The organism is Nonomuraea sediminis, assembly GCF_018531495.1.
GTDB lineage: Bacteria > Actinomycetota > Actinomycetes > Streptosporangiales > Streptosporangiaceae > Nonomuraea > Nonomuraea sediminis.
Genome location: NZ_JAHDTI010000023.1, coordinates 1 through 115,343, shown reverse-complemented (window position 1 = coordinate 115,343; position 115,343 = coordinate 1). Strand labels below are relative to the sequence as shown.

Below are 115,343 nucleotides of genomic sequence, written 5' to 3'. Positions count from 1 at the left end.
GTGGCAGCCGCGCCTGGGCCAGCTCGGCGCTGCGCTCCTCGTCCCAGCCGGGCCGCCCGTCGTAGACGGCGTCGTGGAACCAGGCGGCCAGCCGTACCGCGTCGAGGTCGGCGGCCTCGGCGGCCAGCAGGTCGACCGCGTCGAGCACCGCGCGCAGGTGATCGAGCGTGTGGTAGCGGCGGTGCGGCTCGGACCAGCGCGCGATCAGCTCCGCGCCCACGGCGGCCGCGGCGGGGGAGTCGCCCGCGACCGCGAGCCAGCGTTCCAGCACGCCAACGATCTTACGCCGTGTTCCGTGAGGGAAAACTGGGGCAAATGGGGCAGTGGGCAGCGTTTGCCGTACAAGAAGCCGACATTCTGCAATGATCTCGCTGTTATACGGCCGGAGATTGAACTTCACGGATAGTGACTGATGCCCACATTCGAGGAAATAGCTGCCTTCGTATCGGACAAGCCCGTCGCCACCGCCGTCATCGCCGTGCTCGGCCTGGTTGGGCTGGCCCTGTTGTACTTCGCCGTCAGGATCGTCTGGCGCGGCGCCTCCTGGCTGATCGCCCGCTATGTCGCGGTGCGCCCGATCGAGGACATCCTCACCGTCGTGGCCGCCTCGATCGCGACGGGCGTGTCCGCGCAGGGCATGTGGCGTTTCTCGGGCGACGTGCTGGGGCTGAACGGGCCGCTGCGGCTGCTGCTGTTCGCCTTCATCGAGGTCGCCATCATCACCAGCGCCGTGCGGGCCAGGCGCAACATGCGGGAGAACTTCTCCGCCGGCATCGACGGCATCGCCGTGTGGGCGCTGACCTGCCTGACCGCGGTGCTGTCCAGCATGGACGCGCGCAGCCTGCCCGAGGCGGTCTTCCGTCTGGCCGCGCCGCTGGTGGCGGCCTGGCTGTGGGAGCGCGGCATGGCCATCGAGCGCCACCGCATCCGCGGCACCGGCCGCATCAACTGGCGCCTCACCCCCGAGCGGCTGCTGGTCCGCGTCGGCCTGGCCGAGGTGAGCGACCGTACGGCCAGCGAGGTCGACGCCCACCGCAGGCTCACCCGCGTCGCCCTGGCCGCCAAGAAGGCCAAGGCGCTGCGCGACGGCGGCGCCTCCGAGCGCAAGGTCCGCGCCGCGCTCGGCAAGCTCGACAAGGCCATGGACCAGGCGGTCGAGCACACGGGGCTGGCCGTCGACCAGCAGCGCCAGGAGGCGCTGCTGGCCCAGATCGCCGCCCTGTACAACACCAACGCCCTGATCGACGCCGACCCGCGCGTCCCCTGGGAGCCGGAGCCCGAGGCCGCGCCGGTGCCCGCCAGGCCCGCCCTGCCCCCGGCCCTGGTCGAGCTCGTCAAGGACGACGACGAGGACATCGCCGTGTTCGACACCACGCCCCAGGTCGTCAGCACCGCCGAGCGGGCCGCGCTGATGCGCTCCGCCCGCGAGTTCTGGGACCGGCAGATCGCCAAGGGCATCGTGCCGCGCACCGTCGACATCGCGCAGGAGATCGGCATCTCGCTGGCCAGCGCGCGCGAGTATCGTGCCCTGTGGAAGCTGGAGCCTGCGGCCCACGCCCTGATCGAGGCCCTCTACCAGCAGCACGGCATAGTCGACACCGGCGCCTTCCCCGCCATCTCCGACGACGGGCGGGTGCTGACCAAGTCCTGAAGGCGGGGAGCCGGTTGAGGGAGCGCACGCTCGATCGCGTCAGGAAGCTGCTGGCCAAGGCCGAACGCACCGACAACGAGCACGAGCGCGCCACCTTCATGGCGGCGGCCTCCGCGCTCATGGCCAAGTACGGCATCGAGTCGGTCGACGCCGAGCCCCTCCGGCGGGCCCCCGCCAACCGGATCGTCACCCTGCCCAACCCGTGGGCGCGCGAGAAGGCCAGGCTCGTCTCGCTCGTCGCCCAGGCCGTCCGCTGCCGCCCGCTGCTCATCGGGCGCGGCGACGGCGGCCAGCGGGTGCACATCTTCGGCTTCGCCGCCGACCTGGAGCGCGCCGACCTGCTCGCCACCTCGCTGCTGCTGCAGATGGCCGCGGGCCTCACCCGGGTACGGCTGCCGCCCTCCGTGACCACTGTGCGCGCCTACCGGCGCTCGTGGCTGCTCGGCTTCACCGACGAGGTCTACCGGCTGCTGCGCGCGGCGGAGTCGGCGGCCGTCGCCGAGGCCGCACCCGGCACCGCCCTGGTCCTGGCCGACCGCGGCGCCGAGGTGGACCGGGCCGTGGCCGAGCAGTACCCGCGGATCCGGGTCAGCGTCCCGCGCACCAGCGGCACCGGCTACCGCGACGGCGTCGAAGCCGGGCGCCGGGCCGATCTCGGCCGCACTGGCGTCGACCCGGTTCTCACGCCGGTCCTCGGCCCGTCAGGCGGGTAGCGCCTCGGCCAGCCGTCCGATCTGATCCGGTTCCGGCGAGGTCGGATACAGCACCACGTCCGTGGCGCCGGCCTCCTCCAGCCGTGCCAGCTCGGCCGCGAGCTCCCCTGGCGTGGTCAGCGTGTCGGCCCTGACCATCCCGAAGTAGGCGTCGCCGTAGTAGTGGCGGATGTAGTCGTCCGGGTCCTTCCCGAGGCTGAAATACCGCCCGGTCATGATCCGCGGCTGCCCGGCCCTGCCGGCGTGGGCCCATGCCCGCCGTATCGCCTGCACTCCCTCGCGCAACTGCTGCAGCCCGAACAGCGGCGCCACCCATCCCTGCCCGTGCGCGGCCGCCCGCCGGAACGCCGCGGGCACCATGCCGCCGAACATCAGGGCCGGCCGTCCCTCGGGCAGCGCGGTCATCGGCCCGCCCGCGCCGCTGACCTTCCCCGCCCACACGTCGCGCATCGTCCGCAACGTCGCCTCCCACAGCGCCTTGCGGGGACGGGGGGCGTGGCTGACCACGAAGTCCTCGGGCCATCCGCCCAGCCCGAGCCCCGCCGTCAGCCGTCCCCCGGAGATCAGCTCCACGGACCCCAGCTGCTTGGCCAGCAGCACCGGGTTGTTGCGCCACCCGACGTTCAGCACGGTCGTCACGAGCTCGACCCGCCCCGTGCACGCAGCCGCGGCGGCCAGCGCGGTCAACGGCTCCACGTTGTCGTAGACCAGCCGATCGATCACCCCGACGGACGCGAACCCGGCCCGCTCACTCTCACCCGCCCACCACCCCAACCTGCTCGCGTCGGCCCCCGGCACGGCCGCGGGCAACCCGATCCCGATCCGCATCTCCCCCATACGCGAAACGCTACGCCCCCTCCCACCTGCGGTCTTGTAGCAAACGGCCCGGCGCGTTTCCCGAGCTTTCGGCCGAGGACCGGTCGGTGATGGTGCGGCGGGTGAGTGACCTGCGGTCAGGGGCGGGAGTGCTGCTCGGGTGGGGCGAGGAGTTTGGCGTGGATGGCCGCGGCGGACGGGTGGTCGAGGTCGTGGAGGATGTCGAGGGCGTGGCGCCAGGCCTGGCGGGCGGCGGCGAGGTTTCCCGCCGCGTGCTGGGCGTCGCCCAGGTGGGTGAGCGTGTCGGCCTCGTTGTAGCGGTCGCCGCCCTCGCGGAACAGGTCGAGGGCCTGCTCGTAGCAGGCGATGGCGCGCCGGTGGGCGCCGAGGTGGTGATGGGCGTAGCCCAGGCTGTCCCACGTCGTGGCCTGCCCGTGCCTGTCACCGGTCTCCTCGTGCAGCGCGAGGGCCGCCTGGCAGTGTTCGAGGGCTTGGGCGTGGTCGCCGAGCAGGGCGTGCAGCCAGCCGACGGCGTTGAGCGCCCTGGCCTGCCCCGCCGCGTGCCCCGCGGCGCGGTAGAGGTCGAGCGCCGCCTGGGCCTGGCCGAGCGCGTCACGCGGGCGGCCCTGCCGTTCCAGTACGCCCGACAGGTTGCCGTGGGTGTGTGCCTGGCCCATGCGGTCGCCGAGCTCGCCGTACAGCTTCAGTGCGATCCTGAGGTGCGCGTGGGCGTCGGCGTGCCGGTCGAGGCGCGTGCAGGTCCAGCCGAGGCTGCGGTGGGTGTGCGCCTGCCCCGCCAGGTCGCCCTCCTGCAGCACGGCCGCCAGCGTGGCCTTCTGGATGGCGACCTGCTCGTGCCAGCGCCCACGACGGTCCAGGTACGGCGAGACCGCCCACTCCAGCTGCCAGGCGTGGGTGGCGTGACCCGTCTCGGCGGCCCGCGTGATGGTGGCGAGCAGGACGGCGTCCTCGGCGGCGAACCAGGACAGCGCCCACCGGTGGCCCGCGGGCTCCTCCAGGGTGACGCCGGGCGCGGGCGGAGCCAGCGCGATGGGCTCCCGGTGCGGGCTCAGCAGCCGGGCGGCGGCGCAGGCCGTATGGAGGTAGTGGTCGAACAGGCGGCGCAGCGCGGCCTGGCGTTCGGCGAGCGGGTCGCGGACGTCCACCAGTTCGGTGGCGTAGGCGCGCAGCAGGTCGTGGAAGGTGTAGCGGCCGGGCACGTGCTCGATGACGAGGTGGGCGCGGGTCAGCTCGGCCAGCAGCAGCCGGGCCCGCCGCGGCGGGACCCCGGCCAGGCAGGCCGCAGCTGTCAGGCCCAGATCGGGTCCCGGGTGCACGGCGAACAGCCGGAACAGCCGCGCGGCGTCCTCGCCCAGCGCCCGGTAGGACCAGGACAGCACGGCCCGTACCTGGGTGGCCACGTCCTCGCCGTCGAAGGCGTCGAGCAGGCCGGCGGTTTCGCGCAGCTCGGCGGCCAGCGCGGCCAGCGGGAAGCCCGGCCGGCCTGCGGCACGGGCGGCGATGACCGCCAGCGCGAGCGGCAGCCGGGCGCAGCGGGCGATGATCTCCTCGACCGCGTCCGGCTCGGCCTGGACGCGGGCCCGTCCCAGGCGGCGGGCGAGCAGCTCACGGGACTCGTCGACCGACAGCAGGTCCAGCGACAGCGGGTGCGCGCCCTGCGCCGCCACCAGCCCCGGCAGCCGGTTGCGGCTGGTCACCAGCGCCATGCAGCCGGGCGAGCCCGGTAGCAGCGGCCTGACCTGCTCGGCGTCGCGGGCGTTGTCGAGCACGACGAGCACCCGGCGATCGGCGAGCAGGCTGCGATAGAGCGCTGTCCGCGCCTCCAGGGTGGCGGGGATCCGCTCGGCGGGCACGCCCAAGGTCTCCAGGAAGCCGCGTACGGCATCGGCCGGAGCCAGGACCGGCCAGGTCGCGTCGAAGCCGCGCAGGTCCACGTACAGCTGCCCGTCGGGGAAGCGCGCCTGGGCCCGGTGCGCCCAGTGCACGGCCAGCGTGGTCTTGCCCACACCGCCCCCGCCGTCGATCACCGCGATGACGACGGCCGAGCCCTCCCCGGCAAGCCGGTCGAGCGAGGCCAGCGCCGCGTCCCTGCCGGTGAAGTGGCCGGCGGCGGGCGGCAGCTGCCTGGGAACCCAGGTCACCTCCGGCCCTGAGAGCACGCGCGCGTGCAGTTCCTGGAGTTCTGGGCCGGGATCGACGCCGAGCTCGTCCGCCAGGACGCCGCGGGCCTGGGCGTAGGCGGCCAGCGCGTCGCCCTGCCTGCCGGCCTGGTGCAGGGCGCGGATCAGCAGCGCCCAGGCGCGCTCGCGCAGCGGATGCTCGACGACCTGGGCGCGCAACTCGGGAAGGAGCTCGTCGTGCTCGCCGGCGGCCAGCCTGGCCTCGAACCAGTCCTCCAGTACGGCGAGCCGGCGCTCGCCCAGCCGGGCGGCCGCCGAGGTGAAGACCGGATGCGGCGGGAGGTCCTGCAGCGGCTCGCCCCGCCACACCGCGAGCGCCTGCCCAGGAAGGCCCCTGGCCACCAGGTCGGTGAAGACGTCGAGATCGAGTTCCCCCGGCCGGACCTCGATCCGGTAGCCGCGCCCAGGCTGTCCGGAGATCCGCGACGACTGCGACCCCAGCGCCCGGCGTAACGCGGTCACGTGCTGGCGCAGGTTGGGCGCGGCCGAGGCCGGCGGCTCCTCTCCCCAGATCGCGTCCACCAGCCGGTCCACGGTGACCAGCCGGTTGGGGGAGAGCAGCAGCGCCGCGAGCAGCGCCCGCCGCCGAGGACCGGGAACGGGCACGGCCCGGCCGTCGACGTGGACCTCGACCGGTCCGAGCACGCGGAACTCCATTTGCACCTCCAGCGAGGCAGATGTTACAGATGACCGTTTCTCGCTATGCGCGCGTTATGCGGGGATACGCGAACCTTGCGCGGTGTTCCGTCTCGGATCGCCGGCCGCCGTCGGGTGGCATGCGTAACACCCGACCCGGTGCGTGCGGTCGTGGATCACTCGGCTAGCCTTCTCGTCGTTCGAGCGCAGCCGTAGATCGCCACCGCATGACCCGCTGCCCGACCATCAGCGTCCTTGGAGGAAGGTCTACGTGCTGACACGCCGTCGTGCCCTGATCACGCTCACCGGCTCGGTGTTCCTGCTGGGCGGGTGCCGCCTGCCCGGCAGGCTGACCGGGGTGGAGAAGACGCGCGACGCCACGGACATGCAGGCCGACGTCAAGCGCTTCATCGACCGCCGCAACGCCGCGCTGCGCTCCGGTGACGAGCAGGCCTGGCTGGCCGGCGTCGACACCTCCAACGCCGCGCTCGTGGCGGCCCAGAAGCTGCAGTTCGAGAACCTGCGCAAGTTCCAGTGGGAGACGCTGCAGCTGTCCAGCGGCCCCTCCGACGGCCCGCTGGTCGCCAAGCCCCAGCGCCACGCGAAGACGCTGCCGCAGGACGCCGACGGCTTCAAGGTGCGCCTGGTGTCCAAGCTCGCCGGCGTCGACAGGGACGGCAGCGCCAGCGACTTCATCTACCTGTTCGCGATGCTGAACGGGCAGTACACGATGATCGACGTCGGGCCCGTCACCGACGACTACGGGCTGACCTACGACTCGCCGTGGGAGCTGACCCGGCTGACCGTGGTCAAGAAGGGCGACGTGGTCCTGGCCACGGACGGGTCGGTGCCCGACTTCGACGCCTACGCCAAGGTCGCCGCCAGGGCCAGCGCCGAGGTGCGCCGCGACTGGCTGGGCAACCCGGCGCCCGCCGGCTTCGCCCTGTTCCTGACCGGCAGGCCCGCCAGCTACAAGAAGTGGTTCGGCGCGGGCACGCCCAACTGGTCGGAGGGTGTGGAGATCCCCCTGCTCGGCGCCAACGCCGACAAGGTCAACGTCACGGGCCACTACGCGGGCTCCCGCATCGTGGTCAACATGAAGTCCGCCCTGAAGTCGGACAACCCGCTGCTGGTGATGAAGCACGAGATCACCCACGCGATCTCCGCGGCGGTGCAGGAAGTCGACATCGAACTGGGCCCGGTGAACGGGGACAAGAGCAAGTCCCTGAGCCTGTCCGCGCCCCGCTGGGCCGTCGAGGGATTCGCCCGCTACATCGAGAACCGCGGGACCCCGGCCGCCTCCGACAGGTGGGTGATCCGTGACGGCCTGGCCAAGGGCCTGCTCCGCGCGGACCTGCCCAACAACGAGCACTTCTACGATGACAAGTACCGCTCGTTCAACTACTCGCTGGGCTGGTCGCTGTTCCAGTTCATCGCCGAGGCCAAGGGCCACGCGACCGCGGTCAAGGTCTACGTGGGCCTGGTGACCAGGCCGAGCTTCGGCAACATGCAGGGCAGTGACGCGCTCTTCGACACGCTGTACCGCCTCAAGCTGCAGCGGGAGCCGTTCGTCAGCACGAGCGGCTCCCTGTTCTGGCAGCAGTGGACCGCCTTCCTGCGCAGGATGTGACGTCAGGAGAGCGCGGCGTTGACCACGGCCCTGGCCTCCTCCTGGACCAGGGCCAGGTGGTCGGGCCCCTTGAAGGACTCGGCGTAGATCTTGTAGACGTCCTCCGTGCCGGAGGGGCGGGCGGCGAACCAGGCGTCGGCGGTGGAGACCTTGACGCCGCCCAGCCCGGCGCCGTTGCCGGGGGCAGCGGTCCGCACGTCGGTGATCGGGTCACCCGCCAGCGTCGACGCGGTGATCTGCGAGGCGGACAGCTTGGCCAGGACCGCCTTCTGCTCGCGGGTCGCCGGGGCGTCCACCCGGGCGTAGGCGGGCGCGCCGAAGCGGGCCGTCAGACCCCGGTAGTGCTCGCTGGGGGACTTGCCGGTCACGGCGAGAATCTCCGAGGCCAGCAGCGCCAGGATGATGCCGTCCTTGTCCGTGGACCAGGGCGAGCCGTCGCGGCGCAGGAACGAGGCGCCGGCGCTCTCCTCGCCGCCGAAGCCGAGCGAGCCGTCGAGCAGGCCGCCCACGAACCACTTGAAGCCCACCGGCACCTCGTACAGCTCCCGCCCGAGTGAGGCCGCGACCCGGTCGATGACGCTGCTGGAGACCATGGTCTTGCCGACCCCGGCGCCCGCCGGCCAGGCGGGGCGGTTGGCGTACAGGTAGGAGATCGCCACGGCCAGGTAGTGGTTCGGGTTCATCAGCCCGTCACGCGTGACGATGCCGTGCCTGTCGGCGTCCGCATCGTTGCCGGTGGAGATGTCGTATTCGTCCCGACCGGCGATGAGCCCGGCCATCGCGTACGGCGACGAGCAGTCCATCCGGATCTTGCCGTCCCAGTCCAGCGTCATGAACCGCCAGGTGGGGTCCACCAGGGGATTGACCACCGTGAGGTCGAGCCGGTGCCGCGTGGCGATCTCCTGCCAGTAGGCCACGCTCGCGCCGCCGAGCGGATCGGCCCCGATGTGCACTCCGGCGGACCGGATCGCGTCGAGGTCGATGACCGACGGCAGGTCGGAGACGTAGGCGTCCACGAAGTCGTAGCGGCCCGCCGTACTCAGGGCCCTGGAGTACGGCACGCGGCGCACTCCCTTGAGGCCGTCGGCGAGCAGCTGGTTGGCCCGGTCCTGGATGCGCGAGGTCACGTCGGTGTCGGCGGGACCGCCGTTGGGCGGGTTGTACTTGAAGCCGCCGTCGGATGGCGGGTTGTGCGACGGCGTGATCACCACCCCGTCCGAACCCGGGTGGGTGAGGATCGCGTGCGACACCGACGGCGTGGGCGTGTAGCCGTCACGCGCGTCGATCAGCACGGACACGTCGTTGGCCGCGAAGACCTCGAGCGCCGAGACCCTGGCGGGCTCCGACAGGGCGTGCGGGTCGATCCCCAGGAACAGCGGCCCGCCGATCCCCTGGGAGGCGCGGTACTCGCAGATGGCCTGGCTGGTGGCCACGATGTGGTCCTCGTTGAAGGCCGTGTCCAACGACGAACCCCGATGCCCGGAGGTCCCGAAGGACACCCGCTGGGCGGCCGAGCCGGGGTCGGGATGAAGCGCGTAGTACGCGGTCACCAGCCTGGCGACGTCGACCAGATCCGACGGTTGGGCGGGCTGTCCCGCGCGCTCGTGACTCATGGGGCCAAGCTTACAAATCCGCCGCGTCGAAGCCCCGGAGGAAGGCCGGCGGGAAGAGCGCGGCGGCTAGACTGCGCACATCGACCAGAATGGAGTTCGGATGCGCGTCGGTCTCTTCCTCGACGTCCCCCAGGGGGACGACCCCATCGGCGCGCTGCGCGAGCAGCTCACCGCCGCCGCCGCCGACGGGTTCGCCTCGGCGTGGCTGTCCAACATCTTCCACCTCGACGCCCTCACCGCGCTGGCCGCCGCCGGCACACAGATCCCCGGCATCGAGTACGGCACGGCCGTCGTGCCCACCTACCCGCGCCACCCGGCCGCGCTGGCCCAGCAGGCGATGACCGCCAACGCCGCGCTCGGCGGCCGCCTCGCGCTCGGCATCGGCCTGTCCCACAAGATCGTCATCGAGCACATGTTCGGCTACAGCTTCGACCGCCCCGCCAGGCACATGAAGGAGTACCTGGAGGTCCTGCTGCCGCTGGTGCGCGGGGAGCAGGTCAAGTTCGAGGGCGAGACGGTCAAGGCCAACATCGGGCTCACCACGCCCGGCGCCGGGCTGCCCGTGCTGATCGCCGCGCTCGCGCCCCGGATGCTGACGCTGGCCGGCGCCATGGCCGACGGCACCGTCCTGTGGATGACCGGCCCCAAGACGGTCGCCGGGCACGTGGCGCCCAGGATCCGCGAGGCCGCCGAGCAGGCCGGCCGCCCCGAGCCGCGCGTGGTCTGCGGCCTGCCGATCTGCGTCACCGACGACCCCGCCGGCGCGCGCGCCCGCGCCAACGAGGTCTTCCAGGTGTACGGCGGGCTGCCCTCCTACCGGGCGATGCTCGACAAGGAGGGCGCCGAGGGCCCCGGCGACGTGGCCATCGTGGGCGACGAGGCCTCCGTGCGGGCCCAGCTGGACGAACTGGCCGAGGCCGGCGTCACCGACTTCATCGGCTCGATCTACTCCAAGGCCGACCGCACCAGGGAGTTCCTCAAGGAGTTGACGTGAGGACCGCCCTGGCGGTCGTCGGCGGCGTGCTCGTGCTCGTCGGCGGCCTGTGGGTGCTGCAGGGGCTCGGCTACGTGGGCGGCAGCTTCATGAGCGGGGCACGCCAGTGGTTCTGGATCGGGCTGGGAGTCGCCGCGGTGGGCGTCCTGCTGGCCGTACTGGGCGTGAAGGGCAGAAAGGGCTGATTCGGCGCGGCGCCCGGCCGATGGGAGGCCCCTCTCCTAAACTCCGGCAAGGTGAAGCGCGTGCTGCATGGCATTGACGTATCCAACTGGCAGGGCACGGTCGACTGGGCGGGTCACGCCGAGGCGGGGCTGAACTTCGCCTTCGCCAAGGCCACCGAGGGCGGCCACTGGACCGACAAGTACTTCGCCCGCAACTGGCTGGGCATGCGGGAGAGCTGGCTGGTCTGCGGCGCCTACCACTTCGCCAGGCCCAAGGGCGATCCGCACGAACACGCGCGCCACTTCCTGAGCACGCTCAGGTCGGCGGGCGGGCTGCGCCGCGGCGACCTCGTGGCGCTCGACCTGGAGCGCAACGACGGCCTGCCGCCCGAGCGGGTCGCCCGCTACGCCCGTCGCTGGTGCCGTCACATCGAGCGCCAGGCGGGCGTGCGGCCCTTCGTCTACACCTTCGAAGCGTTCGCCAGGGCGGGCAACTGCGCGGGACTGAGCGAGTACCCGCTGTGGATCGCCGCTCCCCACAAGCCGCGCGGCGAGCCCGTGGTGCCCAGCCCGTGGCGAGACTGGACCATCCACCAGTACTCTCACAGCCCTCTCGATCGGAACATCTTCCACGGCAGCCGGGAGGACCTGACAAAGCTGGGGTTTCACCCGCGATAGCATCGGTGTCCACCGACTATTCAAGGGAGAAAGCCGTGTCTGCCGAGCTACACATCACCCTCGCCGGAGCCGAGCGTGTGGTGGCGGCCGGCACGACGGCCGGCGACGCGCTCGAAGCCGACGGGCGTACGGTCATCGCCGCCCGCGTCAACGGCGAGCCCCGCGACCTGGCCCACGTGCTGGGCGAGGGCGACGAGGTCGAGCCGATCGAGATCTCCAGCAAGGAAGGGCGGGCCATCGTCCGCCACTCCACCGCCCACGTCATGGCGCAGGCGGTGCAGGAGCTGTTCCCCGAGGCCAAGCTGGGCATCGGCCCGCCCGTGGAGAACGGCTTCTACTACGACTTCGACGTCCCGCAGGCCTTCCACCCCGACGACCTCAAGCGCGTCGAGAAGCGGATGCGGGAGATCGTCAAGCAGGGTCAGCTGTTCTCCCGCCGTCCCGTCTCGGACGAGGAGGCGCGGGCCGAGCTGGCGGCCGAGCCGTACAAGCTCGAGCTGATCGGGCTCAAGGGCGGTGCCGACCAGGAGGAATCCGTCGAGGTCGGCGCGGGTCAGCTGACGATCTACGACAACCTCGACCCCAAGGACGGCGAGCTGCAGTGGAAGGACCTGTGCCGCGGGCCGCACGTGCCCTCGACCCGGTCCATCCCGGCCTTCAAGCTGATGCGCACCGGCGGCGCCTACTGGCGGGGCAGCGAGAAGAACCCGCAGCTGCAGCGCATCTACGGCACCGCCTGGGAGTCCCGCGAGAAGCAGGACCAGTACCTCCACATGCTGGAGGAGGCCGAGAAGCGCGACCACCGCAAGCTCGGCGCCGAGCTCGACCTGTTCAGCTTCCCGCCGGAGCTGGGCAGCGGCCTGCCGGTCTTCCACCCCAAGGGGGGGATGATCCGCAAGGAGATGGAAGACTACATGCGCAAGCGGCAGGGGGAGGCGGGCTACAAGTTCGTCAACACGCCGCACCTGACCAAGTCAGCGCTGTTCGAGACCTCCGGCCACCTGCCCTGGTACGCCGACGACATGTTCCCGGCCTTCGAGCTTGACGGCATCGACTACCGCGTCAAGCCGATGAACTGCCCGATGCACAACCTGATCTTCCGGGCGCGCGGGCGCTCCTACCGTGAGCTGCCGCTGCGGCTGTGCGAGTTCGGCACCGTCTACCGCTACGAGAAGTCGGGCGTGGTGCACGGGCTCACCCGCGTGCGCGGCCTGACGCAGGACGACTCGCACATCTACTGCACCAAGGAGCAGATGGGCGGCGAGATCAAGTCGCTGCTGTCCTTCGTGCTCAGCGTGCTGCGCGACTTCGGGCTGTCGGAATTCTTCCTGGAGCTGTCCACGCGCGACGACTCCGACAAGTTCATCGGCGACCAGGCCGACTGGGACGAGGCCACCGAGTCGCTGCGCCAGGCGGCCGAGGAGTCCGGGCTGCAGCTGGTCGACGACCCGGGCGGCGCGGCCTTCTACGGGCCCAAGATCTCCGTCCAGGTCAAGGACGCCATCGGGCGCACCTGGCAGCTGTCGACCATCCAGCTCGACTTCAACCAGCCCAAGCGGTTCGAGCTCGAATACCAGGCGGCCGACGGCACCCGGCAGATGCCCGTCATGATCCACCGGGCGCTTTTCGGATCGATCGAGCGCTTCATCGGCGTGCTGGTCGAGCACTACGCGGGCGCGTTCCCCGCCTGGCTGTCGCCGGTGCAGGTCGTGGGCATCCCGATCGCCGACGCGCACGCGCCCTACCTGCAGGACGTGGCCAAGAAGCTGCGCGAGCGGGGCATCAGGGTCGAGGTCGACACCGCCGACGACCGGATGCAGAAGAAGATCCGCAACGCGCAGAAGTCCAAGGTGCCGTACATGCTGCTCGCCGGCGACGACGACATCGCCAACGGGGCGGTCTCGTTCCGGTACCGCAACGGCGAGCAGAAGAACGGCGTGCCGATCGACGAGGCGATCTCCGAGATCGTCAACGCGGTCGAGCAGCGGCTCTGATTCCCTCCCGGCCGCGCCCCGCATGGCGCGGCCGGGGTCCTTCCTAGCGGGCCAGGGGCTGGCCCTGCTTGTCGGTGAACTTGCCGATCAGGATCATGATGAAGTCGATCAGCACCCAGACGCCCAGGCCGCCGAGCGTGATCAGCTGCAGGATGCCGGTGCCGACCTTGCCGACGTAGAAGCGGTGCACGCCGAGAGCGCCGAGGAAGAAGCACAGGAGCACGGCGGCGAGCCATGACTTCGAGCCCATGGGGAAAGTCCCTTTCGGTTTTCGGGGAATGAGATCGGGCGCGCGCAACGGCCGCCCGGGCTGCGGGACGTGACGAGATGATCACCGCAGGGACCGAACCCTAGCAAGGGGTTGACGAGGCCTGCAAAGTCCCGCGAGGCATATGTCAGACAGCGCGTCCAATATCCCGAAATACCCCTGACATGCCCAAATATCGCCCAAAGCCCCAGAAGACCACGTCCGCGAGCGAAGCCCCGAGCACGTCGCGAACGACCGCACCCCGAGGGAGGCCCACCTCCACGACACTCCGCGACGCTCCAAAGCGGCCACCACCCACATGACACCCGTCGCTCCGCGCGACTTCTAAGCGGTCACCATCCGCACGACATTCCTTGCGCCGCGTGGCTTCTAAGCGGCCGCCACCCGCACGACACCCCTCGCTCTGCGACGCTCCTGCACGGCCCCTCGCCCGCAGCCCCACACATATGGCCTTCCACCGCGCGGCCCCCGCGTGGGTCGCGTGACGGCGAGCACGCGCATCGTGGGGCGGGCTGGTGGGTGGATCGCCTGGCTCCTGCGTGGGTCACGTGGTGCCGGTGCCGGGCGTCACCTGGCGACCGGTGCGTTGCGCGTGTGCGTCACGCGGCTTGCGGGTGTCACATGGTGAACAGGCGGAAGGTCACCGCCGGGCGGCCGCCGAAGCTCGGGGCGGCGTTGCCGGTGAAGCCCTCGATCAGGTCCCGCACGTACACCTCGGGAGCCTCGTCGGTCAGCGCCTCGATGTAGGCCCTGTGCTCGAGCAGCGACCGAATCCCTAATTCCAGGCCGTCGGTGACGTCCACGGCATGCGTCGGCTCCGCAGCCCCGGCCACGGCCACCCAGCGCACACCCTTCCACGCCGGCGCCTCGGTGTCAGGGAAGATCCACCGGTTTCCCGCATCCGCGGCGGCGTCCAGCACGGCCCGGCCCACGGCCCTGTGATCGGGGGTGTTCCAGGACGTGCCGCGCCAGGTGTCCTCCTGGTTCAGCGTGATCACCAGCTCCGGCTTGTGCCGGCGGATGGCGGCGGCGATCTCCTTGCGCAGCGGCACGCCGTACTCGATCACACCATCAGGATGATCGAGGAACTCGACCGTCGAGACACCGACCACAGCGGCGCTCGCACGCTCCTCCTGCTCCCGCACCTGCGCCGCCTTGGCGGGCTCCAGCGAGTCGATGCCGGCCTCACCCCTGGTGGCGAGGACGTAGGACACGTCCCGCCCCTGCGCCGTCCAAACAGCCACCGCCGACGCGCACCCATACTCCAGATCATCAGGATGCGCCACGATGGCCAACGCCCGCTGCCAGTCCTCCGGCATAGCCTGCAGCTGCTCGGTCATGCGCCCACCCTAACCCCGCCGATCACCCCATCCCACCCCTTCCGCCACCACCTCCCCAAGACCCCAACGCCTTCATACGGCGGGCTACACGGCTCCGGGGGACGCGGGGTCCGAGCGAGGGCATGATGCGTTCCGGCCCGTGGTCCCGGCAGGACGAGCTGTACGGAGGGCTGTCCGCGGAAGCACTGAGAGGGGCGGGCGCTAGGGTTGGATGGGCTGGGTCAGGACGTAGCGGAAGACGTTCTGGTCGTGGAGTGAGCCGTCGGGGCGAGCCTTAGGGGCGAGGACGGCGTGCAGGGCGTCGCGGACGGCGTCCTCACCGGCCACGTCGATCACCCGCTGGATCGGGCCCGCCGAGGAGTGGCCGATCCAGGCCGCCTCCAGATTCGGATAAGAGAAGGTGAGCGTCACCTCGCCACCACCCACCGGCTCCAGCCCTGCACTCGCCAGAAGCGCCTCCAGCTGCCCCGCCCCGCTGAGCGCCAGCGGCCCCGGAGTGCCGGGTGGCGGCGGAGCGAGCGCGCGCAACGCCTGGAAGAGCACCTCGGTCTCGCACCGCGACGGATCACCCCAGTTCCCCACGGCGACGAGCCCATCGGGCTTGACCACCCGCGCCAGCTCGTACGCCGCCCCCTCGGGGTCCTGTGCGTACTGCAGCGAATTGAAGGCAGTCACCCTGTCGAACCGATCCGCCTCGAACGGCAAGGTTTCCAGGTCCCCTTCATGCAACTCGGCCCCCGGCGCCGCCAACTCTGCCTGCTTCAGCAGCCCCTCCGAGGCGTCCACGCCCGAGGCCTGGGCACCCCGCTCTGCTGCCATCGCCAACGCAAGCCCCGCCCCGCACCCGACGTCGAGCAACGCCATCCCATCAAGGGGCTCAATCGCCTCGAGCGCCGCCTCGTACAGCGGCCGCGTCTGCGCCTCCTGCCACCGCGCCCACGCGCCCGGCGCCCGCCCCCACAATTCCCCCTGAACCGCCCCCGATCCCATGCCCTCCTCCTTCCCTTCGCCCCCCACCCCACCACCACATTGGAACAACCCTTACCCTCACCGCCGCCCAGCGCGCCGACCTCCCCACCCCGCCGACCCGGCGCCTGAAACCCTGACCCCGTCCGGGCGGTCCTCATCCCGCCGAGCCCCCACAGCCGGGGCAGCAGAGGCGAAGTACGACAGTTGCCTGGTGCTCTGTACGGCGACCATGGGAACGTGGCGCCCGCATTGCAAGGGGTGTGGGGAGCCGGGGTGCTCGGGGCGAGGCTCCGTGGTGGGTGCGCTTTGAGGAACGGCGGTGCTCCGGGGGAAACGCTGAGGGGTGGGGTGGGGAGCACCACGGCGACGGGCTCGGCAGTGGTTGGGAAGGGGCCGCGGAGGCCGTAGTGCTGCGGCAACGGGGCGTCGTTGCGGTGGGTGAGTGGTATCGACTCGCCGGAAGCGCCGGGCACGGGTCCCCAGCCGAAGTACGGGGGGCGGGCGGTGGCGGCGGCCTGCCGTACCAGAGAAGCTCGGGTGAGAGCGCACGCGGGGAAAGGGCTGTGCGGGCCGTCAGTGAAGTGTCGCGTCGCGGGGGTGAGGGTTGGGAGGCGGGGTGGGGTGGGTGAGGGCGGCCCTATGCTGCTAGGTATGCACGATCAGGCAGGGGACAACTTTCAGCGGTTGTGGACTCCGCATCGGATGGCCTACATCAAGGGCGAGAACAAGCCGACCTCGTCCGAGGCGGGTGATGGGTGCCCGTTCTGCGCGATTCCGAAGTTGAGTGACGAGGAGGGTCTGATCGTCGCCAGGGGTGAGGTTGTCTACGCTGTGCTGAACCTCTACCCGTACAACTCGGGGCATCTGATGGTCGTGCCGTATCGGCATGTGTCGGACTATGACGAGCTGGATGAGAAGGAGTTGGCGGAGCTGGCGCACTTCACCCAGCGGTCGTTGCGGGCGTTGCGCAAGGCGAGCGGTGCGCAGGGCTTCAACGTCGGCATGAACCTCGGCGAGGTCGCGGGCGCGGGCATCGCCGCGCACCTGCATCAGCACGTCGTGCCGCGGTGGGGCGGCGACACGAACTTCATGCCGGTCGTCGCCCACACGAAGGTCCTGCCCCAACTCCTACGCGACACCCGCCAACTACTCGCCGACGCCTGGAACTAACCCGGCCGCCCAGCCCAAACCCAGACCTCAACGGCAGGCCACGACAACCGAGGCCGGCCCCCGATGCCCGAGGTCAGGCCGGGACGATCGGGCTCAGGCTCGGGTGCTCAAGCCCAGGTCGAGCTAGCTCTGGTGCCCAACGTCAGGCCGAGGCTGAGCCCGGCGGCCAAAGGGGCTGCCGCGGGCGCGACAGGGGAACTTGCCGCCGGGCCTGGAGGGCCGAGTCCGAGCCCGGACGCCCCGGACGGCCGAGCAGCACGTCCCTGGCTAGGCCCGGCTTGGTAGTAGGGGTTCTTTGGGGCTAGGGGTCGGCTGATCCTCGTGCGGTAGTGCGGCGATGCCGACTGACAGCAGCAGAGGTACGGCCAGCGCGAGCGCCATCGACAGGATCGCCGCCCCGGAGTCGTTGACCAGCATGCCGACGACGCCGCTGACCAGCGTGCCGATGAGGCCGGCCTTCAGGGCGGGCGAGTGGCGGAACGCCGCGGGGACCGCGCCCGCCGAGGCCTGCTCGGGGCGCATGATCGCGTAGACCAGGAAGGCCGTGGCGGCGATGACCACCGGCATCAGGTTCGGGCTGAGCAGGGTGTGCAGCATCGCCATCAGCTTGCGGAAGATCACGTCGAACGCCTCGCCGCTGAGCACCTGCCCGACGAACCTGCCCAGGTGCGTCTGCTCCTCCGGCGGCTTCAGGTAGTTCACGATGGCGAAGCCGCTCACGATCACCGCGCCCGCCAGCCCGGCCAGGGCCAGCTTGACCAGCGAGATCCGCTTGCCCGCGATCAGCAGCGCGGTCACCGCGATCCCGGGCACGAACGCGATCACGCCACCGAAGTCGCTGCCGACGCCGGACCCGTCCAGATACATGGCGAACAGCCCGAGCCCGGCCACCACCGCGACGCCGATCCGGCCGGGGTAGCGGTGGGCGATGACCGTGGCCACCAGCAGCGTGCCGGTGGCGAGCAGCGCGAACGGGATGTTGCCCATCCCGTAGTAGCGGGCGCCCACCTCGGCGGTGTAGCCCATCACGCTGTTGAGCTGCAGCGTCGTACCCGTCAGCAGGTCGCCGGCCAGGGTGAGCGCGGTCACGCCCGCCACCACGGCCAGCGGGCCGAGCGGCCTGCGCCGCCACGGACCCGCGAAGGCCACCGCGGTGATCACGGCCGCCCAGCCGAGGACCCCGGCCACCAGGCCGGTCACCGACGACCACGGCAGCAGGTTGACCAGGTAGCTGGCGGCGGGGAGCGAGGCCAGGGCCACCGCGGCCAGCCGTACCCAGGTGAGGCCCTTGCGGCGGCGCAGCAGTAGGAACGCGATCAGGTAGAACAGCACCTGCAGCACGGCGACGACCGTGAAGTAGATGCCCTTGATCGAGCGGATCGCCTGCGCGGTCGCGTCGGCCCGCTGCAGCCGATCGAACGCCGCGCCCTGACTGCCCACCTGCAGCGGGACGCCCACGACAGTCGGGGGAACCGCGACGCCCATGTCGGTCAGCGCGGTCGTGGTCAGGTCCGGGATGATCGAGATGTCCTCGCGGTGGGTGGACTCGGCGCCGAGCAGCCGCCCCTGCGCGCCGGGCTGACGCAGCATCGCGACCCGCAGGTGCGGGACGGAACCGTGGTCGGACAGGCCCGCGAGCAGCACCGTCGTGTCGGCGGGCAGCACCGACAGCAGCGCGCCCGCCTTCGCGTCGGCCAGCCGTAGCGCGTCACGGCGCTGGGCGGCGGTCAGCTTCTCCGGCACGCGCGGCATCGTGCCGCCCGCCAGGTAGGGGCGGATCAGGTCGTCGACGTCCATCGCGACCAGCGGGCACGTCGTCAGGTCCGCGGCGCGCACCTGCAGCGGCGAGGCGTGGTAGCGCGGCACGGCGCCGCTCCGGTCGGCCAGCGCCACCGCGGCGCCAGGGCCGATCGCGATCGAGCAGGTGCCGGCGGTCTTGAGCGCCTCGCCCAGGGTGCCGGCGCCCTTGGCCTCGGGCAGGTTCGTGTAGCCGGGGACGACGGCGCCCGCGCCCCGCTGCTCGGGGATCGGCGGGGCGCCGCAGCTGCCGCCCGAGGCGGACCGCATGCCCGCGGCCACGGTCAGCCACCCGTCGTACGGGCAGGTCACGCCGCCGACCGTGCGCACCGACAGCGAACCGATCGCGCTCGAGCGAGCGAGCTCCCACAGATTCGGGGTGTCGGCCTGGGTGATGTCGTTCCAGTGCAGCCCCGGCACACCGATGAGCGCGACGCGCCCCTTGCTCGCTTCCACCCCGTCGGCCTGCGCCACCCCAGCGAGCAGCAGCTGACCGATCAGGACGGCCAGCGCGACCAGCGCCCGCCTCACGGCATGACCTCCCGGGCTCGACATCCGTGGCAGGCCATCGTCTCATCTCCCCACCACCGACCGCGCCCACTTGCCTCCCGGCGGGGCCTTTCCACGCTCGCGCTTGCTCGCTCTCCGCGCTCGCGCTTCTTCCCCGCATGGTCGCGGGTCTTTCCCGTACGGCGAGCCTACGTGACCGCCACCCGCCGACGTGGGCTCGCGTCCGCAGGGTGGCTCCCCGTACACCACGTCGCGCTGGGCTTCGCCGTATGCGTCGCGCCTAGTTCCGCCGTTCGCATGCTTGCCGTCGCGGCGCTGGTGGGTGGTGCGCCGGGTGTTGGGCGGGGCTTTGCCGTACGTCTTCTCGTCGATGCGGGGTTAGGGGATGGGGGTGAGCCAGGTGGTGGGGAGGTGGCCGGTGGTGGTGGCGGTGTAGGCGTCGGTGAGTTTGGTGGTGAGGGGGCCCGGGGCGTCGAAGGGGCGGGTGTCGATGGAGGTGACGGGGACGACGCCGGCGGCGGTGCCGCACAGGAGGACCTCGTCGGCCGTGTAGAGGTCGTGGCGGTGCAGGTCGCGGCGGGCCGTGGGGATGCCGAGGTCGGCGGCGAGGCGTTCGACCGTGTCCTGGGTGATGCCCTCGAGGGCGCCCGCGCTGTGCGGGGGCGTGGTGAGGACGCCGCCGGAGACCATGAAGAGGTTGGCGCCGGTGCACTCGCTGACGTAGCCCTGCGCGTTGAGCAGGACCGCCTCGTCGTAGCCGGCGTCCAGCGCCTCGGCCTTGGCCAGCACCGAGTTGAGGTAGGGCCCGGTGGCCTTGGCGGTCGTGGGGACGACGTTGGGGTCGTTGCGCTTCCACGAGCTGGTCATCAGCCGGACGCCGGAGCCGAGCATCGGCTCCCACTCCCACGTCGCGATCGACACCGACGTGGGGCAGCCGCGCGCGGCGATGCCCAGCTCGCCGTAGCCCCAGTGGGCCAGGTGGCGGATGTAGCAGGCCCGGTGCCCGTTGGCGGCGACCGTCTCCAGGGTGGCGGCGCGCAGCTCGGCGGGGGAGTACGGGATCTTCATCCCGATGATCCTGGCGGAGCGGTAGAGCCGGTCCAGGTGGTCGTCGAGCCGGAACACGGCCGGCCCGTCGGCGGTCTCGTACACCCGGGTGCCCTCCAGCACGCCGGTGCCGTAGTGCAGCCCGTGGCTGAGCACGTGCACCCGCGCCTCCGCCCAGGGCACCAGGCCGCCGTCCATCCAGATGTACTCGGACTCCCGCATCACGAACCTCCTCAAGTGGCTCCTAAACGATGACTCAATCGACCCACTTCGTCAATAATTGGTGCCATGGATGACCAGTTGGCGATCCTCCTCCGCGACCGCTACCGGCTGCGGCAGGGCAGGGAAGCACCCAGCCGGCGCCTGGCGGGCGCCCTGATCGACCTGGCGCAGACCGGCGCACTGGCGGGCCGCCTGCCGTCCGAGCGCGACCTGGCGCAGGCGGTCGAGCTCAGCCGCGGCACGGTGGCGGCCGCGTTCAACCACCTGTGCGCCGACGGCCTGGCCGAACGCCGCCACGGCAGCGGCACGTACCTGCTGGACAAGCCGACCTTCACCGGCCTGCTGCAGGCGGGACCCGTCGTGGCGGACCTGTCGGCCTCGGTGGTGCCCGACCCGTCGCACCTGACCCTGCCCGCGCTAGACCCCGGCGACCTGGTGCGCACCCCCAGCGGCCACGGCTACGACCCCCTGGGCGACCCGCGCCTGCGCGCACGGCTGTCCGGCACTCCCGACGTGCTGGTGACCGGCGGCGCGCAGCAGGGGCTCGACCTGGCGGTCCGCGTCCTGGTACGGCCGGGCGACCGGGTCGTGGTGGGGGACCCGACCTACGGCGGCATGCTGGCGATCCTGCGCAGGGCGGGCGCCCACGCCGTCGCCGTGGACCTCGCCGACCCGGCGGCCGTGGCGGAGTCCTTCGACCGCCACCGGCCCGCGCTCGTCTACGTGGTGAGCGTCGAGAACCCGACGGGCGCGGTCCCCGACCTGCGGCACGTCGCCGAGCTGGCCAGGTCGCGCGACGTCACGCTGGTCGAGGACAGGACGCTGGCCAGGCTCGTCCACGACGTCGCCCCGCCGGAGCCGCTCGCCCCGCTGCACCCGCACGGCACCGTCATCGTCGGGTCGCTGTCCAAGCTGCTGTGGGGCGGGCTGCGCATCGGCTGGCTCGAGGCGCCCGAGGCGCTGCTCGCCCGCCTCACCGAGGCCAAGCTCGACGCCGACCTGGCCACCAGCGCCGTCTCGCAGCGCCTGGCGACGCTGCTGCTCGACACCGACCCGCTCGGCCCCTGGCTGGCCGAACTCGCCGCCAGGCGCGCCCACTTCACCGCCGCCCTGTCCGCCCACCTGCCCTCATGGACCTGGACGCCTCCCGCGGGCGGCCTGTCGGTGTGGGCCCGCCTGCTCGGCACGGACGCCGAACGCTTCGCCAGGATCGCCCGCGATCACGGCGTCGCGGTCGCGCCCGGCACGCTCTTCTCGCCCGACGGGCGGCACCGCGACCGGCTGCGCCTCAGCTTCGCCCTCCCGCCCGCACTCCTCGACCAGGCGGTCGCCGGCCTCGCCCGTGCTTGGGCCGAGGTGTCCTGACACTTTGCTGTACGGCAGGCCGCCGTGCCGCCAACCGCCGCACGGGGTCGCGGCCCTCCAGGGAGACGCCTGCTGACCGGATGCCGGTCGGCCGCCGTTACGACACCCTGGGACCCGGTTGCGGTGGCATCCTCGCCGTCGTACAGGGCGCCTGCCTTTGCCGTGACTCATCCCGGCGCCTGGTGCGCGTGCCGCACGGGGTGTCCGCGGACCAGGTGCCTGGGTGCTCGCCGAGATTCCCGCCGACCCGGCGCCTGGGGCGTTCTCGCGGTCCAGGCGCCTAGGGTGCTCGCCGACCCGGTCGGGGGTGGCGCGCCGTACCGGCTAGGTCAGGGTGATCTTGACGGTGGTGGGCTTGCTCTCGTTCTGGAGGCGGTCCAGCGACGTCACCAGGTACGTGCCGGGAGCCGGCGCCGTGTAGGCGGGGGAGGTGACGACCGCGACCAGGCTGCGGGCGTCGACCGGCTGGCAGGTGGAGCCCTGCTTGGGGACCTGGTAGACCGCGTAGGAACGGGCGCCCTGGGTGGCCTTCCAGGAGATCGTCGTGCCCGAGGCCCTGGCGGCGGCGGGCTTGGCCGGGGCGTTGTGGTCCCGGTGCTTCAGCAGCGGCAGCAGGGCGGGGCGCGGGTACTGGTTCCTGGCCAGGCGGTCCATGACGCCGAGCGGGTTGGTCAGCAGCTGCTTGGCGCTGAAGTAGACGTCGCCGTTCACCTGGTCGTAGGAGCGGTTGAACGTCAGGTGCGCGGGCAGCTCGCCCGGCTTGGTCCAGGCCTTGTCGTCCCTGGTGCCGACCCGGTAGAGCGCCTGGCCGATGTACAGGTCGACGCCCGTGCCCTTGACCTCGTCGGCCCACCACGGCACCAGCGCCCGGTAGTCGGCCACCTTGAAGCCGCGCGGCCAGTACAGCTGCGGCATCACGTAGTCGACCGTGCCCGCCTTGATCCACGCCCGCGCATCCGCATAAATCGAGTCATAGGCGGACATGCCGGCAGTCTTCGAGCCCGTCGGATCGTCGGACTTGTTGCGCCAGATCCCGAACGGGCTGATGCCGAACTTCACGTACCGCTTGATGCCGTGGACGGCCTTGTCGACCTGGGCGATGAGCTGGTTGACGTTGGCCCGCCGCCAGTCGCCCAGCTTCTTCCCGTTGCCGTACTTTGTAAAGGCGGCGGCGTCGTCGAACTTCCCGCCCCCGCCCGGATACGGGTAGAAGTAGTCGTCGAAGTGCACGCCGTCGATGTCGTAACGCCGCACCACGTCCGTGATGACCTTGATCACGTGGTCGCGCACCGCGGGCAGCCCGGGGTTGTAGTAGAGCTTGCCGTCATATTTCACGACCCAGTCGGGATGCTGCCGGGCCGGATGGTTGGCGGGCAGCTTCTTGACCTTGTCGTCGTAGCCGGCGCGATAGGGGTTGAACCAGGCGTGGAACTCCAGGCCACGCTTGTGCGCCTGGTCGATGAGGAACGGCAGCGGGTCCCAGCCCGGATCCTTGCCCGCCGTACCCGTGAGATAGACCGACCAGGGCTCGTACGGCGAGCTGTAGATGGCGTCGGAGGCGGGGCGGACCTGGACGAACACCGCGTTGAGCCGCCGCTTGACGGCGGCGTCGAGCAGTGCGACGTACTCGGCCTTCTGCCGGTCGACCGACAGCCCCGTCCGGGAGGGCCAGTCGATGTTGTGCACCGTGGAGATCCACACACCCCGCAGCTGCCGCTTGGGAAAGCGCGCGTCGGCCGTACAGGACTCACGAGCGGAAGCGGCGGCGGGCTTCGGCGCGGGGTTCTTGTGCGATCCCGGCCCGAAGGCGTAGGCGGTGCCTGTGGTGAGGACGGCTAGGGCGGCTGCGGCGAGCAGGGGACGTCCAGTGCGCATGGTTCCTCAGTGTGACATCGCCCCCGTCGTGGTTCGGCCCAAAAAAAGAAATCGATTCGTGATGTTCGTGTGACGAAAGTAACGGTTGAGCCGGGTGGGAGCCCGGCTCAACCGTCGTGTCACTCCGTGGCCGCCACCTTGTCGGCCAGATGTGGGGGCAGCGGCTCGTACCGCAGGAACGCGCGCTGGAAGGTGCCCGTGCCGTGCGACATCGACCGCAGGTCGATCGCGTAGCGGGTGATCTCCAGCTCCGGTACCTCCGCCTTGACCAGCGTGCGGCCCGTGCCCACGGGCTCGGTGCCGAGCACCCGCCCGCGCCGCGAGGACAGGTCGGACATCACCGATCCCACGTAGTCGTCGGCGACCAGCACCGACAGCTCGTCGACCGGCTCGAGCAGCAGGGTCGGCACCTTCGACGCGGCCTCCTTCAGCGCCAGTTGCCCGGCTATCTGGAAGGCCATGTCGGAGGAGTCGACCGAGTGCGCCTTGCCGTCGTAGAGCGTGACGCGCACGTCCACCATCGGGTAGCCGGCGACCACGCCGCGCTCCATCTGGGCCCGCACGCCCTTCTCCACCGACGGGATGAACTGCCGGGGCACGACGCCGCCCACGATCTTGTCCACGAACTCGAAACCCCCGCCGGAGGGCAGGGGCTCGACTTCCAGGTGGCAGATGGCGTACTGGCCGTGGCCGCCTGTCTGCTTGACGTTCCTGCCCATGGCCTGGCACTTGGCGCCGAACGTCTCGCGCAGCGGAACCCGCAGGTCGATCCGCTCGACCTCCACGCCGTGCCGGTTGGCCAGCCGATCGAGCAGCACGTCGGTGTGGGCCTCGCCCATGCACCACAGCACCAGCTGCCTGGTCTCGGCGTTGTTCTCCAGGCGCAGCGTCGGATCCTCGGCCACCAGCCTGCCCAGCGCCTGCGACAGCTTGTCCTCGTCGGCCTTGGACTTGGCCCTGATCGCGACCGGCAGCAGCGGGTCGGGCATCGACCAGGCCGTCATCAGCAGCGGGCGGTCCACCTCCGACAGCGTGTCGCCCGTCTCGGCGCGCGACAGCTTGGCCACGGCCACGAGGTCGCCCGCCACGCCCTTGCTGATGGGGCGCTGCTGCTTGCCCAGCGGGCTGGTCAGCGTGCCGATGCGCTCGTCGACGTCGTGGTCCTCGTGCCCGCGGTCGGCCAGGCCGTGCCCGGAGACGTGCACGGTCATGTCCGGGCGCAGCGTGCCGGAGAACACGCGCACCAGGCTGATCCGGCCCACATAGGGGTCGCTGGTGGTCTTGACGACCTCGGCCACCAGGGGGCCGTCGGGGTCGCAGGTGACGCCCTTGACGGGCTTGCCGTCCAGGTCGGTGATCTCGGGGAGCGGGTGTTCGGGCGGCGCGGGGAAGCCCTGGGTGACCAGTTCGAGCAACTCCACCGAGCCCACGCCCAGGCCGGTGCAGAGCACGGGGTAGAAGCTGCCGCGGGCCACGGCCTTCTCCAGGTCCTCGATGAGGACCTTGGTGTCGATCGGCTCACCCTCCAGGTAGCGGTCCATGAGCGACTCGTCTTCGCTCTCCTGGATGATGCCCTCGATCAGGACGCCCCTGTGCTCCTCGATACGCGCCTCGTACTCGGGGCCAGGCTCGTTCTCGGTGCGGGTGCCGGTCGCGTAGTTGAAGAACTTCTGCGACAGCAGCCCGATCAGGCCGTTGACGTGCCCGTTGGTGATGACCGGCAGGTAGAGGGGGGCGACGCCGTCGCCGAAGACGTCCTGGCAGGTGGCGAGTACCTCGTCGAAGTCGGCACGATGGTGGTCGATCTTCGTGATCACCACGGCTCGGGGCATGCCGACCTGGGCGCACTCCTCCCACAGCATCTGGGTGAGCCCGTCGATGCCTTCGGAGGCCGACACCACGAACAGCGCGGCGTCGGCGGCCCGCAGCCCGGCGCGCAGGTCGCCCACGAAGTCGGCGTATCCGGGGGTGTCGATAAGGTTGATCTTGATGCCGTTGTGCACCAGTGGCGCCAGAGCCAGGTTGACCGATCGCTGCTGGCGTACCTCTACCTCGTCGAAGTCGCTGACCGTGTTGCCGTCCTCCACCCGGCCGGCCCGCTGCGTCGTGCCCGTCGTCGCCAGCAACTGCTCTATCAGGGTCGTCTTGCCCGCTCCCGAGTGGCCGACCAGTACGACATTGCGTATCGCATCCGCGCTGTCGGCCGCTGGTGCCCTGCCCGCGGCTCCCGCGGCCCCGCCGGGGTTCCTATCCGCCACGATTCCTCCGTCTCCATGGGCGAGCCGGCCTCGCCTGGCACCCTGAGGTCCACGCGACGGCTACCTCTCCCTGCCGTCGGTTGAGGTCCAACACCGCGCCCGCGCGGAAGGTGATGGAAACCACATGGACGCGGTGTGTTCACCAAATACCCGTGTGGCGGATATCACAAGAGGGGTGAGGCAAAGAAAGTCGTCGGCCCCGTGATGGCCTACGATTTGAGCGCGATGCTGAAACTCCTGCGCCCGGCCATGACCCGGATACTCACCCCGCTGGGCAGGGCTCTCGTCCGCCGCGGGATCGGCCCGAACGCCGTCACGGCGATCGGCACCCTCGGCACCGTGATCTCCGCCCTGCTGCTGTTCCCCCTGGGATACCTGACGGCAGGCGCCCTGGCGATCACGCTGTTCGTGCTGTTCGACCTGCTCGACGGAGTGGTCGCGCGGCTCGGCGGGGGAGGGGGCAGCACCTGGGGCGCCTTCCTCGACTCCACGCTCGACCGGGTCGCCGACGCGGCCGTGTTCGCCGGGCTGATCATGTACTTCATCTTCCGGGGCGACGCGCTGATGGCCGCGGTGACGCTGGCCTGCCTGGTGCTCGGCGGGCTGGTCTCCTACGCCAAGGCCAGGGCCGAGGGGCTGGGGCTGACGTGCGACGTGGGCCTCGCCGAACGCCCGGAACGGCTCGTCGTGGCGCTGGTGGCCGCCTGCTTCGCCGGGCTCGGCGTGCCGTACATTCTGCCCGTGGGAATGTGGCTGCTGGCGGTGGCCAGCGCCATCACGGTGGTGCAGCGCGTCGTGCACGTACACAAGCAGACCGATGGCAAGCAGCCGGGGGAGCGATGAGCGATCCGTCCATCACCGATCGGGTCGTGGCCGCGGGGTTCGCGGCAGGGTGGAAGCTCGTCCCGCTGCTGCCCCAGCGGCCGACCACGGCGGCGTTCTCGTTCGCGGCCGACCGCGTGTGGCGCAAGCGCGGCAAGTCGGTGCGCCGGCTGGAGACCAACCTGGCCCGCGTCACCGGGCTCGACCCCGACAGCCCGCAGCTGCGCGAGCTGAGCAGGCGCGGCATGCGCTCCTACTTCCGCTACTTCCACGAGATCTTCCGCCTGCCGTCCATGCCGGTCGACGAGGTCGTCCGCCGCACCCACGTCACCGGCGCCGAGCACGTCCACGACAACGTCGCCGCGGGGCGCGGCGTGGTGCTCGCGCTGCCGCACATGGGCAACTGGGACCAGGCCGGGGCCTGGCTGGTCGGGGTGGGGCATCCGTTCACGACCGTGGCCGAGCGGCTCAAGCCCGAGTCGCTGTTCCGCCGCTACGTGGCCTTCCGCGAGGGGCTGGGCATGGAGGTGCTGCCGCTCACCGGCGGCGACGGCCACAACTTCGGCACGCTGGCCTCCCGGGTACGGCGGGGCGGCGTCGTGTGCCTGCCCGCCGAGCGCGACCTGACCAAGAACGGCGTGGAGGTGCGCTTCTTCGGCGGTGCCACCAAGGTGCCCGCGGGTCCGCCGCTGCTGGCCGTACAGACGGGGGCGGCGCTGCTGCCGGCGATCGTGTACTTCGACGGCGACGACTGGGGGATCGACATCCACCCCGAGCTGCCGGTGCCGCAGGAGGGGACGCGGCAGGAGAAGGTCGCCGCGGTGGCGCAGGAGCTGGCCGACGTGTTCGAGAAGGGCATCGCGCAGCATCCTGAGGACTGGCACATGCTGCAGCGGCTGTGGCTGGAGGATCTGCCGCGATGAAGGTCGGCATCGTCTGCCCGTATGCATGGGACATGCCCGGCGGGGTCAAGCAGCACATCGACGACCTGGCGCAGGCGCTGATCGCGCAGGGGCACGACGTCTCGGTGATCGCGCCGACCGGCGACGACGCCGACCTGCCCGCGTACGTGACGGGGGCGGGCCGGGCGATTCCCGTGCCCTACAACGGGTCGGTGGCGCGCATGTCGTTCGGGTTCATCTCGGCGGCGCGGGTGCGGCGCTGGGTGCGCGACGGCTCCTTCGACGTGCTGCACATCCACGAGCCGCTGATCCCCTCGCTGGGGGTGCTGGCCTGCTGGGCGGCCAAGGGGCCGATCGTGGCCACCTTCCACGCCTCCTTCTCCCGCTCGCGGGCGATCGCGGTGGCCGAGCCGCTGCTGCGCAGCGCCCTGGAGAAGCTGACCGGGCGCATCGCCGTCTCCGACGCGGCCCGCAAGAGCCTGGTCGAGCAGTTCGGCGGCGACACCGTGCTGATCCCCAACGGCGTCACTGTCGCCCGCTACTCCGACGCTCCGCCCCTGGACGGGTGGGGGCCCGACGGGCGGACGCTCGGGTTCCTCGGGCGGCTCGACGAGGAGCGCAAGGGCTTCCCGATCCTGCTCGAGGCCATGAAGCTGCTGCCCTCCTCGGTGAAACTGCTCGTCGCGGGGCCGGGCGAGGCCAAGATCCCCAAGTCGTTGCGCGACAGGGTGACCCTGCTCGGGCTGGTCAGCGAGCAGGACAAGATCCGCGCCTACCACTCGGTCGACGTCTTCTGCGCGCCCAACACCCGCGGCGAGAGCTTCGGCATCGTGCTCGCCGAGGCCATGGCCTCCGGCGCGACCGTGCTGGCCAGCGACATCCCCGCCTTCCGCAGGGTGCTCGGCGAGGGCCAGGCGGGCGCGCTGTTCGCCAACGGCGACCCCGAGTCGCTGGCCCGCGAGGCTGCCGCGCTGCTCGAGGCTCCTGAACGGCGGGCCAAGCTGGCCGCCGAGGCGCTGGTGGCGGTGCGCAAGTACGACTGGTCCACGGTGGCGCGCGACGTCGTACGCGTCTACGAGACGGTCACCGCCAGTGGCGCCGGCCGGGTGGAGGAGGACCTGCTGTGACGCCCACCCTGGTCGTGCTGATCGTCGGGATCGTGGTGGTGCTGGCCGCCGTGTACGTCTCCTGGCGCGCGGGGCGGCTCGACCGCCTGCACATCCGGCTGGAGCTGGCCAAGGAGGCGCTGGACGCCGCGCTGATGCGGCGCAGGGCCGTGGTGCTCGAGCTGGCCGGGTCCCGGCTGCTCGATCCGGCCACGTCGCTGGTGCTGGCCGCGGCCGCGCACGAGGCCCGCATGTCCGGGCCCGAGGAACGCGAGCACGCCGAGAGCGACCTGTCGCAGGCTCTGCGGGCGGCCGTCGACCAGGAGCGCTTCAGGGAGAAGCTGTCGGAGGCGCCCGGCGGTCAGGACCTGCTCGAGGAGCTCGACGCGGCAGTGGCCAAGGTGGTCTACGCGCGCCGCTTCTACAACAACGCCGTCGGCGTCACCCGTACGGCACAGCGGCGCTGGCTGGCCAGGACACTGCGCCTGGCGGGGCACACCGAGTTTCCGCAATTCTTCGAGATCGATGACAATCCGCCGGAAGCTATGGCAACTGAATGACCTAATTTGGGGAGCGCCGGTAAGCTTCTCCCGTTTTCTTGCCTTTTTTGCTGGAGCGGAGGAGTTCTCAGGTGCGGCTACCCCGGATGATCACGGCATCTCTGGCCGGAGCGGCCGTCCTGCTGCCCATCGCGGCCTGTTCCTCGAACAAACCGGCGCCGGGTACGGTGCCCCAGGCGGCCACCGCCGCGCCTTCCACCTCGCCCACCCCTGAGGGGGAGGGACATCCCTTCACCGGGCAGCCCGGTCAGGAGCCGAAGCCGGTGCTCGCCGTGAAGATCGAGAACACCGCGGCCGGCAAGCCGCAGATGGGGCTGAAGAGCGCGGACATCGTCTACATCGAGCAGGTCGAGGGCGGCCTGACCCGGTTGATGGCGATCTTCTCCTCGAAGCTTCCCGCCAAGGTCGGCCCCGTCAGGTCCGCGCGCATCTCCGACCTGCACATCGTGCCGCAGTTCGGCAAGCCCGCCTTCGCCTACTCCGGCGTCCAGACCAAGATGCTGCCCTTCATGGCCAAGGCCTCGCTCTTCGACGTGGGCGACACCAGGAACCCGGGCGCCTACTTCCGCCAGCCCGGCCGCGTCGCGCCGTACAACCTGTTCGCCAGCACCAAGAAGCTGCTGGCCAAGGCGCCGGACGCGGACAAGGCCAAGGACATCGGCTTCACCTTCGGTGACGCGCCCGCCGACGGCGGCGTGGACAAGAAGTCCTGGACCGTACGGTGGCCCGCGGCGCACTTCACCTTCGACTGGTCCGACGCCAAGAAGCAGTGGATGATCTCCCAGGACGGCAAGAAGGACATGGCCGCCGAAGGCGGGCAGCAGAGCGCGCCCACGGTCGTCATCCAGTACGTGCAGACGGTCCGCTCTCAGTTCCACGACTTCCACCAGAGCTACACGCCGCTGGTGAAGACCATCGGCAAGGGCAAGGCGATCGTGCTGCGCGACGGCAAGGCGTACAAGGCCAACTGGTCGCGCCCCGACGAGGAGCACGGCACGACCTACACCACCGAGGACGGCCAGCCGATGAACTTCGCTCAGGGCCCGGTGTGGATCGCGTTGGCCAGCAAGAAGCCCGTCTCACCGTGATGTACAAATCCGACCATAAATCCTGACAGGGTGGCCTGTCCGGGGCGGTATGCCTCAGGACCTACCATGGGTTTGGTAACTTACCGATCGCCCTTGTGAGGATGACCGTGTCCAGCAGCACGCCCGAAATCACCCCTACCACCGGAACCGCCCGGGTCAAGCGTGGCATGGCCGAGATGCTCAAGGGCGGCGTCATCATGGACGTCGTCACCGCCGAGCAGGCCAAGATCGCCGAGGACGCCGGCGCCGTCGCCGTGATGGCTCTGGAGCGCGTGCCCGCCGACATCCGCGCGCAGGGCGGCGTGTCCAGGATGAGCGACCCCGACATGATCGAGGGCATCATCTCCGCCGTGTCGATCCCCGTCATGGCCAAGGCCCGCATCGGCCACTTCGTCGAGGCGCAGGTGCTGCAGTCGCTCGGCGTCGACTACATCGACGAGTCGGAGGTGCTCACGCCCGCCGACTACGCCAACCACATCGACAAGTTCCGCTTCACCGTGCCGTTCGTGTGCGGCGCCACCAACCTGGGCGAGGCGCTGCGCCGCATCACCGAGGGCGCGGCGATGATCCGCTCCAAGGGCGAGGCGGGCACCGGCGACGTCTCCAACGCCGTCACCCACATGCGCACGATCCGCGCCGAGCTCAAGCGCCTGCACACCCTTCCCGAGGACGAGCTGTACGTCGCGGCCAAGGAACTGCAGGCACCGTACGAGCTCGTCGCCGAGGTCGCCAAGGCCGGCAAGCTCCCGGTCGTCCTGTTCACGGCCGGCGGCATCGCGACCCCCGCGGACGCGGCCATGATGATGCAGCTCGGCGCCGAGGGCGTGTTCGTCGGCTCGGGCATCTTCAAGTCCGGCGACCCGGCCAAGCGCGCCGCGGCCATCGTCAAGGCCACCACCTTCTACGACGACCCGGACGTCATCGCCAAGGTCTCGCGCGGCCTCGGCGAGGCCATGGTCGGCATCAACGTCGACGAAATCCCCCAGCCCCACCGCCTCGCCGAGCGCGGCTGGTAAGAGCAGGGTCCTCGCTTTCGCCGCTGCGCGGATCGGCTTCGGGCCGGCCTCATGGGGGAGCCAAGCTCCCCCATACCCCCTTGGCAGGGGCGCGCCCCTGCACCCGCGCCGTCCTCGCCTGCGGCTCGGGCTGTGTTCGATGCATGCGGGGGCTCCGCCCCCGCACCCCACACGCGCCTCCGGCGCGATTCCCACCTCGGCGGGAGGCCGGCCGACTGCCACCCGAAGTCGGGTCGGTGGGTGGTAGACCATGATGAGATCCCGCATTGAAATAGCGATTGAGCACCCAGCAGCACGTCACGCTCAGCCTCAATCGGATCGGTGACATCGCCCACGCCGGTATCTGGAAGTGATCTGGTCCGGCTCAACGGATCTGTTCCGGAGTCAGGGCTGTGACCGGCGGCGACGAGATCGCGAAAAATCGCGTGAGACGCTCGGGAAGCCTCGTCCAGGATGGTTCTCGTGACCCACGTGATCGAAGTTCCCCGTGCCGACGACGCCGCGGCTATGGGCCCGCTGCAGTTGAAGGCCTGGCTGCAGACGTATCCCTGCGAGGACGCCGGGATCGACGAGAACTGGATCCATGAGCACCGCGGCTCCTCTGCCACAGAGGAGGGAATCGCCCAGTGGCGGGAGTTCATCGAGGCGGCGAGGCAGCAGCCGGATCTGCTGTTCTGCCGTGTCGTCCGCGCCGGGACGGAGATCGTCGGTTTCCTCTGCGGTCGCCGGGACGAGGTGGTCACCCTGGGGCCGATGTACCTGCTGGAGGAAGCCCAGGGACGAGGCATCGGAGGCCGGTTGATGGGTGAGTTCCTCACCTGGGCGGGGAGCGTGCCTATGCGCCTGTGGGTCACCGACTACAACGAGCGCGCGATCCGCTTCTACCAACGCCACGGATTCAAGGTCACAGGCGAGCGAGAGCTCTGGCAAGGCAAACTGCCGAACGTGCGTATGGCCCGAGACGCCACCTCGAGCGGCAACCTCAGCTAAGTGCGTGTTTGAGAAGATCCACCGTCGCGAATCGCGTCAACTGCGAACTCACGATTCGCCGATGACAGCTTCCGAACGTAGAAGCGCATCTCACCGAAGAGAACACAGCTGAACTCGCGACGCTGCAATACGCGATGCCATCAGTACAGACGGGTGAGGCGCTAGCCGTATCAGCGGATGGCGCTCGTGAGCGGCCGTGCGGGATCCTGGCGATTCGGTGCCGACGATGCGATGGGCTGGAAGGCCGACGGGCCACCGCGATCCAGCCCGACATTCGGCGTGGGCTGAGCAAAACTGATCCGTTTGGTTGTGCCGGTGAGCAGTAGCACCGCTTGCCGGTCAGTTTGTACAGCGCTCGGAGGTTGATCGGGCCAGAAGCGCCCAGAGGCGCAGACACCTACCCCTCCGCTATCAGACAACTACCACTGAGGAAGAGGTCGATGGCTTGGAGGGAGGGTGCATGGACGGACTCAGATATGCAGGGTGGGCCGGTAGATGAGCTCTTGGGTGTGGCCGTCGAGCGTCCGGCTCTCGATCAGCTCGAGGTCGAAGTCGGCCGCACCCTGGAAGATCGGGTCTACTCCGGTCTGACCGGAGATCACGGGGAAGATCGTCACCTGGACGCGGTCGACCAGACCGGCGGCCATCAGCGCCCGGTTCATCGACAGGCTGCCGTGCGAGCGCAACGGCACCTCGGACTCCTCCTTGAGCCGGGCGACGACGTCGACGGCGTCGCCGCTCACGAGGGTCGCGTCCGGCCAGTTGAGGGGTCCTTCGAGGCTCGTCGACACGACCGTTGTCGGCAGGTTCCTCATCCGGGTGTTCACGGGGTCACTCACCTGGGACTCCTCGGTGCTCGGGCCCAGCACCTGCACGAATTGCCGAAAAGTGTTGGCCCCGAGGACCATCCGCTGCTCCTCGCGGTACAGGGCGAGGCGGCGGTCGAGAAACTCGGGACCTTGCTTGCCCCAGTATCCGCCCCAGTCGCCCATGCTGTTGTAGGAGCCGAAGCCGTCGAGGGTGGTGAAGACGTCGAAGGTGTAGATGGCGGTCATGATGCTCTCCTCGAATGCGGTTGATCGGGTGGGTGGATTGAGACTGGAAACCGAGGTCGGCCGCCCCGGATGCGGCCCCAGGACTGGACCACGGCCAAGACGGTGGCGAAGATCAGCGTGGTCAGCGACACGGCGGGCGGGAAGTAGCCTCTTCTTCCCCCTGCGAGCGGCACGATGGTGTACTGATCATCTTGGTCGGGCGGCATCACCTATCGGAGACCAGCTCGGCCAGGTGGTGCAGCGAGTTGATGAGATGGTCGGGCCCAAAGGGCGGGAACTGGATGTATTCGCGGCGGAACTGCGGCACCGCCGACCAGTCGTAGGTGAGCGTGACCTCGGTCTCGGACGGGCCGAGCGGTTCGAGGTCGTAGCGCCAGAGCCAGCCGCCGAGCTCCAGCCGGCCGTCGTCCTTCTCGACCCCGGTCAGCCAGCCGAGCGCGTGCGGTGCCTGGAACACCTCGACCTTGTTGACCACCCGGTAGTCACCGTCCGGATGGTCGGCGTGGTGCATGTCCATCCGAAAGATCTGCCCTGTCCCGGTCAGCGGCGCCTGGTTGACGGCTTCCTGCACCCAGCCGGTGCCGTCGATCGCCGCATGGCTGGTCGGGTCCGCCAGCACCGCGAACACCCTCGCGGCGGGCACGGCGAAAGCCAGGGTGGCGCTCACGCTCTCCCGCTCCGTGGTGTGGACCTTCGTTGTCATCTCATGCTCCTTGTCGGGCTCGTCGTGTCTGCAGGAAGGTTCGTTCGGTGTCATTGGTAGCCAGGGTGATGGCCTCGTCGTAGGCGGCGACAGCCTCGGCGGTACGGCCCAGGCGGGCCAGCAGGTCGGCGCGGGTGGCGGGCAGCAGGTGGTAGCCCGGCAGGTCCAGGTCCTCGATGGCGGCCAGCGCCTGCGCCGGTCCGTGTACCTCGGCGACGGCGACCGCGCGGTTGAGTGCCACGATCGGGGTCGGGGACTGGTGCAGCAGCTGGTCGTACAGCGCCAGCACCTGCGTCCAGTCGGTTGCCGGGCCGTCGGTGTGCACGGCGTTGATCGCGGCCTGCAACTGGTACGGTCCCGGCTGGTTGCGGCGCAGGCAGTGGCGTACCAGCTCGTGTCCCTCGGTGATCAGCTCGCGGTTCCACAGTGAGCGGTCCTGCTCGGCGAGCACCACCAGCTCGCCCGAAGGTCCCACCCGGGCGGGCCGGCGGGCCTCGGTGAGCAGGAGCAGGGCCAGCAGCCCTATCACCTCCGGCTGATCAGGCATCAGCTCGGCCAGCTCCCTGGCCAGGCGGACGGCCTCCAGGCACAGGTCGGTGCGCAGCAGCCGGCCCGTCGTGGAGGCGTATCCCTCGTTGAAGACCAGGTAGAGGACGGCGAGTACCGGTGCCAGCCGGTCGGGGAGTTCGGCGGCGCCGGGCACCCGGTAGGGGATGCCGGCGTCGCGGATCTTCTTCTTGGCGCGGACGATCCGCTGGAAGACGGTCGTTTCGGGCACCAGGTAGGCCCGGGCGATCTCGGCCACCTCCAGCCCGCCGAGCAGGCGCAGGGTGAGCGCGGTCTGTGCCAGCGGCGACAGCGCTGGGTGGCAGCAGGTGAAGATCATGCGGAGTTGGTCGTCGCGCACCGGTCCCACCTCCTGTGGTTCGTCGACGTGGTGCAGTAGTAGCGCCTGGGCGTGGCGGGCCTCGCGGGTGGATTCCCGGCGCAGCCGGTCGATCGCGCGGTTGCGGGCGGTGGTCACGATCCACGCGCCGGGATTAGGCGGTGGCAGTTCATCCCACTTCTGGACGGCCACCGCGAACGCGTCCTGCACGAACTCCTCGGCCAGGCCGATGTCACCGAGCAGGCGCGTCAGCGTGGCCACGCATCGGCCGTATTCGGCCCGGTAGATGCCGTCCAGATCCACCGGTGCTCACGCCCACTGCGCGTCTTCGAACGGGCGCACCTCGATCGGGGACCCGCAGGCCAGCGCGCATCTCTCGCCCCAGGCCAGCGCCTGGTCCAGGCCGTCGCACTGGATCACCCAGAACCCGCCGAGCTGTTCCTTGGTCTCGGCGAACGGGCCGTCGGTCATCGTGGTCGCGCCGTTGCCGGGGCGTACAACGGTGGTGGCGTGCGAGCCCAGCAGGCCGCCGACGAACACCCAGCAACCGGCGGACTGCATGTCGGCGGTCACCTGGCCGGTTCGGGCCTGCTGCTCCCGCAGGTCCTCCTCGGACGGCCATGGCGCGCTCTCGTCGTACTGGACGGCCAGCAGGTACTTCTTCACGGGCGAACTCCTTGCGAAAAACGGGTCAGGCGGACAGGCGGCGGGCGATGGCCGGGATGACGATCGCGGCGGCGACCACGTGGGTCACCATCAGCAGCACCTTCGTGGCCACCGACGCGCCCACCAGCGCATCCGGAACCAGGGACAACGCGGTGAGCGCAAGCGTGGTGTGGACGAACGCCGTGCGCGGCCGGCGAGCCCAGCGAGCCAACCCTACGGCCAGCATCAGGCCCGCCACTGAGAAGATGACGGTCAGCATGGCGAACCCGGACAGCGGGATCGGCGCGCCGCCGACAACGAGACTGATCCCGGCGAACTCACCCGCCGCGGCGACGGCCGCGGTCGCCGCGCCTGCGCCGACCGCGGCGGTCAGGCCGCCGATGATCAGCGGCTTGGGGGGAGCGGTGGTAGTGATGACGGACATCGCAGACCTCCGGTGAGTGGTGACCGGCTCCTTGCCGGCCTCTCACCCTGGCTACGAACGGGCTCGACGCCACTCGACATCACCGCAGAAAAATCTGAAGACCTACTCACCCGACCGCGTCAGAGGCGTCAAGGCCTACCCGTCACGAGCGGTCCGACGGCATCCGCCAACCACGGCATCACCGGCGTGATCCCATCCCGCGAAGCACATCGATGTTTTCATCGGGCGCTGTTACTTCTCGGCGACATCGTCTTCAAGCGGAAACGATCGCTGTCGCAGCAGACCGGTTCTGGGCGGCCGCGCTGGACGAGTTCGACATCCGGCCCTACGACGACGAGGAGATCGCCCGCCTGGCCTCGCTCGGCTACACGCCGGAGACCGATCCGGGCGTCATCCTCGACGGACCCCACCTTGAGGTCTGCTTCCAGAAGGTCGAGCTCGAGTCGCGGTCGAAGACACCCGTGCATTTCGACATCGTGTCCGCGGACTGGCCGGCGGAGATCGACCGCCTGACCGGCCTGGGTGCGGCCGTCAAGGAGCGGTTCGAGGCGCATGCCTGGATGCGGGATCCGGAGGGCAACGACTTCTGCGTCGTCGACGGCAATCACGGAGGCTCCGGCCGGCAGCACGGGGGTGAATTGACCTGATAACCGCCGAAGACCACGCCATCCAAGCCGGTGCCCGCTGGGCAACCTACGCATCTCACCGAAGAGAACACTGCTGAACTCGCGACGCTGCAATACGCGATGCCATCAGTAGTTCATGTCGGCGTCGCGGCGTGACGAAAGGTACGGATGCCTGGCCGCAGCCTTCTCACACGCAATCCCATAGGAAGCGGCCCTCCTTTCCGTCCGGCGGGCGCAGCAGGTCGGCGGGTGGGAGGACGGCCTCGGGGCGGGGGTCGAGGCCGAGCGTGATGGGCGGCAGGCGCGGCGCCGCCTCCCAGCGGGCCGCCAGGAGCTTGAGCACCCGGCGCCGCTGCTGGTCCAGGTGGTAGGCGCCGTAGCCGTGGCGGGCGCCGGACACCCGGTCCAGTGCCAGGGGATCGCAGAGGACGACAGCCGGTACGGGTTCGGGCTGGCGGCGGCCTGCTTTGCCTACGGACTGGCGCAGCTGGGGGCGGCTGCCGTTGCTCGACACCCGCGCGCCTGGTGACGACAGTCGCCTCCAGCTCGTCTCGACGCTGGAGGCGGCTGCCACGACCGCGCGGGCCCACCGTGCCCTTCCGCAGCCGGCAGGGTGGGCCCGCCGTACGGCCGAGCTTTTGCGGCGGCGCCGGCCCGGCGCTGACAGGGATCTGAACCGTCTCCCGCCGTACGCGCCGCGCCGTCACTGAATGGCGATCAGATGCCGCAGGTGAAGCGGAACATCTCCCAGGTGCCGATGCGGGTGGCGTCGGAGTGGATCGTGTCGGTGGTGCGGCCGCCGCCGCCGACCGCCGTCAGGTAGTGACCGTCGATCGTCTGGATGGCGAAGAACCCGTTGCCGAGCGACACCGCCGACAGCTTCTCCCAGGCCTGCAGCCGGATCGCGTCCGAGTGGATCACGTCGGTGATGCGGCCGCCGCCGCCCACGACGGTCAGGTAGTGCCCGTTGGTGGTCAGGAAGCCGTAGTGGATGTTCGGGCTGCCGTCGCCCGAGTCGATCAGCATGAACCGCTCCCACGAGCCGACGCGCGTGGCGTCGGTGTGGATGACGTCCGTGGTGCGCCCGCCGCCGCCGACCGCCGTCAGGTAGTTGCCGGTGTTCCTGGTCTGGATGGCGCAGGTGGTCGGACCGTTGATGGGCGCCTTTGCCGACGCCGCGACCGGCAGGCCGAGTCCGAGAACCCCGACCGCGACCGCCGCCATGCCCGCGGCCTTGGCGAGCATGCTCTTGAAAGCCATAACCCTCTCCTTGTGGATCGTCGAAGACATATCCGGACCCCTCGACGGAGAAGGCGTTCCCGGCCGTTCCATGCCGTTCCATGTGGTGAAAATCGTCACTCAAAGTGGCAGGTGTGAAGAATGTCGCCTTGTGTTCACCAAGGAGTCATGATCTTCAGTCAGGCTGCGAGGCGTCCCGAACGCTTGATCGTCCCAGGAGTACCCCCGTGCCCCAGCTCAACCGCCGCCACTTCCTCGTCACCGGGTTAGCGGCCGCCGCCGCGATCCCGGCCAAGCCCGCGTTCGCCGACCCCGACCCCTCCGCCGAGACCGCGCAGACCCTCGCCTCGCGCGGGCTGCGGACCGACCCGTTCACCCTCGGCGTGGCCAGCGGCGACCCCGACCACAGCGGTTTCGTGCTGTGGACCCGCCTGGCGCAGCAGCCGCTGGCCGAGGACGGGATGGGCGGCATGCCGCAGCGGCCCTTCCCCGTGCTCTGGCAGGTCTACGCCGACGAGCGGTGCCACCGCGTGGTGCGCGCGGGCGTGGCCGTGGCCGCCCCCGAGTGGGGCCACAGCGTGCACGTCGAGGTCGACGACCTCGGCTCCGACCGCGAGTACTGGTACCGCTTCCGCGTCGGCCCGTACGTCTCGCCGGTCGGCCGCGCCAAGACCGCGCCGCACCCGCTGTCCTACAGCGGGCCGCTGTCGATGGCGTTCGTCTCCTGCGCCCAGTACGAGCACGGCTACTTCACCTCGTACCGCAGGCTTGCCGAGGAGCACCCGGACCTGATCCTGCACCTGGGCGACTACCAGTACGAGTACACCAAGAACACCTACACGATCCCCGGCGGCAACGTCCGCGACCACGAGGGCCCCGAGACGGTCACGCTGGCCAACTACCGGCAGCGGCACGCCCAGTACAAGGCGGACCCGGACCTGCAGGCGGCGCACGCCGCCTCGCCGTGGCTGGTCGTGTTCGACGACCACGAGGTCGACAACAACTGGGCCGACGAGATCCCCGAGCACCCGGAGGACGCGCCCGGGTTCCTGGAACGGCGGGCGGCGGCGTTCCGCGCCTACTACGAGAACATGCCGCTGCGCCGTACCTCCATCCCGCAAGGGATCGACATGCAGCTCTACCGGCGCATCCGGTGGGGGAGGCTGGCCACCTTCCACATGCTCGACACCCGGCAGTACCGCGACGACCAGGGCTGCGGCGACGGCTACAAGGACTGCCCCGCCTCGGTCGACCCGAACAGGTCGATCACCGGCGCCGAGCAGGAGAAGTGGCTGATCGACGGCTTCCACCACTCGCGGGCGCAGTGGGACATCCTCGGCCAGCAGGTGTTCTTCGCCCAGCGCGACAACAATCCGGGGCCGGCCAAGGTGACCAGCCAGGACGCCTGGGACGGCTACGTCGCCTCCCGGCAGCGCATCACGCAGGGCTGGGTGGACGCCAAGGTGCGCAACGCGGTCGTGCTGACCGGCGACGTGCACGCGCACTGGGCCAGCGACCTCAAGCTCGACTACGACGACCCGACGGGTCCTTCGGTGGGCTCGGAGCTGGTGGCCACCTCGATCAGCACCGGGGGTGACGGCGCCGACTCCGACCCGGCCAAGCACCCGTACCTGAAGATCAACCCGCATCTGAAGTTCTACAACAACCAGCGCGGCTACGTGATCACCAAGATCGAGCAGGACCAGATCACGGCCGACTTCAAGGTGGTGCCGCAGCTGCGCCAGCCCGGCGCCGAGGTGTACACCAAGGCCACCTTCGTGGTCGAGGACCGCGTGCCGGGCGTGCAGCAGACCTACCTGCGCCCGCTGCCGCCCTCGATCGCCGCCGAACGCGAGATCACCGTCGACGAGACGGTCCGCCTGGAGACCGAACGCCCGTAGTCACCGCGAAAGCGGCACCCGCTCGCCGGGTGCCGCTTTTAAACGCTTGATTACTTAGCTTGTCTAAGTTAGTCTGGCTAAGTATGAGTGACGATCCCGGCGAGCTGGCGGAGCAGGTCTCCGCCGTGTTGCGGCACCTGGTCCTGCTGCTGCGCCGCACCACGGCCGGCCAGCCGGTCACCAGCCAGCAGTACTCGGTGCTCGGCTCCCTCGAGCGCGGCCCGCGCAGGATGACCGAGCTGGCCGAGGAGCACGCCGTCCAGCTGCCGACCATGACCGTGCAGATCAACCGGCTCGAGGACGCGGGGCTGGTCGCCCGCGGCTCGGACCCCGCCGACGCGCGCGTCAGGACGGTCGAGCTCACCGACGAGGGCCGCCGGCGGCTGCTCGCCGTACGGCAGGCCAGGATCGGCCACCTCAGCCAGGAGTTGGCGGCGCTCAGCGCGCAGGAGCGCGCGGCCCTCAGGGACGCGCTGCCCGTCCTGGCCAAGCTCGGAAAGACACAGTAAGGAGTCTCATGTCATCCGGTGGCGGAATTCTGCGCCAGCCGATGTCCGTCTGGGCCACCGCGTTCGCCGCGGTCGTCGCCTTCATGGGCATCGGTCTGGTCGATCCGATCCTGCCCTCCATCGCCCAGGGGCTGAAGGCCACGCCCAGCCAGGTCTCGCTGCTGTTCACCAGCTACTTCCTCGTGACGGCGGTGGCCATGCTGATCACCGGCTGGGTCTCCAGCAGGATCGGCGGCAAGCGCACCCTGCTGATGGGCCTGGCCCTGGTGATCGTGTTCGCCGCGCTGGCCGGGACCTCCACCAGCGTGGGCGAGCTGGTCGGCTTCCGCGCCGGATGGGGGCTGGGCAACGCGCTGTTCGTGGCGACCGCGCTGGCCGTCATCATCGGCGCGGCCAGCGGCGGCGCCGAGTCGGCCATCATCCTCTACGAGGCCGCGCTCGGCCTGGGCATCTCGCTCGGCCCGCTGGCCGGCGCGCTGCTCGGCGACTGGAACTGGCGCGCGCCGTTCTTCGGCACCGCCACGCTGATGGCCATCGGGTTCGTGCTGATCACCACGATGCTCAAGGCCATCCCCAAGCCCGACGTCAAGACCAAGCTCACCGCCCCCATCAGGGCGCTGGCCCACGGCGGGCTGTCGACCACGGCCTTCACCGCGCTGTTCTACAACTTCGCCTTCTTCACCGTGCTGGCCTTCACCCCGTTCATCCTGCACATGACGGCCTACGGCATCGGCGCCGTCTTCTTCGGCTGGGGCGTGTGCGTGGCGCTGGCCTCGGTGTTCGCCGCGCCGCCGCTGCAGCGCAGGATCGGCTCGGTCAACGTGCTGCACCTGGCGCTCGCGCTGCTCGCGCTCTTCCAGATCGGGATCGCGCTGTCGGGGCACGCCGGCATCATCGTGTTCACGATCCTGTCGGGCATCCCGATCGGGCTGAACAACACCGTCTTCACCGAGTCGGCCATGGAGGTATCCGACGCGCCCAGGTCCGTCGCCTCGGCCGGCTACAACTTCGTGCGCTGGATGGGCGGCGCGCTCGCCCCCTTCATCGCCACCAAGCTCGGCGAGGAGATCGCCCCGGCCCTGCCGTACTACGTCGGCGCCCTCTGCTGCGCCGTCGGCATGGCCATCCTGTACGGCAGGCGACACCACCTGCGCGTGCTGGCCCGCGTCGACATCGACCACGCCTTCCAGGACGCCCCCGCCCCCGCCCGATGACATGATCAAGGCGTGCTGAAGGCCGCCGCAATCTGGGTGATGACGTGGAACGCCTGCGCCGGGACGAACTCCTTGTGCCCGCTGTACGGGGCCACGGCGTCCGAGCTGGCCTGGAACGTGGTCCAGCGGGCCGGGGACGCCCAGGTGATCTTCCTGCAGGAGTTCTGCACGGGCGCCGACGCCGCCCTCGAGGGGCTCCTGGAATCGCGGACGGGACACGGGTGGAGTGTCCGGTCTGTGGCGCTCACCGGGGCGGACGGCAGGCCGTACAGCTGCCATCCCGACAGGCTGGGGCGGGCACGCGGGACGCAGAGCGTCACCGTCGCCGTGGCCGACCCCGCAGCCGCCTTCAGGAGCTACCCGCTGACCTCGCCGCCGTGGTACGTCAAGCGGTACGCGCTGTGCGCCACCTTGCCCTCGATCAAGGTGCGCGGCTGCACCAGCCACCTGTCGGTCGGCTGGTCGCTGGACGACCGGCAGCCCGGGGCGCCCTACCGCACCAAGCAGGTGCGCGAGTTGATGGCCGTGGCGGACCGGCCGGGATACACCACCGTGTTCGGCGGCGACTTCAACCTGCGGCCCGGCGCGCACGCACTGATCCCCGCCTACCGCGCCTACCAGGAGTGCGACGCGCGGCGCCGCGCCACCCACGCCAACGGCAAGAAGCTGGACTACCTGTTCGTCCGCAAGGGCGCCGTGAGCGCGTGCCAGGTGGTCAAGGGCGCCCCTTCCGACCACCTGCCTCTCGTGCTCAAGATGGCCCAGTAGGAAGACGTGGGGCGCGCTTGGTGTTGAATTAGCTGAACCCGGACCCCTGGCGAAAGGATGAGGCGTGCCCACGATCGGTGTCCTCGCTCTCCAAGGAGATGTGCGCGAGCACCTGCGCATGCTCACCGAGGCGGGCGCGACGGCGACGGCCGTACGCAGGCCCGGCGAACTGGAGGCGGTCGACGCCCTGGTGATCCCCGGCGGCGAGTCCACCACGATGTGGAAGCTCGCCGAGACCTTCGACCTGCTCGAGCCGCTGCGCATACGCGTCAAGGACGGCATGCCCGCCTACGGATCGTGCGCCGGCATGATCATGCTGGCCGACCGGATCCAGGACGGCATCGCAGGCCAGCAGACCGTCGGCGGCATCGACATGGTCGTACGGCGCAACGCCTTCGGCCGCCAGGTCGACTCCTTCGAGGAGGATCTCGACTTCGCGGGCCAGATGATCAGAGCGGTGTTCATCCGCGCACCCTGGGTGGAATCCGTCGGCCCGGATGTCGAAGTGCTGGGCCTGGCCGAGCCGGGGGATAGGATCGTCGCCGTCCGTCAGGGGCCGTTGCTCGCGACCTCGTTCCACCCGGAGCTCACGGGTGACACGCGCGTGCACGCCTACTTCGTAGACATGGTGAGAGGGAGCTCTAGGTAATGTCCGGCCACTCCAAATGGGCGACGACGAAGCACAAGAAGGCAGCGCTCGACGCCAAGCGCGGCAAGCTTTTCGCCAAGCTCATCAAGAACATCGAGGTGGCGGCGCGGACCGGTGGCCCTGACCCCGAAGGCAACCCCACCCTGTACGACGCCATCTTCAAGGCCAAGAAGCAGTCGGTACCCAACGAGAACATCGATCGGGCCCGCAAGCGCGGCGGCGGTCTGGAGGCCGGCGGCGCCGACTGGCAGACCATCATGTACGAGGGCTACGCCCCCGGCGGCGTGGCGGTGCTCATCGAGTGCCTCACCGACAACCGCAACCGCGCAGCCTCCGAGGTGCGCGTCGCGCTGACCCGCAACGGCGGCTCGCTGGCCGACCCCGGTTCGGTGTCGTACATGTTCAACCGCAAGGGCGTCGTCATCGTCCCCAAGAACGGCCTGTCGGAGGACGACGTGCTGATGGCCGTCCTCGACGCCGGCGCCGAGGAGGTCAACGACCTGGGCGACTCCTTCGAGATCGTCTCCGAGGCCGGCGACCTGGTCCCGGTGCGCAAGGCGCTGCAGGACTCGGGCATCGACTACGACTCGGCCGAGAGCAGCTTCCTGCCGACGATGAGCGTGCCGCTCGACGAGGAGGGCGCCAAGAAGGTGTTCCGCCTCATCGACGCGCTCGACGACAGCGACGACGTGCAGAACGTGTGGGCCAACTTCGACGTCTCCGACGAGATCATGGAGAAGCTCGAGGCCTAGGCCTCGTTCCTGCGTGGAGGCCGCTCCGGGATTGCGCGGAAGACCGTGTGTGTCGGGGCGGCTTGGTAGGGTCGGGCGACGTGATCCCCCCGACGCCTACTCCGACCACCGCTCCGCCGCCCCGCGCCCTGGGGTGGCTGCTCGCCGTACCCGCGCTGCTGGGAACGGTCCTGACCCTGGTCATCCCGACGATCCAGACGGTCTCGATGAGCTTCCAGACCGGCGACTTCATGCACCCCAGCCGCTTCGTGGGCATGAAGAACTACAGCAGCCTGCTCGCCGACCAGGTCTTCTGGACGTCGGCCGGCTTCACGCTGTCGCTGGTGGTGGTGCCGCTGCTGGTGTCGGTCGTGGTGGCCCCGCTGGTGGCGCTCGGCCTGGCGTTCGGCGGGTCCTGGGTACGGCGCGCCGGCATGACCGTGCTGACGCTGGCCCTGGTGACGTTCTCCCCGGTGGCCGTGGCCGCCGCCTGGCTCCAGGGCCTGCTGCCGGACTCGTCGGGCATCCTCGCCCTGGCCGCCGGCCTGCGCGACCCGGCCACGGCACCCGGCGCCCTGCGCCTGGTCGTCGCCGCGGCCACGTTCGGCGCGGTGTGCGCGATCGCCGTGATGGCGTACCTGCCCGCCCTGCGCGGCCGCACGCCCGGGGTGGCAGCCATCGCCGTCGGCGCCCTCGTCGCGCTGGCCGCCGTCGCGGTCGCCTTCCAGAGCTTCGCCTTCGCCTTCACCCTCACGCGGGGCGGCCCCAGCCACACCACGACCACGCTCGCGATCCTCCAGTACGAGGGCGCCTTCCAGCGCGCCCAACTCGGGTACGGCGCGGCCGTCGCCACCGTCCTCGGCATCCTGCTGGGCGTCCTCGGCCTCGCGGCCACCCTGGTGGCCGTCCTCACCCGCCTCCGCCTGACCGTGGCCGCCGACGCTCCTGCCCCGCACGACCCGCCCCCCGGCGACCCCACGCCCCGGAACGCTCCGGTGCCGGTGCCTCCGGGCGCTTCGGTTCCCTTGCCTCAGGGTGCTCCGGCTCCTGGGGGCGCACCCGGTCCGGTCCCGGGAGCTCCTGGCTTCCCGGGTACGGTGGGCGGGCCCTCCGGGCAGGCGTCCGGGGCGGGGATCGCCGTCGGGGTGATCGCGGTCGTGCTGGTGACCGCCGTGGTGGTGCTGTGCTCGTGGCCCGCGCTGGGAAGCCTGTTCTCGCCCTCCGAGCGGGCGGGCGACTACGGCGTGCAGCTCACCACCTGGTGGCCGGCCGTCGCGGGCGCCGTCGTGTCGGTGGGCGTCGCCTACCTGGCCGCCCTCGGCATCGGCGGCCTGCGCCCTCTTGGCAAGGGGAGCGAGTGGCTGCTGCTGGCGTTCGCGCCGTGGCTGTTCGTCGGCATGGGCCCGCTGAGCATCGCCGACTGGCGACTGGTCAGGAACCTCGGCCTGCTCGACAGCGCCCCCGCGCTCATCCCGCCGATCCTGGTGAGCATCCCCGCCCTGTTCGTGCTGACGCTGCTGTGCAAGGGCCTGGCCGAGCGCGGCACCGGCGACTTCCTGCGCGGCGTCCTGCTCCCCTCGCTGCCGATGGCCGCCGTCCTCGCCGGAGCCGTCGCTCTGATGAACGCCCAGGAGCTCCTCTGGCCCCTCCTGGCCGAACAGGACCCGAGCCTGGCCACCGCCCCCGTCGAGCTCGTCAGGGAAATCGGCCAGTTCCTCCGTCCCGGGTCCGGCCTCGGAGCGGCTCCCGTCACGGTGGTCGTCCTCACCGCTCTCGTGGCGGTCGCGGCCCAGTTCCTCTACCTCGACCGCCTGAGGATCACCGCCGGCCGTACCACCGACGGCTGAGGCGCCCGCGCTCGCGCGCCGGAGTGTCGGTGGCGGCAGGTAGGTTGTCGAAGCGTGGAGCTTCGCTACCTGACGCCTGACGACCTGGACGACGTGCTCGACGTCCGCCGCCGTTCCTTCGGCCCGATGCCGGCCGCCGACGTGGAGCGCTGGCGTGACCTGGTGACCCCGATCCTGCCCGAGGGGCGCTACCTGGGCGCCTTCGACGGCGCGCGGCTGGCCGCGACCGCCCGGCTGCGCCCCTTCTCCCAGTGGTGGTACGGCAGGCCCCAGTCCATGGCGGGCGTGGCGGGCGTCACCGTCAACCCGGAAGACCGGGGGCGCGGCGTCGGGTCGCTCATCATGCGGGCGATCATCGACCGTGCCGTGGAGCTGGGCGACGCCGTCTCCGCTCTCTTCCCCGCGACCACGCCGATCTACCGGTCGCTCGGGTTCGAGCACGCCGGCGCGCAGCACACGGTGACGGTGCCCGCCGAGGCGCTGCGCACGATCCGCCCGGCAGGCCAGGTCAAGCTGCGCCGCATGGGGCCCGACGACGCCGCCGAGGTGATGGCCATCCTCGACCGGGTCCATCGCGCCGCCCGCGCCAGCGGGCCGATCTCCGCCAACGAGGCAGGCTGGCGTTGGTGGCTCGACGAGCCCGACGACTTCCTCTACCTGGCCGACGACGGCTACGTCATCTACCGCTGGAGCGGCCACGACATCGAGGTGGACAACCTGGTCGCCGCCTCTGAGGAGACCGCCAAGGCGCTGTGGTCGATGGTCGGCTCGTCGTCGTCGATCGCCGACAGTGTCACCGCCAACCTCGCGCCCGACGACCCGGTGCTCTGGCTGCTGCGCGAGCGCTCCAAGGAGCAGGTGCGGCAGACCCGCTGGATGTTCCGCGTCCTGGACGTGCCCGAGGCCGTCGCGCGGCGCGGCTACCCGGCCGGCGTCACGCTCGACGCCGCCGTCGAGGTGGCCGACCCGGTGCGCGAGTCCAACGCGGCCACCTGGCGCCTGGAGGTCTCCGGCGGCACCGGCGCCGCGATCCGCAGCCTCGACCAGGGGCCCAGGCTGACGATCAACGGCTTCTCCGCCCTCTACGCGGGCATCCCCACGGCCACGCTGCGCCTGGCGGGCCTCATGTCCGGAGATACCCGGCACGACGAGGCCCTCGACACGGCCTTCGCGGCCCGGCCGTACATGCTCGACTACTTCTGACGCGCGTTTCCCGGTGCACGCGCACGTCAGCCGGGGTAAAGTCTCGTGCCGAACAGATGTTCGGCGATCGCGGCGCCGAGCAGCCAGAGTCGCGAAAGGCGGGCCATGCACCTCCAGCCACCACAGGCGTCGGCGACGGTCCGGTGGATCGGGGAGGCGTTCCGGTGCGCGTGATGGGGGTCGACCCGGGGCTGACCCGGTGCGGGCTCGGCGCCGTCGAAGGGCGGCCCGGGGCCCCGCTGTCGCTGATCGCCGTCGGGGTGGTGCGCACGTCGGCCGACGACGAGCTCGGTGCGCGGCTCGTCGGCATCGAGGCGGGCATCGAGGAGTGGCTCGACGAGGTGCGGCCCGACGCCGTCGCCGTCGAACGGGTCTTCAGCCAGCACAACGTCCGCACCGTCATGGGCACCGCACAGGCCGCCGGCATCGCCGTCCTGTGCGCTTCGCGGCGCGGCATCCCCGTGGCGCTGCACACGCCTTCCGAGGTCAAGGCCGCCATCACCGGCAGCGGCACGGCCGACAAGAAGCAGATCGGCACCATGGTGACCCGGCTGCTGCGGCTCTCGGAGATGCCCAAGCCCGCCGACGCCGCCGACGCCCTCGCCCTGGCCATCTGCCACATCTGGCGCGGCGCCGCCCAGAACCGCCTCTCCCAGGCCCTGGCCCAAGCCCGCCGCCCAGCCCGCACGCCGCCTGCACCCACCAAGGCCTCGAGCCTCGGCACGCGCCCGGGGTCCACACGCCAGCGCGCCGACTCCGAGGCCCCGTCGATCTCCCGCCGACGCGCGAGCTCCGCGAAGCCGGCCTCCCAGAGCGACACACCTGAGGACACGGAGCTCGCCGGGCCGAGCGCACCGCAGGGCGCCACGGCAACAACAAGCACCACTCCCACTCGTGACACACCCCTGCAATCGCCGCCGGGCGCTGCTGCCGCGCGCCCGATGCAATCGTCGCCGGGCGCCGCTGCCTCGCACCCGAACTCGGGACCCCCGCTGCGGGCGCAGTCACCGGATCGCGAGCTGACCGGTGCGGGGTCGCTGCCTGGTGGCGAGGCGGCATCCGGCGCGGCGTCGGCCGGGCGTGGGACGGCGGTAGGAGCGGGGAGCGGCGAAGCTTCGGGGCCTCGTGATGAGGGGGCGTCCGGTGTGGGCGCCCGGTCGTCAGCGGGGACGGGTGGGTTCTCGGCGGAGCCGGCTGCCGGTTCGTGGGAGCGTACGGAAGCAGGGGCGCCGGAGGGCGTGGAGCAGGCACGGACGACAAGGAGAGCACCGTGATCGCGTCAGTGACGGGACGGGTGACCGCCATCGCCCCAGACGGGGCCGTGATCGAGGTGGGCGGCGTGGGCATCCTCACCCACTGCACCCCGGGCACCCTGGCCGGTCTCCGCGTCGGCGAGGAGGCCCGCCTGTCCACGTCGCTGGTCGTGCGCGAGGAGTCCCTGACCCTCTACGGCTTCGCCACCGACGACGAACGTGCGGTCTTCGAACTGCTCCAGACGGCCAGCGGGGTGGGGCCGAAGCTGGCTCTGGCGATGCTCGCGGTCCACACGCCGAACGCGCTGCGCGTCGCCGTGGCAAGCGCGGACCTCAAGGCGCTCACGCAGGTGCCGGGTATCGGGCAGAAGGGCGCCCAGCGCATCGTCCTCGAGCTCAAGGACCGCCTCGGCACGCCCGAGGAGACCGTCGACGCCGCGCTCAACGGCTCCCGGCGCGTGACGCTCTGGCGCGACCAGGTCCACTCGGGGCTCGTCGGGCTCGGATACTCCAGCAAGGACGCTGACGAGGCCATCGCCATCGTCGAGCCCGACGCCGGCGACACCCCCAACGTGGCCACCCTCCTCAAGGCCGCCCTCCGCACCCTGAGCATCCGATGACCCCCACGCGCTGTCCGTTCGCGGGTTGTTGTGCAGGCCGTACGGCGCTGTCCGTCGGGGGTTGGTGTGCGTGCCGTACGGCTGGCGCCGTGGGGACCGCCACCCGCCGACGCTGGTCGCCCTCTGTCACGGCCGGTCGTGAGGGCCCACGGGGCACTCGCCGTTACGCGCGCCCCCAAGCCCGCGTCCCTGCTCACTCATCCCGCCGTCCCGGTATCCACCGAGACCGTGGCACCCCAGCGCCCAGCCACACCGCCACACCAGGACTCCGGCCCCCACAGCTCAACGCCACGGCACCCGGGAGTCCCGCGGCACCACGACGTGCCCGGGTCTCGCTGCAACCGGCGGCCGGGGAGTATCGGCCGGTCGCCGTTGCTGGGCGCCGGGCTTCGCCGTACCGCGTCTCGCCGTCGCGGCGCCTGGGTGGACGGGGCGTCGTTGCGGCGCCGGAAGGGCGGGGTGTCGTTGCGGTGCGCCTGGGTGGGCGGGGTGTTGGTGTCGGGCATGGGTGGGGCGGGTGTGAGTGAGTGTGGCAAGCGAGGAGTGGGAGGCTTGGTGGGGTTGGGTCGGGTGTGTGAGGGGGGAGCGTGAGTTTTGAGCGGGAGCTCGTGTCGCCCGATGCCGGGGGAGACGAGCTGCAGGTCGAGGCGGCTCTGCGGCCGAAGCGGCTGGGCGAGTTCATCGGGCAGGCGCGCGTGCGCGAGCAGCTGTCGCTGGTGCTCGAAAGTGCGCTGCGCAGGGCCACGCCGCCGGACCACGTGCTGATGAGCGGCGGGCCCGGCCTGGGCAAGACGACGCTGGCGATGATCATAGCGGCCGAGCTGAGCGCCCCGCTGAGGATCACCTCGGGCCCGGCGCTGGAGCGCGCGGGTGACCTGGCGGCGATCCTGTCGACGCTGGCCGAGGGCGAGGTGCTGTTCATCGACGAGATCCACCGGATGGCCAGGCCCGCCGAGGAGATGCTGTACCTGGCGATGGAGGACTTCAGGGTCGACATCGTGGTCGGCAAGGGCCCGGGCGCGACCGCGATCCCGCTGGACATCGCGCCGTTCACCCTGGTCGGGGCGACCACCAGGGCGGGACTGCTGCCGGCGCCGCTGCGTGACAGGTTCGGCTTCACCGCGCACATGGACTTCTACGACGTCGACGAGCTCGAGCAGGTCCTCTACCGCTCGGCCAGGCTGCTGGACGTCGCGCTGCCCACCGACGGCGCGCACGAGATCGCCAGGCGCTCGCGCGGCACGCCCCGCATCGCCAACCGGCTGCTGCGCCGCGTACGCGACTTCGCCGACGTGCGAGCAGAAGGCGTGATAAATCGTGACATCGCGTCGGCTGCGCTGAATCTGTACGAGGTGGACGCGGAAGGCCTCGACCGTCTCGACCGGGCCGTGCTCGGCGTGCTGCTGCGCAAGTTCGGCGGCGGCCCCGTCGGCCTGTCGACGCTCGCCGTGGCCGTCGGGGAGGAGCCGGAGACCGTCGAAGTGGTGGCCGAGCCGTTCCTGGTACGCCAAGGACTGCTCGCCAGGACTCCGCGCGGTAGGGTCGCCACGGCGGCGGCCTGGCACCATCTGGGCATGACCCCGCCTCCCGACGCGTTCGGAGCCGCACTGGTCGACTGATCACAGAACGGTTGCAACCGTTTCAAATTGGGAACTTCCCCGCGCGCCGGAACGCTGCCTCGTTGCCGCGTTTCGCAACAAGCGCCTACACTCCGTGGCTTGGCTGGCTGTGTAGGCTGATGGGCTGAGCGGCGCGGCCCCACGCAACGCACGGAATTTCCGGCGCAAGGCCGGTGTCAACTTCTTGTACGGACAATGGAAGGTCGCCCGCTATGAACTTGGGACAACTGGGAAGCATCCTGCCGCTGATTCTTCTGGTGGTGGTGTTCTACTTCCTGCTGATCCGCCCGCAGCGCAAGCGTCAGCAGGAGGCGGCTCAGATGCAGAACTCCCTTACCCCGGGCGCGCGCGTCATGACCACGACCGGCCTGTTCGGCACGGTCGTGGCGGTGGACAATGAGGACGTGATCCTCGAGGTGGCGCCCGGCATCGAGACCCGCTGGGTCAAGGCCGCCATCGGCCGCGTCGTCACGCCGGGTGACGAGCCTGTGGCCGACGAGCCCGCCGACGAAGACGACGCCAAGGACGAGGCCACGGAGACCGACGCCAAGGCGGAGACGGACGCCAAGCAGGAGACGGAGCCCAGCAACGGCGAGCAGGACACCAGCACCAACAAGTCCTGACTAAGCTCTGCACAGACCCCTAACCGAAAGAACTGACGACCAGTGGCCCGACCGACCAGTCGCCACAGCTACCCGGGGCGGACGCTCCTGGTACTTCTGGCGCTCATCCTCGCCCTGGGCGGGACGATGTTCCTGCAGAAGGCGTTCACGCCGAAGCTGGGGCTCGACCTCGCCGGCGGTACCACGGTGACCCTGACCCCCAAGCCTCCGAACGGCGGCTCGCCTCCGGAGGAGATCCTCGATCGCGCGGTCAGCATCATCCGTGAGCGAGTCAACGGCACGGGAATCTCCGACGCGGAGGTCGCCAAGTCCGGCGACAACATCGTGATCTCCGTCCCGGGTGCGGGCCAGGACGAGGTCATCAAGCTGGTCGGCACCACGGCGGAGCTCCGCTTCCGCCAGGTGCTCGTGGAGCAGGCCACCCAGGCCCCGCAGAACCTGCCCACCGAGGCGCCCAAGCCGAGCACGACGCCGAGTGGGACCCCGTCGACGAAGCCTTCCGGCAAGGCGTCCACGAAGCCTTCCGACCACAAGCAGAAGCCGTCGGCCACGCCGACCGGCAAGGCGCTGTCGTCGGCGCTGACGGCGCCCACCCCGACGCCGACGCCGCAGAACACCAAGAAGGGCAAGGACGCCAAGGCGACCCCCACGCCGTCGGCCACACCGAGCGCGCAGCCCAGCACGCAGCCCAACCAGGACCAGAACGCGGGCATCAACACCCAGGGCGTCGACCCGGCGGTGCTCAAGCAGTTCCAGGCGCTCAACTGCGCCGACCCGAAGAGCCGCGGCCAGGGCGTGCAGGACGACCCGAGCAAGCAGCTCGCGGCCTGTGACAAGGACGGCCAGGCCAAGTACGTCCTGGACGTGGCCAAGGTCGTCGGCACCGACATCAACTCGGCAGGCGCCGGCATCCGCCAGGGCACCACCGAGTGGCTGGTCCAGCTCGACTTCAAGAGCAAGGGCGCCGGCGAGTGGAGCAAGCTCACCGCGGACGCCTACAAGAGCCAGGAACCGCGTAACCGGGTGGCCGTCGTCCTGGACGGCGTCGTCATCACCGCGCCCAACATCCTCGGCCCGATCCCCGGCGGCCGCGCCGAGATCACCGGCGGCTTCACCCAGAAGACCGCCAACGACCTGGCCGAGCAGCTCAAGTACGGCGCGCTGCCGCTGAAGTTCGAGCGCAGCTCGATCGAGACCGTGTCCTCGACGCTGGGCCAGGACCAGCTCCAGGGCGGCCTCATCGCGGGCGCCATCGGCCTCGGCCTGGTGGTCCTCTACTCGCTGCTGTACTACCGCGGCCTGGGTATCGTCGCGGTGCTGAGCCTCGTGGTGGCCTCGATCCTGACCTATTCGGCGGTGGTGGTGCTGGGCCACAACGCCGGGTTCCGGTTGTCGCTGCCGCACATCATCGGCTTGGTGGTCTCGATCGGTATCACAGCCGACTCCTTCATCGTCTACTTCGAACGCATACGTGACGAGATGAAGGAAGGCAGACGGACGTTGCGCGCCGCCGTCGAGGTGGCCTGGGTCCGCGCCCGGCGCACGATCCTGATCGCCGACGCCGTCATGTTCATCGCCGCGGTCGTGCTGTACGTGCTGGCCGTCGGCGGCGTGGCCGGCTTCGCCTACGCGATGGGCCTGACCACGCTGATCGACGTCATCGTGGTGTTCCTGTTCACGAAGCCGTTCATCGCCCTGCTGGCGAAGCTGAAGTTCTTCGCCAAGGGCCACCCGCTGTCCGGCCTCGACGCGGAGCGCATGAGCGCCGAGCCGGGCTCCACCGGCCGCACGACCACCCCGCAGGAGGCCTGAGATGGGACTCGCGCGTCGCCTCTACCGCGGCGAGATCAACGTCGACTTCGTCGGCCGCTGGAAGCTGTGGTACAGCCTGTCCGGGTTCCTCCTGATCGTGTCCCTGGCGGGTCTCCTGATCAACGGGCTCAACCTGGGCGTGGAGTTCAGGGGCGGGACGGTCTTCACCTTCCCCAGCACCACCCAGAGCCACAGCATCGAGGAAGTCCGCAACACCTTCCGCGACGAGGGCGTGCACCAGCCGATCGTGCAGTCCACCAAGAACAGCTGGCGGGTCACCACCGAGGTGATGCCCGAGAGCGAGCTGACCAAGGTGCAGAACACCGTGGCCAAGGACTTCAACGTCTCGGCCAGCCAGGTCAGCGTGCAGGCGATCGGCGCCACCTGGGGCGGTGAGGTCTCCAACAAGGCCTGGATCGGCCTGGGCGTCTTCATGCTGGCGATCATCCTGTACCTGTCGATGGCGTTCGAGCCCAAGATGGCCCTGGCGGCCATCGTGGCGCTCATCCACGACCTGGTGATCACCGCCGGTGTCTACGCCTGGTCCGGGTTCGAGGTCACGCCCGCCACGATGCTGGGCTTCCTGACGATCCTCGGCTATTCGCTGTACGACGCGGTCGTGGTGTTCGACATGATCAAGGAGGTCACCGCCAAGCTGGGCTCGGCCTCCAAGCAGACGTACTCCATGGCGGCCAACAACGCCCTGAACCATACGCTGATCCGGTCGCTGAACACCTCGCTGGTCGCGATCCTGCCGGTGGCGGCGATCCTGTTCATCGGCACCACGCTGCTCGGCGCGGGCACGCTGAAGGACCTGTCGCTGGCCCTGTTCGTCGGCATGATCGTCGGCACCTACTCCTCGCTGTGCGTGGCCACGCCGCTGCTGGTCACCCTGAAGGAGCGGGAGCCGAAGTACCAGGCCATCGCCCGCAGAGTGGCGGCCACGGGCGGTAAGGGCGGCGGTTCCAAAAGGACCGCGGTAGCCAAGGGCTAGGCACGAACCGATCGCCGGCGCCTCCTCCTGAAGCCAAGGGGGAGGCGCCGCGATGAAGGAGCGCGGTGATGAGCGACCTGAGCGACCTGATCCTGAGCCATATCAGGGACGTGCAGGACTACCCCCAGCCGGGCGTGCTGTTCAAGGACATCACGCCGCTGCTCGGCGACGCGGAGGCGTTCTCGGCCGTGGTCGAGGAGCTGTCCGGTCTGTTCCAGGTCGACAAGATCGTCGGGATCGAGGCGCGCGGCTTCATCCTGGCCGCCCCGGTCGCCCTCCGGGCAGGCGCGGGTTTCGTCCCGGTAAGGAAGAAGGGCAAACTGCCCGCCGAGACTCTCGAGGAGTCCTACGATCTGGAGTACGGCTCCGCCACCATCGAGGTGCACAAGGACGCCTTCACGCCGGGTGACCGGGTTCTCATCGTCGATGACGTGCTGGCCACAGGAGGCACCGCGGAGGCGGCCGTGGAGCTGGTGAGGCGGGCGGGCGGCGAGGTCGCCGGGCTTGCCGTACTCATGGAGCTTGGTTTTCTCAAGGGCCGTGAGCGCCTCGCGGGAGTGGATTTGCGCTCCCTCGTGATCGTCTGAGCCGGACCCGCGGCAGGCCAGGTTGGACACCTGGATACACTAAGGGGCCTGGACTCGAACGTGAGGAGTCTGTGTGCCCCGTGATGTGGTCGTGCCCGACGTAACGGACGCCGGGAATGCCGAGACGGCACCCGGCGCTGCGCCCGCACGTCGAAGGCGATTTGGGGGTGGGGCCATGAATCCGGTGCTGGAGCCGCTGTTCAGGACGGTCCGTGCCACCCATCCCAAGGCCGACCTGCGCCTGATCGAGCGCGCCTACGACATGGCCGCCTACCACCACCGCGACCAGAAGCGGAAGTCGGGCGACCCGTACATCACGCACCCGCTGGCCGTGGCGACGATCCTGGCCGAGCTGGGCACTGACGACGAGACCCTGTGCGCGGCGCTGCTGCACGACACCGTCGAGGACACCGCCTACGGCCTTGAGGAGCTGCGCGGCGACTTCGGCGAGACGATCGCCTCACTGGTCGACGGCGTGACCAAGCTGGACAAGGTGAAGTTCGGCGACGCCGCGCAGGCCGAGACCGTGCGCAAGATGGTCGTGGCGATGTCGCGCGACATCCGGGTGCTGATCATCAAGCTGGCCGACCGGCTGCACAACATGCGCACCATGCGCTACCTGCCCGAGCACAAGCGCCACCAGAAGTCGCGCGAGACGCTGGAGATCTTCGCCCCGCTGGCCCACCGCCTGGGCATGAACACGATCAAGTGGGAGCTGGAAGACCTCGCCTTCGCCATGCTCTACCCCAAGCGCTACGACGAGATCGCGCGCATGGTGTCGGAGCGGGCGCCGCGGCGCGACCTGTTCCTGCAGGAGGTCATCGAGAAGGTCTCGGGCGACCTGCGCGAGGCCAAGATGCGCGCGGTGGTCAAGGGCCGACCCAAGCACTACTACTCGGTCTATCAGAAGATGATCGCGCGCGATGTCGCCTTCGACGACATCTACGACCTGGTGGGCATCCGCGTCCTGGTCGACACGGTCCGCGACTGCTATGCGGCGCTCGGAACGATCCACGCCAGGTGGAATCCGGTGCCCGGCCGGTTCAAGGACTACATCGCGATGCCCAAGTTCAACATGTACCAGTCGCTGCACACCACGGTGATAGGTCCCGAGGGCAAGCCGGTCGAGCTGCAGATCCGCACGCACAAGATGCACCACAAGGCCGAGTACGGCGTGGCGGCGCACTGGAAGTACAAGGAGGAGGTCGGCGGCGGCGGGCCGCCCGGCAAGGTCAAGCCGGGCAGCGACATGGCGTGGCTGCGCCAGCTGCTCGACTGGCAGAAGGAGACCTCCGACCCGGGCGAGTTCCTCGAGTCGCTCCGCTTCGACCTGTCGGTCTCCGAGGTCTACGTCTTCACCCCGCGCGGCCAGGTCGTGTCGCTGCCCGAGGGCGCGACGCCGGTCGACTTCGCCTACGCCGTGCACACCGAGGTGGGCCACCGCTGCATCGGCGCCAGGGTCAACGGGCGGCTGGTGCCGCTGGAGTCCAGGCTCGGCAACGGCGACACGGTCGAGATCTTCACCTCCAAGTCGCCCGACGCCGGGCCGTCGCGCGACTGGCTGAAGTTCGTCAAGTCCGGCCGCGCCCGCAACAAGATCCGGCAGTGGTTCTCCAAGGAGCGCCGCGAGACCGCGATCGAGGCGGGCAAGGAGGCCATCGGCCGCGCGATGCGCAAGCAGGGCCTGCCGTTGCAGCGCCTGATGTCCGGCGAGTCGCTGCTGGCACTTGCCCGCGACCTGCGCTACCCGGACGTGTCGGCCCTCTACGCGGCGGTCGGCGAGGGGCACGTGGCCGCTCAGGCGGTCGTGCAGAAGCTCGTGGCCTCCATCGGCGGCGTCGAGAGCGCCGAGGAGGACATCGCCGAGACCGCGCTCCCCACGCGCCTCAGGGGCCGTCCCAGGGGCGGCGGCGCGGGTGTGGTCGTCGCGGGGGACGCCGACGTCTGGGTACGCCTGTCCAAGTGCTGCACGCCCGTGCCCGGTGATGAGATCGTCGGGTTCGTCACCCGCGGGCACGGCGTGTCGGTCCACCGCGCCGACTGCACCAACGTGCAGCAGCTCAAGTCGCAGCCCGACCGGCTGGTGGAGGTCAGCTGGTCGCCGAGCGACGACTCGGTCTTCCTGGTCGCCATCCAGGTGGAGGCGCTCGACCGGCCGCGCCTGCTGTCGGACGTCACGCGGACGCTGTCGGACCAGCACGTCAACATCCTCAGCGCCTCGGTCACGACCTCGCGCGACCGGGTCGCGGTCAGCCGCTTCACCTTCGAGATGGGCGACCCCAAACACCTCGGCCACGTCCTCAAGGCCGTCCGCAACATCCAGGGCGTCTTCGACGTCTACCGCGTCAGCGGAGCCAGCGGCTAACCCTGCGTTCCCGCCACCCACCACGGCGGAGAAGGGCGCCGCCTCGATCCAGGAAGTGGCGCTTCGCCGGCGCATCCGGTCGCAGGCCGGCGTCGTCCCCCGGGAGGGGGACCGTCGACGCGGTGCGCACCGGGATCGCCAGGAGGCGCCCTGCGCCTGGACCCGGTGGCAGCCAAGGCCACTGCCGGGTGCCGGACGGTGCTGCGCGCGACCTGCCTGGGCGGACGACGGCGTATGGCACCTCCTGAGGAACGCTGAGCGTGGGGCCTGCCGTACGGGCTAGTCGGGGAGCAGCGGGACCGAGGGAAGGTCGGGGTGGTCGAGGAGGACGGCGCGGGTGATGGCCGTCCTGCCGAAGCGGCTGCGGACGTCGTCCAGGGCGGCGTCGAGGGTGGGCGGCGGGTCGAAGGGGAGCGCGAGCTGGATCGCCGAGGCGTCCTCGAGGTTGGACAGGGCCACGCCGAGCAGGGTGATGCCGCGGGCGTCGATGAGCGGGAAAGCTTGGCTGAGAAGTTGCCTGGCCGTGGCCAGCAGCGGCGCCGTCTGGTCGGTGGCTTGGGGGATCGTGTGGGAGCGCGTGACTCTGGCGAAGTCCTCGAAGCGGAGCCGGAGCACCACCGTGCGGGTGACCCGGCGGGCGTTGCGCAGGCGTTGGGTGACGCGGTCGACGAGGGCGACCAGGGTGGCGTCGAGGTCCTGGTGGTTGCGCCTGGAGCGGCCGAGGGCGCGCTGGGCGCCGATCGAGCGGCGGCGACGGCCCACCTGGACGGGCCGGGGGTCGCGGTTGTGCGCGAGGGCATGCAGGTGCAGTCCGGCGGCCCGGCCCAGCATGGACACCAGGCCCGCCTCAGCCAGCTGGGCCACCTCGCCGACCGTGGTGATGCCGAGGTTGTGCAGCTTCGCGGCGGTGACGGGGCCGACGCCCCACAGCCGCTCGACCGGCAGCGGGTGGAGGAACTCCAGCTCCCCGTCGGGCGGCACCACCAGCAGCCCGTCGGGCTTGGCCACGCCGCTGGCCACCTTGGCCAGGAACTTGGTGCGCGCCACGCCGACCGTGATCGGCAGGCCCACCTGCTCGCGCACGTCGCGCCGCAGCCGGGCGGCGATGGCCGGCGGGCCGAGCGGGCGAAGCCCGCGCACGTCCAGGAACGCCTCGTCGATGGACAGCCCCTCGACCAGGGGAGTGGTGCGTTCGAAGACGTCGAAGACGGCCTTGCTTGCCTCGGCGTAGGCCGACATCCTGGGCTCGACCACGACGGCCTGCGGGCACAGCCGGCGCGCCTGGCGGCCGTTCATCGCGGTGCGGACGCCGTATGCCTTGGCCTCGTAGCTGGCGGCCAGCACCACGCCGGAGCCGACGATGACGGGCCGGCCGCGCAGGGAGCGATCGTCGCGCTGCTCGACCGAGGCGTAGAACGCGTCGAGGTCGGCATGCAGGATCGTCGCTTCACCTACCACGAACACATGTTCGCATAAAACAGGCTAGCCCGCGAGTGACGGCAGGTTGATGACGACGGCTTCCTGGGTGCTGCGGGCGATGACGACCACCGCCTCCTCCGACGGATCCGGATTTTCCTCCCGATGGGGGACATAGGGCGGCACGAAGACGTAGTCGCCGGGCCGGGCGTCGATCCTGACCTCGTCGTCGTCCTGGAGGAAGACGAAGGACGGCCGCCCGCTGACCACGTAGATCGCGGTCTCGGAGGCCCCGTGATGGTGATCGGCGGATCGGGTCAGCGGCGCCACGTGCGTCTGCCCCATCCAGAGGTTGCTCGACCCCACGGTCCCGCCGCTGATCGCCGCCAGTCGGTGCATCCCCGAGCTCTGCGCCGTCTCCGAGCTCAGCGCGTCCGGCGTCACGTGCCCGAGCCGCTGGTGGAAGGCGTCCCCGGAGGCCGTGTACCCCTCCCAGAGGCGCCCTCCGGCCCGCTCGAGCACCGAGGCGGCCAGGGCGGCCAGCCGTACCGGGTCCTCGCGGGCGGCGAGCAGGTCGGCGGCCAGCGCCGGATCGTGCGCGCGCAGCTCGCGCAGCAGCCACTTGCCCGAGCCCCGCCAGCGGGCGTCGATGTCCAGCGCCAGCCGGGCCGTCTCCTCGACGACCGCCCACCGGATGAACGCCTGCTCGCCGGGGTCCGTGGCCCCCGCCAGGTCGTCGAGCAGGTCCGACAGAACGTACCGCGCCCGTTCCAGGGACACGGGACCTGGCCCCGCGGCCAGCCGAGCCCGCATGGCCTCCTGTACGGCGGGCGCGCGCCCCACCCGATCGACGAGGATCACTCCGTCGGCGCACATCCGCGGCAGCGTGGGCACCCGCCTGTCCAGGTCACGGTCGGCCCACCCGAGCAGGCTCAGCTCGTTGTGCACGGCCAGCTCGACCGGCCATTCGCGCCACCGCAACGTCTCCCGGTACGGGCGTACATCCGCAAGCACGACCACGATGTCGAGGTCCGACGTCGCCGTCCGCCGTGACGTCAGCACGCTCCCGCCCAGGAAGGCGTACAGCGCCTCGGGAAAGCGCGACGAGACCAGGGCGCGCGCGTCGGCTACCGGATCCATGTCAGCTGAACTCGGCCAGCGTCCGCTCGGCCTCCTCCAGCCACGAACGCCGGGCGATGATCGCCTCCTCGGCCTCCTTGACGTCCTTGGCCCGGCCGGCGGCCTGAGCCTTGGACAGCCGCGTCTCCAGCTGCTCGATCGAGGAGCGCAGCTGGTCGACGGTGCTCTGCGCGCGGGCGCGGGCCTCGGGGTTGGAGCGCTTCCACTCCGCGTCCTCGGCCTTGCGCACGGCGTCGTCCACCTTGCGCAGCCCGCCCTCGAGCCGGTCGCGCTGCTCGCGCGGCACGGGGCCGATCGCCTCCCAGCGCTCCAGGATCGAGCGCAGCGCGCCGCGGGCCGTGCGGACGTCGGTGACCGGCAGGATCTTCTCGGCCTCGCCGAGCAGCTCCTCCTTGGCCTCCGCGTTGTGGGCCAGCGAGGCGTCGCGCTCGGCGAAGACCGCCGAGCGAGCCTGGAAGAACTGGTCCTGCGCGGCCTTGAAGCGCGCCCACAGCTCGTCCTCGGCCTCGCGGGAGGCCCGGCCGGCGTTCTTCCACCGCTGCATCAGCTCGCGGTAGACGGCGGCCGTCTGGCCCCAGTCGGTGGAGTCGGCGATGGCCTCCGCCTCGTCCACGATGCGCTCCTTGGCGGCGCGCACCCCCTCGCGCTGCTCGTCGAGCCCGGCGAAGTAGGTCTTGCGCCGCTTGGCGAAGGCCGTGCGCGCGGCCGACAGCCGCTTCCACAGGGCCGCCTCGGTGACCCTGTCGATGCGGTCGGCGGCCTTCCACTCCTCGACGAGCTGGCGCAGCCGCTCGCCGCCGGACTTCCAGTGAGTGGTCTCCTCGGCGATCCGCTCGGCCTCGCCGACGATGCGCTCCTTGACGGACCTGGCCTCGGCGCGGGCATGCTCGCGGGCGACCTTGACCTCCTCGCGGCGCTGGGCGACCAGCTCGCTCAGATGGTCGAGCCGGGCCGTCAGCGCGGCCAGGTCGCCGATGGCGTGCGCGTCCGCGACGGCCTCGCGCAGCTTGACGATGCTGGCCTCGGCCTGCGCCGGAGCCAGGTCCGTGCCGCGCACCCGCTGCTCGAGCAGTTGGACCTGGCCGGCCAGTTCGTCGTACTTGCGATGGAAGTAGGCCAGCGCTTCCTCGGGCTCACCGGCCTGCCAGGACCCGACGGCTCGCTCTCCCTCAGCCGTACGCACGTAGACGGTGCCGTCGTCGTCTACCCGGCCCCACGGGTCGGTGCTCACCGTGTCCTCCCGCACTTTCCATCAGACCCTTCGGGACTACCCGTCCCTAGTTGTATTACGTCAGCTCTTGCCAGAGATTGTCACGTCTTTGATTTCGACGGTTTGCTTGGGCGCCCCGGTGCCGTCGCCTGCGTCGGCCTTGATTCCTGCCTTGTTCACCTTGTCCAGGATGTCCAGGCCTTTGGTGATCGTACCCACCGGGGTGTAATCCGGGGAAAGTCCGGCCAGATCGCCGTAGATCCAGAAGAACTGGCTGCCCGTGCTGCCCGGCGCCTGCGTCTTGGCCATCGCCATCGTGCCGCGCTTGTAGGCGGCGCCCGTCAGGTTCTCCTCGGCCATGACGTAGCCGGGCGTGCCGGTGCCGTCGGTCTGGGTCTTGCCGTCGGCCTTGGCCGTCGGGTCGCCGCACTGCAGCATCGGGAACTTGTCGCTGCCGAGCCGGTGGCACTTGCTGCCGTCGTAGTACTTCTTCTTGGCCAGGAACTCCAGCGAGTTGACCGTGCAGGGAGCCTTGGCGTTGTTCAGCTCGACCACGACGTCGCCCAGGTTCGTCTTGAACGTCATCGTCTTGGTCGTCGGCGTGGTCTTCGCCTCGGTGGGCGGCAGGCCCACGCTCTTGACCTGGCCGTTGGTGTCCTTGACGTAGTCGCAGGTGCCGGTCGCGGCGTTGTAGGGCTTGGGGCCCGTGGACGGCGGGGCGGAGGTGACCGGCGCCGAGGCCGAGGGCGTCGCCGCCGCCTCGGTCTTGGAGCCGCCGCCGTTGAGCAGCGTCACGGCCGCGACGACGCCGCCGACCACGACGACGACGCCGATGCTGGAGCCGATGATGGCGTTGCGCTTGGCCCGCTGCTCGCGCTCGATGCGGCGCTGCATCTGCCGCTCGTGGTGCTCGCGTGCCAGCTGCTTCTGCCGGTCCTTCCCCGTGGCCACCGCTTTGCCTCCCGTAGTCAATCAACTGAGGTGGGCGAATCGTATCGGCCAACGGGTAATGATTCGCAGCCCGGCGACCCGCACCGGTACCCTTCAGTTACATTCCCATTGGCTTTTTTGACGAGATCACCTGAGGCAGATGCTCATCGCCGGCTTCCCCGCAGGGGCGTTCCAGACCAATTGTTACGTCGTCGCGCCCGCCGCGGGTGAGGAATGCGTGATCGTCGACCCAGGTCAGGACGCCGTCGCGGGTGTGGACGAGTTGCTGCGCGAGCACCGGCTCAAGCCGGTGGCCGTCGCGCTCACGCACGGTCACCTCGATCACGTGTGGTCCGTCGCCCCGGTCTGCGGTGCGCGCGACATCCCCGCGTGGATCCACCCCGACGACCGTGAGATGCTCAGCGACCCCACCAAAGGCATCGGGGCTCCGATCTTCGGCGATCTCAAGCTGACCGAGCCCGACGACGTGCGGGAGCTGTCCGACGGCGCCGTGCTGCGCCTGGCAGGGCTGGAGCTCGTGGTCGACCACACTCCTGGCCATACCAGGGGGTCGGTGAGCTTCAGGCTGCCGGAAGACGAGATCATGTTCTCGGGCGACCTGCTGTTCGCCGGCTCCATAGGCCGCACAGACCTGCCCGGAGGCGACTACCCGACGATCCTGCGCAGCCTGGCCACCAAGTGCCTGCCGCTGCCGGACGAGACGGTCGTGCTGCCGGGCCACGGACCGCAGACCACGATCGGCCGCGAGCGCGCCACGAACCCGTACCTGAAAGAGGCCGCGCCGCACGCCGGTCCCATACGAGGGATGTAATGAGCTTCCAAGCACCCAAGGGCGTCAAGGAGTACGTGCCGCCGCAGGCGGCGACCTTCTACGCCATCCGCCGTGCCTTCGCCGACGCGGCCGGCCGGGCGGGCTACGCCTACCTGGAGACCGCCGTCTTCGAGGACACCCAGCTGTTCGCCCGCGGCGTCGGCGAGTCCACCGACGTCGTCAGCAAGGAGATGTACACCTTCACCGACCGCGGCGGACGCTCGCTGACGCTGCGCCCCGAGTTCACCGCCGGGGTCCTGCGCGCGGTGCTCGAGTACGGCCTGCACCGCGGTCAGCTGCCGGTCAAGGTGTGGACCGACGGGCCCGTCTTCCGCGCCGAGGCGCCCCAGGAGGGCCGCTACCGCCAGTTCTACCAGCTGGACCTGGAGGCGATCGGCAGCGAGGACCCGGCCGTCGACGCCGAGACGATCGCGGTGGCCTGGCGCTGGTACCAGGACCTCGGCCTGACCCAGGTGCGGCTGCTGCTGAACTCGCTGGGCTGCAAGGAGTGCCGCCCGATCTACCGCGCCCGGCTGCAGGAGTTCCTGCGCGCGCTCGACCTCGACGCCGCCACCAGGGAGCGCATCGAGATCAACCCGCTGCGGGTGCTCGACGACAAGCGGCCCGAGGTGCGCGCGCAGCTCGAGGGCGCGCCGCTGATCGCCGACCACCTGTGCGCCGACTGCAAGACCTACCACGACACGGTCAAGCAGCTGCTGGCCGACCTGTCGATCGCGTGGGAGGACGCGCCCAGGCTGGTGCGCGGGCTCGACTACTACACCCGCACCACCTTCGAGTTCGACCACCCGCTGCTGGGCGCCCAGTCGGGCATCGGCGGCGGCGGGCGCTACGACGGCCTGTCGGAGGCGATCGGCGGGCCCGCGCTGCCCGGCATCGGCTTCGGGCTCGGGCTCGACCGCACGGTCATCGCGCTGGAGCGCGAAGGCGTCCAGCCTGCCACGGCCGCGCGCGTCGAGGTGTACGGTGTCCCGCTGGGTGACGACGCGCGCCGGCGGATGTTCCTGCTCGTGGACGAGCTCCGCCGGGCCGGGGTCAGCGCCGACATGTCCTTCGGCGGCAAGGGGCTGAAGGGCGCGATGAAGGGCGCCGACCGTTCCGGTGCCCGGTTCGCGCTGATCCTGGGCGAGCGTGACCTGGCGGCGCGAGCCGTACAGCTGAAGGACCTGACCACCGCTGAGCAGACCGAGGTGCCGCTGGACTCGGTCGTGGACGTTTTGAAAGGGAAAGTGCAGTGATTCGCACGCACAACGCCGGCGAGCTCCGCGAGGAGCACGCCGGCCAGCAGGTGACGCTCGCGGGATGGGTGGCCAGGCGCCGTGACCACGGCGGGGTGGTCTTCATCGACCTGCGTGACGCCTCCGGCTCGGCGCAAGTCGTCTTCCGCGAGGAGGACGACGCGCACGGCCTGCGCAGCGAGTACTGCGTGAAGGTGGTCGGCCAGGTCAGGCGCAGGCCCGAGGGCAACGAGAACCCCGAGCTGCCGACCGGCGCGATCGAGGTCGTGGCCGACCAGGTCGAGGTGCTCAGCGAGTCGGCGCCGCTGCCGTTCCCGATCGAGGGCAACGTGGGCGTGTCGGAGGAGGCCCGCCTCAAGTACCGCTACCTGGACATCCGGCGCCAGCAGGTGGCCAACGCGATGCGGGTGCGCTCCAAGGCGACCTACCTGGCCAACGAGGTGATGCACGAGCTCGGCTTCGTCTACGTCGAGACGCCGACGCTGACCCGCTCCACGCCCGAGGGCGCGCGCGACTTCCTGGTGCCGGTGCGGCTGCAGCCGGGCAACTGGTACGCGCTGCCGCAGTCGCCGCAGCTGTTCAAGCAGCTGCTGCAGGTGGCCGGCCTCGAGCGCTACTACCAGCTGGCCAAGTGCTACCGCGACGAGGACCTGCGGGCCGACCGGCAGCCGGAGTTCACCCAGATCGACATCGAGATGTCCTTCATCGACCAGGAGGACGTCATCGCGGTCGGCGAGAAGCTGATCGGCCGCGTCTGGAAGGACGTGCTCGGCTACGAGATCCCGACGCCGCTGCCGCGCATGACCTACGCCGACGCGATGGCCCGCTTCGGCTCCGACAAGCCCGACCTGCGCTTCGGCCAGGAGCTGGTCGAGATGACCGACTACTTCGCCCAGACGAGCTTCCGCGTCTTCCAGGCCGAGTACGTCGGCGCGGTCGTCATGCCGGGCGGCGCCGTGCAGACCCGCAAGGAGCTCGACGGCTGGCAGGAGTGGGCGCGCTCGCGCGGCGCCCGCGGCCTGGCCTACGTGCTGGTCCAGGAGGACGGCACGCTCGGCGGCCCGGTGGCCAAGAACCTGTCGGAGACGGAGCTTTCCGGCCTGGCCGACAAGGTCGGCGCCAAGCCGGGCGACGCCGTCTTCTTCGCGGCCGGCCTGACGCACGCCTCGCGCGAGCTGCTCGGCGCGGCCCGCCTGGAGATCGGCCACCGCTGCGGCCTGATCGACGAGTCGAGGTGGGAGTTCCTCTGGGTGGTCGACGCGCCCATGTTCGAGCCCGTGCACGACGACGTCGGCCGCGAGATCGGCTGGACCGCCGTCCACCACCCGTTCACCGGCCCCAAGCCGGAATTCGCCGACACCTTCCAGGACCACCCGGGCGAGGCGCTGGCCTACGCCTACGACATGGTCTGCAACGGCATGGAGATCGGCGGCGGCTCGATCCGTATCCACCGCGCCGAGATGCAGCAGCGGGTCTTCGACGTGCTGGGCATCTCCAAGGAGGAGGCCGAGTCCAAGTTCGGCTTCCTGCTCGAGGCGTTCAAGTACGGCCCGCCCCCGCACGGCGGCATCGCCTACGGCTGGGACCGGATCTGCATGCTGCTGTCCGGCGGCGACTCGATCCGCGACGTGATCGCCTTCCCGAAGACCGCCTCCGGCTTCGACCCGCTGACGGGCGCGCCCACGGCGATCACGGCCGAGCAGCGCAAGGAAGCCGGCGTCGACGCCAAGCCCAAGGAGTAGCGCTTCTCCGTACGGCAAGCGGGCCCGCTGCCCGCTTGCCGTACCTCGGGCTCAGAAACGGACCGGCAGAGCCGACAGCGAGCGCACGATCGCGCCGCTGAAGCGCCAGCTGAGCTCCTTCACGTCGCAGGCCAGCTCGATGCCGGGCAGCCGCTCGAGCAGCGTGGTGAAGGCGATCTGGCCCTCCATGCGGGCCAGCGGCGCGCCCAGGCAGAAGTGGATGCCGTGCCCGAAGGCCACGTGCCGGTTGTCGGAGCGGGTGATGTCGAGCCGTTCCGGCCCGTCGAAGGCCTGCGGGTCGCGCCCCGCGGCACCGATGGACACGTTCACGAACGACCCCTGCGGGATCAGCGTGCCGCCGATCTCGAGGTCCTCGAGCGCGACCCGGAACGTGGCGCGCTCGACCGGCGCGTCGTAGCGCAGGAACTCCTCAACCGCGCTCTGCATCAGCTCGGGACGCTTCTTCAGCAGCTCGAGCTGGTCGGGGTTGCGCAGCAGCGCCAGGGTGCCGTTGCCGATGAGGTTCACGGTCGTCTCGTGGCCGGCGATCATCAGCAGCACCAGCGTCGACAGCAGCTCCTTCTCGTTCATCTCGGGGCTGGCCACCAGCACGCCGACCAGGTCGTCCGTGGGGGTGGCGCGGCGCTCGGCGATGAGCGCGCCGAAGTAGTCGCGCAGGGCCAGGCTGGCCCGCTCGCGCACCGCGACGGCCTCCTCGTCGAGCGCGGGCACCAGCAGCGCGCCTGACCAGTCTCTGAACAGGTCGCGGTCCTCGGCGGGGATGCCGAGCAGCTCGCAGATCACGATGATCGGAAGCGGAAACGCGAAGTCCGCGATCAGGTCCGCCTCGCCCTTCTCGGCCATGGCGTCGACGAGCTCGGCGGTGATCTGCTCCACCCGGGGCCGCAGTTCCTCGACGCGGCGCGGCGTGAACGCCTTGGAGATGACCTTCCGCAGCCGGGTGTGGTCGGGCGGGTCGGTCATCAGCATGTTGTCGGCCAGCACCGCGTCGTTCTTGAGCATCATCTCGCGGAACCAGTCGGGCCCGCTGGCCAGGCTCTTCGACAGCCGCGGATCGTTCAGCGCCGCCCTGCCGTGCTCGTAGTCCACGATCACGTAGGAGCTCGCGCCCGGCGGGAAGTCGATCGCGTGCACCGGGCCCTTGGCGCGCAGATCCGCGTAGATCGCGTACGGGTCGGTGCTGAACTCGGGAGAGAAGAAGAACTCGAAAGGCAGGGTCTCAGCAGTCATCGGCCGCTCCTCGTCGGGGTTCAAAACCGGGGTTCAAGACCCACTCTGTCCCCGGGGAGCGGCCGATCAGCCGATTGTGACGTGAATCACTTGAAGGACATCGATTTGATGATGACGGGCTTGCGCGGCGCGGTGGCGCCGCCGTCGTTGGCCAGGTCCTCTTTGTTGACGATCAGGTCGGCCTCGGTGGGCGCCAGGTTGAGCAGGATGTCCATGCCCTGGCTGACCATGCCGACCACGTTGAACGGGCCCTGGATCTGGGTGTTCTGGTCCGACAGGGAGAAGGCGAAGTTGCTGTTGCTCAGGTTCTTGTCCTCGCCCGGCTGGGTCAGGAACACCACGCCCTTGCCGAGCGGGATGTCGCCGTTCTCGTCGGGGAAGGTGTAGCCCGAGGTACCCGTGCCGTCCTCGGCGCGCACGCCGTCGGCCTTGGCCAGCGGGTCACCGCACTGCAGCAGGTGCACGGGGGAGACGGCCGGAGTGACCAGGCGGTAGCACTTCTGGTTGTCGTAGAACTTCTTGCTGTTGAGGAAGGCCAGGGAGTTGATCGAGCACGGAGCCGCGTCCGGCATCAGGTCGACGACGATGGTGCCGCGGTTGGTGTTGATCGTCCACTTCTTGAACTTGATGTTCGCCTTCTTCGGCGGCATGCCCACGAACTTCTGCAGGCTGTTCTTGTCCCGCGCGTAGGTGCAGCTCACCGGGCCCGTCTTCTTCGGCGGCTCTGTCGGCAGGTCCGTGGGGGAAGCCGAGGCCGAGGCGGACGGCGAGGCGGACGGCGAGCTCTCGGCCGCGGTCTTCTGCGCGTCGTCCTTCTTGGTCAACGTCGTGGCCGCGAAGATGCCGGCGGCCACGACCACGACGGCGACGCCGGCGCCGATGAAGGTGTTGCGCCGCCCCTTGGTGTTCTCCTCCGCGGCGCGCTTCTCCTGCCGCGCCTTGTGCTCGCGCGCCAGCTCGCTCTGGCGATCGTCGCCGCTCACCGGTATGTCCTCCATGTTTGCCGACATATGACCAAACAACTTCCGGAATGCTACCGGCCCTCCATATGTGTCGGACGTAAGTGACGGAATCGGCCCACTGGGACCCGGCGTGATCGCGAACCTTCTCGTGCTGTGATTCGTAGTTGAAATGAGTACTTCGTAGGAGCGCGCCATGTTCGACCAGATCCTCGGCCTGCCGGCCCACCCCTTGATCATCCACTTCGCCGTCGTGCTGACACCGTTGCTCGTCGCGGTGGACGTGGCCTACGCCCTGTTCGCGCGATGGCGGGCCTTCCTGGCCTGGGCCGTGGTGGTCCTGTCCGTGGTCGCGCCCGGCGCGGTCTTCGTGGCCAAGGAGACCGGCGAGCGTCTCAAACAAGCGCGCTTCGGCTCGGTCGACGGCGTGCTGGCCGCCAAGCTCGACACCCACCAGAGCTTCGCCAACCCGCTGCTGCTGTCGGCCGTCGGCCTCGGCGCGGCCGGCCTGGTGCTGGTGTACGCGACCAAGCCGTCGCGCGGCTCGATGCGCGACCGCTTCGGCAGGCCTGCCACGCTGGCGCTTTCCGCGGTGACGGTGGTGCTGGCCGTGGTCGTCGGCTACTACTGCTTCCGCGCGGGTGACTCGGGAGCGAGAGCCGTATGGGGCGTGTAATCTCGCGTTGTGGAGAGTCTGTTCGATTCGGCGGCTGAGGAGGCCACCCCGCAGCCGCTGGCCGTCAGGATGCGCCCGCGCACCCTCGACGAGGTGATCGGCCAGCGACACCTGCTCGGACCGGGCACGCCGCTGCGCAGGCTCGTGGAGAGCGAAGCCCCCATGTCGCTGTTCCTGTGGGGCCCGCCGGGCACCGGCAAGACCACGCTGGCCTACGTGGTCTCCAACGTCACCAAACGCCGCTTCGTCGAGATCTCCGCCGTCTCCGCCGGGGTCAAGGACGTGCGCGCCGCCATCGACAACGCCCGCCGCGAGCTGGGCATGACCGGCCGCCAGACCGTGCTGTTCGTCGACGAGGTGCACCGCTTCAACAAGGCGCAGCAGGACGCGCTGCTGCCCGCCGTGGAGAACCGCTGGGTCACCTTCATCGGCGCCACCACGGAGAACCCGTTCTTCTCGGTGATCTCGCCGCTGCTGTCACGCTCGCTGCTGCTGACGCTGGAGTCGCTCACCGACGACGACATCCGCGCCGTGCTCACGCGCGCCGTCACCTCCGACCGCGGGCTCGACGGCCGCGCCGCCGTCGCCGACGAGGCCCTCGACCATCTCGTACGGCTGGCCGGCGGCGACGCCCGCCGATCGCTCACCTACCTGGAGGCCGCCGCCCTGCTGGCCGACGACATCACCGTTGAGGTGGTGGAGAAGGCCGTCGACAAGGCCGCGGTCCGCTACGACCGGCAGGGCGACCAGCACTACGACGTGATCAGCGCCTTCATCAAGTCGATGCGCGGCTCGGACGCCGACGCCGCGCTGCACTACCTGGCGCGCATGATCGAAGCGGGGGAGGACCCGCGCTTCATCGCCCGCCGCATCGTCATCTTCGCCTCGGAAGACGTCGGCATGGCCGACCCCACCTGCCTGCAGACCGCCGTGGCCACCGCACAGGCCGTGCAGCTCATCGGCCTCCCCGAGGGGCAGATCAACCTGGCGCACGCCGTCATCCACTGCTCGCTCGCGCCCAAGTCCAACGCCGTCGTCAAGGCCATCGGCGCCGCGATCGGCGACGTGCGCAAGGGCCTGATCGGCCAGGTGCCGGGGCATCTGCGCGACGCCCACTACCCGGGCGCGGCCAAGCTCGGCCACGGCGAGGACTACAAGTACCCGCACGACTACGACCACGGCCTCGTCCGCCAGGACTACGCGCCCGAGCAGGTGCGCCAGCGCCGCTACTACGAGCCGACCACGCACGGCGCCGAGGCGCCCGTCGCCGAGCGCTGGGCCAAGATCCGCGACTTCCTGCGAGGAGACGGGTGACCGACTACCGCGCCAGCTTCGACGCCGTGATCACCTTCTCCAACGGCGGCGACCTGAGCGTGCACGGCTTCCGCGTCGACCTGCCCTCGGCGCAGGCGACCCGTGAGGAGATCGCCGCGCTGTTCGTGGCCTCGCTCGGGCTGCTGATGACCGACGAGGTCGTCCTGTCCGGCGTGGAGGTCTTCGCCGAGCCGCACAAGGGCACCCGCGGCGGCCCCTCCGACTCGGCGGGCGCGCCGGTCACCGGCGGCGGCCGCCTGGTCGACCTCACCACCCCCGCCACCCGCGTCCACCTGCCCGCGGGCGGGCTCGAGCTGGTCCGCGCCGTGGACCTGCCCGCCGTGGTCGTCCGCCTGGGCGGGGCCCGCGGCACGGAGATCGGGGTGGGCGCGCTGGCCGCCTTCGACGTGCGGGGCCGGGCCGTGCTGCTGGAGGCCGACGGGCGGGCGCTCACGGACGAGGCGCAGGCCTGGCTGGCCGGCCAGGAGACGGCCCTGGTGGGCGTCGACGCGCTTTTCGCCGGCTCCGCGCTGACCGCCGCGGGGATACCGGTCGTCGAGGCTCTCACGGCGCTGGACGACCTGCCGCCGCTCGGCGCCAGGTTCACCGCCGCGCCACCGGTGGGCGACCTCGCCGGGCCGGTGGCGGTGCGCGCCTTCGCCCGCCTGCCGTACTGATCCTGCCCGGCATGAGTAGGGGGTTACTCTTGCCGCCCCGCCCTGGCGGGCCAACCGTGGGGGCATGACAGAAGCCACACAGGACCGGCCGCTGGCCGACTTCCTGGCCAAGGCGCAAGATGTGCTGAGCCTCGCCGAGCGCAGGCTCATCGTCGGCCAGGCCCTGCTCATGCTGGAGCAGAACTACGTCCACCTGCCGCTCAAGGCCGCCATGCACGGCATCAACCCGCTGCAGCGGCTGCGCGTGATGCTCGCGCGCATGAGCACCCAGGACATGGTCCCCGAACGGGACTTCCACGCCGAGCTGCTGGAGATCTTCTCCTCGCTCCGCGACCTGCACACCAACTACTTCGTCCCCAACCCCTACGGCGGGGTGACCGCCTACCTGCCGTTCCTCATCGAGGAGTCCTTCGAGCAGGAGGACGCGCACTACCTGGTGACCGCCCTGGCCAACGGCTACACGCCGCCCGAGGGCTTCAGGCCGGGCGTCGAGGTCACCCACTGGAACGACATCCCCATCGAGCGGGCCATCCGCCTCAACGCCGCCAAGTACGCCGGCAGCAACGCCGCCGCCCGCTTCGCCCGCGGGCTGGAGACGCTCACGCTCAGGCCGCTGCTGAGGCACCTGCCGCCGGACGAGGAGATCGTCACGATCCGCTACCGCGCCGCCGACGGGCACCCGCGGACCATGAGCGAGATCTGGCGGGTCGCGGAGAACCCGCCGCTGCCCGACCCCGACATCCTCGACGAGGCGACCCTCACCCTCGCCTACGACCTGCACGGCGCCGTCCTGGGCGGCGTCAAGGCCGAACTGTTCGCCGGTGAGGACGCCTCGGGGATCGAGGTGATCCCCGAGTTCAAGACCTTCTTCAAGGCCAGGAGCGTCACCACGGCCGCGGGCGAGTTCGGCCACCTGCGGATCTGGAGCTTCTTCACCCGCAACGCGCCCGGCTTCGTCGACGAGTTCGCCCGCCTCATCCAGTTGCTGCCGCAGAACGGCCTCATCATCGACGTGCGCGGCAACGGCGGCGGCTCGGGGCCCGGCGCGGAATCGCTGCTGCAGATGCTCACCCCCCGCCGCGTCGAGCCGGAACCCATCCAGTTCATCGCCACCCCGCTCAACAAGCTCATCTGCGACAGGGTGGACGGCCTCGAGCCGTGGCGGCCGTCGATGGCGCAGGCGCTGGAGACCGGCAGCACCTTCTCCGCCGCCTTCCCCCTCACCAAGCCGGAGATCGCCAACGACCGCGGCCAGCTCTACCACGGGCCCGTCGTGCTGATCACCGACGCCCGCTGCTACTCGGCCACCGACATCTTCGCCGCCGGGTTCAAGGACCATGACATCGGCCCGATCCTCGGCACCGACGACGTCACCGGCGCGGGCGGCGCCAACGTCTGGCCCCACCAACTGCTCACCTCGTTCATGGACCCCGAGCCCGGGGAGGAATCGCCCTACCGGTCGCTGCCCGGCGGGACGGTCATGCGCGTGGCCATCCGCCGCACGCTGCGCGTCGGCCTGTCGGCCGGGACCCCGGTCGAGGAACTCGGCGTGCGCGCCGACGAAGGGCACCTGCTCACCAGGCGCGACGTGCTCGCCGGCAACGCCGACCTGATCGAACACGCGGGACAGCTCCTGGCCCGCCTCGAACGGCGCAGGCTCGACCTCGACTCGGTCGCCGGCGGGACCGTCACGCTCACCGTCGCCGGGCTCGACCGGCTCGACGTGTACGCCGACGGCCGCCCGCACGCCTCGAAGGACGTGGCCGACGGTCAGGTCACCTTCCCCGCCCCCGCCGCGGGAACGCTGCTCCTGGAGGGATACAGGAAGGGGGAGCTGGTCGCGGCCCGACGCGTGGATTTGCCGCGCGCCGGCACGGGATGACCATCGGCGCGGGCCGGACGCGATAGGGTTCTTGGCGTTCCGGCCCAGCGTACGAGGGAGATGAGCGGATGCTTACCGCTGGAGAGGTCGCCGGGCTGATCGCGGCCACAGGCTGGGTGGTCCTGGTGTGCGTTCTCGCCATGGTGCTCGTCAAGCTCGCCAGGCTGCTCACCGAGACCACCAAGGCGGTCTCCGAGCTGGCCGAGCGCATGGTGCCGCTGCTCGACGACGTGAGCGTCACCGTCAACGAGACCAACAGGCAGCTCGTCACCGTCGAGGCCATCGCCAAGGACGTCAAGCAGGTCAGCGGTCACGCCGCCAAGCTCAGCGGGGTCACCCAGACGATCTTCACCGGCCCGCTGATCAAGGTCTCGTCCCTCGGGTACGGCGTGCGCCGCGCCATCGAGGCCCGGCGTCCCCGCAAGGCCAGGCGCAGGCCATGATCCGGCGGCTGTTCTACATCTCGCTCGGAGCCCTGCTCACGCTGTGGGTGGTGCGTCGGTTGCAGGCGCTCCACCCCAACCATGTGGCCCGCCGTACCGTGCACAGGGCGACAGGCGTGCTCGCACAGGTGAGAGACTTTACCTCTGACGCGCTCGGCGAGGCCGCCGACCGCGAAATGGAGTTGCGGGCCCGCTTCGGGCTCGACAACGCTGACGACAACAACTAACGCAAAGGATGGCCACCATGGAGTCGGCAGAGATCGCCCGCCGCTTCCTGCGCTTCTTCGAGGAGCGTGGGCACAAGATCGTGCCCTCGGCCAGCCTGATCGCAGAGGACCCAACGCTACTCCTGGTCAACGCGGGTATGGTGCCCTTCAAGCCGTACTTCCTGGGGCAGCGCAAGCCTCCGGCGGCCCGGCTGGCAAGCGTGCAGAAGTGCGTCAGGACGCCCGACATCGAAGAGGTGGGCAAGACCACCAGGCACGCCACCTTCTTCCAGATGCTCGGCAACTTCTCCATCGGCGACTACTTCAAGGAGTCGGCGATCCCCTTCGCCTGGGAGCTGCTGACCAGGTCGGAGTCCGAGGGCGGGTTCGGCTTCCCCGAGGAGAAGCTGTGGGTGACGGTCTACCTCGACGACGACGAGGCGATCGACATCTGGCGCAAGGTCGGCGTCCCCGCCGACCGCATCCAGCGCCGCGGCCTGGAGGACAACTACTGGCACATGGGCGTGCCCGGTCCCGGCGGGCCCTGTTCCGAGATCTACTACGACCGCGGCCCTGAATACGGCAGGGACGGCGGGCCGATCGCCGACGAGGACCGCTACCTCGAGGTCTGGAACAACGTCTTCATGCAGTACCAGCTCAGCGCGGTGCGCTCGAAGGTCGACTTCGACGTGTCCGGCGAGCTGCCCGCCAAGAACATCGACACCGGCATGGGCCTCGAGCGCATGGCGACGATCCTGCAGGGCGTCGACAACCTCTACGAGATCGACACCACCTACAAGATCCTCGACAAGGCGGCCGAGCTCACCAAGACCCGCTACGGTCGCGAGCACCGCGCCGACGTCAGCCTCCGGGTGATCGCCGACCACGTCCGCACCGGCACCATGCTGGTCGCCGACGGCGTCGCGCCCAGCAACGAGGGCCGCGGCTACGTGCTGCGCCGCATCCTGCGCCGCTCCATCCGCAACCTGCGCCTGCTCGGCTCGGGCGACGAGCGCTACATGCACGAGCTGACCGCGACCACCATCGACGCGATGGGCGAGACCTACCCCGAGCTGAAGGCCGACGCGCCGCAGATCCACGCGGTCATCGACGCGGAGGAGGCCTCCTTCCTCGGCACGCTCCGCACCGGCACCGCGATCTTCGACGTGGCCGTCGAGGAGACCAAGCGCAAGTCCGGCACCACGCTGTCCGGTGACCAGGCCTTCAAGCTGCACGACACCTACGGCTTCCCCATCGACCTCACCCTGGAGATGGCGGCCGAGCAGGGGCTCAAGGTCGACGAGGAGGGCTTCCGCCGGCTGATGGCCGAGCAGAAGGCGGCGGCCAAGGCCGACGCGGCGGCCAAGAAGACCGGCAACCTCGACATCTCCGTCTTCGGCGAGCTGCTCGAGCGGGCGGGCAAGGTCGACTTCCTCGGCTACGACACCACGACCGCCGACTCCAGCGTGATCGGCATCCTGGTCGACGGCGTCTCCGTCCCGGTGGCGGGCGTGGGCGCCACGGTCGAGGTCGTGCTCGGCCGTACGCCCTTCTACGCCGAGGGCGGTGGCCAGCTGGCCGACCAGGGCGTGCTGCACGCCTCCGGCGCCGAGGTCGACGTGCTCGACGTCCAGTCGCCACTCAAGGGCCTGATCGTGCACCGCGGCAAGATCCGCACCGGCGAGCTCAAGATCGGCGACGAGGTGCAGGCCGAGGTCGACGTCGAGCGCCGCCGCGCGATCTCGCGCAGCCACAGCGCCACCCACCTGGTCCACCGCGGCTTCAAGAACGCGCTGGGCGAGACGGCGGCGCAGGCCGGTTCGGAGAACTCGCCCGGCCGCTTCCGCTTCGACTTCACCGCGGCCGGCGCGGTCCCGCCCAGCGTGCTGCGCGACGTCGAGGACGAGGTCAACGCCGTCCTGATCAACGACATGAAGGTCAACGCCTTCTACACCACGCAGGCCGAGGCGCGCGCGATGGGCGCGCTGGCCATGTTCGGCGAGAAGTACGGCGACGAGGTCCGCGTGGTCGAGATCGGCGACTACTCGCGCGAGCTGTGCGGCGGCACCCACGTGCACAGCTCGGGCCAGCTCGGCCTGGTCAAGGTGCTCGGCGAGCAGTCGGTCGGCGCCGGCGTGCGCCGCGTCGAGGCGCTGGTCGGGCTCGATGCCTTCCGCTTCCTGGCCCGCGAGTCGCTGCTGGTCGCCCAGGTGTCCGAGCAGCTCAAGACGCGCCGCGAGGAACTGCCCGAGCGCATCGACGGCATCGTCACCCGGCTGCGCACGGCGGAGAAGGAGCTGGAGAAGCTGCGCTCCGCGCAGGTGCTCCAGATCGCCGGCGAACTCGCCTCGCAGGCCCGTGACCTGCAGGGAGTCTCCCTGGTGACATACCGCGCGCCTGATGGCACCGGAGCCGACGATCTGCGTAAGCTCGCGCTTGACGTGCGTGGCAGGTTCCCGGCCGACCGTCCGGCGGTGATCGTCATCGCCGGAGTCCCCTCCGACCGGCCCGTGGTCGTTGCCGCGGTGAACGAGGCGGGGCGCGAGCGGGGGCTCAAGGCCGGGAGACTGGTCGGCGTCGCCGCCAAGGCGCTTGGGGGTGGCGGTGGCGGCAAGGACGATGTGGCCCAGGGAGGCGGCACGCGGCCGGAGTCGATCGACGACGCGCTGCGTCAGGTCGAGCAGGCCACCGCGGAGCAACTCGGCTGACATGAGGTTCGGCTCACGCCTCGGCGTGGACGTCGGCTCCGTCCGCATCGGCGTGGCCCGCAGCGACCCGTCCGGGCTGCTGGCCACGCCGGTCGAGACGGTCCGGCGCGGCAAGGGCGATCTCGACCGCATCGCCGAGATCGCCCGGGAGCACGAGGCCATCGAGGTGATCGTGGGGCTGCCCACGTCGCTGTCCGGCCGCGAGGGCCAGGCCGCCGCGATCGCCCGCGCCTTCGCCCAGGACCTCGCGGTACGGCTGGCGCCGACCCCGGTGCGGCTGTTCGACGAACGGCTCACCACCGTGGCCGCCCAGCAGGGGCTGCGGGCCAGCGGCGTCAAGGCCAAGAAGCAGCGCGGCGTCGTCGACCAGGCGGCGGCCGTGGTGCTGCTGCAGGACGCGCTGGACGCCGAACGCGCCACCGACAGACCACCAGGCAGACCCGTCGATCCGCCCGCAGGGGCGGACGGCGGGTCCGCCTCATGACCAGGGAACACGACGACGACTCGCTCGGCGACCTGATCCCCTTTCCCATCACCCCGCCCGACCGCGACGAGGACCCGCCCGGTCCCGCCCGGCCGGACGACGACGCCCCGGCCGCGTCGGACCGCAGCGGTTCGGCGCCGCGTGACGTCGGCGAACCCGCTGGTGACGGTGCTTCAGGCGGGCGCGCGGTGGGGTCGGGCGACAAGCCCGAGCAGAAACGGTCCGCGGTCCGCAAGGCCGGGTTCCTGGCCGCGGGGGCCGCGGCGTCGGCCATCGTGCTCGGCGGGGGCGCCTACGCGATACTCAAGCCGTTCCTGAGCCCCGAGGACTTCCAGGGGCCAGGCACGGAGGCCGTGACCGTCAAGATCAATCCAGGGGCCAGCGCGGGCGACATCGGCACCCTGCTGGCCCGGGCCGGGGTCGTGGCCAGCGCCCGGTCCTTCGTCAACGTCACCGAGGATCGTTCCGTCGCCGACCGCCTGCGGCCGGGGAGTTACCGCCTGCGCAAGGGCATGGCCGCGGGCATGGCCCTCGACCTGCTGCTGTCGCCGGCCTCGCGGATCGTCAAACGGGTGACCGTACCCGAGGGCCTGCGGCTGGGCGAGACGCTGGCGCGCCTGGCCAAGCAGACCGGTCTGCCGCTGAAGGACCTGCAGGCCGTCGACAAGAGCCTGGTGGGACTGCCCAAGTACGCTCCCGGGCTGGAGGGCTTCCTCTTCCCCGCCACCTACGAGGTCGAGCCGGGCCAGAAGCCCGCCGACCTGCTGGCCGCCATGGTCGAGCGGTTCGACGCCGCCGCGACCGAGGTCGACCTGGTCAAGCGCGCCGCGGAGGTGCACCTCACGCCGCTGGAGGCGGTCACCGTCGCCAGCATCGTCCAGGCGGAGGGCGGCAGGGACGAGGACTACCCCAAGATCGCCCGCGTCATCTACAACAGGCTGTCCGCACACCCGCCGCGAAAGCTGGAGATCGACAGCACGGTCATGTACGCGCAGGGCAGACGGGGGACGCTGAAGCTGTCGAACAAGGACACGCGCTTCCGCTCGCCGTACAACACCTACCTGCACCACGGGCTGCCGCCGGGGCCGATCTCCAATCCCGGGGAGAAGGCGCTGATGGCGGCCCTCCACCCGGCCAAGGGTGATTGGACCTGGTTTGTCACGACGGATCCGGCGCATAGAATCACCAAATTCACTAACAAAGAGAGCGACTTCGTGAGATACCGGGAAGAGTTGAACGCAAACCTCGGGAAAGATTGATGCTCGCCGGGCCTCCCCCCGCGCGCAGCTCCCACGAAGGGGCACGCGCGCTCTCCCCGTCGCCTAGCATGGCTACCCAGAGTGATTGCCGCTGGTTTTCTGCGTACGACCAGCGGGTCCCCCCGTTCCGCTCGGTAACCCCCTCCGGTTCGGTACAGCCGCTTGACGGTGGACCGGTTGTACCGGGAGATTGGCCAGCGCATCTATGAACGATCTCGACATGGACTTCCTGCTCGGTGCCGAGGACGACGAGGGTCGACCCAGGCGCCGTGGCGGCAATGGGAAACGCGGCCGCAGGCGCCGTCGCAGGCGCAACCGCGGAGGTTTCCTCGCCCCGTTGCTCGCCCTCATCGTGCTGGCGGGCATCCTCGGCGGCGGCGGCTACTACGGCTACCTGTGGGTCAGCGACGCGCTGGTGCCCAAGGACTTCACCGGAGAGGGCTCCGGTGAGGTGATGATCGAGATCAAGGACGGCCAGAACGCCGTCGACGTGGCCGAGGAGCTGGAGCGGCAGGGGGTCGTAGCCAGCGCCAAGGCCTTCACCAACGCCATCACCAACGCCGGCAAGAGCGGCAGCCTGCAGCCGGGGACCTACACGCTGCGCAAGGGCATGTCCGCCGCGGCCGCGGTGGCGATGCTCGGCTCGGACAACCGGATGCTGGTCCACGTCACCATCCCCGAGGGCAAGCGGCTCTCGGACACGATCACGCTGCTGGCCAAGGCGACGGGCAAGCCGGAGAAGGCCTTCCAGGCCGCGGCCAAGGACATCAAGGGCCTCGAGCTGCCCCAGTACGCCAAGAGCCTGGAGGGATACGCCTTCCCCTCCACCTACGAGTTCCAGCCCAAGACCACCCCGGCCGAGATGCTGGGCCAGATGGTCGAGCGCTACAAGCAGACCGCCGAGCAGTACGGGCTGAAGGGCAACGCCAAGCAAGGCGGCTACACCCCCGCGCAGATCATCACGATCGCCAGCATCATCCAGGCCGAGGCCGGCCGCACCGAGGACATGCCCAAGATCGCGCGCGTCATCTACAACCGGCTCTCCTCGCAGCCACCGAGGAAGCTCGAGATGGACAGCACGGTCATGTACGCGCTGAACAAGTACGGCACGAAGGCCTCCCACGCGGACCTGAACACCACGTCGAAGTACAACACCTACAAGTACCTCGGCCTGCCACCCGGCCCCATCGCCAACCCCGGCGAGCACGCCATCGACGCCGCGCTCAACCCGGCCAAGGGCACCTGGCTGTGGTTCGTGGCCACCGACCCCAAGAGCAAGGTCACCAAGTTCGCCTCCACCGAGGCCGAGTTCCAGGCCCTCCTCGCCGAGTACCGCGCCAACGGCGGGTGATTGTTTCCTGTTGTACGGCGGGCCGCCGCCACCGGCCGCCCGCCGCACTCCGGCTGAGGATCTGTGACCGGCGCTGACGGCGAGTCGGTGCCGCTCGCCCGCCGTCACGGCGCCCGGGATCCGCTTTCCCCGGAAACCCGTGCGGGCGGGTTCGACGGGATCCGGGCCGCGCGGAAGCTGGTTGGATGGGTTCGGTGGGCTTGCCGTACGGAGGAAGGGTGAAGATGCGGGCAGCGGTCATGGGGTCGCCGATCGGTCACTCTCTGTCGCCGTTCCTCCACCGCGCCGCCTACCGGGCGATGCGGCTGGACGGCTGGAGCTACGAGGCGATCGAGTGCGACGAGGCCCGCCTGCCCGAGGTGATCGGCGGGATGGGCCAGGAGTGGGCAGGGCTGTCGCTGACGATGCCGCTCAAGCGGGCCGTGCTGCCCCTGCTCGACACGGTGGCGCCGCTGGCCGTCGAGGTGGGCGGGGCGAACACGGTGATCTTCCACGACGGCGCCAGGCATGGCGAGAACACCGACGTGTACGGCATCACCCAGGCCCTGGCAGAGGCGGGCGTGCGGCCCACCTCGGCGCTGGTGCTGGGCGGCGGCGCGACCGCCGCCTCCGCGCTGGCCGCGCTGCGTGAGCTGGGGCTCGGCGCGGTGACGCTGGCCGTGCGTGACCCGGCGAGGGCGGGGGAGACCGCCCAGGTGGCCGAGCGGCTCGGCGTGGCGCTGCGCGTGGAGACCCTCGACAAGCTGGACGCCCTGCTGGACGTGGACCTGGTGATCTCCACGCTGCCAGGCGAGGCGGGCGACCGCTTCGCCGCGCGGCTGGCGGGCGTGCCCGCCCTGTTCGACGTCGTCTACGCCCCCTGGCCGACCAGGGCCGCGAGCGCGGTGGAGCAGGCGGGTGGGCGCGTGGTCAGCGGTTTCTCGATGCTGCTGCACCAGGCGGTCAAGCAGGTGGAGCTCATGACAGGCAGGACGGACGTCCCGGTGGAGGACATGCGCGCGGCGGGCGAGGAGGAGCTGCGTCGGCGGGCGGGATGATTCCGGGCTCACGGATGGTTGTGGTATCGTAGCTCCCTGATCGGTCCGGCATGCCTTGCTGGACGCGCAAGCGGAGGTCTCCCTCCCACCTGAGTCGCCGAGAGGCGTCCGGGTCCAGGATCACGCCGGACTTACTCCGGGGAGCTTACGGCCACTGATGCCGATGAGCTCAGTGGCCCCGCATGCGCGACGTGTGGGGCTTTTTCGCGTATAAGAGAGAGCTCCCGGCACGACGAGCACGTAGGGATCGCAACCTAGGAGGCCCCATCAGCACTGAGCCCCGCATCAACGAGCGTATTCGAGTTCCCGAGGTTCGCCTCGTGGGCCCGAACGGCGAGCAGGTCGGTATCGTTTCGATTCACGACGCACTGAAGCTCGCCCAGGAGGCCGACCTCGACCTGGTTGAGGTCGCGGCCACGGCTCGACCGCCCGTGTGCAAGCTCATGGACTACGGCAAATTCAAGTACGAGTCCGCGATGAAGGCGCGCGAGGCGCGCAAGAATCAGGCGCACACGATCATCAAGGAGATCAAGCTCCGGCCGAAGATCGACCCGCACGACTACGAGACCAAGAAGGGTCACGTGGTGCGGTTCCTCAAGGCGGGAGACAAGGTCAAAGTCACGATCATGTTCCGTGGCCGCGAGCAGTCCCGTCCCGAGCTGGGCTTCCGGCTGCTGCAGCGGCTCGCCGAGGACGTGACGGAGCTCGGCTTCGTCGAGTCCCAGCCCAAGCAGGACGGGCGAAACATGATCATGGTGATCGGTCCGCACAAGAAGAAGGCCGAGGCCAAGGCCGAAAAGGCAGCGGCCAGGGCACAGCGTGGCGGCGAGGAGCCTTCCGCAGGCGAGGAGCCTTCCGCACAGGAAGGGTGACCCGCGGTTCGGGTTAGCCTTACACGGCACCCCGAGCAGCCACCGCACGACGAAGACGCCGAAACCGGGCCGGCCAGCACCGGCCCGGTATGCGGCACGGACGAATGGGAGAGACGGCGACATGCCGAAGATGAAGACGCACAGCGGTGCGAAGAAGCGGTTCCGGCTCACCGGCACCGGCAAGGTCAAGCGCCGTCGTGCCGCCCGCGCGCACTACAACGAGTGGAAGTCGTCCACGCTGACGCGCCGTCTCAAGAACGAAGTCGTCGTCTCCGACAACGACGTCAAGAAGATCAAGAAGCTGCTCGCCAAGTAGCGCGAACCCCCGGGGAGATACAACATGGCACGCGTGAAGCGGGCGCTCAACGCCAAGAAGAAGCGCAAGGTCGTCCTCGAGCGGGCCGCGGGTTACCGTGGTCAGCGCTCTCGCCTGTACCGCAAGGCGAAGGAGCAGATGCTCCACTCGATGACCTACGCCTACCGTGACCGCAAGGACCGCAAGGGCGCCTTCCGCCGCCTGTGGATCCAGCGCATCAACGCCGCGGCACGGCTGAACGGCATCACCTACAACCGCCTCATCCAGGGCCTTCGTCTGGCCGGTATCGAGGTGGACCGCAAGATCCTGGCCGATCTCGCGGTGAACGACGCCCAGACCTTCGCCACGCTCGTCGAGTCCGCCAAGAAGGCGCTGCCGGCGAACGTGAACGCTCCGGCCGCGAGCTGAGGCGCATCTGACTGGAGGGCCCACCTGTCGGTGGGCCCTTTGTCGCGTGTACGGCCCGCCGCGGCCTTCCACGGAATGCGGCGGCGGGCGAACCAGGGGGAAAGACGAGCATGGCGGGATCCGAGCTGACCAACGTCAAGTCGCCGCGGGTGAAGGCCGCCCGCAGGCTGACCAAGCGCTCCTTCCGTGAGCAGGACCGCAGGTTCCTGGCCGAGGGCCCGCAGGCCGTGCGCGAGGCGCTGAAGCTGGACGGCGTGGTGGTGGAGCTGTTCGCCACCGCCGAGGCCGAGCTGCGCCACGCCGAGCTGGTCGCCGAGGCCCGCGCGCAGGGCATCCCCGTGCACCTGGCCAGCGGCGAGGTCATGGCCGAGCTGTCGCAGACCGTCACCCCGCAGGGCCTGCTGGCCGTGTGCGGCCTGGTCCACGTGGCGCTGGAGGAGGGCCTGCCCGAGGCCGCCCGCCTGGTCGCCGTGCTGGCGCACGTGCGCGACCCGGGCAACGCCGGCACCGTGCTGCGCGCGGCCGACGCCGCCGGCGCCGACAGCGTGGTGTTCACCGACGCCTCCGTCGACCCCTACAACGGCAAGTGCGTGCGTGCCAGCGCGGGAAGCCTGTTCCACCTGCCCGTCGTCACCGGCGCTCCGGTGGCGCACGCCGTACGGGCTTTGAAGGAGCGCGGCCTGCGGGTGCTGGCCGCCGACGGGGCCGGCGAGAAGACGCTGGACGACGTCGATCTGTCGGGCCCGACCGCGTGGATCTTCGGCAACGAGGCCTGGGGACTGCCCGCCGACGTGCTCGCGCTTGCCGACGAGGTGGTCAGGGTTCCCATCTACGGCAAGGCCGAAAGCCTCAACCTCGCCACGGCCGCCGCGGTGTGTCTTTACGCATCCGCCCGCTCTCAGCGGGTGCCCTAGGCGGCGGGAAACCCGCTATTGTCGGCCATGTAGGCGGAGGAGGCGAGGTCGTGCACGGCTCGGACACCGATGGGCGGGTGGGCGCCTCCGTGTGCACGATCGCCATCGACGACCTGCCGGACGGGTTGATCATCGCGGACAGATTCGGCCGGGTGCTGGCCGTCAACCGCGCCGCAGCCCGGCTCACCGGCGTCCAGCCCGAGCGTGCCGTCGGCAAGGACATGAACGAGGTCTTCCCCTTCCGCGACCACGACGGCCGCGAATGGTGGAAGGCGCTCGACCCCGAGGGCGGGCTCCGCACCCGCACCAGGGTCCCGGAGAAGCCGCTGCACCTGCCCGGCGGCCAGGAGCTGTACGTCGCCGCCCGGCTGGTGCGCGAGCCCGAGCGCTGCGGCGACGTCGTCAGGGTCGCGATCACGCTGCGCGACGGCGGCGCCCGCGCCCGCCTCGAGCGCAGCCGCGCCGACCTGGTCTCCACCGTCGCCCACGAGCTTCGTTCCCCGCTGACCAGCGTCAAGGGGTTCACCGCCACGCTGCTGGCCAAGTGGACCCGCTTCACCGACGAGCAGAAGCGGGTCATGCTCGAGACCGTCAACAACGACGCCGACCGCGTCACCCGGCTCATCACCGAACTGCTCGACGTCTCCCGCATCGAGTCGGGCCGCCTGGAGGTGCACAGGCAGGTCGTCGACGTGCCCGCCAGGGCCAGGCGCATCATCGCGGGACGCGTTGCGGCGGGCGAGCCCGAGGACCGCTTCCGCCTCACCGTGGCCGACGACCTGCCCGAGACCTGGCTCGACCAGGACAAGGTTGACCAGATCCTCGCTAACCTGGTGGAAAACGCGGTGCGGCACGGGCGCGGTACCGTGACAATAGACATCGAATCCGTCGGATGGGGAGTTGCCGTGTCAGTGCGCGACCAGGGCGAGGGCATCGAGCCCGAGCTGGCGCCGCGCGTCTTCCGGCAGTTCTGGCGGGGCAACAGCCGCCGTCGCGGCGGCACCGGGCTTGGCCTGTTCATCGTCAAGGGCCTGGTCGAGGCCCACGGCGGCACGATCACCGTGCAGCGCGCGCCCGAGGGCGGGGCGGAGTTCCGATTTACCGTGCCCACCGGCACACCCGATTTCGCTTAGGGGACTCCCGGTGGGCCGCCACCGTTAGACTTTTCCCGCTCAAGCCCTGGATACGGAGCTCACTCTTGTCTGACTACGACCCCGTCGAGGTCACACCGTTGCATGCCGACGAGGTGTCGCGCATGGAGGCCGACGCCCTCGCGGCGATCAAGGCGGCCGACTCCCTCGACGCACTCAAGCAGGTACGGCTCGCGCACGCCGGCGACCGTTCGCCCATCGCGCTGGCCAACAGGGAGATCGGCGCGCTGCCGCCGGCCGCCCGCGCCGAGGCGGGCAAGCGCGTCGGCGGCGCCCGCAAGGCGATCAGCGAGGCGCTGGCGGCACGGCAGGCCGAGCTGGAGGCCGAGCGCGACGCCCTGGTGCTCGTCGAGGAGGCCGTCGACGTCACCCTGCCCTGGGACCGGCGCCCGCGCGGCGCCCGCCACCCGCTGACCACCATGCAGGAGCGCATCGCCGACACCTTCGTCGCGATGGGCTACGAGGTGGCCGAGGGGCCCGAGCTGGAGGGCGAGTGGTTCAACTTCGACGCGCTCAACATCTCCACGGACCACCCGGCCCGCTCCGACCACGACACGTTCTTCGTGGAGTCGACAGAGTCGGGCATGGTGCTCAGGACGCAGACGAGCCCGGTGCAGATCCGCGCGCTGCTGAGCCGTGAGCTGCCCGTCTACGTGGTCGCGCCGGGCAAGACGTTCCGCACCGACGAGCTCGACGCCACCCACACGCCCGTCTTCCACCAGGTCGAGGGCCTGGCCATCGACGAGGGCCTGACGATGGCCCACCTGAAGGGCACCCTCGACCGCTTCGCCGAGGTGACGTTCGGAGAGGGCATCACGACCCGGTTCAGGCCGCACTACTTCCCCTTTACCGAGCCGTCGGCCGAGGTGGACCTGAAGTGCTTCGTCTGCCGCGGCACCTCCGCCGTCCCCGGCAACCCGCCCTGCCGCACCTGCAAGAGCGAGGGGTGGATCGAGTGGGGCGGCTGCGGCATGGTCAACCCGCGGGTGCTCATCGCCTGCGGCGTCGACCCGGCCCGCTACTCCGGGTTCGCCTTCGGCATGGGTATCGAGCGTTCGCTGATGTTCCGCCACAACGTCGAGGACATGCGTGACATGGTCGAGGGCGACGTGCGCTTCTCGCTCCCGTTCGGAATGGAGATCTGATGAAGGCCCCGCTTTCCTGGCTGCGGGAGTACGTCGATCTTCCGCCGGTGACCGCGCAGGAGGTCGCCGACAGGCTCACCGCCGCAGGGCTCAAGCTCGAGCGGATCATCCCCTACGGCCACGACGTCAAGAACGTCGTGGTCGGCGAGGTGCTCGAGATCGAGGAGCTGACCGGCTTCAAGAAGCCGATCCGCCACTGCAAGGTCGAGGTCGGTGAGGCGACGCCGCGCGAGATCGTCTGCGGCGCCACCAACTTCGTCGTGGGCGACCGTGTGCCGGTGGTGCTGCCCGGCGGCGTGCTGCCCGGCGGGTTCGAGGTCGGCGCCCGCAAGACCTACGGCCGCATGTCCGAGGGCATGATCTGCTCCGAGCGCGAGCTCGGCCTCGGCGACGACCACAACGGCATCATGGTGCTGCCCGCGGGCACCCCGATCGGCACCGACGTGGTCGAGCTGCTCGGCCTGCGTGACGACGTCATCGAGATGGAGATCTCGCCCGACATCAGCTACGCCCTGTCCATGCGCGGCGTGGCACGCGAGGTCGCGATCGCCTTCGACGTGCCCTTCCACGACCCGGCCGCCGTCGAGGTCCCCGACTCCGACGGCTCGGCCTGGCCGGCGCGCATCGCCGACGCCACCGCGTGCGACCGGTTCGTGCTGCGCGAGACGCACGGCTTCGACCCGGAGGCGCAGAGCCCGCTGTGGATGCGCGTGCGGCTCAACCGGGCCGGGATGCGCCCGGTGTCGCTGGCCGTCGACATCACCAACTACGTGATGCTGGAGATGGGCCAGCCGCTGCACGCCTTCGACCGGGCCAAGCTCACCGGCGAGATCGTCGTACGGCGGGCCGAGCCCGGCGAGACCCTGGAGACCCTCGACCATGTGGTGCGCACCCTGCACCCCGGCGAGGACATCCTGATCACCGACGAGTCGGGCCCGATCTCGATGGCCGGCACCATGGGCGGCCTGGCCACCGAGATCTCCGACGACACCGTCGACATCGTGATCGAGGCGGCGCACTTCTCGGCGCCCGGCATCTCCCGCGAGTCTCGCGCGCACAAGCTGATCTCGGAGTCGTCCAAGCGGTTCGAGCGCGGCGTCGACCGCGAGCTGCCGCTGGTCGCCTCGTGGCGGGCGGTCCAGCTGCTGGCCGAGCTCGGTGGCGCCACCGTCCGGCCGGGCGTCACGCACGCCGAGGTCGAGGTGTCCCCGGCCAGGATCGCGATCCCGGCCGGCTACCCCGGGCGGGTGGCAGGCGTGCCGTACCCGAAGGAGACGGTGGTGCGGCGCCTGGAGCAGCTCGGCTGCGCGGTGGCCGACGGCGACGACCCGGCCGTGCGCACGGGCGGGGTGGCGCCGACCGCGGTCATCACCGGCGGCGAGGTGGCCACCAAGCTGGCCATCGCCGGCGACGACATGATCACCGTGACGCCGCCGTCCTGGCGGACCGACCTGACCGACCCCAACGACCTGGCCGAGGAGGTCATCAGGCTCGAGGGCTACGCCGCACTGCCGTCGGTGCTGCCCAAGGCGCCCGCGGGCGCCGGGCTGACCGAGGAGCAGCGGCTGCGCCGCCGGGTCGGCCGCGCGCTGGCCGGGGCGGGCTTCGTCGAGGTGCTGTCCTACCCGTTCGTCGGGCAGGCCGACCTGGACAACCTGCAGCTGCCCGCCGACGACGCGCGCCGCAAGGCGATGCGCCTGGCCAACCCGCTGTCCGACGACGAGCCGCTGATGCGCACGACGCTGCTGCCCGGGCTGCTGAAGACCCTGGTGCGCAACGTCGGGCGCGGCTTCTCCGACGTGGCGCTGTTCGAGACCGGCCTGGTGTTCCGCCCGCGCGAGGGCGCGCCCGCCACGGCTCCGGTGCTCAGTGTCGAGCGCAGGCCGACCGAGGAGGAGCTGGCCTCGATCGCGGCCGCGCTGCCCGACCAGCCGCAGCGGGTCGCCGCCGTGCTGGCGGGCGAGTTCGGCCGCTCCGGCTGGTGGGGTTCGGGGCGGCAGGCCTCCTGGGCCGACGCCGTGCAGGCCGCCCGCGAGGTGGCCGCCGAGGCGGGCGTCGAGCTGTCGGTGACCGCCGACCAGCACGAGCCCTGGCACCCGGGCCGCTGCGCCGCGCTGTACGTCGGCGACACGCTCGTCGGCCACGCCGGTGAGCTGCACCCGCGCGTCATCGAGGCCTACGGCCTGCCACCGCGCACCAGCGCCATGGAGCTGGAGCTGTCGCGGCTCCCGCTCGACGGCCCGGTCCAGGCGCCGGAGGTGTCGGCCTACCCGGTCGCCACCCAGGACGTCGCGCTCATCGTGCCCGACTTCACGCCCGAGGCGGACGTCGCGGCGGCGCTGCGCGACGGGGCGGGCGAGCTGCTGGAGTCGATCCGGTTGTTCGACGTCTACACCGGGTCGCAGGTGGGCGACGGGCACAAGTCGCTGGCCTACACGCTGCGCTTCCGCGCCCCCGACAGGACGCTGACGGTCGAGGAGACCACGGCGGCCCGCGACGCCGCCGTCGCGGTCGCCGCCGACCGCGTCGGCGCCCAGTTGCGCGGCGCCTGAGGTTGCCGAAGAGGGCTGGTACGGCACGCCGTACCAGCCCTGCGTCGTTGTGGGAGGTGGGATGACGCAGCTGCTGGTGTTCCCCGAGCGGGACGACGCCGAAGAGGTGGCGCGCGCGCTGGGGGAGCGGTATCCGGAATTCGGCGCGCCGCGGGTGGTGCGCGAGACGCTCGCGGGCGAGGACGACGCCGAGGACGCGCAGTGGGTGGTCGTGGCCGACGCGTTCGACCCGGCCGTGGTGGAGGCGCTGGCCTGGGAGCACGACGGCTGGGTCGAGACCGGCTGAGCCGGGCTACTCCGAGGCGCTCGCGGCGTTCTCCAGGGACGCCTGAGCGCGGCGGGCCTTCTCGGCCAGCGCGTGCTCGTCGGTGCGCGCGTCGTAGCGGCGGAAGCGCGGCAGCGCCAGGCTGAGCGCGGCCACCGCGCCCACGCACAGCAGGCCGCCCACCCCCAGGGAGAAGCGCGCCCCGCGGAGCTGGGCCATCAGGCCCGCCCGCGCGTCGCCCAGCATCGGGCCGCTGGCGTAGGACAGCAGCTCGATGCCGGCCAGCCTGCCGCGCAGCTCGTTCGGGATCGTCTGGTTCCACAGCGTGGAGCGGAAGATCCCGCTCACCATGTCAGCCGCGCCGGCCAGCGCCAGGCAGGCGAACACCACCCACACGTTCGGGGCCAGCGCGGCCAGCGCCACCGCGACGCCCCACAGCGCCGCGGCCAGGATCACGCCGAGCCCGTGGCGGTGCACGCGCGAGGTCCAGCCGCCGGTCAGCGAGGCGATCAGCGAACCCACCGAGCCGGCTGAGTACAGCAACCCCAGGGCGCCGGGCGCGCCCAGCTCGTCGGCCAGGAACGGGAACAGCGCCGTCGACATCGCGAACACCATGGCCGCGATGTCGACCAGGTAGGTGCCCATCAGGTCGCTGCGTCCCACCGCGTAACGCACGCCCTCGACCAGCGACCGCAGCGAGGCGGGCTCGGCGTCCTCCGCTGCCGGTGCCGAGGCGATCCGCCACAGCAGGACCAGCGACAGCAGGAAGGTGAACGCGTCGATCGCGTAGGCGGTGGCCGTGCCGAACGCCGTCACCACCAGGCCGCCCACCGCGGGCGCCACGATCGCGCCGAAGTTCCACCGCAGGCTCGTCAGCACTGCCGCCGCGCCCAGCTGGTCGTGCCGCACCACCTGCGGGATCAGCGCCTCCATGCTGGGGCGCTGCAGGCAGGCGATGCCGGTCGAGGCCGCGCCCACCACGTACAGCACCCAGGCCTGCGGGTGCGGCAGCAGCGCGTTGAGCATCAGCGCGCCCGAGGTGACCAGCAGCCCCAGCTCGCTCAGCAGGATGACCTTGCGCCGGTCGAGCGCGTCGGCGATCGCGCCGCCCCACAGCCCGCAGATCACCATCGGCACGAACTCCGCCAGGCTCACCAGGCCGACCGCCAGGTAGGAGCCGGTCAGCTGCTTCATCTGGTACGGCACGGCCACCGCGGTGATGAACGTGCCGAACATGGTGATCACGCCGGAGGCCATCAGCAGCCGGAAGTCGCGCGAGTCACGCAGCGGCCCGAGGTCGAGCGCGAGGTGGCGGAGCAGGCGTCGTATCTGATCGGGCACGAGGCCACATTGTGCGGTGCGATCCGGACGCCGGGCAACTGGTTTTCCGGCAACGAGAAAGCCCCCGGGACGGGTGTCCCGGGGGCTTGTCTCAGAGGGGGATCAGGCGGCGGGCACCTTGTCGAGGAACCCGAGCACCTTGCGGATCCTGCCGTCCTCGGCCAGCTCCACCACGTCGAATCCGACCACCACCGGCTCCTGCCCCTCGGGGCCCAGGTGCCAGGTGAAGCGGGCGATGTCGTGGTGGGCGTCGTAGACCTCACCGGCGCTGAAGACGAAACCGGAGAACATGCCCTGCGCTCCCTCGATCAGCGCCGCGATCGCCTCGTGGCCGGCGACGTCGGCCAGCGGGTCGGTGTAGGTCGCCTCCTCGGTCCACAGCTCGGCCACGGCCTTGGCGCGGGCGTCGGCGTCGGTCTCGTTCCAGGCGGCGATGTAGCGCTCAACGATGCTCATGATGATGTTGTCCTTTCGAGTGATATTTCAGGAGATGTTAGAGAGGGCTGCTCTTTAGCGGGTCCTGCGCAGGCCCATGATCTGGACCTCGGCGAAGACCCCGACCACCAGCGCCTGTGCGATGGCCCAGATCGCGCCCAGCGTCGTGAAGTCCAGCGCCCCGGCGATCACGGCGGCGACGCTGGCCAGCGTCCAGACGATGTTGAGGCCGATGACGGCCTTGGTCCCGGCACGGCTGATGGTGGCGCGGGTGGCCAGGAAGCCGACGGCCGCGGCGTACACCAGCAGGAAGGCGCCGATCTCGCGCAGCAGGGCGGGCGCGGGGCCGAGCAGGTCGCCCACCGGGCCGGCGGCCACGAGGTAGACCAGCCCGTTGACGCCGGTGACGACGGCGTCGAGGGCCAGCGCGATGCGCAGGAACTTGGTGCGGTCGGCGGTGGCGGTCAAGATGGTCATCTCGGGCTCCTCGTTGCGTTCTTGCGGACATGAGAACCGTGTCATCCGCGGCATAGGCGGCGCGATTACGCGCCAGGTAATGCGACCCGCTATGTCGCCTCTGACCTGCGCGAACGACAACGAAAAAGGCCCGCTCCCGGTGGGAGCGGGCCGTGGAACGGCGGTCAGCCGCGCGCCTTCCTCGGCAGGAGGAAGCCGATCGCGAAGGCCAGCGCCGTCAGCGCGAGCGTGATCAGGATGGTCACCTGGGCGGCGTGCACCGCGACCAGGGGAGCGGTGCCGGGCGCGTGCGCCCCGATCCGGCCGAAGAAGACCGTGCCCAGGACGGCCACGCCCAGGGAGGCGCCGAGCTGCTGGATGCTCTCCAGCGCCCCGGCCGCCGAGCCCACCTCGTGGTCCTCGACCTCGCCCATGATGATGTCGAACAGCGGCACGAAGATCATGCCCATCCCGCCGCCGAAGACGAACATCGGGACGATCAGGTGCCAGGCCGCCACCCCGGACCCGGCCAGCTCGAACACCGCGTACATCGCGACCAGCCCGGCCGCCATCAGGCTCAGGCCCACGTGCAGGATCCGCCGCCCGAGCACCGCGATCCTCATGGCCGCGAAGGCGGTGCCGAGGAAGGCGCCGACCGCCCAGCTCGACATCGTCAGCGTCGCACGCAGCGCCGAGTAGCCCAGCCCGAGCTGCAGGAACATCCCGGTGGCCAGCGAGAACCCGCACACCGCGCCGAAGAAGACGATCACGAAGACCACGCCGGAGGTGTAGGAGCGCTTGGCGAACACGCTCGGCTCGACCAGGGTGTCGGCGCCGGCCCGCTTGCGGCGCAGCTGGTGGACGCCGAAGGCGGCGAACAGCGGGACCGAGGCGCCCATCATCGCCAGCGTCCAGGCCGGCCAGCCGAGCTCGCGACCCTGCACCAGCGGGAAGATCAGCAGCATCATCGCGGCGCCCGCCAGCACCACCCCGGCCAGGTCGAGCCGGGTCGAGCGGGCGGCGGACGGCACGGAGGGCAGCACCTTGGCCCCGGCGGCCAGCGCGAACGCGCCGAGCGGCAGGTTGATCAGGAAGATCATCCGCCAGCCGGTGCCCAGCAGGTCGGCGTCCACGAGCACCCCGGCGACGATCGGGCCGAGGATCGTGGCCAGCCCGATCACCGGACCGAACGCGCCGAACGCCTTGCCCAGCTCGTTCGGCGGGAACATGTCGCGGATCAGGCCGAACCCCTGCGGGATCAGCATCGCGCCGAACAGGCCCTGCACCACGCGCGCCACGATGAGCACCTCGGGCGTGGGGGACAGGGCGCAGGCCAGCGAGCTGAGCACGAAGCCGGCCGTGCCGATCATCATCATCCGCTTGCGGCCGAACATGTCGCCGAGCCGCCCGCCGGTCAGCAGCCCGACAGCCAGGGCGAGGGTGTAGCCGGCGGCGATCCACTGCAGGCTGGCGTATCCGCCCCCCAGGTCGGCCTGGATGGCGGGGCCGCCCACGTTGACCACGGTCGAGTCGAGCAGGTTCATCAGCGTCGCCGACAGCACGGCGAACAGGCCCAGCCAACGGCGCTTGTCCGGGGCTGCTACGGGGGCGGCGGGCGCCTCGAGGATCGCGGTCACTGGACTTCCCTTCCTACGGAACGGATCGCTCTGTTCTAGCTCTAGATTAGCGGAACGGAATGATTTATTCCATAGCTAAGGAAAAGTAATCACCCGAACACGCTGCGTGACGCCCGTGAGGGGTGCATAGTTTTCGCAGGTCACGTGCGGAGGAGTGGCATACGTGGGGTTGTTGCGCAGGATCAGGAGGGCGGGCCGCCTGGCCGAGCCGCCCCTGCAGCGTTCGGAAGGCCCCGGCGAGTTCGCCGGGTCGGTGCAGATCCGGCACGTCGACGCCGGCTCGTGCAACGGCTGCGAGGTGGAGATCGCCTCGGCCTTCGGCCCGGTCTACGACGCCGAGCGGTACGGCGCGCGGCTGGTGGCCTCGCCCCGCCACGCCGACGTGCTGCTGGTGACCGGCCCGGTGACGCGCAACATGGAGGTCGCGCTGCGCCGCACCTACGAGGCCGTGCCCGAGCCCCGCCGGGTCATCGCGCTCGGCGACTGCGCCCGCGACTGCGGGGTGTTCGCGGGAGCCTACGGCGTGGCCGGTTCGGTGTCCGACGTGCTGCCGGTCGACGTCGAGGTCCGCGGATGCCCGCCGCCGCCCGAGGCCATCATCGAGGCGCTGCGCGGGATGACCGGCCGATGACGCTGTACGCGTGGGCGCTCGGGCTGTGCCTGTTCGCCACCCTGCCGGGCCTCGTCCGCGGGCTGGGCACCGCCGGCCGGATACTGTCGGGCGTGGTCCTGGCCGCGGCGGGCGGCTGCGCGGCCGTCGCCGGCTGCCAGGCCATGCTGGGGCACGGCTGGTCGGCCTGGCTGCCCTGGCTGCTGCCGCTGTCAGGGGTACGGCTGGCCCTCGACCCGCTGGGCGGGCTGTTCACCGCCATCACCGGCGCGGTCACCCTGTGCGCCGCCGTCTACGGCATCGGCCACAGACCGGGCCGCGGCCGAGCCGTGATCCCGCTCTTCGTGGCGGGCATGCTGCTGGTGCCCGCCGCCGCGAGCGTGAGCACGTTCCTGGCGTGCTGGGAGCTGATGGCCGTCACCTCGCTCGTCCTCGTCCTGGCCGAGCACCGTGAAAGGCCCGAGGTCGCCAGGGCCGGGCTCTGGTACGGCGTGATGACCCAGCTCGGCCTGGCGAGCATCCTGTGCGGCCTGTGCTACCTGGCCGCCGAGGCCGGAGGGGAGTCCTTCGACCAGCTGCGCGCCGCGGCTCTCAGCCCCGCCGAGCGCAACGTGATCTTCCTGGCCACCCTGCTGGGCTTCGCGTCGAAGGCCGGGATCGTCCCCCTGCACGTCTGGCTCCCCAGGGCCTACCCGGAAGCCCCGAGCCCGGCCGCCGCCCTGATGAGCGGCGCCATGGTCAACCTCGGCGTCTACGGCCTCGTCCGGGTCGGGCTCGACCTGCTGCGCGGCGGGCCCGGCTGGTGGTGGTGGATCGTGCTCGCCCTCGGCGCCCTGTCCGCGCTGTACGGCGTGCTGCAGGCAGCCATGGCCACCGACGTGAAACGCCTGCTCGGCTACTCCTCGACCGAGAACATGGGCTTGGTCCTCATCGGCGTCGGAGCAGCCGGGTTCTTCGCCGCCGACGGCGCCACCCTGCTGGCCGGGCTCGCCCTCACCGCCGGGCTGCTGCACGTGGTCAACCACGCCGCGTTCAAGACCCTGCTGTTCCAGGCCGCCGGCTCGGTCCAGCAGGCCACCGGCACCCGCGACCTGGACGCCCTCGGCGGGCTCAGGGAACGCATGCCGTACACCACCGCGCTCTTCGCGGTCGGGGCGATCTGCGCCTCGGCGCTGCCGCCGGGCAACGGGTTCGTCAGCGAGTGGCTGCTGCTGCAGGGCCTCATCCACGCGCTGCCGTCCTCCGGCGTGGCGGGCGCCGTCACGATGCCGCTGGCCGTGGGCGCGATCGCGCTGTCGGCGGGGCTGGCCGTGGCCACGTTCGTCAAGGCGTTCGGCATCGGCTTCCTGGCCAGGCCGCGCGGCGCGGGAGCCGAGCGGGCCGCGGAGAGCCCGCGGCCGATGGTGTGGGGGATGGGGCTGGCCGCCGCGGCGTGCCTGTTCCTCGCGCTCAACCCGACGCTGGTCGCGCCCACGCTGGCCGGAGCCGTCGGGCGGATGATCCCGGGGGAGGGCGCCGTCGCCGGTGAGGTGACGGTGCGGCTGACCAGGATCACCGCGTCGATCTCGCCGCTGCTCATCGCCTTCGCGCTGTGCTGCGCGGTGGCGGGGCTGGCGGTGCTGGTCCGCCTGGTGGCGGCGCGCCGTCCGCGCCGCGTGGCCAGGTTGTGGGACTGCGGCGCCGGCCCGATGCCGGCCCGCACCGAGTACACCGCGACCTCGTTCGCCGAGCCGCTGCAGCGGGTCTTCGTCGACGCGCTGCAGCCCGAGAGCGCCATCGACGTGGTCGCCGTCGAGCAGTCCGGCTACCTCGTCGAGCACGTCGACTTCCGCTCCCGCGTGCCCGACCGGGTCGAGCGGCGGCTGTACGAGCCGGTGCTGGCGGCCGTGACCGCGCTCGGGCGGCGGGCGCGCCGCCTGGCCGACGGCAGCGTCCACCGCTACCTGTCCTACGGCTTCTACGCGCTGACCGGGGTGCTGATCGTGCTGGCGGTGATCTCGTGAACTGGTCCGGCCTGATCATCCAGCTCGTCCTGGTGGCGGGCGGCGCACCGCTGCTGGTCGGAGTGATGCGGCAGGTCCGCGCCAGGCTCGAGGGCCGGGCCGGCGCCGGGATCCTGCAACCCTGGCGCGACCTGCGCAAGCTCACCCGCAAGCAGGCCGTCACCCCCCACGGCACCGGCTGGGTCTTCAGGTCCGCCCCGCTCCTGCTGGCGGGCACCGCGCTGGTCGTGGCCGCCGTCGTGCCGCTGGTCACCGCCGACTCCCCGCTCGACGACATGGCCGACCTGTTCGCCGTCACCGCCCTGCTCGCGCTCGGCTCGGTGGCGCTCGCGCTGGGCGGCATCGACACGGGCACCGCCTTCGGTGGCATGGGCGCCAGCCGGGAGATGACCGTCCTGGCCCTGGTCGAGCCCACGATCCTGCTGTCGGTGTTCGCCCTGTCCGTGCGGGTCGGTACGACCAACCTCGGGGCCATCGTCACCGCCACCGCCGACAGCCCGCTGTCGGTGATCTCCCCGGTGAGCCTGCTGGCCGCCGTCGCGCTCGGTGTGGTCACCCTCGCCGAGGCGGGCCGCATCCCGGTCGACAACCCCTCGACCCACCTAGAGCTCACCATGATCCACGAGGCGATGATCCTCGAGTACTCCGGTCCCGACCTGGCGCTCATCGAATGGGCCTCGGCGATGCGGCTCACCGTCATGCTCGGGCTGCTGGCCAGCCTGTTCGCGCCGCTGGGCATCGCCACCGCGGGCGCGGGGGCGCTGCCGCTGGCCGTGGCCGCCGCCGCCTTCGCCGGCAAGGTCACCGTGCTGGGCGGGGCGCTGGCCGCGGGAGAGGTGTTCATGGCCAAGATCCGCCTGTTCCGCGTCCCCGAACTGCTGGCCGGGTCGTTCCTCATGGCCCTGCTCGCCGTCGCCGCCTCCTTCTTCCTGGCGTGAGGTGCCCATGTACGTCAAGGCTCTCGACCTGGCCTGCGGGGCCTTCCTGCTCACCGGCGTGCTCGTGCTGTGGCGGCGCGACCTGTCGGCCATCGTGTGGCTGTTCGGACTCCAGGGGGTCGCGCTCGGGGCGATCATCGTGATCCGCGGCCTGCACGAGGGCACCGGCGAACTGCTGGCGCTCGGCGTGGGCGTCGGCCTGCTGCGGGCGCTGGTGCTGCCGTTCCTCATGCGCCGCGCCCTGGCCGCCGGCGAGGAGCGGCTCGAGACGCGCCCGCTGGTCGGCGTCGGCACCTCGCTGCTGGTGGCGGCCGTGCTGACCATGCTCGCCTACGCCGTCTCCCAGCCCCTGGTACGGCTGTCGCCCACACCCGCCACCCAGGCCGTCCCGATCGCGCTGACCGTGCTGCTCGTGGGCTTCTTCGTGCTGGTGACCCGGCGGCGGGCCCTGTCGCAGGTCGTCGGGTTCCTGCTGATGGACAACGCGATCACGGCGGCGGCGTTCCTGACGACCAGCGGGGTTCCGCTCGTGGTGGAGCTCGGGGTGTCGCTCGACGTGCTGCTCGCCGTACTGGTGCTGAAGGTGCTGACCACAAGGATGCGGGCCGCGTTCGGCGGCACCGACCTGGACGAGCTGCGGGAGCTGCACGACTGATGAACCTCCTGGTGATCGCCCCGGTGGGGCTGCCGCTGCTGGCGGCGACCGGATACGCGCTGCTCGGCTGGAACCGGGTGACCGCCTGGCTCGGCTCGCTTGCCGCCGCCGGGGTGCTCGGCGCGGCGCTGGCCCTGGCACGCACCGGGACGGGCGAGGCGCTGTGGGGGCTGCTGCGGGTGGACGCGCTCAGCGCGTTCATGCTGATCGTGATCGGGGTCGTGGCGCTGCTCGCGATGCTGGCCAGCCCCGCCTACCTGGCCGCCGAGCTGGCCACCGGGCACACCGGGCACCGGGCGGCCCGGCGGTACGGGGTGTTCACGCAGTGCTTCGTGGCGGCCATGGCCACGGCCGTGCTCGCCTCCAGCCTCGGCGTGCTCTGGGTCGCGGTCGAGGCCACCACGATCCTGACCGCCTTCCTCGTCGGCCACCGGCGTACCCGCAAGGCGACCGAGGCCGCGTGGAAGTACGTGGTGATCTGCTCCGTCGGGATCGCGCTCGCGCTGTTCGGGCTGGTGATCGTGCACTACGCCGCCGTCCACGCCGGGCTGTCGTCGCCCGCCGGGCTCGACTGGGCGTCGCTGGCCGGGCACGCCTCCGCCCTCGACCCCGGCGCGACGCGGATCGCGGTGGTGCTGCTCGTGCTCGGGTTCGGGACCAAGGCCGGGCTCGCGCCCATGCACGCCTGGCTGCCCGACGCGCACAGCCAGGCGCCCGCGCCGGTTTCCGCGCTGATGTCCGGGGTGCTGCTGTCGGTGGCCTTCTACGCCGTCCTGCGGGTCAAGGTGATCTCCGACGGAGCCCTCGGGCCCGGGTTCGCGCGGATGCTGCTGATCGTGGTGGCGCTCGCGTCGCTGCTCGTGGCGGCGGCCCTGCTCGTCGGGCAGCGCGACTACAAGCGGCTGCTGGCCTACTCCAGCATCGAGCACATGGGCGTCATCGCGCTCGGCGCCGCCGTGGGGAACGCGCTGGCGCTGGCCGCGGTGCTGCTGCACATGCTGGGACACGGGCTCGGCAAGTCGGTGCTGTTCATCGGGGCCGGGCACATCCAGCAGGCCTCGGGCACCAGCGACATCGGCGGCGTGCGCGGGCTGGCCCGGCGGGCGCCGGTGCTCGCCGGGGTGTTCGGGGCCGGGGCGCTCGCGCTGCTCGGGTTCCCGCCGTTCAGCCTCTTCTCCAGCGAGCTGGGGATCGCCAGGGCCGGGTTCGGCGCGGGGCTGGGGTGGGTGGTGGCGGTCGCGCTGGCGCTCATGCTCGTGGTCTTCGCGGGGATCGGAGGGGGAGTGGGGCGCATGCTCGTGGGAACGGCGGGCGGGGCTCCTCCTGGTGCTTCCAGTGACATTTCGGACATGGCGGCTTCCGATGGCCTTCTGGCGCCTTCTGATGGTGCGTCGGCGGTTGCGGCTTCTGGTGGTTCGGCGGTTGCTGCTTCCGGCGGGGTGGGCAGGCGCTTGCGGTTGCGGAGTGTGGCGGTGCCGCTGGTCGCGGGGCTGCTGGCGTGTGCGGCGTTGGGGGTCACGCTGGGGCCGCTCGGTCACGTGCTGAGTGCCGCCGCCGGGGTGGTGGCCAGGTGATCGTCGACCTGTCGCCCGGCGAGCTGCCCGACGTGGCGGCCGACCTGTTCGGGCAGGGGTACCGGATCGCGCTGGTCTCCGCGGCCGTGGCCGGGGCCGGTTACCGCCTCGTCTACCTCTTCATGGGTTCCGGGCCTGCTCGCCGTACCGAACTGCACGTGCACCTGGACAGGCCCGCGGTGCCCAGCCTGGCCGCGCTGTCGTTCCCCGCCGGACGCTTCGAACGCGAGATCCGTGACCTTTACGGCATCACACCCGAGGGGCACCCGCTGCCGCGGCGCTTGGTCAGGCACCACCACTGGCCGCGCGGCTGGTATCCGATGCTGCCCGCCGCCGGACCGCCGCCGGACTTCGGCGACCCCGAGGGGCCCTACCCGTTCCGCGAGGTGGAGGGCGACGGCGTCTACGAGATCCCCGTGGGGCCCGTGCACGCCGGCATGATCGAGCCCGGGCACTTCCGCTTCTCGGTGGTGGGGGAGACGATACTCAAGCTGAAGGCCCGGCTCTGGTTCGTGCACAAGGGGGTCGAGCAGCTCTTCGAGGGCCGCCGCCCCGAGGGGGCGCTGCCGCTGGCCGAGCGCGTCAGCGGCGACACGTCCGTCGGGCACGCCCTGGCGTACTGCCTGGCCGTCGAGGAGGCCACCGGCACGCCCGTCGACCCCGAGGCGCAGCGCGGCAGGGCGATCCTGCTGGAGCTGGAACGCCTCTACAACCACGTCACCGACCTGGGCGCGCTCTGCAACGACGTCGCCCACAGCGTGCTGCAGTCGCACTGCGGCAGCGTCCGCGAGCAGCTGCTGCGGATCAACGCCGAGGTCACGGGGCACAGGTTGCTGCGCGGCGGCGTCCGGCTCGGCGGTGCCCACCTGCGCCGACTGCCCGACCTCGACCGCCTGGCCCTTCTGCGGGCGGAGCTGGAGGAGATCGTCGGGCTGGCGCTCGGCCACGGCGTCGTGTCCGACCGCTTCACCGGCACCGCCGTCCTCACCCGGCAGGCGGCGACCGACCTCGGCACGCTCGGCTACGTCGCCCGCGCCAGCGGCCTCGACCAGGACGCTCGCCGCGACCACCCCTTCGTCGACCTGGGCCCTTTCCCTGTCGCCCGCCGAGCCACCGGGGACGTCCTCGCCCGCTTCCAGGTCAGAGCCGACGAGATCGCCACCTCGATCGCCCTCATCACCCACCTCTGCTCCACCACTCCCGAGTGGCGCCTCCACGACGTACCCCGCGGCTCGGGCGTCGGCATCGTCGAAGGCTGGCGCGGCACCATCGTCCACCGGATCGAACTCGCCCCCGACGGCACCATCACCCGCGCCAAACTCGCGGACCCCTCCTTCTTCAACTGGCCCGCCCTCCCGGTGGCCCTTGGCGGCGCCATCGTCCCCGACTTTCCCCTGGTCAACAAAAGCTTCAACCTCTCCTACGCCGGCAACGACCTCTAACCACCCCCGTCCCGCAGCCACCCGGCCCCGTGTCGGCGAGGTGAAGCTCGGCGCCTTGGTACGGCGAGCGAGGGGCCACGCGTGGCGGGTCAGAAGGTCGCACTGCGGGCGCGGCAACGGGAGCGGGTGGGGTGCTGGGGGAGCGATGAGATGGGCGGCTGAGTTCGGCGTGCCGTACGGCGCGTGTGCCTCGCCCTGGCACGGAGCGCGAGGAACCCGCGGCGGCCCCGCCCTGGCGCGGCGCACGAGGAACCTGCGGCAGGCCATCCTGCGCCGGGTCGGCGGGGTGGTGTGCGGTGGAGCTCGGCGCCCTGTTACGGCGGGCAAGGAGTGCACGTACGGCGGGTGAGAGGTCGCGATGCGGGCGTGGCATCGGGAGTGGCGGGGCGCGCAACGCGGTCGGGTAGTGCATGGTCGCCCTCAGGCGGTGGGGAGGTGTTTCGGTGGGTGAGATGGGTGACCAGGGGGTGAGAGGCGGGGTTATTGTGGGCGATATGTCGTTGAAGTCCGTGCGGGTGGCGGCCGTCTATGCGGGTGGGTTGCTCGGCCCGCTCGGGGGTGGCGTGGTCGCGCCCATGCTCCCCCTGGTCGCCGGATCCCTGCGGACCACCACGGGCGCCGTGGCCACCGCCCTGACCGCGTACTTCATCCCGTTCGCCGCACTACAGCTCGTCTCGGGGACGCTAGGCGAGCGGTGGGGGCGGCGCAGGAGCGTGCGGATCGCCTACCTCCTCTACGCCCTGGCCTCACTGGGATGCGCCCTCGCCCCGAGCCTGCTGCCGTTCCTGGCGGCCAGGGCGGCGCAGGGCGCGGCCAACGCGTTCACTTCACCGCTGCTGCTCGCGGGCCTGGCCGGGATGGTGCCCAAGGAGCGGCTCGGCCGGGCCGTCGGACGTTACTCCAGCTGCCAGGCCGCCGGCCAGTCGTTCGCGCCGCTGGTGGGCGGGCTGGCGGCGGCCGTCGAGTGGCGGATCGGGTTCGCCGTCGTGGCCGTCACCGCGGTGCTGCTCTCCCTGGCGCCGCCGCCCGGCGACCCGCGTCCTGGCGCCGCGTCACCGCCGTGGCGGCCGCTGGCGGGGCGGCGGGTGGTGCTGCTGTCGCTTTCGGCCATGCTGACGTACGCGGGGTCGGCCGGGCTGGCGTTCCTGGTCGCCATCTACGCCGCCGACCGGCTGCGGCTGCCGTCGGAGGCCGTCGGGCTGGTGCTGGTCGGGTTCGGGGTGGCCGGGCTGGTGCTCGGCTCGGTGTGGGGCGCCGTCTCCGAACGCTTCGGCGCCCGGCGCTGTGCCGTGCTGGCCACCGTACTGACGGCGATGCTCGTCGCGCTCGTCGGCTGGACCGGGGCGTCCGGCTGGCTGGCCGCGTGCTGGACGCTCGCCGGGGCCGCCGGCTCGCTGCTCATCGTCGCGCTGCAGACGCTCACGGTCCGCGCCGTGCCCGGCAACACTGGCGGGGCGCTGTCGGTGGTCGCCGCCTTCCGCTTCGGCGGCGGCGCGCTCGCGCCGCTGGCCTGGCTCCCGCTCTACGCCGTCGCCCCCGCCCTGGCCTTCACCGGCGCCGCAGTCACGACCCTGCTCGCCGTACCTCTCCTCACGGCCCTGCCCCGCCCCTCCACCGCTACGCCCACCACCCAGGCCCACTCCACCACCTGCCCCTCCTGACCGCTCTCCGGCCTGTACGGCGAGCCGCCGCCGCCACCGGCCTCTCCTGGCTGCTCTCCGGTCTGTACGGCGCGCCGCCGCCACTGCCCCTTCCGACTGCTATCCGGTCTGTACGGCGGGCTGCCGCCGCCGGCCGCCCGCCGTACTTCGGCTCATGGCCTGTGACCGGCGCTTCCGGCGAGTCGATGCCCCTTGCCCGCCGCTACGACGCTTCGTGGTCGTGGCCCCCCGGCTTCCCGTCGCCCGCCGTACACGCCGCCTGCACGTTGCCCGTAGAGCATCGAGGCACTCCGCAACTCGACCGGCGCTGAGCGTCGCCGCCCTCCGCAGCTTGGGCGGCGCTGAGCATCGTGGTCCTCGGCGCTTTGAGTGCCGTGAGCCTTGCGGTCATGAACGCCACCCCTGCCGATGCGAGGGAGGCACTGGGCCTGCCCGGAACGCCGGGAGTTCGGTGGAAGCGGGCGCGAAGTGTCGGTGGGGGCCGTTAGTGTCGCCCTGCAGTCGAAACGCTACGAGGAGTGAGCAATGGATCTGCTGGAGCGCGCCTGCGAGCTGAAGCCCGAGCTGGTGCATTATGCGACGTCCGGCCGTTTCGCCAGGGAGCTGAGCGCCGTGCTCGACCGGTTCTACGCCGACGGCCCCGCGGCCGACGAGGCGGCGGCTTTCCTGCCGGTCGACTTCTTCGCCCACCAGCATCGCCTGCCCGGCGGTGACACGGTCATCGACCGCTTCGTCGACGATCATCCCGGGCTCGACGACATCTCCCGCGACCTGCTGCTGAGCTGGAAGGACGTGGTGGAGGGCATCTTCGAGGTACGCGGCCACGACCACGACGCCGCCACGCTGCACAACCTCGTCGACGAACTCACCTACCAGGTTCGCTCCAACCTCGGCGCGGGCGCGTTCGAGCCGCTCAGTCCTGGCATGTTCGTTGTGGGCCGGTTGATCCCGCTGGGGGAGGAATGGCTGATCAGCGGCACCCCGGCCATCCACCCCGCCGATGCCAGGCAGACGCTGGTGAGCGTGGCCGCCCACGTGGCGCTCGCCAACCCGGCGCACGTCTTCCGCAACCCCGAGGCGCTCGCCACGGCCTGGCGGCTGCAGACCGAGCAGCGCCGCTGTTTCGTCGCGTACTTCGGTGCCGACGAGGTGGTGTGCCCGGGTTCCGAGGTCGAGGAGCGCATGCGGGGCTACCTGGCCTACCAGTCCGACAGGCTCCCCTCCGCGGCCGAGCAGCCGGTCTTCGAGGTCCCCGAGCACGTACGGGCCGCCGACACCGTGGCCCTGATCTTCGACGAGACCCACGGCTTCGCCTACTACCGCGACTTCGGGCGGCTCGAGGAGATCTTCGCCGATCCCCGCCTCCTCGACCGCCGGCCGTACCGCGACCTGCTCAGCGGCTACCTGCGCGGCGACGAGGTCTCACCTGTCCCTCTCGTACGGCTGGCCGAACGCGACCCCGCACAGGCCGACGCGGTCTTCGCCAAGCTCCTGGGCCGGTCGGGCTTCCGCTGGGACCGCAGCGGCGAAACCCTCCTCCGCACCCACAAACCCACCCACTACACCGCCCCCCACCTCCCCAAGATCACCCCCACCACCCCCGCCATCGCCGAACACCTCACCCTCCCCACCCCATAAACCCACCCACCTCGCGCCAGCGCCCACAACAGGACCTTCCGCCCGGGGGAGCGGCGCGTCGAGCGCCGCACACGCCTACCCCACACGCCACCGAGCGCCGCACACGTCGCTGATCACCTCACACACCACCGCACAGTTCATGCGCCACGTATCGCCGCACGCGTCGCTGGTCGCCTCGCACGCCGCCGCGCACTCGGTCGCCGCACGCGTCGCGGGTCGCCTCGCACGCCGTCGGCCGCTGCGCTGCCGCAGACGTTCGGGGCCACGTCGTGGCTGCCACCCGGGCAGCCGAGCAGGGCGTGTCCTGGAAACGGTGGATCTAGCCTCCTGTCCGCCCAGTAGAAGCCGCAGACCTGCAGCAAACGCCCCGACGGGGTCTCCCTGTCGGCCGGAGATCGGACAATCCGCCGAGCAGGGTGCCCCGCCCGGAAGGCCCTGCGGTCAGGCGCCTTCGGTCCTGTCGATCTGCGGTCGCAGCCCGACGGCGAAGGCATCGTCGCAGACCACGCCCACGATCCGGAGCCGCGCCGCCGGGCCGCTGCTCACGGTCAGCGTCGATTGGTGGGGTCACGGCGTGGCGCGTTGTGAGGTCCGGGTGTCGCGGTCGTGGTGGTGGGGCCCGCGTGTGGGGTGCATGGCGCGTTGGTGGGCGGGAGGTGAGGGGCGGGCCGCTGGTGGCGGTCAGCGTCGTGTGGTGGGGTCACGGCGTGGCGCGGGGCTGTGAGGTCCGGGTGTCGTGGTCGTGGTGCGTTGGTGGGGTGAGGGGCGGGCCGCTGGGGTGGCGGCCCGCGGGGAGGGGTTAGGAGGTGGCGAGGACTTCTTGGCGGAGGCGGGTTTTGAGGATTTTGCCGCCGGGGTTGCGGGGGAGTTCGCCGTCGCGGAACCAGAAGTGGTTGGGGATCTTGAACTTGGCGATCCGGTCGGCGAGGAAGGTCTGGAGTTCCGAGGGGGTGACCGACTGACCGGGCGTCAGGCGGATGACCGCGCCGACCTCCTCACCCAGTTCGTCGTGCGGCACGCCGATGACCGCCACGTCGTCGACCGCCGGGTGCTCGAAGAGGGCCGCTTCGACCTCGGCGCAGTACACGTTCTCACCGCCCCGGATCACCATGTCCTTGGCCCGGTCCACGATGTACACGAAACCCTCGGAGTCGATCTTGGCGAGGTCCCCGGTGTGCACCCAGCCGTCGATGAACGTCTGCGCGGTGGCCTCCGGCTTGTTCCAGTAGCCCAGGATCACGTTGGGCCCGCGCAGGCACAGCTCGCCCACCTCCCCGGGCGGCAGCGCGTCGCCCAGCGGATCCACCACCCGCACGTCGACGACCGCCGACGGCAGCCCGATGCTGTCGGGCCTGGCCAGGTAGTCGGGCCCGCCGTTGCCGATGGCCAGCGCGGTGGTCTCCGTCATGCCGTACCCGTTGGACGGCGCCCGGTTGGGCAGGTTCTCGGTGATCCGTTCCAGCAGCTTGGGCGGCGCGGGCGCCCCACCGTACCCGAGGGTCGTAAGGGACGAAAGGTCATATTTCCCGAAATCGGGGTGGGACATGAGCTGCCACGCGTTGGTCGGCACCCCGATCATCGTGGTCGCCTTCTCCCGCTCGATCACCTTGAGCGCCTCGAGCGGATCCCACTTGTACATCAGGATCAGCCCGCCGCCCAGGAACAGCGTGGAGGTGAGCCCGGAGAAGCACCCGGTGACGTGGAAGAGCGGCACCGTCAGCAGCGTCACCCGCCGCACCGACGAGGCCGCGCCCGGATCCTTGCCCGCCAGCACGACCGCCCGCAGGAACCCGTAGGCCAGCGTCATCGGCGACTGCCCGAGGTTGCGGTGGCTGCCCAGCGCCCCCTTGGGCCGCCCGGTGGTGCCCGAGGTGTAGAAGATCGTGGCCGGATCGTCGGGCGACAGCTCCACCGCCGGAAGCGTGACATCCGCGGAAACGTCGCCCATGACGTCGGAGAGGGTGCGCGCGCCAGCCGGCGCCTCGCCCCGCGCGACGATCAGCGGCACCCCCGTCGAGGCCAGCCGCTCGGCCCGCTCGCCGTCCGCGATCAGCACCTTGGCCCCGGAGTCGCTCACCCCGTATGCCAGCTCCGCCTCCGTCCACCAGGCGTTCAGCGGTACGGCTATCGCCCCGGCGGCCAGCACCGCCGAGAAGGAGACGACCCATTCGGGGTAGTTACGCATGGCGATCGCCACCCGGTCGCCCTTGGCCACGCCGTACTCCGTGACGAGCCGGTTGGCCAGCGTCGCCGCCCGCCTGAAGTGCTCCTCGAAGGTGATGTGCTGGTCCTCGTAGACCAGGAACACCTTCTCGCCGTGGAAGCGGCTCATCTCCAGCAGTGCCCGGAAGTGCTGCGGCGCGTGTTTCCACGTTCGCACCCCGGTGTCCCCGATCTCCTCCATCTCGAAGAGTTGCCCCGGCCCGGTGAGCTGGGCCTCGACCTCGGCGTGCGAAAGAGACATACGCAGAACTCCCGCAGTGACGGCTATCCCGGATAAATCACAGTACCGACCGGTAGGTACGTCGCGCTAGAGCGTCATTCTGTGTGTGGTTATGCATTGAATGACCGTTTTGTCCAGATCGTCGGGCTTGCATATCCATCCTGGCCAGTGCATCATCTTCAGAAAGCAAGACCATGAGGTAGAGTGCATGAACATGCAGGAGGTCGGATGAGAGCGGCGATCGCGGGAGCCAGCGGCTACGCGGGAGGCGAGCTCCTTCGCCTGCTCCTGTCCCACCCGGAGCTCGAGATCGGCGCGCTCACCGCGGCTTCCAGCGCGGGCGGCAAGCTCGGCGAGCACCAGCCGCACCTGCCGCAGCTGGCCGACAGGACCATCCTGGAGACCACGCCGGAGACGCTGCAGGGCCACGACGTGGTCTTCCTGGCCCTGCCGCATGGTCATTCGGCCGAGGTGGCCGCCGCCATCGGCGACGGGGCCATCGTGGTCGACTGCGGCGCCGACCACCGCCTGACCGACGAGCGGGCCTGGCAGGAGTTCTACGGTGGGCAGCACGCGGGCAGCTGGCCCTACGGCCTGCCCGAGCTCCCCGGCCAGCGCGAGATCCTGGCCACCGCCCGGCGCATCGCCGTCCCCGGCTGCTACCCGACCGCCGTCGCCCTCGCGCTCTTCCCCGCCTTCCAGTACGGCCTGGCCGAGCCGGACGTCGTGGTCGTCGCGGCCAGCGGCACCAGCGGCGCGGGCAAGTCGCTCAAGCCGAACCTGCTCGGCAGCGAGGTCATGGGCTCGGTCAGCGCCTACGGCGTCGGCGGAGTCCACCGCCACACCCCCGAGATGGAGCAGTCCCTCGGCGCGGTCGCGGGCGGACCCGTCCGGGTGTCGTTCACCCCGACGCTGGCCCCGATGAGCCGCGGCATCCTGGCCACCTGCACGGCCCCCGCCGCCCCCGGCGTCACCGCGAACGCGGTCAGGCAGGCCTACGAGGCCGCCTTCGCGAAGGAGCCCTTCGTCAGGCTCCTGCCGGAAGGCGCCTGGCCCGCCACCGCCATGACCTACGGCGCCAACACCGCCGCACTCCAGGTGACGCTCGACGAGCGCTCGAACCGCCTCGTCGCCGTCATCGCCATCGACAACCTCACCAAGGGCACGGCCGGAGGCGCCATCCAGAGCGTCAACCTCGCCCTCGGCCTGCCAGAAGAGACCGGACTTCCCCTGACAGGAGTCGCACCGTGAGCGTAACCGCCCCTCTCGGCTTCAAGGCCGCGGGAATCGCCGCAGGCATCAAGGCCAGCGGCGCCCGTGACCTCGCCCTCGTCGTGAACGAGGGCCCCAGCCGCGCCGCCGCGGGGGTCTTCACCGCCAACCGCGTGAAGGCCGCCCCCGTGCTCTGGTCGCAGCAGGTGCTGAGGGGCGGCCGAGTCCGAGCGGTGGTGCTGAACTCCGGCGGCGCCAACGCCTGCACGGGTCCCGAAGGTTTCCAGGACACCCACGCCACCGCCGAGAAGGTAGCCGAGGCGCTGCAGGACTCCGCCGGCGAGATCGCGGTGTGCTCGACGGGCCTGATCGGCGAGCGGCTGCCCATGGAGGCCCTGCTCGGCGGCGTGGAGACCGCGGCCGGCCAGCTGTCGCGCGACGGCGGCCTGGCAGCGGCCGACGCCATCCGCACCACGGACACGGTGTCGAAGATCTCCTTCAAACGCGGCGACGGCTACATGGTCGGCGGCATGGCCAAGGGCGCGGGCATGCTCGCCCCGGCGCTGGCCACCATGCTCTGCGTCATCACCACCGACGCCGACCTGACCTCCGAGGAACTCGACACGGTCCTGCGCAGGGCCACGTCCGTGACGTTCGACCGGCTGGACGCCGACGGGTGCATGTCCACCAACGACACCGTCCTGCTGCTCTCCAGCGGCGCGGCAGGCGTCAAGCCCGACCTCGAGGAGTTCGGGCAGAAGGTGACCGAGGTCTGCGCCGACCTGGCCAGGCAGCTGCTGGTGGACGCGGAGGGCGCCTCCAAGGCCATCGCCATCGAGGTCGTCGGCGCCGCCTCCGAGCAGGACGCCGTCACCGTCGGCCGCACGGTCTCCCGCTCCAACCTGCTCAAATGCGCCATCCACGGCGAGGACCCCAACTGGGGCCGCGTGCTGTCGGCGGTCGGCACCACAGACGCCGTCTTCGAGCCCGACCGGCTGAACGTGGCCATCAACGGCATCTGGATCTGCCGCGGCGGCGCCGTCGGCGACGACCGCTCCAAGGTGGACATGCGCCCCAGGGACGTCACGATCACCGTCGACCTGTCGGCCGGCCCCTACTCGGCCACGATCCACACCACCGACCTCACGGCCGACTACGTCCACGAGAACTCGGCGTACTCGTCATGAGAGCCGGCGAAGCGCACACCAAGGCCGAGGCGCTGATCGAGGCGCTGCCCTGGCTGGCCAGGTTCCACGGCGCGACCGTCGTCATCAAGTACGGCGGCAACGCGATGACCGATGAGTCGCTCAAGGAGGGCTTCGCGGAGGACGTCGTCTTCCTGCACTACGCGGGCCTGCGCCCGGTCGTGGTGCACGGCGGCGGCCCCCAGATCAGCGAGCACCTGGACAAGCTGGGCATCGAGTCGACGTTCACCGCCGGGCTCAGGGTCACCACGCCCGAGGCCATGAAGGTGGTCAGGATGGTCCTGGTCGGTCAGGTCAACCGCGAGGTCGTCGGCCTGGTCAACCGCCACGGCCCGTTCGCCGTCGGCCTGTCGGGCGAGGACGCCCACCTGTTCACCGCCGAACGCAAGCACGCCGTACTGGACGGCGTGCAGGTGGACATCGGGCAGGTCGGCGAGATCGTCAAGGTGGACCCGGGCACGATCGAGGCGCTGCTCGACAACGGCCGGATCCCGGTCGTGTCCAGCGTGGCCAGGGGCGAGGACGGGCAGATCTACAACGTGAACGCCGACACAGCGGCCGCCGCGCTGGCCGTGGCGCTCAAGGCGCAGAAGCTCATCGTCCTGACCGACGTGGAGGGCCTGTACGCCAACTGGCCTGATGACACCGACGTGATCGACAAGCTCGGCTCCGAGGAGCTGCGTGCGATGCTGCCCACGCTGTCCAGCGGCATGGTGCCGAAGATGGAGGCGTGCCTGACGGCCGTCGACGGGGGCGTGCCGCACGCGCATGTCCTGGACGGCCGCGTCCCGCATGCGCTACTGCTGGAGATCTTCACCGACCAAGGAATCGGAACCATGGTGACGCCCTCATGACGCTGTTCGACAGGTTCGAGAAAGCTTTCATGCCCAACTACGGCGTGCCGCCCGTCGCGCTCGCCCGCGGTGAGGGCACGCGCGTGTGGGACGTCGACGGCAAGGAGTACCTCGACTTCATCGGCGGCATCGCGGTCAGCTCGCTCGGCCACGCCCACCCCGCCCTGGTCGAGGCCGTCTCCAAGCAGGTGGCCACGCTCGCCCACACCAGCAACCTGTTCCTGCACGAGCCGGAGGTGCTGCTCGCCGAGAAGCTCCTGGCCCTGCTGAACGCCCCCGGCCGCATCTTCTTCGCCAACTCCGGCACCGAGGCCAACGAGGCCGCCTACAAGCTGGCGCTCAAGTACGGCAAGCAGGACGGCCGCAGCTACTTCGTGGCCGCCGAGAACGGCTTCCACGGCCGCACGATCGGTGCCCTGTCGCTGACGGGCAAGAAGGCGATCCGCGACCAGTTCGGACCGTTCCCCGTCGAGGTCAAGTTCGTCCCGTACGGCGACGCCACGGCGCTGAAGGAGGCCGTGACGGGCGACTGCATCGCGGTCTTCCTGGAGCCGACGCAGGGCGAGGCCGGGGTCGTCCCGCCGCCCGACGGCTACCTGGAGGCGGCCAGGGAGGTGTGCGACTCGACCGGCGCCCTGCTGGTGGCCGACGAGATCCAGTCGGCGATCGGCAGGACCGGCCACTGGTTCGCCCACCAGGCCGACGGCGTCACGCCCGACATCCTCACGCTGGCCAAGGGCCTGGGCGGCGGCCTGCCGATCGGTGCCTGCATCGGTTTCGGCGACGCGGGGAAGCTGTTCGACAAGGGCGACCACGGCTCCACGTTCGGCGGGAACCCCGTGTCGTGCGCGGCGGCGCTGGCCGTACTGGACAATCTGGACCTCGACCACGTGAAGAAGGTCGCGGTGCAGCTCAGGACCGGCCTGGAGGCGATCGACCACCCGCTGCTCAAGGGCGTGCGCGGCCGCGGACTGTGGCTGGCCACCGTGCTCAACGAGCCGGTCGCGCCCAAGGTGCAGCAGGCCGCCGCCGAGGCGGGCTTCCTGGTCAACGCGCTCCAGCCCGACGCGGTACGGCTCGCCCCGCCGCTGGTCGTGACCGAGGACGAGATCCAGCAGTTCGTCGACGCCTTCCCGGGGGTGCTGTCCAATGCCTAGACACTTTCTCAGGGACGACGATCTCAACCCTGCCGAGCAGGCCGAGGTGCTCGAGCTCGCCGCCGCCATGAAGAAGGACAGGTACGGCTACCGCCCCTTCGAGGGCCCCAGGACCGTGGCCGTACTGTTCGACAAGCCGTCCACCAGGACCAGGATCTCCTTCTTCACCGGCATCGGCGAGCTGGGCGGGCTGCCGCTCGTCATCGACGGCGGCACCTCCCAGATGGGGCGCGGCGAACCCATCGAGGACACCGCCCGCGTCCTGGAACGCCAGGTCGCCGCGATCGTCTGGCGCACCGCGGGCCAGGAGCGCATCGAGGCGATGGCCAGGGACACCACGGTTCCGGTGGTCAACGCGCTGACCGACGAGTTCCACCCGTGCCAGATCCTGGCCGACCTGCAGACGGTCGTCGAACGGTTCGGTACCACCAAGGGCCTGACGCTGACCTACCTCGGCGACGGCGCCAACAACATGGCCCACTCCTACCTGCTCGGCGGCGCCACCGCCGGCATGCACGTGCGGATCGCCGCCCCGCCCGGCTACCTGCCCGACGCGGTCATCCTCGACCATGCCGCCACGATCGCCGCCAGGACCGGCGGGTCGGTCGTGGCCCTGTCCGACCCGATCGCCGCCGCGCAGGGGGCGCACGTGATCGCCACCGACACCTGGGTGTCGATGGGCCAGGACGGCAAGGAAGAACGCGTCAAGGCGCTCATGCCGTACCAGGTCAACGCCGAGCTGCTGGAGCACGCCGCCGACGACGTGATCGTGCTGCACTGCCTGCCCGCCTACCGCGGCTACGAGATCACCGCCGACGTCCTGGAAGGCCCCCGCAGTGCCGTCTGGGACCAGGCCGAGAACCGCCTCCACGCGCAGAAGGCGCTCCTGCACTGGTTGGTGACGCAGGCATGATTCCGATGACGAAGGCGGCGCGGCAGGCCAAGATCACCGAGCTGCTGGAGCGGCAGGCCGTACGGTCGCAGCCCGAGCTGGCCAAGCTGCTGGCCGAGAGCGGCGTGGAGGTCACCCAGGCCACGCTCAGCCGCGACCTGGACGAGCTGGGCGCGCTCAAGCTGCGCGCCGAGGACGGCTCGCTGGTCTACGCGCTGCCCGGTGAGGGCGGCGGCCGCATCCCGCTGGCCAGGCTGGGCATCGGCGGTGAGACGCCGGCCGCCCGGCTGCGCAGGATCGCGGAGGAGCTCCTGGTCTCGGCCGAGGCCAGCGCCAACCTCGTCATCGCCAGGACCCCGCCGGGCGCGGCCCAGTTCCTCGCCTCGGCCATCGACCACGCCGACTGGGAGTCCATCCTGGGCACGGTCGCGGGAGACGACACCATCCTCGTCATCAGCCGCGACCCCCAGGGTGGGCTGTCGGTCGCGGAGGCGCTGCTCAAGATCGCGGATCGACGTAGTTAGCCCGCTTCACGAAGCGGGCTCGCCGTACAAGATCCGGACTTTTCATGACAAAGAGGCAGCACATGAGTGAAAGAGTGATACTCGCCTTCTCCGGCGGGCTCGACACCTCCGTGGCCATCCCGTTCCTGGCCGAGAAGATGGACGCCGAGGTGATCGCCGTCGCCGTGGACCTGGGCCAGGGCGGCGAGGACATGGAGGCCATCCAGAAGCGGGCCATCGACTGCGGCGCGGCCGAAGCCGTCGTGGTGGACGCCAAGGAGGAGTTCGCCGCCGACTTCTGCGTTCCCGCCCTGCAGGCCAACGCGCTCTACATGGACCGCTACCCGCTGCTGTCCTCGCTCAGCCGGCCGCTCATCGTCAAGCACCTGGTCAGCGCGGCCAAGCAGTTCGGCGGGACGGTCGTCTCCCACGGCTGCACCGGCAAGGGCAACGACCAGGTCCGCTTCGAGGCGGGGCTGGCCGCCCTCGCCCCCGAGCTGAAGGTCGTCGCCCCGGCCAGGGACTTCGCCTGGACCAGGGACAAGGCCATCGAATTCGCCGAATCCAAGGGCCTGCCCATCGAGACGACCAAGAAGAACCCGTTCTCCATCGACCAGAACCTGTGGGGCAGAGCGGTCGAGACCGGCTTCCTCGAGGACATCTGGAACGGTCCCACCGAGGACGTCTACGCCTACACCGCCGACCCCGCCACGCCGCGCGAGCCCGACGAGGTCGTCATCACCTTCGACCAGGGCGTGCCCGTCGAGCTCGACGGCAGGACGCTCACGCCGTACCAGCTCATCGCCGAGCTCAACCGGCGGGCGGGCGCGCAGGGCGTCGGACGGATCGACATGGTCGAGGACCGGCTCGTCGGCATCAAGTCCCGCGAGGTGTACGAGGCGCCGGCCGCGATCGCGCTCATCGCCGCGCACATGGAGCTGGAGAACGTCACCGTCGAGCGGGACCTGGCCCGCTTCAAGCGCGGCGCCGACCAGCGCTGGAGCGAGCTGGTCTACGACGGCCTGTGGTACTCGCCGCTCAAGCACGCGCTCGACGCGCTCATCGCCGACGCGCAGAGGTACGTCTCCGGCGACATCCGGATGACCCTGCACGCCGGCAAGGCCACCGTCACCGGACGGCGCTCCGAGCAGTCGCTGTACGACTTCTCGCTGGCCACCTACGACACGGGCGACATGTTCGACCAGTCGCTCGCCAAGGGGTTCGTGCAGCTGTTCTCGCTTCCCGCGAAGATCGCCGCCGCCCGGGACACCAAGAACGGCTGAATGCACTATGGTCGCGGAGGACTTCGCTGTGGAGATTGAGGAGCTGACGGTGAGTGAAGGCAAGCCGATGCGGCTGTGGGGCGGGCGCTTCGAGGGTGGCCCGGCCGACGCGCTGACCCGGCTGTCGGTGAGTGTCCACTTCGACTGGCGGCTCGTGCCGTACGACCTGGCGGCGTCCCGCGCGCACGCCCGCGTGCTGCACAAGGCGAACCTGCTCAGCGACGAGGAGCTCGAGCGCATGATCGGCGCGCTGGACGACCTCGAGCGCGCCTGCAAGGCGGGCGAGTTCCGGCCGACGGTCGCCGACGAGGACGTGCACACCGCCCTGGAGCGCGGCCTGCTCGAACGGCTCGGCTCGCTCGGCGGCAAGCTGCGCGCGGGACGCTCGCGCAACGACCAGATCGCCACCGACCTGCGCCTCTACCTCCGCGACCACGCCAGGCTCGTCGTCTCGCGGCTCGTCGAGCTGGAGACCGCGCTGATGTCGCAGGCCGAGCAGCACGCCGACACCCCGGCGCCCGGCATGACGCACCTGCAGCACGCCCAGCCCGTCTCCTTCGGACACCAGCTGCTCGCGCACGTGCACGCCTTCGCCCGCGACATCGACCGCATCACCGACTGGGACAAGCGCGCCGCGATCTCCCCGCTGGGCGCCGGCGCGCTGGCCGGCTCGTCGCTGCCGCTCGACCCGGTCGCGGTCGCCACCGAGCTCGGCTTCGACGCCGCCGCACCGAACTCGATGGACGCCGTCTCCGACCGCGACTTCGCCGCCGAGTTCCTCTTCGACGCCGCCATGATCGGGGTGCACCTGTCGCGGCTCGGCGAGGAGATCGTGCTCTGGGCCTCGCAGGAGTTCCGCTGGATCGAGATGGACGACGCCTACTCCACCGGCTCGTCGATCATGCCCCAGAAGAAGAACCCCGACGTCGCCGAGCTCGCCCGCGGCAAGTCGGGCCGCCTCATCGGCAACCTCATGTCGCTGCTCACCACGCTCAAGGGCCTGCCGCTCACCTACAACCGCGACCTGCAGGAGGACAAGGAGCCCGTCTTCGACGCCGTCGACACGCTGCTGCTCGTCCTGCCCGCGATGGCCGGCCTGGTGGCGACCATGCGGGTCAACACCGCGCGGCTCGAGGCCTCTGCCCCCGACGGCTTCGCCCTGGCCACCGACCTGGCCGAACTGCTCGTACGGCGCGGCGTCCCCTTCCGCGAGGCGCACGAGGCCGTCGGCCACCTGGTCGTGTGGTGCCAGGTGCACGACAAGGACCTGGGCGAGCTGACCGACGACGAGCTGATCAAAGTCTCCCCGCACCTGACGCCCGACGTGCGCGACGTGCTGAACGTGCCCGGCGCGCTCGCGGCCCGCAAGGCCCACGGCGGCACCGCCCCCGACCGGGTCCGCGACCAGCTCGCCGCGCTGCGCGAGGCCGTCGACACGCAGGCGGCCTGGGCGAGCGGCAGCTGAGCATGGACGGCCTGCTGGCCACCGCGCCGCTCACGCGCGACTTCTTCGACCGGCCCTCGCCCGAGGTGGCGCCCGACCTGCTCGGTCGCGTCCTCGTGCACGGGCCGGTCGCCGTCCGCCTCACCGAGGTCGAGGCGTACGGCGGGCCGGGCGAGGACCCCGCGGCGCACACCTACCGCGGCAAGACCCCGCGCAACGCCGTCATGTTCGGGCCGCCGGGCTTCGTGTACGTGTACTTCACCTACGGCATGCACTTCTGCGCCAACCTGGTGTGCCTCCCGGAAGGGTCCGGGGCGGCCGTGCTGCTGCGTGCGGGAGAGGTGATCGCCGGGGTGGACATCGCCCGCGCCCGGCGCGCCAACGGGGCCGCGCACGTGGAGGGCGCGCGGCGGCATGTCGACCGCGACCTGGCGCGCGGGCCCGCTCGCCTCGCGGTGGCGCTGGGACTGGTGCGCGAGCACAACGGCATCGACGCCATCGCCCCTTCGGCAGCTGGGGCCGCCATGCTCGAAGGCGACCCCGCCGACCCGGCGACCATCAGGTCAGGCCCCCGGACCGGGATCTCGTCCGCCAAGGAGACCCCGTGGCGGTTCTGGATCGACGGCGACCCGACCGTGTCGCCCTACAAGGCTCATACGCCGCGGCGGCGCAGCGTCGCGGCCACTTCCGTGAGGGAGGCGCCGCCCAGCTCGTGACGGCTGAAGATGTGCAGACCGTCGCCGGTGTCGACCTCGAGCATCTCGCTCCGCACGCCGTACCTCTTGCGCACGTCCACCCGGATGTCCTGGATGTCGTCCCAGGCGACGTGGTGGCGGCCGAGGAACCCGTGCGCGACGGTGATGCCGGTCTCGTCCACGGCCAGCCGTACGGGAAGGAGCACGTCACGCAGCCCCATCGCACCCACCAGCACAGCCGCGGGGACGGCGAGCACCACGCCGCGCAGGTCGCCCTGGAGGTACCACCAAACGGCGAGACCCGCGCACGCCAAACCCCCTAGGATCTTGAAAACGGCCAGCTCGCGACGGACCCTCCACATGGACACCGAGAGTATCCAAGTGGCGGTCATGTGTACGGATCGGGCAGGCTGTAACCACTCAACGTCTACCCGAAAGCTTTGGGCCGTGACCGACATTCTCGATGAGCTCGAATGGCGCGACGTCCTCGCGCAGACCACCGACATCGACGCCCTGCGCGAGGCGCTGTCGAAGGGTCCGATCACGGTCTATGCGGGCTTCGACCCGACCGCGCCCTCGTTGCACGTCGGAAACCTGGCCACGCTGCTCATCCTGACCCGCTTCCAGCGGGCGGGACACAAGCCGATCGGGCTGGTCGGCGGCGCGACCGGGCTCATCGGCGACCCCAGCGGCCGCAGCACCGAGCGGGTGCTCAACACCTCCGACGTCGTCGCCGAGTGGGTGGCCAAGATCCGCGTCCAGGTGGAGAAGTTCCTGTCCTTCGAGCCGGCACCCAACGCCGCGACGCTGGTCAGCAACCTCGACTGGACCGCCGAGATGTCGGCCATCGACTTCCTGCGCGACGTTGGCAAGCACTTCCCGATCAACCGGATGCTGGCCCGCGAGTCCGTGGCCGCGCGGCTCGGCGGAGACGGGCTCAGCTACACCGAGTTCAGCTACCAGATCCTGCAGGCCAACGACTACCTGGAGCTCTACCGGCGCAACGGCTGCACGCTGCAGCTCGGCGGCAGCGACCAGTGGGGCAACATCACCGCGGGCGTCGACCTGATCCGGCGCGTCGAGGGCGGGCACGTGCACGCGCTGACCGGCAAGCTGATCACCAAGGCCGACGGCACGAAGTTCGGCAAGACCGCGGGCGGGGCCGTGTGGCTCGATGCGTCGCTCACCTCGCCGTACGCGTTCTACCAGTACTGGCTCAACGCCGACGACCGCGACGTGATCCGCTTCCTCAAGGTCTTCACCTTCCGTACCCGGGAGGAGATCGACGAGCTGGAGAAGGCCGTGGCCGACCGGCCGTTCGCCCGCGAGGCGCAACGGGCGCTGGCCGAGGACCTGACGACGCTGGTGCACGGCGCCCACGAGCTGGCCGCCGCCGTGGCGGCCTCCAAGGCGCTGTTCGGTCAGGGGGCTCTTGAGGAGCTGCCGGCCTCGACGCTGGCGGCCGCACTGGAAGAGGTGCCGCGTGCCACGGTTCCCGCGCTGGGGGCGCCGCTGGTCGACCTGATGGCCGAGAGTGGGTTGGTGGAGTCCAAGTCGGCGGCGCGGCGCGCGGTCAAGGAGGGCGGCGCCTACCTCAACAACGTCAAGGTCACGGACGAGAACTACGTCCCGGGTCCTGACGACCTGCTGCACGGGCGCTTCCTGGTGCTGCGGCGGGGTAAGAAGTCCGTCGGCGGCGTCGAAGTAGCCGCCTGACCAGGCACGACGCGGCCCGCACCGGCGGGCCGCGCGGGCCGATTTGACGTACCGCGGATAGTGGCCTAGAGTTTCACTTCGCCCCGGGAGCGAGTCGGACGCCGAGCACGGCGGACGGGCCCCAGGGCAAGCCCCTTGAGAACCTTCATCATCTCGGGCGCGCGCGATCCGCCGGAAAATCGGTTGATTCGACACGTCCTGAATGAGACGGTACGTTACGGGGGTCGCCCCAAAATTCCAGTGAGTTTTTCGGCTGTCCGCAAATCTCCCGATTTGCATAACGCCGCTGAAACTCCTAGAGTTAAAGGGTCGAAACGAACGACAAGCCTCCTGAAGGTTGGGAGTACGCGTCCGTTTCTTGAGAACTCAACAGTGTGTTAAAAGCCAGTGCATGATTTTCATGCAACACCTCGTCTAATTTGGCGAAGTATTGCTGGGTTTCAAACATCTTTTGGAGAGTTTGA

103 protein-coding genes and 1 pseudogene (1 of these 104 running past the window's edge) are annotated in these 115,343 nt (G+C 70.7%); 74 read left to right on the top strand and 30 right to left on the bottom strand.

Annotated elements, in window-relative coordinates:
• Positions 1–271 carry the 5' end (the start) of an HD domain-containing protein gene (locus KIK09_RS54010; RefSeq protein ID WP_308164846.1) on the bottom strand. The gene continues 344 nt to the left of window position 1, outside the view, so only the first 271 of its 615 coding nucleotides appear in the window; its start codon is at positions 269–271; its stop codon lies beyond the left edge, outside the window.
• A gap of 141 nt (positions 272–412) precedes the next feature.
• Between KIK09_RS54010 and KIK09_RS54005 the strand changes: the two genes are divergently transcribed.
• Positions 413–1,651 (top strand): hypothetical protein, encoded by a 1,239-nt coding sequence (locus KIK09_RS54005; protein ID WP_214327424.1) that lies wholly within the window; start codon positions 413–415, stop codon positions 1,649–1,651.
• A 14-nt stretch (positions 1,652–1,665) separates the two neighbouring features.
• On the top strand, positions 1,666–2,364 hold the full coding sequence (locus KIK09_RS54000; RefSeq protein ID WP_214327423.1) for a DUF2786 domain-containing protein: 699 nt from the start codon (positions 1,666–1,668) through the stop codon (positions 2,362–2,364).
• On the opposite strand, the gene KIK09_RS53995 is transcribed toward KIK09_RS54000, so the two are convergent.
• A complete protein-coding gene (locus tag KIK09_RS53995; protein WP_214327422.1) occupies positions 2,353–3,201 on the bottom strand; it encodes an LLM class flavin-dependent oxidoreductase in 849 nt (282 codons plus the stop codon). The two genes, KIK09_RS54000 and KIK09_RS53995, sit on opposite strands and share 12 nt — an antisense overlap.
• A 116-nt stretch (positions 3,202–3,317) precedes the next feature.
• A complete protein-coding gene (locus KIK09_RS53990; protein ID WP_214327421.1) occupies positions 3,318–6,038 on the bottom strand; it encodes an AfsR/SARP family transcriptional regulator in 2,721 nt (906 codons plus the stop codon).
• Between the two features lie 250 nt (positions 6,039–6,288).
• On the opposite strand from KIK09_RS53990, the gene KIK09_RS53985 reads away from it, so the two are divergent.
• A complete protein-coding gene (locus tag KIK09_RS53985; protein WP_214327420.1) occupies positions 6,289–7,647 on the top strand; it encodes a hypothetical protein in 1,359 nt (452 codons plus the stop codon).
• A 2-nt stretch (positions 7,648–7,649) separates the two neighbouring features.
• On the opposite strand, the gene pgm is transcribed toward KIK09_RS53985, so the two are convergent.
• Positions 7,650–9,260 (bottom strand): phosphoglucomutase (alpha-D-glucose-1,6-bisphosphate-dependent), encoded by a 1,611-nt coding sequence (gene pgm / locus KIK09_RS53980; protein WP_214327419.1) that lies wholly within the window; start codon positions 9,258–9,260, stop codon positions 7,650–7,652.
• Positions 9,261–9,360: 100 nt separating this feature from the next.
• Between pgm and KIK09_RS53975 the strand changes: the two genes are divergently transcribed.
• Genes KIK09_RS53975 through thrS form a run of 4 tightly spaced genes read left to right on the top strand, consistent with a single transcriptional unit; the run spans position 9,361 to position 13,090 of the window.
• A complete protein-coding gene (locus KIK09_RS53975) occupies positions 9,361–10,254 on the top strand; it encodes a TIGR03564 family F420-dependent LLM class oxidoreductase (RefSeq protein ID WP_214327418.1) in 894 nt (297 codons plus the stop codon).
• A complete protein-coding gene (locus KIK09_RS53970) occupies positions 10,251–10,439 on the top strand; it encodes a hypothetical protein (RefSeq protein WP_214327417.1) in 189 nt (62 codons plus the stop codon). Before KIK09_RS53975 ends, KIK09_RS53970 begins: the two co-directional genes overlap by 4 nt.
• A gap of 60 nt (positions 10,440–10,499) precedes the next feature.
• A complete protein-coding gene (locus KIK09_RS53965; protein ID WP_214327416.1) occupies positions 10,500–11,096 on the top strand; it encodes a glycoside hydrolase family 25 protein in 597 nt (198 codons plus the stop codon).
• Positions 11,097–11,131: 35 nt separating this feature from the next.
• Positions 11,132–13,090, top strand: coding sequence for a threonine--tRNA ligase (gene thrS, locus KIK09_RS53960; RefSeq protein ID WP_214327415.1), 1,959 nt, complete (start codon positions 11,132–11,134; stop codon positions 13,088–13,090).
• Between the two features lie 43 nt (positions 13,091–13,133).
• On the opposite strand, the gene KIK09_RS53955 is transcribed toward thrS, so the two are convergent.
• From KIK09_RS53955 to KIK09_RS53945, 3 genes are all read right to left on the bottom strand, one after another.
• Entirely contained in the window at positions 13,134–13,340 is a 207-nt protein-coding gene (locus KIK09_RS53955; protein ID WP_214327414.1) for a TM2 domain-containing protein, read from the bottom strand.
• Between the two features lie 635 nt (positions 13,341–13,975).
• Positions 13,976–14,698, bottom strand: coding sequence for a PIG-L deacetylase family protein (locus tag KIK09_RS53950; RefSeq protein ID WP_214327413.1), 723 nt, complete (start codon positions 14,696–14,698; stop codon positions 13,976–13,978).
• Between the two features lie 201 nt (positions 14,699–14,899).
• Positions 14,900–15,715: a class I SAM-dependent methyltransferase gene (locus KIK09_RS53945; protein ID WP_214327412.1), complete on the bottom strand. Its 816-nt coding sequence runs from the start codon at positions 15,713–15,715 to the stop codon at positions 14,900–14,902.
• Between the two features lie 603 nt (positions 15,716–16,318).
• Between KIK09_RS53945 and KIK09_RS53940 the strand changes: the two genes are divergently transcribed.
• On the top strand, positions 16,319–16,837 hold the full coding sequence (locus tag KIK09_RS53940; RefSeq protein WP_250575309.1) for an HIT family protein: 519 nt from the start codon (positions 16,319–16,321) through the stop codon (positions 16,835–16,837).
• A 267-nt stretch (positions 16,838–17,104) separates the two neighbouring features.
• Here the strand turns inward: KIK09_RS53940 and KIK09_RS53935 are convergent, their stop codons facing one another.
• On the bottom strand, positions 17,105–19,165 hold the full coding sequence (locus KIK09_RS53935; protein ID WP_214327410.1) for a hypothetical protein: 2,061 nt from the start codon (positions 19,163–19,165) through the stop codon (positions 17,105–17,107).
• Positions 19,166–19,522: 357 nt separating this feature from the next.
• Entirely contained in the window at positions 19,523–20,413 is an 891-nt protein-coding gene (locus KIK09_RS53930) for a branched-chain amino acid transaminase (protein WP_214327409.1), read from the bottom strand.
• A gap of 66 nt (positions 20,414–20,479) precedes the next feature.
• On the opposite strand from KIK09_RS53930, the gene KIK09_RS53925 reads away from it, so the two are divergent.
• The gene (locus KIK09_RS53925) at positions 20,480–21,778 is read left to right on the top strand and encodes an aminotransferase-like domain-containing protein (RefSeq protein WP_214327408.1); all 1,299 of its coding nucleotides are present in this window, start codon (positions 20,480–20,482) and stop codon (positions 21,776–21,778) included.
• Positions 21,779–22,102: 324 nt separating this feature from the next.
• Here KIK09_RS53925 and KIK09_RS53920 read toward each other — a convergent pair whose 3' ends face one another.
• On the bottom strand, positions 22,103–23,653 hold the full coding sequence (locus tag KIK09_RS53920; protein WP_214327407.1) for a glycoside hydrolase family 10-like protein: 1,551 nt from the start codon (positions 23,651–23,653) through the stop codon (positions 22,103–22,105).
• 119 nt (positions 23,654–23,772) lie between these two features.
• Positions 23,773–25,911 (bottom strand): elongation factor G-like protein EF-G2, encoded by a 2,139-nt coding sequence (locus tag KIK09_RS53915; protein WP_214327406.1) that lies wholly within the window; start codon positions 25,909–25,911, stop codon positions 23,773–23,775.
• 225 nt (positions 25,912–26,136) lie between these two features.
• Here KIK09_RS53915 and pgsA point away from each other — a divergent pair, with 225 nt between their 5' ends.
• The 7 genes from pgsA to KIK09_RS53880 all read left to right on the top strand — a co-directional run bounded on the left by pgsA (position 26,137) and on the right by KIK09_RS53880 (position 32,395).
• Positions 26,137–26,754 carry a phosphatidylinositol phosphate synthase gene (pgsA, locus tag KIK09_RS53910; protein ID WP_214327405.1) on the top strand — a complete coding sequence of 206 codons (618 nt, stop codon included), beginning with the start codon at positions 26,137–26,139 and terminating at the stop codon, positions 26,752–26,754.
• Complete coding sequence (locus KIK09_RS53905) at positions 26,751–27,656, top strand: phosphatidylinositol mannoside acyltransferase (RefSeq protein ID WP_214327404.1); 906 nt, start codon at positions 26,751–26,753, stop codon at positions 27,654–27,656. Before pgsA ends, KIK09_RS53905 begins: the two co-directional genes overlap by 4 nt.
• Positions 27,653–28,762 (top strand): glycosyltransferase family 4 protein, encoded by a 1,110-nt coding sequence (locus KIK09_RS53900; protein WP_214327403.1) that lies wholly within the window; start codon positions 27,653–27,655, stop codon positions 28,760–28,762. The genes KIK09_RS53905 and KIK09_RS53900 overlap by 4 nt, the downstream gene beginning before the upstream one ends.
• Positions 28,759–29,301, top strand: coding sequence for a LemA family protein (locus tag KIK09_RS53895; protein ID WP_214327402.1), 543 nt, complete (start codon positions 28,759–28,761; stop codon positions 29,299–29,301). Before KIK09_RS53900 ends, KIK09_RS53895 begins: the two co-directional genes overlap by 4 nt.
• Positions 29,302–29,387: 86 nt before the next feature.
• On the top strand, positions 29,388–30,389 hold the full coding sequence (locus KIK09_RS53890; protein WP_214327401.1) for a DUF3048 domain-containing protein: 1,002 nt from the start codon (positions 29,388–29,390) through the stop codon (positions 30,387–30,389).
• A 101-nt stretch (positions 30,390–30,490) separates the two neighbouring features.
• Complete coding sequence (gene pdxS / locus KIK09_RS53885; protein WP_214327400.1) at positions 30,491–31,405, top strand: pyridoxal 5'-phosphate synthase lyase subunit PdxS; 915 nt, start codon at positions 30,491–30,493, stop codon at positions 31,403–31,405.
• Positions 31,406–31,867: 462 nt separating this feature from the next.
• Positions 31,868–32,395, top strand: a complete 528-nt coding sequence (locus KIK09_RS53880; RefSeq protein WP_214327399.1) for a GNAT family N-acetyltransferase — start codon at positions 31,868–31,870, stop codon at positions 32,393–32,395.
• 470 nt (positions 32,396–32,865) lie between these two features.
• On the opposite strand, the gene KIK09_RS53875 is transcribed toward KIK09_RS53880, so the two are convergent.
• The 5 genes from KIK09_RS53875 to KIK09_RS53855 form a co-directional block, all read right to left on the bottom strand.
• The gene (locus KIK09_RS53875) at positions 32,866–33,450 is read right to left on the bottom strand and encodes a dihydrofolate reductase family protein (protein WP_214327398.1); all 585 of its coding nucleotides are present in this window, start codon (positions 33,448–33,450) and stop codon (positions 32,866–32,868) included.
• Between the two features lie 205 nt (positions 33,451–33,655).
• Positions 33,656–34,153, bottom strand: coding sequence for an SRPBCC family protein (locus tag KIK09_RS53870; RefSeq protein WP_214327397.1), 498 nt, complete (start codon positions 34,151–34,153; stop codon positions 33,656–33,658).
• A gap of 1 nt (position 34,154) precedes the next feature.
• Positions 34,155–35,342: an RNA polymerase sigma factor gene (locus KIK09_RS53865; protein WP_214327396.1), complete on the bottom strand. Its 1,188-nt coding sequence runs from the start codon at positions 35,340–35,342 to the stop codon at positions 34,155–34,157.
• Positions 35,343–35,348: 6 nt separating this feature from the next.
• Complete coding sequence (locus KIK09_RS53860) at positions 35,349–35,705, bottom strand: YciI family protein (protein WP_214327395.1); 357 nt, start codon at positions 35,703–35,705, stop codon at positions 35,349–35,351.
• Between the two features lie 25 nt (positions 35,706–35,730).
• Positions 35,731–36,129 (bottom strand): DUF6069 family protein, encoded by a 399-nt coding sequence (locus KIK09_RS53855; RefSeq protein ID WP_214327394.1) that lies wholly within the window; start codon positions 36,127–36,129, stop codon positions 35,731–35,733.
• Positions 36,130–36,341: 212 nt separating this feature from the next.
• Here KIK09_RS53855 and KIK09_RS53850 point away from each other — a divergent pair, with 212 nt between their 5' ends.
• Entirely contained in the window at positions 36,342–36,776 is a 435-nt protein-coding gene (locus KIK09_RS53850; protein ID WP_214327393.1) for a VOC family protein, read from the top strand.
• A gap of 166 nt (positions 36,777–36,942) precedes the next feature.
• Here the strand turns inward: KIK09_RS53850 and KIK09_RS53845 are convergent, their stop codons facing one another.
• Together KIK09_RS53845 and KIK09_RS53840 are read right to left on the bottom strand one after the other, a co-directional pair.
• Entirely contained in the window at positions 36,943–37,329 is a 387-nt protein-coding gene (locus KIK09_RS53845) for a hypothetical protein (protein WP_214327392.1), read from the bottom strand.
• A 143-nt stretch (positions 37,330–37,472) separates the two neighbouring features.
• Complete coding sequence (locus tag KIK09_RS53840; protein ID WP_214327391.1) at positions 37,473–38,015, bottom strand: fascin domain-containing protein; 543 nt, start codon at positions 38,013–38,015, stop codon at positions 37,473–37,475.
• Positions 38,016–38,221: 206 nt separating this feature from the next.
• Here KIK09_RS53840 and KIK09_RS53835 point away from each other — a divergent pair, with 206 nt between their 5' ends.
• The 16 genes and pseudogenes from KIK09_RS53835 (at position 38,222) to KIK09_RS53760 (ending at position 56,689) form a co-directional block, all read left to right on the top strand.
• Positions 38,222–39,895, top strand: a complete 1,674-nt coding sequence (locus tag KIK09_RS53835) for an alkaline phosphatase D family protein (protein WP_214327390.1) — start codon at positions 38,222–38,224, stop codon at positions 39,893–39,895.
• An 83-nt stretch (positions 39,896–39,978) separates the two neighbouring features.
• Positions 39,979–40,404: a MarR family winged helix-turn-helix transcriptional regulator gene (locus KIK09_RS53830; RefSeq protein WP_214327389.1), complete on the top strand. Its 426-nt coding sequence runs from the start codon at positions 39,979–39,981 to the stop codon at positions 40,402–40,404.
• A gap of 8 nt (positions 40,405–40,412) precedes the next feature.
• Positions 40,413–41,618: an MFS transporter gene (locus tag KIK09_RS53825; protein ID WP_214327388.1), complete on the top strand. Its 1,206-nt coding sequence runs from the start codon at positions 40,413–40,415 to the stop codon at positions 41,616–41,618.
• A gap of 12 nt (positions 41,619–41,630) precedes the next feature.
• A complete protein-coding gene (locus KIK09_RS53820; RefSeq protein WP_214327387.1) occupies positions 41,631–42,386 on the top strand; it encodes an endonuclease/exonuclease/phosphatase family protein in 756 nt (251 codons plus the stop codon).
• A 64-nt stretch (positions 42,387–42,450) separates the two neighbouring features.
• Entirely contained in the window at positions 42,451–43,035 is a 585-nt protein-coding gene (gene pdxT, locus KIK09_RS53815) for a pyridoxal 5'-phosphate synthase glutaminase subunit PdxT (protein WP_214327386.1), read from the top strand.
• The gene (locus KIK09_RS53810) at positions 43,035–43,787 is read left to right on the top strand and encodes a YebC/PmpR family DNA-binding transcriptional regulator (protein ID WP_214327385.1); all 753 of its coding nucleotides are present in this window, start codon (positions 43,035–43,037) and stop codon (positions 43,785–43,787) included. The genes pdxT and KIK09_RS53810 overlap by 1 nt, the downstream gene beginning before the upstream one ends.
• Positions 43,788–43,867: 80 nt before the next feature.
• Complete coding sequence (locus tag KIK09_RS53805) at positions 43,868–45,613, top strand: carbohydrate ABC transporter permease (RefSeq protein ID WP_214327384.1); 1,746 nt, start codon at positions 43,868–43,870, stop codon at positions 45,611–45,613.
• Between the two features lie 54 nt (positions 45,614–45,667).
• Positions 45,668–46,816 (top strand): GNAT family N-acetyltransferase, encoded by a 1,149-nt coding sequence (locus KIK09_RS53800; RefSeq protein WP_308164845.1) that lies wholly within the window; start codon positions 45,668–45,670, stop codon positions 46,814–46,816.
• 164 nt (positions 46,817–46,980) lie between these two features.
• Positions 46,981–47,475 (top strand): annotated as a pseudogene (gene ruvC, locus KIK09_RS53795) (crossover junction endodeoxyribonuclease RuvC); the annotation flags it as partial.
• 611 nt (positions 47,476–48,086) lie between these two features.
• On the top strand, positions 48,087–48,689 hold the full coding sequence (gene ruvA / locus KIK09_RS53790; RefSeq protein ID WP_214327383.1) for a Holliday junction branch migration protein RuvA: 603 nt from the start codon (positions 48,087–48,089) through the stop codon (positions 48,687–48,689).
• Positions 48,690–49,276: 587 nt separating this feature from the next.
• Positions 49,277–50,308, top strand: a complete 1,032-nt coding sequence (ruvB, locus tag KIK09_RS53785; RefSeq protein WP_214327382.1) for a Holliday junction branch migration DNA helicase RuvB — start codon at positions 49,277–49,279, stop codon at positions 50,306–50,308.
• A gap of 212 nt (positions 50,309–50,520) precedes the next feature.
• The gene (gene yajC / locus KIK09_RS53780) at positions 50,521–50,931 is read left to right on the top strand and encodes a preprotein translocase subunit YajC (protein WP_214327381.1); all 411 of its coding nucleotides are present in this window, start codon (positions 50,521–50,523) and stop codon (positions 50,929–50,931) included.
• Positions 50,932–50,973: 42 nt separating this feature from the next.
• A complete protein-coding gene (gene secD / locus KIK09_RS53775; RefSeq protein ID WP_308164844.1) occupies positions 50,974–52,743 on the top strand; it encodes a protein translocase subunit SecD in 1,770 nt (589 codons plus the stop codon).
• A gap of 1 nt (position 52,744) precedes the next feature.
• Positions 52,745–53,737, top strand: a complete 993-nt coding sequence (gene secF / locus KIK09_RS53770) for a protein translocase subunit SecF (RefSeq protein WP_214327380.1) — start codon at positions 52,745–52,747, stop codon at positions 53,735–53,737.
• 68 nt (positions 53,738–53,805) lie between these two features.
• Positions 53,806–54,324 (top strand): adenine phosphoribosyltransferase, encoded by a 519-nt coding sequence (locus KIK09_RS53765; RefSeq protein WP_250575308.1) that lies wholly within the window; start codon positions 53,806–53,808, stop codon positions 54,322–54,324.
• Between the two features lie 175 nt (positions 54,325–54,499).
• Positions 54,500–56,689 carry a RelA/SpoT family protein gene (locus KIK09_RS53760; protein WP_214327378.1) on the top strand — a complete coding sequence of 730 codons (2,190 nt, stop codon included), beginning with the start codon at positions 54,500–54,502 and terminating at the stop codon, positions 56,687–56,689.
• Positions 56,690–56,968: 279 nt separating this feature from the next.
• Here KIK09_RS53760 and dinB read toward each other — a convergent pair whose 3' ends face one another.
• Genes dinB through KIK09_RS53740 form a run of 4 tightly spaced genes read right to left on the bottom strand, consistent with a single transcriptional unit; the run spans position 56,969 to position 61,406 of the window.
• Complete coding sequence (gene dinB / locus KIK09_RS53755; protein WP_214327377.1) at positions 56,969–58,147, bottom strand: DNA polymerase IV; 1,179 nt, start codon at positions 58,145–58,147, stop codon at positions 56,969–56,971.
• Between the two features lie 24 nt (positions 58,148–58,171).
• Positions 58,172–59,245: a cupin domain-containing protein gene (locus KIK09_RS58795; RefSeq protein ID WP_250575307.1), complete on the bottom strand. Its 1,074-nt coding sequence runs from the start codon at positions 59,243–59,245 to the stop codon at positions 58,172–58,174.
• A 1-nt stretch (position 59,246) separates the two neighbouring features.
• Positions 59,247–60,476 (bottom strand): DUF349 domain-containing protein, encoded by a 1,230-nt coding sequence (locus KIK09_RS53745; protein ID WP_214327376.1) that lies wholly within the window; start codon positions 60,474–60,476, stop codon positions 59,247–59,249.
• 60 nt (positions 60,477–60,536) lie between these two features.
• Positions 60,537–61,406 (bottom strand): peptidylprolyl isomerase, encoded by an 870-nt coding sequence (locus KIK09_RS53740; protein ID WP_214327375.1) that lies wholly within the window; start codon positions 61,404–61,406, stop codon positions 60,537–60,539.
• A 139-nt stretch (positions 61,407–61,545) separates the two neighbouring features.
• Here KIK09_RS53740 and KIK09_RS53735 point away from each other — a divergent pair, with 139 nt between their 5' ends.
• The 3 genes from KIK09_RS53735 to aspS are packed head-to-tail and all read left to right on the top strand — an operon-like array spanning position 61,546 to position 65,215.
• Positions 61,546–62,217, top strand: a complete 672-nt coding sequence (locus KIK09_RS53735; protein WP_214327374.1) for an MBL fold metallo-hydrolase — start codon at positions 61,546–61,548, stop codon at positions 62,215–62,217.
• Positions 62,217–63,473: a histidine--tRNA ligase gene (hisS, locus tag KIK09_RS53730; RefSeq protein ID WP_214327373.1), complete on the top strand. Its 1,257-nt coding sequence runs from the start codon at positions 62,217–62,219 to the stop codon at positions 63,471–63,473. The genes KIK09_RS53735 and hisS overlap by 1 nt, the downstream gene beginning before the upstream one ends.
• Positions 63,470–65,215 (top strand): aspartate--tRNA ligase, encoded by a 1,746-nt coding sequence (gene aspS, locus KIK09_RS53725; RefSeq protein WP_214327372.1) that lies wholly within the window; start codon positions 63,470–63,472, stop codon positions 65,213–65,215. The genes hisS and aspS overlap by 4 nt, the downstream gene beginning before the upstream one ends.
• 51 nt (positions 65,216–65,266) lie before the next feature.
• Here aspS and KIK09_RS53720 read toward each other — a convergent pair whose 3' ends face one another.
• Positions 65,267–66,466 carry a cytochrome P450 family protein gene (locus KIK09_RS53720; protein ID WP_214327371.1) on the bottom strand — a complete coding sequence of 400 codons (1,200 nt, stop codon included), beginning with the start codon at positions 66,464–66,466 and terminating at the stop codon, positions 65,267–65,269.
• Positions 66,467–66,552: 86 nt separating this feature from the next.
• Positions 66,553–67,449 carry a peptidylprolyl isomerase gene (locus tag KIK09_RS53715; RefSeq protein ID WP_214327370.1) on the bottom strand — a complete coding sequence of 299 codons (897 nt, stop codon included), beginning with the start codon at positions 67,447–67,449 and terminating at the stop codon, positions 66,553–66,555.
• Between the two features lie 172 nt (positions 67,450–67,621).
• On the opposite strand from KIK09_RS53715, the gene KIK09_RS53710 reads away from it, so the two are divergent.
• From KIK09_RS53710 to KIK09_RS53620, 19 genes are all read left to right on the top strand, one after another.
• Positions 67,622–68,101 (top strand): DUF2231 domain-containing protein, encoded by a 480-nt coding sequence (locus KIK09_RS53710; RefSeq protein ID WP_214327369.1) that lies wholly within the window; start codon positions 67,622–67,624, stop codon positions 68,099–68,101.
• A 69-nt stretch (positions 68,102–68,170) separates the two neighbouring features.
• Complete coding sequence (locus KIK09_RS53705; RefSeq protein ID WP_250575317.1) at positions 68,171–69,415, top strand: replication-associated recombination protein A; 1,245 nt, start codon at positions 68,171–68,173, stop codon at positions 69,413–69,415.
• Entirely contained in the window at positions 69,412–70,092 is a 681-nt protein-coding gene (locus tag KIK09_RS53700; RefSeq protein WP_214327367.1) for a cyclase family protein, read from the top strand. Before KIK09_RS53705 ends, KIK09_RS53700 begins: the two co-directional genes overlap by 4 nt.
• A 64-nt stretch (positions 70,093–70,156) precedes the next feature.
• Complete coding sequence (locus tag KIK09_RS53695; RefSeq protein ID WP_214327366.1) at positions 70,157–71,974, top strand: S41 family peptidase; 1,818 nt, start codon at positions 70,157–70,159, stop codon at positions 71,972–71,974.
• Positions 71,975–72,042: 68 nt separating this feature from the next.
• Positions 72,043–72,417 (top strand): DUF948 domain-containing protein, encoded by a 375-nt coding sequence (locus tag KIK09_RS53690; protein ID WP_214327365.1) that lies wholly within the window; start codon positions 72,043–72,045, stop codon positions 72,415–72,417.
• Entirely contained in the window at positions 72,414–72,644 is a 231-nt protein-coding gene (locus tag KIK09_RS53685; RefSeq protein ID WP_214327364.1) for a hypothetical protein, read from the top strand. The genes KIK09_RS53690 and KIK09_RS53685 overlap by 4 nt, the downstream gene beginning before the upstream one ends.
• A 17-nt stretch (positions 72,645–72,661) precedes the next feature.
• Entirely contained in the window at positions 72,662–75,331 is a 2,670-nt protein-coding gene (gene alaS / locus KIK09_RS53680) for an alanine--tRNA ligase (protein ID WP_214327363.1), read from the top strand.
• Position 75,332: 1 nt separating this feature from the next.
• The gene (ruvX, locus tag KIK09_RS53675; protein WP_214327362.1) at positions 75,333–75,815 is read left to right on the top strand and encodes a Holliday junction resolvase RuvX; all 483 of its coding nucleotides are present in this window, start codon (positions 75,333–75,335) and stop codon (positions 75,813–75,815) included.
• Positions 75,812–77,074, top strand: coding sequence for an endolytic transglycosylase MltG (mltG, locus tag KIK09_RS53670; protein WP_214327361.1), 1,263 nt, complete (start codon positions 75,812–75,814; stop codon positions 77,072–77,074). The genes ruvX and mltG (KIK09_RS53670) overlap by 4 nt, the downstream gene beginning before the upstream one ends.
• Before the next feature lie 205 nt (positions 77,075–77,279).
• A complete protein-coding gene (mltG, locus tag KIK09_RS53665) occupies positions 77,280–78,425 on the top strand; it encodes an endolytic transglycosylase MltG (RefSeq protein ID WP_214327360.1) in 1,146 nt (381 codons plus the stop codon).
• Between the two features lie 224 nt (positions 78,426–78,649).
• Positions 78,650–79,462, top strand: coding sequence for a shikimate dehydrogenase (locus KIK09_RS53660; RefSeq protein ID WP_214327444.1), 813 nt, complete (start codon positions 78,650–78,652; stop codon positions 79,460–79,462).
• A gap of 182 nt (positions 79,463–79,644) precedes the next feature.
• A complete protein-coding gene (gene infC / locus KIK09_RS53655; protein WP_443678896.1) occupies positions 79,645–80,334 on the top strand; it encodes a translation initiation factor IF-3 in 690 nt (229 codons plus the stop codon).
• A 121-nt stretch (positions 80,335–80,455) separates the two neighbouring features.
• Positions 80,456–80,650, top strand: coding sequence for a 50S ribosomal protein L35 (rpmI, locus tag KIK09_RS53650; RefSeq protein WP_157253330.1), 195 nt, complete (start codon positions 80,456–80,458; stop codon positions 80,648–80,650).
• Between the two features lie 24 nt (positions 80,651–80,674).
• Complete coding sequence (gene rplT, locus KIK09_RS53645; RefSeq protein ID WP_214327359.1) at positions 80,675–81,058, top strand: 50S ribosomal protein L20; 384 nt, start codon at positions 80,675–80,677, stop codon at positions 81,056–81,058.
• A gap of 110 nt (positions 81,059–81,168) precedes the next feature.
• Positions 81,169–81,972 carry a TrmH family RNA methyltransferase gene (locus tag KIK09_RS53640; protein ID WP_214327358.1) on the top strand — a complete coding sequence of 268 codons (804 nt, stop codon included), beginning with the start codon at positions 81,169–81,171 and terminating at the stop codon, positions 81,970–81,972.
• Positions 81,973–82,022: 50 nt separating this feature from the next.
• Positions 82,023–83,105 (top strand): sensor histidine kinase, encoded by a 1,083-nt coding sequence (locus KIK09_RS53635; RefSeq protein ID WP_214327357.1) that lies wholly within the window; start codon positions 82,023–82,025, stop codon positions 83,103–83,105.
• Positions 83,106–83,227: 122 nt separating this feature from the next.
• Positions 83,228–84,268 (top strand): phenylalanine--tRNA ligase subunit alpha, encoded by a 1,041-nt coding sequence (gene pheS, locus KIK09_RS53630; RefSeq protein ID WP_250575314.1) that lies wholly within the window; start codon positions 83,228–83,230, stop codon positions 84,266–84,268.
• On the top strand, positions 84,268–86,820 hold the full coding sequence (locus tag KIK09_RS53625) for a phenylalanine--tRNA ligase subunit beta (RefSeq protein WP_214327355.1): 2,553 nt from the start codon (positions 84,268–84,270) through the stop codon (positions 86,818–86,820). Before pheS ends, KIK09_RS53625 begins: the two co-directional genes overlap by 1 nt.
• A 61-nt stretch (positions 86,821–86,881) precedes the next feature.
• On the top strand, positions 86,882–87,106 hold the full coding sequence (locus tag KIK09_RS53620) for a hypothetical protein (RefSeq protein ID WP_214327354.1): 225 nt from the start codon (positions 86,882–86,884) through the stop codon (positions 87,104–87,106).
• Between the two features lie 6 nt (positions 87,107–87,112).
• On the opposite strand, the gene KIK09_RS53615 is transcribed toward KIK09_RS53620, so the two are convergent.
• The 4 genes from KIK09_RS53615 to KIK09_RS53600 all read right to left on the bottom strand — a co-directional run bounded on the left by KIK09_RS53615 (position 87,113) and on the right by KIK09_RS53600 (position 90,954).
• Complete coding sequence (locus tag KIK09_RS53615) at positions 87,113–88,426, bottom strand: MFS transporter (RefSeq protein WP_214327353.1); 1,314 nt, start codon at positions 88,424–88,426, stop codon at positions 87,113–87,115.
• 102 nt (positions 88,427–88,528) lie between these two features.
• The gene (locus KIK09_RS53610) at positions 88,529–88,882 is read right to left on the bottom strand and encodes a nuclear transport factor 2 family protein (protein WP_214327352.1); all 354 of its coding nucleotides are present in this window, start codon (positions 88,880–88,882) and stop codon (positions 88,529–88,531) included.
• A gap of 54 nt (positions 88,883–88,936) precedes the next feature.
• Positions 88,937–89,338: a hypothetical protein gene (locus tag KIK09_RS53605; protein ID WP_214327351.1), complete on the bottom strand. Its 402-nt coding sequence runs from the start codon at positions 89,336–89,338 to the stop codon at positions 88,937–88,939.
• 164 nt (positions 89,339–89,502) lie between these two features.
• Positions 89,503–90,954, bottom strand: a complete 1,452-nt coding sequence (locus KIK09_RS53600) for an MFS transporter (protein ID WP_308164843.1) — start codon at positions 90,952–90,954, stop codon at positions 89,503–89,505.
• Positions 90,955–91,117: 163 nt separating this feature from the next.
• Here KIK09_RS53600 and KIK09_RS53595 point away from each other — a divergent pair, with 163 nt between their 5' ends.
• From KIK09_RS53595 to KIK09_RS53555, 9 genes are all read left to right on the top strand, one after another.
• On the top strand, positions 91,118–91,585 hold the full coding sequence (locus KIK09_RS53595; protein ID WP_214327350.1) for an NADH-quinone oxidoreductase subunit B family protein: 468 nt from the start codon (positions 91,118–91,120) through the stop codon (positions 91,583–91,585).
• Complete coding sequence (locus KIK09_RS53590; protein WP_214327349.1) at positions 91,582–93,567, top strand: proton-conducting transporter transmembrane domain-containing protein; 1,986 nt, start codon at positions 91,582–91,584, stop codon at positions 93,565–93,567. The genes KIK09_RS53595 and KIK09_RS53590 overlap by 4 nt, the downstream gene beginning before the upstream one ends.
• Complete coding sequence (locus KIK09_RS53585; protein WP_308164842.1) at positions 93,564–94,505, top strand: respiratory chain complex I subunit 1 family protein; 942 nt, start codon at positions 93,564–93,566, stop codon at positions 94,503–94,505. Before KIK09_RS53590 ends, KIK09_RS53585 begins: the two co-directional genes overlap by 4 nt.
• Before the next feature lie 7 nt (positions 94,506–94,512).
• Entirely contained in the window at positions 94,513–95,160 is a 648-nt protein-coding gene (locus KIK09_RS53580) for a hypothetical protein (protein WP_214327348.1), read from the top strand.
• Positions 95,160–96,734 (top strand): proton-conducting transporter transmembrane domain-containing protein, encoded by a 1,575-nt coding sequence (locus KIK09_RS53575; protein WP_214327347.1) that lies wholly within the window; start codon positions 95,160–95,162, stop codon positions 96,732–96,734. Before KIK09_RS53580 ends, KIK09_RS53575 begins: the two co-directional genes overlap by 1 nt.
• The gene (locus KIK09_RS53570; protein ID WP_308164841.1) at positions 96,731–98,176 is read left to right on the top strand and encodes a hydrogenase large subunit; all 1,446 of its coding nucleotides are present in this window, start codon (positions 96,731–96,733) and stop codon (positions 98,174–98,176) included. Before KIK09_RS53575 ends, KIK09_RS53570 begins: the two co-directional genes overlap by 4 nt.
• Positions 98,177–98,321: 145 nt before the next feature.
• Positions 98,322–98,525, top strand: a complete 204-nt coding sequence (locus tag KIK09_RS53565; protein ID WP_214327346.1) for a hypothetical protein — start codon at positions 98,322–98,324, stop codon at positions 98,523–98,525.
• 145 nt (positions 98,526–98,670) lie between these two features.
• Positions 98,671–99,837, top strand: coding sequence for an MFS transporter (locus KIK09_RS53560; RefSeq protein ID WP_214327345.1), 1,167 nt, complete (start codon positions 98,671–98,673; stop codon positions 99,835–99,837).
• A gap of 525 nt (positions 99,838–100,362) precedes the next feature.
• Positions 100,363–101,475, top strand: coding sequence for a hypothetical protein (locus KIK09_RS53555; RefSeq protein WP_214327344.1), 1,113 nt, complete (start codon positions 100,363–100,365; stop codon positions 101,473–101,475).
• A gap of 799 nt (positions 101,476–102,274) precedes the next feature.
• On the opposite strand, the gene KIK09_RS53550 is transcribed toward KIK09_RS53555, so the two are convergent.
• Positions 102,275–103,939 (bottom strand): class I adenylate-forming enzyme family protein, encoded by a 1,665-nt coding sequence (locus KIK09_RS53550; protein ID WP_214327343.1) that lies wholly within the window; start codon positions 103,937–103,939, stop codon positions 102,275–102,277.
• A gap of 207 nt (positions 103,940–104,146) precedes the next feature.
• Here KIK09_RS53550 and argC point away from each other — a divergent pair, with 207 nt between their 5' ends.
• From argC to KIK09_RS53505, 9 genes are all read left to right on the top strand, one after another.
• Complete coding sequence (argC, locus tag KIK09_RS53545; RefSeq protein WP_214327342.1) at positions 104,147–105,169, top strand: N-acetyl-gamma-glutamyl-phosphate reductase; 1,023 nt, start codon at positions 104,147–104,149, stop codon at positions 105,167–105,169.
• Complete coding sequence (gene argJ, locus KIK09_RS53540) at positions 105,166–106,317, top strand: bifunctional glutamate N-acetyltransferase/amino-acid acetyltransferase ArgJ (protein ID WP_214327341.1); 1,152 nt, start codon at positions 105,166–105,168, stop codon at positions 106,315–106,317. Before argC ends, argJ begins: the two co-directional genes overlap by 4 nt.
• Positions 106,314–107,189, top strand: coding sequence for an acetylglutamate kinase (gene argB, locus KIK09_RS53535; protein WP_214327340.1), 876 nt, complete (start codon positions 106,314–106,316; stop codon positions 107,187–107,189). The genes argJ and argB overlap by 4 nt, the downstream gene beginning before the upstream one ends.
• Positions 107,186–108,346: an acetylornithine transaminase gene (locus KIK09_RS53530; protein WP_214327339.1), complete on the top strand. Its 1,161-nt coding sequence runs from the start codon at positions 107,186–107,188 to the stop codon at positions 108,344–108,346. Before argB ends, KIK09_RS53530 begins: the two co-directional genes overlap by 4 nt.
• Positions 108,339–109,259 (top strand): ornithine carbamoyltransferase, encoded by a 921-nt coding sequence (gene argF, locus KIK09_RS53525; RefSeq protein ID WP_214327338.1) that lies wholly within the window; start codon positions 108,339–108,341, stop codon positions 109,257–109,259. The genes KIK09_RS53530 and argF overlap by 8 nt, the downstream gene beginning before the upstream one ends.
• Complete coding sequence (locus tag KIK09_RS53520; protein ID WP_214327337.1) at positions 109,256–109,762, top strand: arginine repressor; 507 nt, start codon at positions 109,256–109,258, stop codon at positions 109,760–109,762. Before argF ends, KIK09_RS53520 begins: the two co-directional genes overlap by 4 nt.
• A 62-nt stretch (positions 109,763–109,824) precedes the next feature.
• A complete protein-coding gene (locus KIK09_RS53515) occupies positions 109,825–111,024 on the top strand; it encodes an argininosuccinate synthase (protein ID WP_214327336.1) in 1,200 nt (399 codons plus the stop codon).
• A 7-nt stretch (positions 111,025–111,031) separates the two neighbouring features.
• Positions 111,032–112,489 (top strand): argininosuccinate lyase, encoded by a 1,458-nt coding sequence (gene argH / locus KIK09_RS53510; RefSeq protein ID WP_372455829.1) that lies wholly within the window; start codon positions 111,032–111,034, stop codon positions 112,487–112,489.
• Positions 112,490–112,491: 2 nt separating this feature from the next.
• Positions 112,492–113,184: a DNA-3-methyladenine glycosylase gene (locus KIK09_RS53505; RefSeq protein ID WP_214327335.1), complete on the top strand. Its 693-nt coding sequence runs from the start codon at positions 112,492–112,494 to the stop codon at positions 113,182–113,184.
• Here the strand turns inward: KIK09_RS53505 and KIK09_RS53500 are convergent.
• The gene (locus tag KIK09_RS53500) at positions 113,121–113,525 is read right to left on the bottom strand and encodes a PH domain-containing protein (RefSeq protein ID WP_214327334.1); all 405 of its coding nucleotides are present in this window, start codon (positions 113,523–113,525) and stop codon (positions 113,121–113,123) included. The genes KIK09_RS53505 and KIK09_RS53500 overlap by 64 nt on opposite strands.
• An 85-nt stretch (positions 113,526–113,610) precedes the next feature.
• Here KIK09_RS53500 and tyrS point away from each other — a divergent pair, with 85 nt between their 5' ends.
• Positions 113,611–114,879, top strand: a complete 1,269-nt coding sequence (gene tyrS / locus KIK09_RS53495; RefSeq protein WP_308164840.1) for a tyrosine--tRNA ligase — start codon at positions 113,611–113,613, stop codon at positions 114,877–114,879.
• Positions 114,880–115,343: the final 464 nt, after the last annotated feature.

Coding starts and splice junctions, on each gene's coding strand:
- KIK09_RS53950 (WP_214327413.1), bottom strand. CDS start 14,698: ATGACCGAGCAGCTGCAGGCTATGCCGGAGGACTGGCAGCGGGCGTTG.
- KIK09_RS58795 (WP_250575307.1), bottom strand. CDS start 59,245: ATGGATCCGGTAGCCGACGCGCGCGCCCTGGTCTCGTCGCGCTTTCCC.
- KIK09_RS53890 (WP_214327401.1), top strand. CDS start 29,388: ATGATCACGGCATCTCTGGCCGGAGCGGCCGTCCTGCTGCCCATCGCG.
- KIK09_RS53500 (WP_214327334.1), bottom strand. CDS start 113,525: ATGTGGAGGGTCCGTCGCGAGCTGGCCGTTTTCAAGATCCTAGGGGGT.
- KIK09_RS53565 (WP_214327346.1), top strand. CDS start 98,322: ATGAGATGGGCGGCTGAGTTCGGCGTGCCGTACGGCGCGTGTGCCTCG.
- pgm (WP_214327419.1), bottom strand. CDS start 9,260: ATGAGTCACGAGCGCGCGGGACAGCCCGCCCAACCGTCGGATCTGGTC.
- argC (WP_214327342.1), top strand. CDS start 104,147: ATGAGAGCGGCGATCGCGGGAGCCAGCGGCTACGCGGGAGGCGAGCTC.
- KIK09_RS53590 (WP_214327349.1), top strand. CDS start 91,582: ATGACGCTGTACGCGTGGGCGCTCGGGCTGTGCCTGTTCGCCACCCTG.
- KIK09_RS53840 (WP_214327391.1), bottom strand. CDS start 38,015: ATGGCTTTCAAGAGCATGCTCGCCAAGGCCGCGGGCATGGCGGCGGTC.
- yajC (WP_214327381.1), top strand. CDS start 50,521: ATGAACTTGGGACAACTGGGAAGCATCCTGCCGCTGATTCTTCTGGTG.
- KIK09_RS53695 (WP_214327366.1), top strand. CDS start 70,157: ATGACAGAAGCCACACAGGACCGGCCGCTGGCCGACTTCCTGGCCAAG.
- argB (WP_214327340.1), top strand. CDS start 106,314: ATGAGAGCCGGCGAAGCGCACACCAAGGCCGAGGCGCTGATCGAGGCG.
- argF (WP_214327338.1), top strand. CDS start 108,339: ATGCCTAGACACTTTCTCAGGGACGACGATCTCAACCCTGCCGAGCAG.
- KIK09_RS53660 (WP_214327444.1), top strand. CDS start 78,650: ATGCGGGCAGCGGTCATGGGGTCGCCGATCGGTCACTCTCTGTCGCCG.
- pheS (WP_250575314.1), top strand. CDS start 83,228: ATGGAGGCCGACGCCCTCGCGGCGATCAAGGCGGCCGACTCCCTCGAC.
- KIK09_RS53550 (WP_214327343.1), bottom strand. CDS start 103,939: ATGTCTCTTTCGCACGCCGAGGTCGAGGCCCAGCTCACCGGGCCGGGG.
- KIK09_RS53710 (WP_214327369.1), top strand. CDS start 67,622: ATGTTCGACCAGATCCTCGGCCTGCCGGCCCACCCCTTGATCATCCAC.
- mltG (WP_214327361.1), top strand. CDS start 75,812: ATGACCAGGGAACACGACGACGACTCGCTCGGCGACCTGATCCCCTTT.
- KIK09_RS53555 (WP_214327344.1), top strand. CDS start 100,363: ATGGATCTGCTGGAGCGCGCCTGCGAGCTGAAGCCCGAGCTGGTGCAT.
- KIK09_RS53975 (WP_214327418.1), top strand. CDS start 9,361: ATGCGCGTCGGTCTCTTCCTCGACGTCCCCCAGGGGGACGACCCCATC.
- KIK09_RS53530 (WP_214327339.1), top strand. CDS start 107,186: ATGACGCTGTTCGACAGGTTCGAGAAAGCTTTCATGCCCAACTACGGC.
- infC (WP_443678896.1), top strand. CDS start 79,645: ATGCGCGACGTGTGGGGCTTTTTCGCGTATAAGAGAGAGCTCCCGGCA.
- rpmI (WP_157253330.1), top strand. CDS start 80,456: ATGCCGAAGATGAAGACGCACAGCGGTGCGAAGAAGCGGTTCCGGCTC.
- alaS (WP_214327363.1), top strand. CDS start 72,662: ATGGAGTCGGCAGAGATCGCCCGCCGCTTCCTGCGCTTCTTCGAGGAG.
- KIK09_RS54005 (WP_214327424.1), top strand. CDS start 413: ATGCCCACATTCGAGGAAATAGCTGCCTTCGTATCGGACAAGCCCGTC.
- KIK09_RS53640 (WP_214327358.1), top strand. CDS start 81,169: ATGGCGGGATCCGAGCTGACCAACGTCAAGTCGCCGCGGGTGAAGGCC.
- KIK09_RS53580 (WP_214327348.1), top strand. CDS start 94,513: ATGTACGTCAAGGCTCTCGACCTGGCCTGCGGGGCCTTCCTGCTCACC.
- KIK09_RS53990 (WP_214327421.1), bottom strand. CDS start 6,038: ATGGAGTTCCGCGTGCTCGGACCGGTCGAGGTCCACGTCGACGGCCGG.
- ruvX (WP_214327362.1), top strand. CDS start 75,333: ATGAGGTTCGGCTCACGCCTCGGCGTGGACGTCGGCTCCGTCCGCATC.
- KIK09_RS53685 (WP_214327364.1), top strand. CDS start 72,414: ATGATCCGGCGGCTGTTCTACATCTCGCTCGGAGCCCTGCTCACGCTG.
- pgsA (WP_214327405.1), top strand. CDS start 26,137: ATGCTGAAACTCCTGCGCCCGGCCATGACCCGGATACTCACCCCGCTG.
- KIK09_RS53870 (WP_214327397.1), bottom strand. CDS start 34,153: ATGACAACGAAGGTCCACACCACGGAGCGGGAGAGCGTGAGCGCCACC.
- KIK09_RS53765 (WP_250575308.1), top strand. CDS start 53,806: ATGAGCGACCTGAGCGACCTGATCCTGAGCCATATCAGGGACGTGCAG.
- KIK09_RS53520 (WP_214327337.1), top strand. CDS start 109,256: ATGATTCCGATGACGAAGGCGGCGCGGCAGGCCAAGATCACCGAGCTG.
- KIK09_RS53920 (WP_214327407.1), bottom strand. CDS start 23,653: ATGCGCACTGGACGTCCCCTGCTCGCCGCAGCCGCCCTAGCCGTCCTC.
- KIK09_RS53605 (WP_214327351.1), bottom strand. CDS start 89,338: ATGACCATCTTGACCGCCACCGCCGACCGCACCAAGTTCCTGCGCATC.
- KIK09_RS53940 (WP_250575309.1), top strand. CDS start 16,319: ATGCACGATCAGGCAGGGGACAACTTTCAGCGGTTGTGGACTCCGCAT.
- KIK09_RS53505 (WP_214327335.1), top strand. CDS start 112,492: ATGGACGGCCTGCTGGCCACCGCGCCGCTCACGCGCGACTTCTTCGAC.
- KIK09_RS53610 (WP_214327352.1), bottom strand. CDS start 88,882: ATGAGCATCGTTGAGCGCTACATCGCCGCCTGGAACGAGACCGACGCC.
- KIK09_RS53825 (WP_214327388.1), top strand. CDS start 40,413: ATGTCATCCGGTGGCGGAATTCTGCGCCAGCCGATGTCCGTCTGGGCC.
- pdxS (WP_214327400.1), top strand. CDS start 30,491: ATGACCGTGTCCAGCAGCACGCCCGAAATCACCCCTACCACCGGAACC.
- KIK09_RS53705 (WP_250575317.1), top strand. CDS start 68,171: ATGCGCCCGCGCACCCTCGACGAGGTGATCGGCCAGCGACACCTGCTC.
- KIK09_RS53925 (WP_214327408.1), top strand. CDS start 20,480: ATGGATGACCAGTTGGCGATCCTCCTCCGCGACCGCTACCGGCTGCGG.
- KIK09_RS53905 (WP_214327404.1), top strand. CDS start 26,751: ATGAGCGATCCGTCCATCACCGATCGGGTCGTGGCCGCGGGGTTCGCG.
- KIK09_RS53560 (WP_214327345.1), top strand. CDS start 98,671: ATGTCGTTGAAGTCCGTGCGGGTGGCGGCCGTCTATGCGGGTGGGTTG.
- KIK09_RS53720 (WP_214327371.1), bottom strand. CDS start 66,466: ATGACTGCTGAGACCCTGCCTTTCGAGTTCTTCTTCTCTCCCGAGTTC.
- KIK09_RS53850 (WP_214327393.1), top strand. CDS start 36,342: ATGTTTTCATCGGGCGCTGTTACTTCTCGGCGACATCGTCTTCAAGCG.
- KIK09_RS53690 (WP_214327365.1), top strand. CDS start 72,043: ATGCTTACCGCTGGAGAGGTCGCCGGGCTGATCGCGGCCACAGGCTGG.
- KIK09_RS53855 (WP_214327394.1), bottom strand. CDS start 36,129: ATGTCCGTCATCACTACCACCGCTCCCCCCAAGCCGCTGATCATCGGC.
- argH (WP_372455829.1), top strand. CDS start 111,032: ATGGTCGCGGAGGACTTCGCTGTGGAGATTGAGGAGCTGACGGTGAGT.
- KIK09_RS53875 (WP_214327398.1), bottom strand. CDS start 33,450: ATGACCGCCATCTACACCTTCGACGTCTTCACCACCCTCGACGGCTTC.
- KIK09_RS53810 (WP_214327385.1), top strand. CDS start 43,035: ATGTCCGGCCACTCCAAATGGGCGACGACGAAGCACAAGAAGGCAGCG.
- KIK09_RS53625 (WP_214327355.1), top strand. CDS start 84,268: ATGAAGGCCCCGCTTTCCTGGCTGCGGGAGTACGTCGATCTTCCGCCG.
- KIK09_RS53620 (WP_214327354.1), top strand. CDS start 86,882: ATGACGCAGCTGCTGGTGTTCCCCGAGCGGGACGACGCCGAAGAGGTG.
- rplT (WP_214327359.1), top strand. CDS start 80,675: ATGGCACGCGTGAAGCGGGCGCTCAACGCCAAGAAGAAGCGCAAGGTC.
- KIK09_RS53955 (WP_214327414.1), bottom strand. CDS start 13,340: ATGGGCTCGAAGTCATGGCTCGCCGCCGTGCTCCTGTGCTTCTTCCTC.
- hisS (WP_214327373.1), top strand. CDS start 62,217: ATGAGCTTCCAAGCACCCAAGGGCGTCAAGGAGTACGTGCCGCCGCAG.
- KIK09_RS53515 (WP_214327336.1), top strand. CDS start 109,825: ATGAGTGAAAGAGTGATACTCGCCTTCTCCGGCGGGCTCGACACCTCC.
- KIK09_RS53735 (WP_214327374.1), top strand. CDS start 61,546: ATGCTCATCGCCGGCTTCCCCGCAGGGGCGTTCCAGACCAATTGTTAC.
- secF (WP_214327380.1), top strand. CDS start 52,745: ATGGGACTCGCGCGTCGCCTCTACCGCGGCGAGATCAACGTCGACTTC.
- mltG (WP_214327360.1), top strand. CDS start 77,280: ATGAACGATCTCGACATGGACTTCCTGCTCGGTGCCGAGGACGACGAG.
- KIK09_RS53995 (WP_214327422.1), bottom strand. CDS start 3,201: ATGGGGGAGATGCGGATCGGGATCGGGTTGCCCGCGGCCGTGCCGGGG.
- KIK09_RS53760 (WP_214327378.1), top strand. CDS start 54,500: ATGAATCCGGTGCTGGAGCCGCTGTTCAGGACGGTCCGTGCCACCCAT.
- KIK09_RS53575 (WP_214327347.1), top strand. CDS start 95,160: ATGAACCTCCTGGTGATCGCCCCGGTGGGGCTGCCGCTGCTGGCGGCG.
- KIK09_RS53930 (WP_214327409.1), bottom strand. CDS start 20,413: ATGCGGGAGTCCGAGTACATCTGGATGGACGGCGGCCTGGTGCCCTGG.
- KIK09_RS53900 (WP_214327403.1), top strand. CDS start 27,653: ATGAAGGTCGGCATCGTCTGCCCGTATGCATGGGACATGCCCGGCGGG.
- KIK09_RS53830 (WP_214327389.1), top strand. CDS start 39,979: ATGAGTGACGATCCCGGCGAGCTGGCGGAGCAGGTCTCCGCCGTGTTG.